The following is a 115343-nucleotide window of genomic DNA, read 5'->3' on the forward strand; positions in this document are numbered from 1 at the left end:
CACTTGTTTACAATCCCTTTACTTTCTTCGTATAATTCTTTTAGATTCATAGACCTCTCCTTTCTGCATTTAGTTTAGCAGAAAGAACCTAGTCTTTGATCTTCTTCTCCTCTTCTGTATTTCTCGTTCCCTCAACGGCACACAAAAAGAGAGGCACGGCCTCTCTAGGTTATTTTTCTTCACTCATTTTTGATTTTACTTCATCATAAGATAGGGCATGAGATTCCTCTTCTATAGTCTCAGGCATTTTTCCTGTTTCGTAAAGAGACTTAATCTGTGTACTATCCAATGTTTCGTATTTCAACAATGCTTCTGCAATCAGTTTGTGGGTTTCACGATTTGATTGAATAATTTCAGCTGCTTTGTTTCGTGCTTCATTTAATAATGAACGTACTTCCTCATCAATCTCAAAGGCTGTTTGCTCTGAAATTGATTTTTGAGGACTTTGTGCACCAAACATAGCATGATTACCCTCGTATTGAACTGGACCTAGTTTTTCACTCATACCGTATTCAGTGACCATTGCACGCGCCATCTGTGTAGCTTGTTCAAAGTCATTTGAAGCTCCTGTCGTTTGGACATTAAAGATAATTTCCTCAGCTACACGACCACCCATCAAACCTGCCAATTGCTCTTTCATGTCTTCTTTAGATAGAAGCATTTGATCCTCTTTAGGAAGTGCAATCATGTAACCACCTGCACGTCCACGTGGTACAATGGTAACTTTATGAACAACACGGGCATTTGACAAGACTAAACCAACAATGGTATGTCCAGCCTCATGATAAGCAACCAATTCGCGTTCTCTTTGTGATACTGTTTTATCTTTTTTAGATGGTCCAGCAATCACTCTGTCCTCTGCCTCATCAATATCTGAAGCATCAATGACTGACTTGTTGCGACGAGCTGCAACCAAGGCTGCCTCGTTTAGAACATTTTCTAAGTCAGCTCCCACAAAGCCTGGGGTTTGTTGGGCAACTAATTTCAAATCAACATCGTCTGCTAAAGGTTTGTTTTTAGCGTGAACTTTCAAGATTGCTTCACGACCTTTAACATCAGGACGACCAACCAAGACTTTTCTATCAAAACGTCCCGGGCGTAGTAGAGCAGGGTCAAGGACATCTGAACGGTTTGTCGCAGCGATAACAATAATTCCTTCATTTCCCTCAAAACCATCCATCTCAATCAAAAGTTGGTTCAAGGTTTGTTCACGTTCATCATTTCCTCCACCGAGACCGACACCACGTTGGCGACCAACAGCATCAATTTCATCGATAAAGATAATGGCTGGTGCTGCTTTTTTTGCATCCTCAAAAAGAGAACGAACTCGACTTGCACCTACTCCGACAAACATTTCTACAAAGTCCGATCCTGAGATGCTAAAGAATGGAACGCCTGCTTCTCCGGCAACCGCCTTAGCAAGCAAAGTCTTACCTGTTCCCGGAGGTCCCTCTAAAAGAACACCTGCAGGAATACGCGCGCCAAGTTTGGTAAATCTTTTTGGATCTTTTAGGAATTCAACAACTTCGACTAATTCTTGTTTTTCTTCCTCGGCACCTGCAACATCTGAGAAACGTACCTTGATATCTTCTTTGTTAGCAGCTTTGGCCTTGCTACGTCCAAAACTCATTGGATTTCTACTATTATTTCCTCCCATATTTCCCATCATAGAGAATAGGAAGAAGAAGAGAATAGCAAATGGCACAACAGAGACAAGGATATTGATCCACATACCGCTTGAACTCTCATGTTTAACTGTTACCTCAGCCTGATGTTCAGAAGCAAGTTTTTGCAATTCTGAAACTGTTGAATCCGACGGAAGAATGGTACTTGAGAATCTTTCTACTTTTGTGGCAGTAGGAGTGAAAAATTGAATCCCTGTTTCTTCTTTACTAGTCTTAGGATTTTTATAAACACCAGACACTTCAATGATGCTACCATTTGGCTGATAGGTTAATTCTTTTACATTGTCTGCTGTAATTTCTTTTACCAATTCTGTATAGTTAATTTTTTCGCTTCGTCCAGCAGTATTTCCAGAGTAAAAATACTGGAATCCTGTCACTAGGAAGAAGATAATTAACAAGTATAGAAATGGGTTTCTAACTAAACCATTATTTTGTTTTTTCATTAAAGATAGATCTTTCTAATTTGAATAAACTTCTTCTTTCAATACTCCGACATAAGGAAGGTTACGATAATTTTCTTTATAATCTAGACCATAACCTACTACAAACTCATTTGGAATAGTAAAGCAAGTATAATCCGCTTCAATTTCAACAACACGTCCCTCTGGTTTGTCCAACAAAGTCGCGATTTTAACAGAAGCCACTTCTCTTGCAATAAACATATCTTTCAAATTCTTCAAAGTTTGACCTGTATCGATGATATCTTCTACAAATAGAATATGTCTTCCCTTGATATCCTGAGTTACGTCTTGCTTGATATTGATCACGCCACTACTTGCAGTTCCACCATGGTAGCTAGATACCATCATGAAGTCCATCTCAATATGCGTATCAATATGTTTGATCAATTCAGCCATAAAAGGAATTGATCCTTTCAAAATTCCAACAAGAATTGGATTTTTCCCCTCATATTCTTTTGTTAGTTGCGCACCTAGCTTTTTAGCTGCTTCTGTAATTTCATCATGTGAAACGAGGATTTTTTCAATATCGTGTTCTAACATCTTTTTACCTATCTATTTTTTCTATATAAAGTACAGTGTTCATTATATCATTTTTCGTGTTTTTACTCAAATCACTGGTCGCAATTCCTAAAATTGAGACAATTTCTCCAAATTGCTCAATAATAGGGGTCGTTTTTCGTTTTTCAATAGGGATTTTCAAATCTATAAATAAACGTCTCAGTTTCTTTCGGTGACCATTCAGGATAAGAACATCGCCAGGTTTTCGACATCTAATATATACAGGTGTTTCCCGTGAAACCATTATTTTTTGAACAGCGTCCCCTTCAATAGGGATGCCAAAGGAAAATAAATAACCCTTATATCGAACTTGATTTTGATAGTGTAACACAAGTTCATCTTTCTTTTCATCAGACTGTGGACTGATTTTGCAAACTCGAAAATTCTGATACTCTTTTATTAGTTCATAACCATTTTTCAGTGGGTGACGATACTGACTTTTAGTTGCTAAAATCTGTTGAACTTCTGCAAACTGAGCTTTCGTAAGATTTAAGTCAGGGAATTGATTGAGATAGTTCTGCAGTAAAACCCCTTGAGTTTGTTGTGAGAATGAAAAAAACTCATTCAAATCTTCCACATCAATCTGTTCAGAGAGCTCTGTTATGGCTACTTGGTAATCTGAAATTTCCTTTCCTAAATCTAAAAGAGCGGATTTAAGACGAGGATTTTCTTTTTCAAGCTCTGGTAAATACCTATTTCGAATACGATTTCGAAAATAGGCATTCTCACGATTTGATTGATCTTCAAAATGAACAATTGGTGGAAAATACTTTTTATGAAAATGCAACAAGGGGCGGATGATTTCGATATCATCAACTACTTGGCTTTCTTTTATTCCTGTTAAATGACGTAGCCGACTTCCTCGAATTAAGCGCATCAAAATCGTTTCAACCTGATCATCTGCATGGTGGGCAGTGACCAAGGCTGTCGCTCCAACCTCTTTCATGATTTTCCTAAAAAAATCATAACGAAACTCCCGAGCACGCGCTTCTGAAAAGTCTCCTGAAAAACTTGTGACATAAATAGGAAGTCCAGCTACATCAGCTAACTTCCTTAGTTCATTTTCCTCCCAATCTGACTCCCTTCTCTGCTTGTGATTGACATGTGCTACAATCAGCTCAATTTCTAACTCTTTTTGATAGGTGGACAGTAGATGGAATAAAAACATCGAATCCAGTCCGCCAGACAGAGCTAATACGATTTTAGAATGTTTTTTGAAATACTCTTTTCTGAGAAAATGATTTAAAAAATCCTGCTCCCTCATTTTAGAACCTCATAGACATCCTTAGCTATCTTAGCAATGGTGTCATAATCAGAATTTTTAGTGAAAATAGAGAGAACGAAAGGTGAGTCTGTAAATACAATGGCAGTATCGTGTTTAAACTCGTCAGCATCTCCGATTTTGTGAGCTACCTTAACCGAAACACCTTTCGCAATTCGTTGGTTATCAAAATTCGTTTTGCCTAGAGACTCTAAAACAAAACCATTCTGATTATAAATAGCCTCCATGACTTTTCCAGCCATTTTTGAAGAAGTTAATTTATCATTCACATCCCAATCTTCACCCATAATGGTGGACATTTTTTCTTTAAAAGCCCCGTCAGATTGATTGGTCACATAATAACCTAAAATATTATGAGCAACATTGTCAGACTCCTTTGTTACCTTGGTAATTAATTGTTGGAGACTGTAGTCTTTGTTGTCTCCTGTTTTAGGTAAACTACCACTACCTTCTGGTTTATAGGATCCAGGGAAATTATTCACTTCTGGGACATACTTGAAACTACTGTCCAGCGTATAGTCACCTTGATTTATCTTATCTTGAGCATAATAAAGGTAGGCTAGTTTCAAGATGCTAGCTGCATAGAGTTTGCTGTCTTCATTCACCCCAGCCTCTTTGCCTGTACTCAGCTGTTTAACATAAATAGAATAATTTTCATTCTGATAGTTGTTTGATAAAACTTCTTGAACCCTCTGGATGCGATTGTCCTCTTCTGAGATGAACTCTTTTGATACCCACCCAACTTGATCAATATGAAGAAATTCTTGTCCCTCAGCAAAGAGAGCTCTATCCACCGTTACAAGTTGATAGGGAGAGAGGGAGGAAGAAATTTCTTTCGCATCATAAGGGCTGTTATAGATAACAAACCCCGGTTCCAACCATACTTGTCTACTTTGAGTTTGAACATGACTTCGATCATAGACCAAACGCTTATCTGCAAGGATAAACTGATGATTGTCTAATTTAAAAACAGGAACACCTTGTCTATTCAAACGCCACTCTACGATTTTAAAGGCGGTTTCAGGAGTTAATTTACCAGACTCCTTGACAAGGTCCTCATTAGCATAGACAGCTGTTTCTCCATATACCATTGGGGATTTCAGAGTTTCTTTATAGTAGAATCCATAGTCAGACTCAGTTAGATAATAAATTTCTTGTGAAGAGTAAGGAAGCTGTTTTTCTGTGCTAACTACTCTTGAAGTTATGATAAAAACAGATAGTAGTGATAACACTACTAAGAACTTACGCATTCTTCCCTTCCCTTTCTTCTTGTAATCGTAATAAATGATTTTTAGTTGCTAGTTCCTCTAGTTTTTCATCTGATAAACTTAAAAACTGCTCAACAACTTCTAATAAATTTTCCATGATATTACCTCGGAAGCAAATCAGGAATTGTGTAAATCGCTTCTCGTTTCTTTGAGTAATAGTACTTGGCGCGTGCATATTTTGCCACATAGTCTTCGTCTTTCAACTTTGTAGCAAAAGCGGATTCCTTATCCTTTTCATCACTGAGAGTTTGGTATTGCTCTTTCAACTCTGTCAATTGCTGACGACGTTGCAGTAACTGATTATAGCTTTGGGCCAGATTATAGGTTGGTAAAATAAACAATAAAATCATCAAAATCAGAACCCAACCCATAAAGCGATTCCTCTTTTGTCTTTCCTTCATCAGGTAACGACGACGTTGGTGTTCATTTTGAATAAAAGGATTGTTCATCTGTACAATATTTTTAGACATTTTCTTCTACCCGTGTTTCACTGATAATTTCATACATGCCTGCTGCATCTTCTTTTTTTGTACTATCTTTCATCTCCAGTACTTTTACAAGCAACAACTTATTTCCAAAGCGAATTTCAACTTGGTCATCAACTTTCAAATCCGTTGAACTTTTGGCCAAGATTCCATTTACCTTGATTCTACCTTTATCTGCTACTTCTTTTGCGACTGTACGACGCTTGATAATTCTTGATACTTTTAAATACTTGTCTAATCTCATTTTTATTACCTCAAATTATTATTGTACCATTTTTATCCCTTTTATAGAAGAAAAACGTCAAATAGAATTAGCTTCCTTTGATTCTTTTATCTCTAGCAAACTTTCTCCAAAAATAAGCAGACCTTCTAAAATTTCATAATCCTTCTTGTTTCGGACATCAAATACGACTTCCATCAATCCTCTATTCTCCGCTATAGCTGCTTTTAAGTTCGTTGCAGATAGGGCTTTAAAGTAATCTTGAGCCAAAAACAATCGTTGAGTGATTTTTTCAAATTGAACTGTAATCCTATTCTCTTTTCTTTCCACACGTTCAACAAAAACCTTATCCAAGTATGATTTTACCAAACCAATCTCTAAAAGATAGGCCACCACATCTGGATACTCCCCAAAACGGTCCATCAACTCTTCCTGTAATTCTTCATAGTTGACACGACTGTCAATCTGACGAATTTTCTTGTAAATTTCAATCTTATGTCGTTGGTCAGAAATATAAGTATCAGGAAGATAGGCATCGATTTGCAAAATTAACTCGGCATTTCCTTTAGTTCTTGTGTTCTCATTGCCATTGCGTTTAGCAATAGCTTCTTCTAGTAACTGAGAATACAATTCAAAACCAACAGAATCAATGAAGCCTGATTGAGATTTTCCTAAGAGGTTTCCTGCTCCACGAATTGAAAGATCTCGCATAGCAATCTTAAATCCAGATCCCAATTCTGTAAATCCTTTAATAGCTTCTAATCTCTTTTCAGAGACTTCACTGATTGATTTTTCTGGACGATACATAAGATAGGCATAGGCAATGCGATTGCTCCGACCAACTCTCCCTCTTAACTGATACAAGGTTGACAATCCCATATGGTCTGCATTTTCAATAAACAGGGTGTTAGCGTTTGGAATGTCAACGCCTGTTTCAATTATGGTAGTTGTCACCAAAATATCATACTGACCTTCAATAAAGTCCAATAAAGTATTTTCTAACTGAATTTCACTCATTTGTCCGTGAACATATCCAATCGAAGCTTCTGGAATCAACTCTTGTAATTCTGAAACCTTCCGATCAATAGTGTCAACTTTATTGTAAAGATAGTAAACTTGACCACCACGCTCCATTTCACGCAAGACAGCATCACGAATCACACTATCATTCTTTTCCAAAACATAGGTTTGCACTGGATAACGATTGGTCGGAGGGGTTTCAATAACAGACAAATCTCGGATTCCCAACATAGACATATGGAGAGTACGAGGTATTGGAGTAGCTGTCAAGGTTAGGACATCCACTTGTTTCTTCATTTCTTTCAATGTTTCCTTATGCTTGACACCAAATCGTTGCTCTTCATCAATAATCATCAAGCCTAAGTCTGAAAACACAACATCTTTAGACAAAACACGATGTGTTCCAATCAAAATATCGACTTGACCATTCTTTAATTTTTCAAGTGTCTCCGCCTGCTCTTTTTTACTTCTAAAGCGACTCAACACATCAATATTAACAGCAAAATTTTGGAATCTTTCCTTAAAATTGGTATAGTGTTGTTGAGCTAAAACCGTCGTCGGAACTAGAACGACAACTTGTTTATGATCATTGACCGCCTTAAAGGCTGCACGCATTGCAACTTCAGTCTTCCCAAAACCAACATCTCCAACCAGAAGTCGATCCATGGGATGGGAATCCTGCATATCTCTCTTGATTTCCTCAATACTGCGAAGTTGATCATCCGTTTCAACATAAGGAAAAGCATCATCAAAAGCATGTTGCTCATCATCATCAGCTGAGAAAGCAAATCCCTTTAACTGACTACGCTCAGAATAAAGTTTGATTAAATCGTCAGCTATATCCTCTACCTGGTTCTTAACTTTTTGCTTGGCCTTTTTGAAATGACCATCATTTAATTTATTAAGTTTTGGCGCTTTACCATCACTTGAAACATATTTGGACAGTAACTGAATCTGCTCAACTGGGATGGAGATTTGATCCCCATTTTGATATTGAACACTGACATAATCACGGTGAATCCCTTTGATTTCAATTGTTTCAATGCCTAGATATTGACCAATTCCATGAATGTGGTGAACAACATAGTCCCCTTTTTCAAGTTCATTATAATCTTTTAATCGCTCTGCATTTGACGCATGTTGTCTTCTAAAACGACGTTTTAATTTTTTTTGAAAAATCTCATGTTCAGTAATCAAGAGAATTTTTTCATCTACAAAATGAAAACCATGTCTTAGATTACCCTCAATCAAGTTTACAGATTCTTTACAGATACTTAACTTATCTCTGGAATCCAGTTTAATCTGATATTCCTCTAAAACATCCTCCAATGTTTTACTTCCCATTGAATTGCTAGACTGCAGAACAATAGTGTAGTCCATTTTTTTATATCGCTCAATTTCTTCTTTAAGAAAAGAAAATTGATTGAAAAACTCCTGCATAGGATATTGATTAAATTGATAAATGTGATCAAACTTGAGATTTCCTAATCCTTTTTGGAGATTGGAGAAAAAGGTAACTGGACTTTGTTTTTTATAGGTTTGCTCTGTATCTGCAAAATACTGCATATCAGAAAATGCTTTACCACTCTGTAAATCTTCTGTAAAGTATTGCGCTAATTCTCTTTCAAAGACTTCATACTGATTCATCAATTTTTGGTAATCATCAAAGAATACTGGTGTATCTTTTTCAACATAATCAAATATAGTCCATGTTTTATCGTAACATAAAGATAAAAACTTTCGACTATCTGAATGTACCTGTCTTTGATGAAAACTTGACAAAATCTCTTCCAAGTATGATTTTAAAATTGGTGATATGGTCTTTGAAATTTGCTTTTCTAAAGCTGACTGACCTCGTATATAGTCCCTTTCTCTTAAAAGTATATCACTAGCTGGAAAGATAGTGAGTTCTGTTTGATTTTCTTTTGATAATTGTGTCTCTACTTCAAAAGTCCGAATTCCATCTACTTCATCACCAAAAAACTCGATTCGGAAAGGTTCTAACTGAGACATCTCAAAAATATCTAAAATATCCCCTCGAATACTAAACTCACCTTGAGTTTGTACTTGCGTAACTTTGCAATAGCCTATTTCCTTTAATTTGTGAAGAAGGCCATGTTGGTCATATTCTTCACCAACTGAGATTTTTACAATACTATCTTTGAATATATTGGGAGAAGGTAGAATCAATCGACTTGCTGCGATATTACAAACTAAAATCCCTTTCTTAGATGAATCAGTTAAAAAACGCAAGGCTTCAACCCGCGAAATGATTTTTTCTTGTGAAGACACCAAAAACTCTACCATAGGAGAGTCATCCACCAAAAATGGATAGACAAATTCCTCTCCTAAGATAGAAAGAAGATCACTGATAATTCGTTCTGCTTCTCCATAAGTAGATGTCAATAACACAATCTTTTTTTCTTTTTTTAGACTACTTGCAATTGCAAGAGCTTTGGTAGAAGTTGACAGACCTAGCATTAGTTGCCTTTTCTTATCTGTCAGATTTTGATGCCATTTTTTTATCTGATCATTTTCTGAGAATAAATCTAATAAAGTCACCATTTAGCCGTTATACCTCTGCATTGTTTTCTCAAAGTTTTTCTCTTGTAAATAGTAGTTTACAGCATCGTCAACCTTGTCAATAGACTGTAAAATACCTACATAGTCATCCTGATCAAACTTACTTAAAACATGGTGAACCACTGACATACCTTTTTTAGGTCTGCCAATACCTATTTTAACACGGTTAAAGACCTGAGTACCTATATGTTGAATAATTGACTTGATCCCATTATGACCACCTGCTGATCCCTTTGCTCTTAAACGAATTTTCCCAACTTCCATGTCAAGGTCGTCGTAAATAACGAGTAAATCTTCAATATCCAAACCATAGTAAGTCAATAAAGCATGAACTGCTTTTCCACTTTCATTCATAAAAGTCGTTGGTTTGACAAGATAAATTTTTTCGCCATTAAGAAAAAAAGATGCTAGGTCAGCTTGAAATATCTTATCGTGTGTAAAAGTGACATTTTGTTTTTTAGCTAATTGGTCAATCAACATAAAACCAACATTGTGCTTGGTTTCAAAATATTTATCCCCTGGATTTCCTAATCCAACAAGTAATTTAGTCATTTATTTTCCTTTCAAAAGCCAAAAGGGTTGGAATTTTTTTCCAACCTAATTGACACTATTTGTTAAATGTTATTAGACATTAAAGCGGAATTCCATGATATCGCCATCTTGAACGATGTATTCTTTTCCTTCTTCACGCAAGCGCCCAGCTTCTTTTACAGCCTTTTCAGATCCGTATTTCACTAGATCCTCATATGACATGGTCACTGCACGGATAAATCCTTTTTCGAAGTCAGAGTGGATTATACCAGCAGCTTGAGGAGCTTTCATTCCACGTTTAAAGGTCCAAGCACGGACTTCTTTTTCACCAGCTGTAAAGTAAGTTCCAAGTCCAAGCAAGTGGTAGGCCGCTCGAGTCAATTTATCAACTCCTGATTCTGTCAAGCCAAGTGCTTCAAGAAACTCTTGCTTATCTTCATCATCTAACTCAGAAATTTCTTCCTCAGCACGCGCGGAAATAACGACTACTTCAGCATTCTCTGTCGCTGCAAATTCACGAATTTGTTTGACATAGTCGATAGAGTCTGGATCTGAAACGACATCTTCATCCACATTAGCAACATAAAGAACTGGTTTAGTGGTCAAAAGGAAGAGACCTTTGACTACTTTTTGTTCCTCATCTGTGAATTCAATGGTCCGAGCTGATTTTCCATCTTCAAGGACTGGTTTAATCTTTTGAAGAACATTAAATTCTGCTACTGATTCCTTATCCTTTTGGGTTCTTGCCATTTTTTCCACACGCGCATAGCGTTTATTAACTGATTCTAAGTCAGCAAGAATCAACTCTAGGTTAATAGTATCAATATCTGCAAGTGGATCCACAAAGGCGTCTTCACGTCCTTGCTCGCGCATAACATTTTCATCATCAAATGCACGAACTACGTGAACAATCGCATCTACTTCACGGATGTTGGCCAAGAATTTATTTCCTAAACCTTCTCCTTTTGATGCTCCTTTTACAATCCCTGCAATATCTGTAAATTCAAAGGTTGTTGGAACTGTCTTTTTAGGAGTAATCATTTCTGTTAGTTTTTGTAGGCGTTCATCTGGAACTTCCACCATCCCAACGTTTGGATCAATAGTCGCAAATGGGTAGTTTGCCGCCTCTGCTCCTGCTTTTGTAATTGCATTAAAAAGGGTTGATTTTCCAACGTTTGGCAAACCAACGATACCTGCTGTTAAAGCCATAGTTTCTCATTCTCCGTTCTCATTTCAATCCCTAACATTATAACACAAAAAGGGAAAACTTGCTAACTCTCTAACTAAGGGTTCTTAGTCAATAATCTTATTCATTTTTCGTTCAAAATCATGGCGACTCATCATGACAAGGTGGTCACAATTACTGCATTTGATTTTGATATCTGCCCCTACACGTGTAATTTCCCAACGATTGGCTTTTTTACCAGTTGATTTGATGGTGCAAGCATGTGGTTTTTTCATCTCAACAAAATTTCCAACTTGATACATACTACTCTCCTTTTCTTTTTTGATTATATCATAAAAGAGGCGAGCTAGGCTCAACCTCTTTCACTTAATTTGTACGAACTGGTGTGATGAGCTGCATGAAGTCTTCGTCAGTATCTGCTGGCACAAGAGTGAATGGACGAACAGCTGAGATAAAGCTAATGGTCACTTTTTCGCTATTTAAAGCCTTGAGGGAATCAATCAAGTAAGTCGGGTTGAAACTAATGGTCAAATCATCCCCAGTCACCTGATCAGTATCGATTTCTTCGTTTACTTTACCAACCTCAGGAGAATGAACATGGGCGCTAACAACACCACCTTTAATTTCAAGCTTCACAGTACCATTTTGAGTCGCACTTGATAAGAGACGTGCGCGTTCCATTGATTGACGCAAATTAACAACATCAAAAGTAATTGTAGTGTTAAAGTCAGTTGGAATCAAACGATCTGTATCAGGATAGTTTCCTTCTAAGAGACGAGTGTAGAAGCTAATATTTTCACTTCTAAAGAGGATTTGATTATTGGCAAAGAAAATCTCCACTGTTTCAATATCATCCGTAAAAACAGCTGAAAATTCGCGTAGAGAGCGACTAGGAATCACTACATCAAAATCATCACCATTTTTTTCAAGAGTCAATTTTTTCTGGCTAAGGCGATGAGAATCTGTCGCAACTGTTTTTAGTTCTTTATTTTGGCTCAATACGAAGTGGACACCTGTTAAGATTGGACGACTTTCTTGCGTACTTGCAGCAAAAGCTGTCTCATTGATAATTTTCTTGAGTAGTTTGGTTTCAAGAACCAAAGGTGTGCTTGCTGAAATTTCTTGAATACGTGGGTACTGTTCGCTATCTTTTCCTTTTAGGGTAATTTCTGATTTGCCACTTGTTAAGACAATTTGTTTTTGTTCAATCTCTTTGAAATCAAGCGTTACATCTGGAAGACTGGATACAACATTGATAAAGAAAGAGGCTTCAAGAAGAATCGAACCTAAGGAAGTAATCAAAAGACCAGCATCTTCATTCTTTTGAGAAATGAAATTTTCAATGGAGATTTGACCATTTGATCCAATTAAAGTAATGCCTTCATTGGTAACATCAATTTTAATTGTTGATAAAATTGGAATAGCATTTTTGGAGCTAATTGCTCGTTTTGTGGTATTTAAGGCTTGTAGAAATAAATTTTTATTGATTGAAAAATGAATCATGGATTCTCCTTTATTTATTTTTTAGTATTAGAAGGATAATAGAAATAATAGAGTGTGTGAATTCTGTGGAAAACTGATTTCTATTTAGTGACTTCAAGCTTCTTAGCTTGTTTAAAAAATGTGGATAAAAAAGATAGAAAAACGAAAGTTATCCACAAACTACTTAATTTTCTTTTTGATTGCTTCAACTTCTAAGCGTAAATTATCATCTTCGTCAATCAAGGATTTAATTTTAGCATGGGCATGAATCACGGTGGTGTGATCCTTTCCTCCGAATTCTTTTCCGATTTTTGGAAGACTATTATCTGTCAGTTCTCTAGCTAGATACATAGCAACCTGACGCGCCAAAACGATGTTTTGAACTCGTCTCGTACCCTTCATTTCTTTGACACTCACTCCATAAAAATTACCTACTTCAGTTTGAATTTTGTCAATTGGAATGACTAGCAGTTGGCTAACATCTTGTTTACGTGCTCTGATAGCCTCGGCAGCAATATCAATAGTGATGTCTTTAATCTTCTTTACTCTGGCAATTAAAGTGATATCGTTAATTGCTCCTTCCAATTCTCGAACATTTGAATCAAATTGGCCAGCCAGATATTCTAGGGTATCACTCTGGAAATGGTAGTTTAAATGTTCCGTTTTACTTTGAAGAATGGCGATACGTGTCTCAAAGTCAGGAGGGGTGATATTTTGAGTCAATCCCCAGCTAAAGCGCGTGACAAGTCTTTCTTCAAGTCCTTCTAAATGTTTAGGACTTCGGTCACTAGTCAGAACGATTTGTTTTTGATTGCTATGAAGAGCGTTGAAAGTATTGAAAAATTCTTCTTGAGTTGCAACCTTTTTGCCACTGAGAGATTGGATATCATCAATCAGTAAGAGATCAAGGCTTCGGTAAGTTTTTTTAAATTTTTCCATTTCCCCGAGCCTCAGATGCTCAAGAAAGTCGTTGATAAAACTTTCAGCAGGAATATACTTAACACGAGCTTCAGGAATATTTTTTAGAATTTCATTTCCGATAGCATTCAGTAAGTGGGTTTTCCCTAGTCCAGGACCACCATAAATGAAAAGGGGATTATAAGTCAATGCGAGGTCTTCGGAAACAGCCAGAGCAGCAGACTTAGCCCAGATATTCCCATCTCCTTGAATAAAGTTATCAAAGGTATATTTTTCCTTCAATCCTGTTTCAGAATATGGAATAGCAAGATTGGCCTGTGAAGCAACATAATGATTGCTATTTTCAGAATCCATGACATAGGTTGAAGATTCTTCCTCAGGCTTTGTTAAGACAAATTGAGTTTTTATTTCAGTATCATAAACTTCAAAACCAGCAGCCACAATGATATCTTTGAGTTGTTTTTTCCAAACCATTTCCATTTCAGGTCTAGGTAAAAAGATAGTAGCTACATTTCCCTCCACTTTTATGAGTTCAGCAGGTGTGGCGTAGAAATCGTACATAGAACGTGTCAATCTTTCTTGAGCCAATTCCAAGATTTGATTCCAAAATTGTTTTTCTTTCACCAATTATCCCCTCCTTTGCTATATCTGATGTAAAAAGGTTTACTGTTAGACTTATTTTACCATAGATGCTAGCATTTTTCCACAATCTGTGGAAAAGAATCCACAATGTTTATATTTTTTATCCACAGGTTGGGGATAAGTGAGGAATTCTTTGAATTCCTTGGTTTTTTGTTATAAAAAATAGTGGATAAATTTGTGAGTTGAAAAAATAAAAGAACAGCCTTATTTCAGGCTGTTGATAATTCTGTCATATTCTTCTTGGCTTGAAAAAGAAATAATAACCTTTCCAGTATCTTTTTTAGAAAGTTTAATTTCTACATTTAATCCAAGTAGTTTTTTTAATTTATCTTCCTCATCTTTGATGAAAGAATCATTTTTTTTCTGCTTCTTTTGTTTTTTCTCTGTCAGCAGTGTTTCTAACTTTCTCACAGAGATGTCTTCATTTTTAATTAGTTGAAAAAAATAGTCTTGTTGCTCTTTATCCAAACCAACTAGTGAACGTGCATGAGCTTGAGAAATTTTTCCATTTTCTACTTCAGATAAGATGTGCTCTGGTAGGGAAAGCAAACGAATAAAATTAGTGATATAAGGACGAGATTTTCCCATTTTATCCGCTATCTCAGTGTGAGTAAATCCTTTTTCTACCAAAGATTCGTAGGCGCGTGCCTCTTCAACCGGATTCAAGTTTTCTCTCTGTAAATTCTCAATGATAGACTGAATCATCATTTCCTGATCTGAGAGGTGTTTCACAACGGCTGGAATAGAAGTCAGACCAGCCAAGAGAGAAGCCCGATATCGTCTCTCTCCTGCAAGGATTTCATAACCAATTACAGGAGATTGACGAACGATGATGGGTTGGATGACCCCATTTTCTTTGATTGACTCAGTCAATTCCCTTAGTTTATCTGCATTAAATTCTTTTCGAGGTTGATAGGGATTTTTTTGTATTTCCGAGATAGAAATCATTTCAAATTTTTCCATGATTCTACACTAACATATCTTTTATTATATGTAAAGTTTTCTTTACACTGATGTCAATTAAGATTCTAAATCACTTGTACTTTTATCTAGTTTAACAGTTGTAGTCTCCTCTTTCCCATTTCGATAGTAGGTGATTTTAATGGTGTCTCCGATAGAATGGTTGTAAAGAGCACTCTGTAAATCTGTTGACGAAGAAATATCCTTGTCGTCAACTTTGGTAATAACGTCGTATTTTTCAAGGTGACCAGATGCAGGCATATTACTTTGAACAGATTTTACCACTACACCAGAAGTTACGCTACTTGGAATATTGAGTTTTCTAAGATCACTAGCTCCGATATTAGCTAAATTAACCATTTGAATTCCAAGAGCAGGGCGAGTCACTTTACCGTCACTTTCAAGCTGTTTAATAATATTTTGAGCATCATTTGATGGGATTGCAAAACCAAGACCTTCGACAGAGGTTCCACCATTACTTGCAATTTTACTTGATGTAATCCCGATAACTTGGCCTTGAATGTTTATAAGTGGACCACCAGAGTTACCAGGGTTAATGGCAGTATCTGTCTGAATAGCTTTTGTAGAAATGGTTTGACCATCTTGAGATTTTAGAGAGACATTTCGATTGAGACTTGAAATGATTCCTTGGGTAACTGTATTGGCATATTCGGATCCTAGAGGACTACCAATTGCGATTGCAGTCTCACCAACATTTAGTTTGCTAGAATCTCCAAATTCTGCTACGGTTGTGACTTTTTCTGAAGAAATTTTTACGACAGCAATATCAGAGAACGTATCAGAACCGACAATTTCACCAGGAACTTTTGTACCGTCTGCTAAACGGATATCAACTTTTGAAGCTCCTTTAATAACGTGGGTATTTGTCACAAGATAGGCATCTTTCCCATTCTTTTTGTAAATAACACCGGAACCTTCACTTGCTACTTGCTGAGAGTCGGTATCCGTATCTGTCTCGTCATTTCCAAAAACACTATTTTGCCGATTTGCTGAATAAGTGATGACCGATACAACGGCATCTTTTACCTTGTTAACGGCCTGAGTTGTTGCATTTTCATTTTTGTAGGAAGTCTGAGTAACAGTGTTTGTAGTGTTATTTGCGGCTTGACTTACTTGTTTTTGATAAAGTTGCAGTGTCACAAAACTTCCCAGGGTACCACTCAAAAATCCTATCAGAATGATGATAAGAAAGGCAACTCCTTTTTTGTAAAATTTTTGTAAGTGTTTCATAAACGCCTCCGTTTGTTTTTTTATTTGATTAAAGTATAAATCTATTAACTTAATTCAAGCTTAAAGGTAGAAGTTTTACACAAGTTGTGGATAACTTACGTTATTCTGTGAATTTGCTTGTTTTCCTATATAATTTTTTGTGAATAAGATGTGAAATGAAGTGTGAATATGTTAGAATAGAAGAATGAAAATAAAAATTGTAACAGTTGGAAAACTGAAGGAAAAATACCTTAAAGATGGTATTGCTGAATATACTAAACGAATTTCACGTTTCGCCACTGTAGAAATCATTGAGCTAGCTGATGAAAAAACTCCAGATAAGGCAAGTGAGTCAGAAAATCACAAAATATTAGAAATAGAGGGAAATCGAATTCTTTCTAAAGTTGGAGAAAGAGATTTTGTTGTTGTGTTGGCAATTGAAGGAAAAACTCTCTCTTCAGAAGAATTCAGTAAACAGCTGGAACAGGCTTCTATAAAGGGATTTTCTACCCTTACATTTATTATTGGTGGAAGTCTTGGACTATCCCCTTCTGTGAAGCATCGAGCTAATCTCTCTGTTAGTTTTGGGCGTTTAACTTTACCACATCAGTTAATGAGATTAGTCCTTGTTGAACAAATTTATCGTGCTTTTACGATTCAGCAGGGTTCTCCTTATCACAAATAGAATATTGACTTACTTCTTGTTTTTTGATAGAATGGTCATGTTAGGTCTCATAGCTCAGCTGGATAGAGCATTCGCCTTCTAAGCGAACGGTCGCAGGTTCGAATCCTGCTGGGATCAGTACATTAGATAAAAAGCTGGGATTACTCCCAGCTTTTTTCTTAAAAAAGTGCATTTCAGGTACAAAACAGTGCAGTTGAGAAGAAATTTTTCTTACATGGTCTTCATTTTGTATAATAGGTGTGTAAGTTAACTTACAAGAAAAACAATACAGGAGATTTTACTATGAAAAACACAATTAAATTGGAACAGTTTAAAGAAGTAACAGAGGCAGAATTGCAGGAGATTCGGGGTGGGGAATGGAGAATTCCAGACGTAATACGTAGTCTTCTTTTTCAAAAAAGAAAATAATTAAAAATTAGGGTAGGAAATAATGAATTTATTCGGATTGGCAATAGTTATTCTAGGTCTTTTTATTCTTAGCAGAAGTTATGAATGGATTTGTAAAACAACTATAAAAGAATTATATGTGTTCAGTATTTGGCTATTTATATTACAGTTAGTAGTTGAATTTTTCTTTTATTTTGTATCTTTACATGGATTAGGGGGAGAGAAATTTTTATTCCCTTTAGTGATATATGGTTATTTAAGAGGATTAAAGAAATATGATAAGTATAAAGGAATTTTTATTAGTTTATTAATTTCTCTTTTATATCACACTACCCATACATTCATATCGGTAACTTTATCCTCTATAACAGGAGATCAATTAGCATTACAACATGAAGATCTTTTCTTTTTGGTAGTTTTGTTATTAACCTATTTTATAATTAAAAAAATTATCACCTATTTCAACCTAGAACTTAAATATTTTGACAAAGACTATCTCTATTCTTTTTTGAAAAAAGTACTATATGCATTTATCTTCCTACATATCGTCTCTTTTATTTCAGATATCGTGAGTACTATTTCTCATTTAAATAGTTTTGGAAGTATTTTATCATCCGTAGTTTTTGTTGGACTCCTTTTAACCTTCTTTGCAATGAACTCTTACAAGGTTCAAGTTGAAAAAGACATTGCTTTGAAGCAGAAAAAATTTGAACAAAAACATTTACAAACCTATACAGATGAAATTGTTGGATTGTATAATGAAATTCGAGGATTTCGTCATGACTATGCAGGTATGCTTGTCAGCATGCAAATGGCAATTGACAGTGGAGATTTACAAGAAATTGACAGGATTTATAAGGAAGTCCTAGTCAAAGCAAATCAAAAATTGCGATCAGATAAGTATACTTACTTTGATTTAAACAATATAGCAGATTCTGCCTTACGAAGTTTGATTGCTCAATCAATCGTATATGCACGAAATAATGATGTAGAGTTTACATTGGAAGTAAAGGATGTTATTACTAGATTGTCAATAGATTTACTTGATCTTGTTCGCATCATGAGTATTCTCTTAAACAATGCTGTTGAAGGTGCTGCAGATAGTTACTTGAAACAAATGGAAGTTGCAGTCATTAAAATGGATTTTGAAACAGTTATAGTCATCCAGAATTCATGTAAAATTACTATGACGCCTTCAGAGGACCTATTTGCTTTAGGTTTCTCTACCAAGGGAAGAAATAGAGGTCTCGGACTTAATAGTGTCAAAGAGATTTTAGATAAGTATGACAACATTATTTTGGAAACAGAGATGGAAGACAGCACATTTAGACAAATTATTAGATTTAAGAGGGAATTTGAATGAAAGTATTAATTTTAGAAGATGTTATTGAGCATCAAGTGAGACTTGAGAGAATATTGAATGAAATCTCTGAGGAATCAAATATTCCTATTTCTTACAAGACAACAGGAAAAGTTCGTGAGTTTAAGGAATATATCGAAAATGATGAAGTAAATCAGCTTTATTTCCTAGATATCGATATTCACGGGATTGAGAAAAAGGGATTTGAAGTGGCACAGTTTATCCGTCATCACAATCCCTATGCTATTATTGTCTTTATTACTAGTCGATCTGAATTTGCTACTTTAACTTATAAATACCAGGTATCAGCCTTAGATTTTGTTGATAAAGACATCAATGATGAATTGTTTAAAAAACGTATCGAGCAGAGTATTTTTTACACTAAGAGCATGCTGCTTGAAAACGAAGATGTTGTAGACTATTTTGATTATAACTATAAGGGAAATGATTTGAAAATCCCTTACCATGATATTTTGTATATCGAAACAACAGGTGTTTCTCATAAACTGCGAATTATTGGTAAGAATTTTGCCAAAGAGTTCTATGGAACCATGACAGATATTCAGGAAAAGGACAAACATACCCAGCGATTTTATTCTCCTCATAAATCTTTCCTAATCAATATTGGAAATGTGAGAGAAATTGATCGAAAGAATCTAGAAGTTGTCTTTTATGAAGATCATCGCTGCCCCATCACTCGTTTGAAAGTTCGTAAACTGAGAGATATTCTAGAGAAAAAATCTAAAAAGTGATTGACAATTAGTAAGAAATTGATATAATGGTTATATCTGCTACAGATAGATGGTCCGTTGGTCAAGGGGTTAAGACACCGCCTTTTCACGGCGGTAACACGGGTTCGAATCCCGTACGGACTATTTTATCCGCCATAGCTCAGTTGGTAGTAGCGCATGACTGTTAATCATGATGTCGTAGGTTCGAGTCCTACTGGCGGAGTCAGATAAAAAGAACACCTGATGGTGTTCTTTTTCTTTTAGTTTGTATCACCTAACATTTTCATAAGGAAGTCGGTCATTTCTCGCGGACTTTCTTTTTTTCCGTGAGCAATCCAAGTCTGGCAAACACCAAATAGGGCATTTGTTAGATAAATACTGCTGTATTCTAATTCAATTGGATTGAGTTGTAGTTGCATAAAACGTTTCTGAAGATCAGTACTAAGCATAATATGCAGTTTATTTCTCAAGAAATTTTGAATTTCTTTTGTACCATTTTCAGATAAGAGTGCAGCCAAGAGTGGCTCAGACTCTAAATATTCAAATACTTCTAAAATAGCATCTCTTTTATGATGAGCATGTTTTTGGAAAATATACTCAAAGGTATGAAAGAGCTTACTTTGGTAATGCTCAATCATATCATACTTATCCTTGTAGTGAGTGTAAAAGCTGGAACGACTGATTCCGGCTTTTTCTGCTAACTTGACAGTAGAAATTTGATCAAAGGGTTGGTCCATCAATAATTGAACCATGGCATTTTCGATAATTCGTTTTGTTTTTAAACGTTTGTTACTTTCTTTCATACTTCCTCCTTGTATACAAAAATAGACGATGTGTCTAAAAAAGTATTTTTTACCTTGTAATTTGGATTTTTTGATGTATAATCTATTATATCAAAATTTTAGACAATATGTGTAAAAAAGGAGGAAACATGTTTAAAGAGTGGAAAGCAATATTTAAAAAACCGACCTTTATCATTGTAATGATAGGGATTTCTCTCATTCCAGCTTTATACAACATTATATTTTTATCATCCATGTGGGATCCTTATGGCCAATTATCAGAGCTACCTGTAGCAGTTGTCAATAAAGATAAGGAAGCTTCTTATAATGGACAGACGATGACAATAGGTGAAGACATGGTGTCTAATTTGAAAGAAAATAAGGCTTTAGATTTTCATTTTGTTAATGAAGAGGAGGGGGAAAAAGGCCTAGAAGATGGTGACTACTACATGGTAGTGACTTTACCAAGTGACTTGTCTGAAAAAGCTGCTTCTATCCTAACAAATCATCCTGAACAGATGCAGATTGATTATCAGACTTCAAGTGGACATAGTTTTATCGCTAGCAAGATGAGTGATTCTGCAATGACACAATTAAAACAAACCGTTTCTACTAATGTAACTGAAACGTATACCAAGGCTTTATTTCAAAAAATGAATGACTTAAAGTCTGGAGTAAACAAGGCAGCTGATGGAAGTGAACAATTGGCTAATGGAGCGAATCAGTTGGTGACGGGAAGTCAAACGTTGACGGCAAATCTTAATACTCTAGCTAACTCAAGTGTAACATTTTCAAATGGAACGGAGCAGTTTACTAAAGGATTATCCTCTTATGTCTCTGGTGTTGAACAACTTCATCTTGGCTTAGGGAATTTTAATAGTGGTTTAGTTACATATACTGGTGCAGTGAGTCAATTAGATAGCGGATTAGGTCAATTATCTTCTAAAAGTCCTGAATTAGTAGGAGGAATCAATCAACTATATACTGGTGTAGAGTCCTATACTGGCGGTGTTTCTCAGCTCAATGCTGGTCTTAATCAATTTTCATCTGGTGTTAGTGCTTACACTAATGGAGTGGGAAGTCTTGCAACAGGTGCTAATCAGTTATCCAATCAATCAGCTACACTTCGAATGGGTGTGGAGCAATTAAGTGAAGGAATTCAACAACTTTCTAGCAAGTTAGATGCTTCGTCTGAGCAAAAAGATCAAATTAATCAATTATCTTCTGGTTTGAATCAGTTAAATCAAGCTATTCAAAATATTGATGTTGGAGATACAAAACAATTAGATTCTGTTTTATCAAGTATAGTATCTCTTTCTAATCAAATGTTAGCAAGTGCTCAGTCTGATAAAGCGACTACATTAGCTAATATTCAATCGACAGCAGCTTATCAATCATTGACAAGTGAGCAACAAGCTGAGATAAGCGCTTCTGTATCTCAAAATTCGACTGATAGTATTCAATCAGCACAGTCAATTGTAGCTTTAGTTCAAGGTTTACAGGGAAGTTTAGAAAACTTACAAAATCAATCTTCTAATCTTTCGACTTTAAAAAATCAAGCTAATCAAGTATTACCGCTTGCTTCTACTTCTTTGACAGGATTGTCAAGTGGATTAACAGAAATACAAGGAGCAGTTGCTAGCCAATTAGTTCCTGCCAGTCAGTCGATTGCATCAGGTGTAAACGCATATACTGCAGGTGTTGATAAAGTTTCTCAGGGCGCAAATCAACTAAGTGAAAAGAATTCCACCTTGACAGGTAGTTTGGATTAACTAGTTTCAGGCTCAAATACCTTGACACAAAAATCTTCTAACTTGACAGCAGGAGTCAGTCAATTAGTTGAAAAAACTCCAGAATTAGTATCAGGTATAGAAAGCTTGTCATCTGGTTCTTCTCAATTGAATAATAAGAGTCCAGAGTTAATAGCAGGTCTTGCTGCATTACAATTTGGCTCTAGTCAATTGACAGATAAATCAACACAGTTACTTTCTGCAGTATCTCAACTAGGAAGTGGCGCTATGAAGGTTGCAGATGGTGCTGGAAAACTAGCAGCTGGTGGAACAACCTTAACCTCTAGTCTTGAAGATTTACAGACAGGAGTTGATTCGTTAGGAAAAGGATTAGGCAATGCGAATAATCAACTCAAATCAGCTTCAACAGAATCTGAAAATGCAGAAACATTATCTAATCCTCTAGTTCTCTCAAAAACAGATAATGACCAAGTTCCTGTAAATGGGATTGCCATGGCTCCTTATATGATATCAGTTGCTCTTTTTGTTGCTGCTATATCTACTAATATGATTTTTGCGAAGTTGCCTTCTGGACGTCATCCAGAGAGTCGTTGGGCTTGGTTGAAGTCTCGTTCAGAAATAAATGGGATTATAGCTGTCTTAGCAGGTGTTTTAGTTTATGGAGGTGTCCATCTTATTGGATTGACTGCGAACCATGAGATGAGGACTTTGATTCTAATTATAATCACAAGTTTAGCTTTCATGTCTATGGTGACAGCTTTAACAACTTGGAATAGCCGTTTAGGAGCCTTCTTCTCTCTTATTTTACTATTATTACAGTTAGCATCAAGTGCAGGGACTTATCCACTTGCTTTGACAAATGATTTCTTTAAAGGTGTCAATCCTTGGTTACCAATGAGTTATTCTGTATCAGGCTTACGACAAACAATCTCTATGACAGGAAATATTCATCACCAAGTGATTTTCCTTATTATAACACTAGCTTTCTTTACTGCTTTAGGTATGCTAGCTTATCAACCTAAGAAAATGGAAGAAGATTAAAAAGATTGACCAATTCTTTGGTCAATCTTTTTCTGTATTAGATAAATTTTGTCTGTGATTATAGATCCCAAAAAGAAGAAGGGCAGTTAATGAGCAGGCTGCTCCAATAACAAAACCATTGGGGATAAAGGAAAGTGTAATGGTGCCTTTTCCCTTTGGAACATCAACTTTCATAAAACCAGTTTGAGCCTGCTTGATTTCAAGTTTTTTCCCATCTTGGTATGCAGACCAACCTTTGTCATAAGGAATAGTGAAGAAAATAGAGGTATCTTGTTTTACTTCATATGTAGCAAAGACTTTATTTTTAGAGGTGGATACTTCTACAGGTTGTTCTTTAATCTTTTGGATTGCCTCAGTAAGAGCCTGAGTATCTAAACGATAGAAGGTTGGAGATTCAAATGACACTTGAGAATTTTCAGGAAAGCTAACACTGATATTGAAAGTTTTTTGTTCTTCTGTATAGCCTAAATTAAAGAAATTAAAAGCATTGTCAGTTGTAAAAGTCTTCTTTTCTCCATTGACAAGGATGTCAACTTTCTTTTGCTTATCGTTTGTAAAATGAAGATTTGAAAAAGAGAGATATACTTGACTATTTTGAGGAACCTCAATTTGATAATCAATCTTTGCATCTTCATTCGCAGAACCTGTGATGCTCGTTAAACCTTCAGAATTATCTGTTTTATCATATGTTATTTGGGAGAAGTAATCTAAGTTGAGATTAGCAAGCTGGTTTATAAACAAAGCCTGATTATCCAGAGTGTGATTGTTAAAGTTTACATCTGTGTAAATAGATTGAGTAGCAAAAGCAATGGGGAGGGAAAGTTGATTTTTATATAAGGTTAAATGATCCTTTTGATAAATCTCTTGAAATCCATATTTATCAAGGGGAGTTTCTGAAATGTTGTACTGGATTCCAAATAAACTGTCCGCCAAAATACTGTTATTTGCATAACGGAGATTGAGGTTGGTTCCAGAGGATTTGAATCCAAGTTTGTCCAAACTAGTGCTAGCTGAACGATTTCGAACAGATGAAAATTGAGAGATTCCATTGTAGTTAAATTTCATACTGTCATTTCCAGTTTGAATTTGCAGTTTCTCAGTACGTGTAAATGGATTGTCAATTTGATTTATAATGGATTCCATAGCAATGATATCTCTATTATAGGCGCTACGAGAAGCAAAGGCCCATTCTTTAGCGATTCCTTCCATTTGAGATGAAGCGTTTAAGCTTATCTCAGCTGTTATAAATAAAGACAAAAGAATTGCAAATAGATTTACAGAGATAAATTTTCTGATGACTGCAAGGAGTAAAAGTGAATAAACTAGGAAAAATTCAAGAGTGAGTAAGATATTCAAATCTGTTAAAAAAGAATAGTGTGATTTAAAGTATACGGTAGCCAAGAATCCTGTTAGTACAAGAAAAAGTGAGATAAATAGATTCCAGAGCTTCAGTTCTTTCAGGCGATTTAAGACTTCTGCTGCAGTATAAATTAACAGAGTAGAAAAGATCCAAGCATAGCGATGCAAAAACATATTTGGGGTATGCATCCCCTGCCAAAATAAATCAAGTGCCTCTATGTAAAAGCTTGTTATTAAAAAAGTGAAGAAGATTGCATAGATAAGTTTCACGTGAAACTTAATAGATTTTATTGTGAAAAATAGAATGGTTAAAATAAAAGGAAGCAGTCCAACAAAAATCATTGGTATAGATCCATACTTAGTTGTATCAAAAGATCCAATGAATTGTTTTGCGAAAATATCTAAATACCAGCTACTGTCTGTCTTTAATTTTGTGATGGCAGTTAACTTCTCCCCATGAGTTTGTAAATCAAACAATGTAGGAAGAGTCATAATCAAACTAGCCATTCCTGCTAAAAAGGAAGTAACAACAAAATCAAGAAAAGATGATTTTCGATTTTTAAAGTCCCATGAAATTTGGCAGAGATACCAGAAAATAAGAAACAATGCTGTCATATATCCAAAATAATAGTTTTGAATAAACAAGATTGACAGACTTGTAAAGTATAGTAGGCGCTTATTTTCTGTTATAAGTAGGTGTAAACCAGTTATAATTAAAGGAATCAAGATAAAAACATCTAGCCAGGTTTTTATCTCTAACTGACTGACGGTAAAGCTCATCAGAGCATAGGAGGTGGATAAGGCCAGTTTTAAAAATTTTGGGATATCTTTAAATAATTTATTCAAACTAAAGAAGGTTGACAGACCAATCAATCCAAATTTTAATAGAGTGGTCAGATATACAGCATCTGGCATATTCGACAGATTAAAAAAGTAAACTAGAGGTGAGAGAAAACTACCCAAGTAATAACTAGATAGAGCATAGAAATTCAGTCCGAGGCCACTTGTAAAGGTGTAAAACAAACTACCATTTCCATGTAGAATATTCCGTAAAGCCACATCAAAAATAACGTATTGATGGAAACCATCTCCTAATAGTGGGGATGTATCACTATTCCAGTAGATACCTTGAGATAGATATACTTCAGACATAATCACTACAGGAATGATGAAAGAAATAAAATAGGTCCAATATGTTTTAAAAAATGATTTCATGTTACCTCATAGAATGGTAGAAAACTCAGTTGGTTAACCCAACTGAGTTTTGAAGTCATATTTAGTCTCTCCAAAGTTCTTTAACTTTTGCTTGTACTTCTGCATTTTCTAGGAATTCATCATAGGTTTCATCAATACGATCAATGACACCATTCTTAGACAAAACAATAATATGGTTTGCCAAAGTTTGAATGAACTCGTGATCATGACTGGCAAAGATGATGGATTCTTTAAAGTTTTTCAATCCATCGTTCAAGCTTGAGATAGATTCCAAGTCCAAGTGATTTGTTGGGTCATCGAGTACAAGGACATTTGATTTCAAAAGCATAAGTTTTGAAAGCATGACACGCACTTTTTCTCCCCCTGACAAGACGTTTACAGGTTTGTTAACCTCATCTCCAGAGAAGAGCATACGACCAAGGAAACCACGTAAGAAGGTATTGTCATCTTCTTCTTTACTTGCAAATTGACGCAACCAGTCAAGGATTGACTCTCCTCCTGCAAAATCGGCCGAGTTATCTTTTGGCAAGTAAGAACGGCTAGTAGTAACTCCCCACTTGACAGTTCCTTCATAGTCAATGTCACCCATGATTGCACGAATTAATGCAGTCGTTTGGATGTCATTTTGTCCAATAAGAGCTGTCTTATCACCTGGACGCAAGATGAAACTAATATTATCCAAGATAGTTTCACCATCAATCTTGACAGTTAGATTTTCTACTGTCAAGAGATCATTACCAATTTCACGCTCTGCTTTAAAGTTGATAAATGGATATTTACGACTGGATGGCACAATTTCTTCTAGTTCAATCTTGTCAAGCATTTTTTTACGAGATGTTGCCTGTCTTGATTTAGAAGCATTAGCAGAGAAACGAGCAACGAATTCTTGCAATTGCTTAATTTTTTCTTCCGCTTTGGCATTACGGTCTGCTAACAATTTAGCAGCAAGCTCAGAAGATTCCTTCCAGAAGTCATAGTTTCCAACATAGAGTTTGATTTTTCCAAAGTCAAGGTCGGCCATGTGAGTACATACTTTGTTTAGGAAGTGGCGGTCGTGGGATACTACGATAACTGTGTTATCAAAGTCAATCAAGAAGTCTTCTAGCCATGTAATTGATTGGATGTCCAAACCGTTGGTTGGCTCGTCCAAGAGAAGAACATCTGGTTTGCCAAAAAGTGCTTTGGCAAGGAGAACTTTTACTTTTTCACCATTGGCCAATTCACTCATGTTTTGATAGTGCAATTCTTCAGGAATGTTTAGGTTTTGAAGTAGTTGAGATGCTTCACTCTCTGCTTCCCAACCTCCAAGTTCAGCAAACTCCCCTTCGAGTTCAGCTGCACGAACACCATCTTCATCGGAAAAATCTTCCTTCATGTAAATAGCATCTTTCTCTTTCATAATGCTATAAAGTTTTTCATTTCCCATGATAACGACATCAATTGCACGTTCATCTTCATAGTCAAAGTGATTTTGACGGAGAACAGAGAGACGTTCATCTGGACCAAGAGAGATGTGACCAGTTGTAGGTTCGATATCACCAGCTAAAATTTTTAAGAATGTAGACTTCCCAGCACCATTAGCACCAATTAATCCGTATGTATTTCCTTCTGTAAATTTGATGTTGACATCATCAAAAAGTTTGCGATCACTAAAACGTAGTGAAACATCAGATACTGTAAGCAATGTTTTTCTCCTATAATATGTAATATATTTATTCTACTAGAAAAGAGTGAAATATTCAAATTTTTATTTGTCAATTTTATGTAAACTAAGTTTACAATTTTATTTACAGTGAATAAGCTCTTTGATTTAAATAATTTTCTGTTATTTTAACAAAAAAATGCTATAATTGAAGAGACCATTTCGAAGGAGAAAAAAATGACGAAACCCATTATTTTAACAGGAGACCGTCCAACAGGTAAACTGCATATTGGACATTATGTTGGTAGTCTAAAAAATAGAGTATTACTACAGGAAGAAGATAAGTATGAGATGTTTGTTTTTTTGGCGGACCAACAAGCACTGACAGATCACGCTAAGGATCCTCAAACGATTGTAGAGTCTATTGGGAATGTTGCCTTGGATTACCTAGCAGTTGGATTGGATCCAAGTAAATCAACTATTTTCATTCAAAGTCAGATTCCAGAGTTGGCTGAGCTGTCTATGTACTATATGAACTTGGTATCACTAGCTCGTTTGGAGCGTAATCCGACAGTAAAAACAGAGATTGCTCAAAAAGGATTTGGAGAAAGTATTCCAACAGGTTTTCTGGTTTATCCAATCGCTCAGGCAGCGGACATCACAGCCTTTAAGGCTAATTATGTTCCTGTAGGAACAGACCAAAAACCAATGATTGAACAAACTCGTGAAATTGTTCGTTCCTTTAACAATGCTTATAATTGTGATGTATTGGTTGAGCCAGAAGGTATTTATCCAGAAAATGAGAGAGCAGGTCGACTACCTGGATTAGATGGAAATGCTAAAATGTCTAAATCACTCAATAATGGTATTTATCTAGCCGATGATGCCGATACTTTGCGTAAAAAAGTCATGAGTATGTATACAGACCCGGATCATATTCGGGTTGAGGATCCCGGTAAGATTGAAGGAAATATGGTTTTCCATTATCTAGATGTGTTTGGTCGTCCAGAAGATGCTCAAGAAATTGCGGATATGAAAGAACATTATCAACGTGGTGGTCTTGGTGATGTGAAGACGAAACGCTATCTACTTGAAATATTAGAACGGGAACTTGGTCCTATTCGTGAGCGCCGTATCGAATTTGCTAAGGATATGGGTGAAGTGTACAATATGCTTCAAAAAGGAAGTGAAAAAGCTCGTGAAGTTGCAGGGCAAACTCTGTCTGAGGTTAAGGAAGCAATGGGGCTAAATTATTTCAAATAAAATAATAGATAAAATATGAATCGTAAAACTATCTCTTCCATAGAATCATAGAGATAGTTTTTTTATGTTTTCTGCCATAAATATAATTGACAAATTTTCATAGAATGGTATGATAGATACAATACAAAAAGAGTCAAGCTCAAAAGAAAGAAAAGAGGAAACTTCAATGTCTAATTGGGATACTAAATTTTTGAAAAAAGGTTTTACCTTTGATGATGTATTGCTCATTCCAGCAGAAAGTCATGTGTTGCCTAATGATGCAGATTTAACAACAAAATTGGCAGATAATCTGACTTTAAATATCCCAATTATTACAGCCGCCATGGATACAGTCACAGAAAGTCAAATGGCTATTGCCATTGCTCGTGCGGGTGGTCTTGGAGTAATCCATAAAAATATGTCTATTGCACAACAGGCAGATGAAGTTCGCAAGGTAAAACGTTCTGAAAATGGTGTCATTATTGATCCATTCTTCTTGACTCCAGAACACACTATTGCTGAAGCAGACGAGCTGATGGGACGCTACCGTATCAGTGGTATTCCAGTTGTGGAGACACTTGAAAATCGTAAATTGGTTGGTATTCTAACAAACCGAGATCTTCGCTTTATTTCAGATTACAATCAACCAATCTCAAACCATATGACCAGTGAAAATCTTGTCACGGCTCCTGTTGGCACAGATCTTGCAACAGCTGAACATATTCTTCAAGAACATCGTATTGAAAAACTTCCTTTGGTTGACGAAGAAGGCCGTCTTTCTGGCTTGATTACTATTAAGGATATTGAAAAAGTTATTGAGTTTCCAAATGCTGCTAAAGATGAGTTTGGTCGTCTACTAGTTGCAGGTGCGGTAGGTGTCACTTCAGATACATTTGAACGTGCCGAAGCCCTTTTTGAAGCAGGTGCTGACGCAATTGTTATTGATACTGCGCATGGTCACTCTGCTGGGGTTCTACGTAAAATTGCTGAGATTCGTGCTCACTTCCCAGATCGCACTTTGATTGCTGGTAATATTGCAACTGCAGAAGGTGCGCGTGCTCTTTATGATGCGGGTGTGGATGTTGTCAAAGTCGGTATCGGACCAGGTTCTATCTGTACTACTCGTGTGATTGCAGGTGTGGGTGTCCCACAAGTGACAGCAATTTATGATGCGGCAGCAGTTGCGCGTGAATATGGAAAAACGATTATTGCTGATGGTGGAATCAAATATTCTGGAGATATTGTAAAAGCCCTCGCCGCAGGTGGAAATGCAGTTATGCTTGGATCAATGTTTGCTGGAACAGACGAGGCACCAGGTGAAACGGAAATCTTCCAAGGACGTAAATTTAAGACTTACCGTGGTATGGGATCAATCGCTGCAATGAAGAAAGGTTCAAGTGACCGTTACTTCCAAGGTTCTGTCAATGAAGCAAACAAACTTGTTCCAGAAGGAATTGAAGGTCGTGTTGCCTATAAAGGTGCAGCAGCTGATATTGTCTTCCAAATGATTGGTGGTATTCGCTCTGGTATGGGTTACTGTGGTGCAGCTAACCTTAAAGAATTGCACGACAACGCTCAATTTATTGAAATGTCAGGTGCTGGTCTCAAAGAAAGTCACCCACATGATGTTCAAATTACTAATGAGGCACCAAACTACTCCATGTAAGAAACAAAAAAGAACTCCTGAATTTCAGGAGTTCTTTTTTGTTTACAAAGGTGTCAATTTTAATTTACAGATATTTTACCGTTTTGGATATTGAAAATACTAAGATTTTCTGGTAAGTTTTGCAAGTGGTCTAAACTTGTTGTTGTAATGAAGGTTTGGATAGATTGTGAAATAGTTTCTAGTAATTTTAGTTGTCGTGTGTTGTCAAGTTCGCTCATAACATCGTCAAGCAAGAGTATTGGAGACTCGTTAGTAATGCTTTCCATTAGTTCAATCTCTGCTAGTTTGATAGAAAGTACAAGACTACGATGTTGACCTTGACTTCCAAAACTAGCATCCATATCATTGATATAAAAAGAAATATCATCTCGATGAGGACCAACACCAGTATTCTTTTTAAATAAATCTCTTGATCTACTTTTCTCTAAAGCCATTTTAAAAGAATCCATTAAGACTTCTTCATTAGTGAAGTTGACAGTTGATTGATAAGATATTGACAACTCTTCTGATTGATTTGAAATTTCTAAGTGTTTTTTTTGACCAAATTTCTCTAAGTCTTTAATGAATTTTATCCGATGCTTTATGACGCGGCAACCATACTCTACTAACTGATCATCTAAGACCGACAAAAATGTTTCGTCAATCTTTTGACTGGATTTTAGGTAAGTATTTCTTTGCTTGAGTATATGGTTATAGTTTGACAGGTCTGACAAGTAGATTGGTTTAATTTGTCCCAGTTCTATATCTATAAACTTTCGACGAACGGAGGGCGCTCCTTTAATTAACTGGAGATCTTCAGGTGCGAAGAGAACCACATTCATATGTCCGATATAGTCTGAGAGGCGAGCTTGTTTTAAGTGATTGACTTTAGTCACACGTCCTTTTGGTGTTAAATCAATTTCTAGAGGGATAGAGCCTGTTTTTTTCTGTAGTAAGCCAGAAAGATGGAGTTGTTCTTCATCAAAATGAATGAGATTTTTATCTGTTCGAGTACGATGACTACGTGTTAAGGCCAAGAAATAGATTGCTTCTAGAATATTGGTCTTTCCTTGTGCATTTTGACCTAGAAAGACGTTTAATTTTGGATTAAAATCAATTTTCGTCTCTTTGTAGTTTCGAAAGGTTTTTATTGTTAAATGTTGGAGCCACATGATTATCTTCCTGGAAAACGTGGAGCTTGTTTGGTTTTAGGTGATAAAGTAGTTTTTTGTTTTTCTTTCTTTACACCCTTATTCATCTCTTTGACAAGTTTAGCAATCCGCTCTTTTTCAATCTTATCTGCTTGGTATTCTTCTTGCTCTTTTAAACTTGGTTGTGTCAAGGTGATGTCAATCTTTAAATCAGGGATGTCAATTGTATCTCCAATACGGATTTTTTTCCCACGTCTACTTTCTAATTCACCATTAAAGTAAACTTGATGTTCCATTAAAAAGGATTTAATAGCACCACCGCTCTGTATAATTCCAAGCTCTTTTAGAAGGGCTTGGAGCGTAATAAATTCTTCAAATAATTTGTATTCCATAATTCACCTCAATCTTTGGTATTATACCATATTTTCCCTGAAATATCTGAAGGAAAGTCAGTCAAAATGAAAACGATTTTACTTTTGAAAGCTATAAAGAGAACAAGAAAAATTTTGATTTTCGTGGTATAATAGAACTCTATATGTAAGGAGGTAAGGTATGGAGTTGGTGCCTGGAATTTCAGCACATTTTGTTCAATCCAAAAAGTTTAAAACAAATAAAATTACTGTTCGTTTTACTGCTCCCTTATCTCTTGAGACAATAGCAGGACGCATGTTAAGTGCAAGTATGTTGGAAACTGCCAATAAAGCTCACCCAACATCTCAAGCTTTTCGCAGATACTTGGCAAGTTTGTATGGAGCGGATATTTCCACAAGTGCTTATCGTAGGGGACAGGTACATATTCTTGACCTGACATTTACCTATGTGAGGGATGATTTTTTAAGTAAAAAGAATGTCTTGACTTCTCAAATTTTTGAACTGGTAAGACAGACTTTATTTGCCCCCTTAGCTCAAGATGGTGCTTTTGAGCCAGCCTTATTTGAAATTGAAAAAAAACAATTATTGGCTAGTTTAGCTACTGATATGGATGATTCATTTTATTTTGCTCATAAGGAGTTGGATAGCTTGTTCTTCCATGATGAGCGTCTTCAATTGAGATACAGTGATTTGCGAAAACGTATTTCAAATGAGTCTCCGGAAAGTAGCTACACTTGCTTTCAAGATGCTCTGAAAAATGATCGAATTGATTTCTTTTTCTTGGGCGATTTTAATGAAGTAGAAGTGAAGGAGTGGTTGAGGTCATTCTCCTTTACTGGGCGTCAACTCCATGTCAAACCTCAGTACAAGCAACCATATTCAAATGTCCTTCGGGAAGGAATGGTTCGTAAGAATGTGGGCCAATCCGTTTTGGAATTGGCTTACCATTGTTCTACGAGCTATGGAGACAAGCATCATTTGGCCATGGTAGTAATGAATGGTCTGTTAGGTGGTTTTGCTCACTCTAAGCTTTTTACGAATGTTCGGGAAAATGCTGGTCTAGCCTACACTATCTCCAGTCAATTGGATTTATTTAGTGGTCAATTGAGGATGTATGCTGGCATTGATCGAGAAAAGCGCAATCAAGCTAGAAAATTGATGAATCATCAATTACTTGAACTAAAAAAAGGTAATTTTACAGATTTGGAGATTGAACAGACCAGGGAGATGATTCGCAGAACTTTATTGCTTGCGCAAGATAGTCAGACCTCACTAATCGAGCGAGTTTACTTGAATAGTTTGTTAGGGAAATCTACCTCAGATTTTGACAATTGGATTGAAAAATTAAATCAAGTTGATAAAGAAACTATCTGCAAAGCAGCAAATAGTGTCCGGTTACAAGCGATATACTTTATGGAAGGAATAGAATGACACCAGTTACCTTTGAAGAAAAATACTATCCTGCTGTAAAGGAGACGGTTTATCAGACTCGTCTATCAAATGGATTGACAGTTTCTCTCCTTCCTAAGAAACAATTTAATGAAGTTTATGGAGTTGTAACAGTTCGATTTGGATCAGTAGACACAAGTTTTACACTATCTAAAAAAGGTTTACAGTGTTATCCAGCTGGAATTGCACATTTTCTTGAACACAAACTGTTTGAGAGAGAAAATGCTGAAGATATTATGGAGTCTTTTACACGCTTGGGAGCTGATAGCAATGCTTTTACAAGTTTTACAAAGACGAGTTATTTGTTTTCAACAATAGATCATTTATCAGAAAATTTGGATTTGCTTGAAGAATTGGTAACAGTTGCTCATTTTACAGAAGAGTCAGTTGAGAGAGAGAGGGAAATTATCCAACAGGAACGTGAGATGTACCAAGACGATCCAGATTCGCGTCTGTTTTTTGCAACATTAGCAAATCTTTATCCCAATACTCCTCTGGCAGCGGATATTGTTGGAAGTGAAAAATCAATTAACAATATTCAGCTAAATGACTTAAAAAATAACTTTACAGCCTTTTACAAACCTGTCAATATGTCTTTGTTTTTAGTTGGGAATTTTGATGTAGGTACGGTTGAGAAGTATTTTTCGCAAAAAAAACTTAGAAACTTGGAAGAAATGGTATTAAGGAAGGAGAAGCTTACTTTACAAGCTGTCAAAGAAACAGATAGCCTTCGGATGGAAGTTTCTTCACCAAAACTTGCTGTTGGAATTAGGGGAGTAGGTGAGGTGTCAGAAGAAGATTGCTACCGTTATAATATTTTGCTAAAATTATTGTTTACGATGCTGTTTGGTTGGACTTCTGAGCGATTTCAAAAGTTATATGAGACAGGGAAGTTGGATGCCTCGCTGTCCTTAGAGGTAGAAGTGAATAGCCGCTTTCATTTTGTGATGTTGACGATGGAAACGAAAGAACCTGTTTCTTTGTCTCATCAATTTCGAAAGGCTATTCGCAACTTTACGAAAGATTCAGATCTTACAGAGGAACATCTCGATCTTGTTAAGAGTGAGATGTTTGGGGAATTTTTCAGTAGTATGAACTCCTTGGAGTTTATTGCGACACAGTATGAACCAGTCGACAGAGGAGAAACTATTTTTGATTTACCAAAAATTTTACAAGAAATTACTTTAGACGATGTTCTTGAAGCAGGTCATCGTTTGATAGATGATGGTGATCTAGTTGATTTTACAATCTTTCCAGCTTAAAAGATTAAGTAACCCTAGAAAGAAGGAATGCTAAGTATGAGAAAAAAAACAATTGGTGAGGTGCTTCGTTTAGCCAGAATAAATCAGGGATTGAGTATAGAAGAACTGCAGGCAAAAACGGATATTCAGATGAATTTATTAGAGGCTATGGAGGCTGATGATTTTGATCAACTTCCTAGTACCTTCTATGCTCGTTCTTTTTTAAGAAAATATGCTTGGGCGGTTGAATTGGATGAACGAATTATTTTGGATGCCTATGATTCAGGTAGTATGATCACTTATGAAGAGGTAGATGTCGACGAAGAAGACTTGTCTGGTCGCAGACGATCAAATAAGAAAAAAACGTCTTATCTCCCCTTGTTTTATTTCGTTCTATTTGCTTTGTCAATTTTAATTTTTGTCACTTACTATGTTTGGAACTACATCCAAACTCAGCCAAGTCTTTCTTCAGCTAATTATAGTGTTGTTAGCTCGACTAGTTCAACAACCTCATCTAGTTCATCTTCTAGTAGTCAGACATCTAGCTCGTCTTCTACTACGGAATCAACTATTACAGTGTCAGGCGAAGGAAACCGCATTGAAGCTCGGTATAAAACGAGTAAGGAAACCGCTACTGTTCAACTGGCAGTATCAGATGCAACTAGTTGGGTAAGTGTTTCAGGAAGTGAGCTGGAGGGTGGTGTGACACTATCCGCAGACAATAAGAATGCAAAAACAACAGTTTCAACTAAGAATCCCGTTACCATTACTTTAGGTGTAGTGAAGGGAGTTACTGTGACTGTGGACAATCAAATGATTGATACTTCCAAGCTGACAACTCAGACTGGAACTGTAACACTTACATTTACTACAGATTAAGGAAAAATCAATGAAAAAAGAACAAATTCCTAATGTATTAACTATTGGTAGAATTCTCTTTATACCTCTCTTTATTCTTATTTTGACTTTGGGCCATTCACAAGGCAGTCATTTGCTGGCAGCGATCATCTTTGCAGTTGCTAGTATAACGGATTATCTTGATGGTTATCTTGCTCGTAAATGGAATGTGGTCAGCAATTTTGGAAAGTTTGCTGATCCGATGGCCGATAAGCTATTGGTTATGTCAGCTTTTATCATGTTGATTGAGTTAGGTATGGCTCCAGCTTGGGTTGTTGCTATTATCATCTGTCGTGAACTTGCGGTGACAGGCTTGCGTTTGTTGCTTGTTGAGACGGGAGGGACAGTTCTAGCAGCAGCGATGCCAGGGAAAATCAAGACCTTTAGTCAGATGTTTGCCATTATCTTTTTGCTCTTACATTGGAATTTAATTGGTCAGCTGTTGCTTTATATAGCTTTGTTTTTCACTATCTACTCTGGCTATGATTATTTCAAGGGTAGCGCTCATGTATTCAAAGGGACATTTGGTTCGAAATGAAATCGATTATTGAAGTAAAAGATCTGTCTTTTCGTTACAAGGAAGATCAGGATCATTATGATGTTAATAATGTCTCGTTTCACGTGAAACGGGGAGAATGGCTTTCGATTGTAGGTCATAATGGGAGTGGAAAATCGACAACTATCCGTTTGATTGATGGCTTGCTCGAAGCAGAGTCTGGAGAAATCTGGATAGATGGGCAATTGCTGTCCTCTGAGAATGTTTGGGACTTGCGTCGACAAATTGGTATGGTTTTTCAAAATCCAGATAACCAGTTTGTGGGCGCAACTGTTGAAGATGATGTTGCCTTTGGTTTAGAAAATCAGGGACTTCCTCGTGAAGAAATGAAAAAGAGAGTGGCTGAATCTTTGGAGTTGGTAGGTATGCTGGACTTTAAGAAGAGAGAACCAGCTCGTTTGTCTGGTGGACAAAAACAACGTGTGGCTATTGCAGGGGTTGTTGCCTTGAGACCAGCTATTTTAATTTTGGACGAGGCTACAAGTATGTTGGACCCCGAGGGACGAAGAGAACTGATTCAGACAGTTCAAGAGATTCGAAAAGACCACCAGATGACAGTCGTTTCCATTACACATGACTTAGAGGAAGTTGCGATGAGTGACCGTGTCTTGATCATGAAAAAAGGCCAAGTGGAGTCAACCAGCAGCCCAAGAGAACTTTTTTCTCGGGATGACCTTGACCATATAGGGTTAGATGAGCCTTTTACGAATCAATTGAGAGAATCTTTGAGAGAGACTGGCTATCAGTTGCCGGATGGCTATTTGACAGAAGGAGAGCTAGAGGATAAGTTATGGGAATTACTCTAGAAAATGTGAGCTTTACCTATCAAGAGGGAAGTCCCCTATCTTCATCAGCCTTGGCTGATGTTTCCTTGACGATTGAGGATGGCTCCTATACAGCTTTGATAGGACATACAGGTAGTGGAAAATCGACGATTTTACAGCTTTTAAATGGCCTATTGGTACCAAGTAAGGGTTCTGTTCGAGTTTTTGACACTGTCATTACCCCTACATCAACCAATAAAGAAATTCGTCAGATTCGAAAGCAGATTGGTCTAGTGTTTCAATTTGCTGAAAATCAGATTTTCGAAGAGACTGTTTTGAAAGATGTTGCATTTGGACCGCAAAATTTTGGAGTTTCTGAGGAAGAGGCCAAGAAGATTGCGCGTGAAAAGTTAACCTTGGTGGGCATCAATGAGTCACTCTTTGAGCGCAGTCCTTTTGAACTTTCTGGTGGCCAAATGAGACGTGTGGCTATAGCAGGTATGCTAGCCATGGAGCCAACTGTCTTGGTTTTGGATGAGCCAACAGCAGGGCTAGATCCTCTGGGCAGAAAAGAATTGATGGCCTTGTTTAAAAAACTCCACCTTTCTGGAATGACAATCGTTCTGGTAACGCATTTGATGGATGACGTAGCTGAGTATGCTGATCAGGTCTACGTTATGGAAAAGGGGCGTTTAGTCAAAAGTGGCAAACCGAGTGAAGTTTTTCAAGATGTAGCCTTTATGGAAAATGTGCAGTTAGGTGTGCCTAAAATCACAGCCTTTTGTAAACGTTTGGCAGATAGGGGTGTAACTTTTAAAAAACTGCCAATCAGAATAGAGGAGTTTAAGGAGTCGCTAAATGGATAGTATGATTTTAGGGCGTTATATACCAGGGGATTCCATCATTCATCGCTTGGATCCCCGTAGCAAATTGCTCGCCATGATCCTGCTGATTTTGATTGTATTTTGGGCTAATAATCCCCTCGCTAATCTCATTCTTTTTGTAGCGACAGGTATATTTATCGCTTTGTCGGGCGTTTCCCTCTCATTTTTCGTTCAGGGATTAAAGTCCATGTTCTTCTTGATTGCTTTTACGACTCTTTTTCAGCTCTTTTTCATTTCAAGTGGAAATGTCTTATTTGAGTTTTCTTTTATAAAAATAACGGATTATGCTTTGCAACAAGCAGGAATCATTTTCTGTCGTTTTGTGTTGATTATTTTCTTTTCAACTTTGCTAACGTTAACGACCATGCCTTTGAGTCTGGCAGCTGCAGTTGAAGCTCTTTTAGCGCCTCTGAAACGCGTGAAAGTTCCCGTTCATGAAATTGGTCTCATGTTATCAATGAGTTTGCGTTTTGTTCCAACCTTGATGGATGACACAACGAGAATTATGAATGCTCAAAAGGCCCGTGGAGTTGACTTTGGTGAGGGAAGCATCGTTCAAAAAGTAAAGGCTATGATTCCGATTTTAATTCCTCTTTTTGCGACGAGCTTAAAGCGTGCAGATTCATTGGCAATTGCCATGGAAGCGCGTGGTTATCAGGGAGGAAAGGGCAGAAGCCAGTATAGACAGTTGAGATGGAGTCAAAAGGATACACTGGCGATTCTTGTGATTCTGGTGCTGGGATGTCTCTTATTTTTCTTAAAATCTTAGTGGATTTGTAAGATTGATAAAAAATCACAGTAGTAGATCTTTAGTAAAAAGGTAGGAATATGAACCGTTTTAAAAAATCAAAATATCTAATCATCGTTTTTGTCACAGTTCTGGCAGTTTCTGTACTATTAGTGACAACCTATTCAAGTGCTATTGTGACAAAACTAGGAGATGGGATTTCCTTAGTAGATAGAATTGTTCAAAAACCCTTTCAGTGGTTTGATGCTTTCAAATCGGATTTGGGACATTTGACGCAGACGTACAATGAAAACGAAAGTCTAAAAAAACAACTCTATCAATTAGAGGTGGAGTCTAATCAATCAGAACGTTTAAAAACAGAAAATGAACAACTACGTCAGTTGCTAGAGATGAAGTCAAAATTACAGGCTACAAAAACCTTAGCAGCAGATGTGATTATGCGTGCTCCAGTATCTTGGAAGCAAGAGTTAACAATTGATACGGGAAGTTCAAAAGGAGTTTCTGAAAACATGTTGGCCATTGCAAACGGTGGCTTGGTTGGTAGTGTTTCAAAAGTAGAGGAGCATTCAACAACGGTCAACTTATTGACAAACACTGAAAATTCCGACAAAATTTCTGTTAAAATCCTGCATGGTTCTACTGAAATATACGGAATCATCGTTGGTTATGACAAGGAAACTGAACTGCTTAAAATCAGTCAATTAAATAGTAATAGTGACATCAGTGCTGGAGATAAGGTGACTACAGGGGGGCTAGGAAACTTTAATGTCAAAGATATTCCTGTTGGAGAGATTGTTGGTACAACGCACAGCAGTGACTATCTAACACGAGAGGTAACTGTAAAGTTAAGTGCTGATATCAAAGATCTTCATGTGGTAGAGTTAGTGGGGAATTAGCAATGAGACTGTTTAAACAAGTTGGTATATTCTTTTTACTCCCTTTTGTCGTGCTAATTGATGCTCATATTAGTCAATTGGTGGGATCCTTCTTCCCCCACTTTCATTTAGCCAGTCATTTTCTATTTTTGTTTCTCTTATTTGAGACAATCGAAGTATCGGAATATCTCTACCTAGCCTATTGTTTTATAGTGGGCTTGGTTTATGATATTTATTTTTTCCACTTGATTGGAATTGCCACGCTTTTGTTTATCTTGATAGGTGCTTCGCTCCACAAGTTTAACAGCGTGATTTTGACAAATCGTTGGACAAGGATGTTGACCATTATTGTGATCAGTTTTCTGTTTGATATGGGGAGTTATCTTCTAGCTCTTGCTGTGGGATTGACTGTAGATTCTATGCCGGTTTTCATTGTCTATAGCCTTGTCCCTTCAATGATTCTGAACTTCTTATGGATGGCGATTTTCCAATACATTTTTGAAAAATATTATCTATGAGAAAGAAATATAAATGTAACAAAGGCGTAATATTTATTATGTCTTTTTTTGGTATACTAGTAATGTCTCAAATAGAAGGAGTATCGACAGAATATGAAGAAAAAAATCTTAGCGTCACTTTTGTTAAGTACAGTATTGGTCTCACAAACAGCAGTATTGACAACTGTTCGTGCAGAAACAACTGATGAAAAAATTGCTGCTCAAGATAATAAAATTAGCAGTTTAACAGAGCAACAACAAGAAGCTCAAAAGCAAGTGGATCAAATCCAAGGTCAAGTTTCAACAATTCAAGCAGAGCAAGCAAGCTTGCAAGCTGAAAACGAAAAATTACAAGCTGAATCTAAAAAACTTGAAGGAGAAATTACAGAGCTTTCTAAAAATATCGTGGCTCGTAATGCTTCTTTAGAAAAACAAGCACGTAGCGCACAGACAAATGGAGCTGCGACTAGCTACATTAATACAATTGTAAACTCAAAATCAATCACAGAAGCCATTTCGCGTGTTGCTGCAATGAGCGAGATTGTATCGGCTAACAACAAAATGTTGGAGCAACAAAAGGCTGATAAAAAAGCAATTTCTGATAAACAAGTAGCCAATAATGAAGCAATCAATACAGTTATTGCTAACCAACAAAAACTGGCTGATGATGCGCAGGCATTGACAACTAAGCAAGCTGAGTTGAAGGTTGCAGAGTTGAATCTTGCTGCTGAAAAAGCTACTGCAGAAGGTGAAAAAGCTAGTTTGCTAGAGAAGAAAGCAGCAGCAGAGGCAGAAGCACGTGCTGCAGCAGAAGCTGAAGCAGCTTACAGAGCACGTCAAACAAGCCAACAGCAGTCAGTTGTTGCTTCTGGAAACACAAGTTTCTCAGCTCAAGTACAGGCAACATCAACAACTGACGATGAGGATTCAAGCTACACTCCAGCACCTGCGGCAGCGCCTGCTAGACAACGCCCAACTTACAGCTCAAATGCTTCAAGTTATCCAACTGGTGAATGTACTTGGGGAGCTAAAACATTGGCACCTTGGGCTGGAGATTACTGGGGCAACGGAGCTCAGTGGGCAACAAGTGCAGCCGCAGCAGGATTCCGTACAGGTTCAACTCCACAAGTTGGTGCGATTGCATGCTGGAATGATGGTGGTTATGGACACGTAGCGGTTGTTACAGCAGTTTCATCATCAACTCGTATTCAAGTATCAGAATCAAACTACGGTGGAGATCGTACAATCGGAAACAAACGTGGATGGTTCAACCCAACTACAACTTCTGAAGGTTATGTAACATACATCTATCCAAACTAATGTATAAAACGAAGAGACTCAATCGAGTCTCTTTTAATGTTTTTATCCGAAAGTCCTACTAAAATTCTACTAAATAGCTTGAAAATACTGTTGAAATATGATAGAATAAAACTTGTCGTGTAAACGATAATACTCATTCTTGATGAATTGTGAAACTGTTGCCCTTGGGTCGTTTTGCAAGCTGAAATCTAGAAGAGGAAAAAACAAAAAGGAGAAATACTCATGGCAGTAATTTCAATGAAACAACTTCTTGAGGCTGGTGTACACTTTGGTCACCAAACTCGTCGCTGGAACCCTAAGATGGCTAAGTACATCTTCACTGAGCGTAACGGAATCCACGTTATCGACTTGCAACAAACTGTAAAATACGCTGACCAAGCATATGACTTTATGCGTGATGCAGCAGCTAACGATGCAGTTGTATTGTTTGTTGGTACTAAGAAACAAGCTGCTGACGCTGTTGCTGAAGAAGCTGTACGTTCAGGTCAATACTACATCAACCACCGTTGGTTGGGTGGAACTCTTACTAACTGGGGAACTATCCAAAAACGTATTGCTCGTTTGAAAGAAATCAAACGTATGGAAGAAGAAGGAATTTTCGACGTTCTTCCTAAGAAAGAAGTTGCACTTCTTAACAAGCAACGTGCACGTCTTGAAAAATTCTTGGGTGGTATCGAAGACATGCCTCGTATCCCAGATGTAATGTACGTAGTTGACCCGCATAAAGAGCAAATCGCTGTTAAAGAAGCTAAAAAATTGGGTATCCCAGTTGTAGCGATGGTTGACACAAACACTGATCCAGATGATATCGATGTAATCATCCCAGCTAACGATGATGCTATCCGCGCTGTTAAATTGATCACAGCTAAATTGGCTGATGCTATCATCGAAGGACGTCAAGGTGAAGATGCAGCAGCAGTTGAAGCAGAATTTGCAGCTTCAGAAGCTCAAGCAGACTCAATCGAAGAAATCGTTGAAGTTGTAGAAGGCGACAACGCTTAATTCATATAAATAGTAATTACCTAGGAGGGCGGGGCGTAGCCCGGCTCTCCTATTTTTTAAAAAATATAGGAGAATCAAAATGGCAGAAATTACAGCTAAACTTGTAAAAGAGTTGCGTGAAAAATCTGGTGCCGGTGTTATGGACGCTAAAAAAGCGCTTGTAGAAACAGACGGCGATATCGAAAAAGCGATTGAATTGCTTCGTGAAAAAGGTATGGCGAAAGCAGCTAAGAAAGCTGACCGCGTTGCTGCAGAAGGTTTGACTGGTGTTTATGTTAACGGTAACGTTGCAGCAGTAATTGAAGTAAACGCTGAAACTGACTTCGTTGCGAAAAACGCTCAATTCGTTGACTTGGTTAATGCTACAGCTAAAGTAATTGCTGAAGGAAAACCAGCTAACAACGAAGAAGCACTTGCTTTGACAATGCCTTCAGGTGAAACTCTTGAAGCAGCTTATGTGTCTGCAACTGCAACTATCGGGGAAAAAATCTCATTCCGTCGTTTTGCTTTGATCGAAAAAACAGATGCACAACACTTTGGAGCTTACCAACACAATGGTGGTCGTATCGGTGTTATCTCAGTTATCGAAGGTGGAGACGAAGCTCTTGCTAAACAATTGTCAATGCACATCGCAGCGATGAAACCAACAGTTCTTTCTTATAAAGAATTGGACGCTCAATTTGTTAAAGATGAGTTGGCACAATTGAACCACGTCATCGACCAAGACAATGAAAGTCGCGCTATGGTTAACAAACCAGCTCTTCCACACTTGAAATATGGATCAAAAGCACAATTGACTGATGAAGTAATCGCTCAAGCTGAAGCTGACATCAAAGCTGAGTTGGTTGCAGAAGGCAAACCAGAAAAAATCTGGGACAAAATCATCCCAGGTAAAATGGACCGCTTCATGCTTGACAATACTAAAGTTGACCAAGCATACACACTTCTTGCACAAGTCTACATCATGGATGACAGCAAGACAGTTGAAGCTTATCTTGAATCAGTAAATGCTTCAGTAGTTGAGTTCGCTCGCTTTGAAGTTGGTGAAGGTATCGAGAAAGCTGCAAATGACTTCGAAGCTGAAGTTGCAGCTACAATGGCAGCAGCCTTGAATAACTAATGATAAAAGAGGAAGCAATTTGCTTCCTTTTTCTTTTGCTGTAGAGAACTTAGATTTTTCTTTAAATTGGTCAAAGAAAAAGCCCTTTAATAAGGGCTAAGTGCATTTAGGAGACTACACTTCAAATTCATAGAGTGCTGTAGACAGATAACGTTCGCCGTTATCTGGTGCTAAAGCAAGTACTTTCTTACCTGTACCTAATTTCTTGGCAACTTCAATTGCCCCGTAAATAGCTGCAGCTGAAGAAATCCCAACAAGGAAGCCTTCTTTTCCACCAATTTCACGGCCAAGAGCTAGAGCATCATCTGACGTTACGCGGACGATACCATCATAGGCCTTTGTGTCAAGTGTTTCAGGAATAAATCCAGCTGAGATGCCTTGAATTTTGTGAGGCCCTGGTTTTTCACCAGATAAGATCGCAGATTCATCTGCTTCTACTGCATAAACTTGAATGTTTGGATTTGCTGCTTTAAGAGCGTGAGAAACACCGGAGATCGTTCCACCGGTACCAACACCACCCACAAAGGCATCTAGTCCATCAGAACCGAAAGCAGCCAGTATTTCAGCTCCTGTTGTTCTTTCGTGTATTTCAGGATTAGCTGGGTTATTAAATTGGAGTGGAAGGAAGCCGTCACGTTCAGCAGCGATTTCCTGAGCTTTGGCAATAGCTCCTTTCATTCCTTCGCTACCAGGAGTAAGGACGAGTTCGGCACCATAAGCTTGGATAATCTTACGTCGTTCCACACTCATCGTTTCGGGCATGACGATAACAACTTTATATCCCTTAGCAGCACCTACCCAAGAAAGTCCGATACCAGTATTTCCACTCGTTGCTTCAACAATGGTAGCACCTGGTTTTAGAATACCATCTTGTTCCGCTTTTTCAATCATGCTAAGGGCAATGCGGTCTTTTACTGACGATCCAGGGTTAAAAGCTTCAAGTTTTACATAAACATCTGCAGCACCTTCTGGAACGATATTGTTGAGTTTAACAATTGGTGTTTGTCCAATTAGTTCAGTGATATTGTTATAAATAGTCATAGATATACCTCTTTGTATAAGATGATACTAGTATAACGTGCTCTAGGCTATTTGTAAAATATAGAAATCCTATCGAAGCGATAGGATTTTTTTATATCAAAGGTCTAAGCCATTAATTTTCAATCGATTGTGATAAGCAAGTTCTAGTAAATAAGTGTAAAGGGGAAGAATATCCGTTTTCTTAGGAAATTCAAATTTGTGGGAACTAAAATGTTCATTATGTGCTTTTAGAAAGACATTCTCTAAATAAGTGATCGTAATCTCACTATCGTCTATACCTGCTCCTGCAGTTTCCATTTCAACGTTGACAATGTTCATCAAAAAGAGTGACTTAACAGACATCTTGCGACCAGTAGCGCCTTGCTTGTCTGTAAAGATGATACGAATATTTGTAAAGATGATTGCGTCGCGAATGAGCTTATATCCACTTTGGATTTCTTCATTCTCTAGTAGGTATTGACCGTATTCTTTGATAAGAGCTTCTTTGTTTTGCTCGCTGAAGTTACCAGCAAGTCCTTGAATAAATTTTTCAAACGCCATGCATTTCTCCTTTGTTTACACTAAGTTTACAGGGACTTCAACTTCTCGTAAACCTTGATCTGTTAAAGTAACCTTTCCATTAAAAAACTCCACAAGAGCAGCCTTGATATTTTCTTTCTCTTCTTTGTCAACATAAATCATTGTATCAACTTGATCTGTAAAGTTTGTATCCAGCTCCATGAGATTATGTTCTTTAAGGAAGTTACTGTACTCTTGGTATTGAGCGTAAGACATCTGAATGGCTATGCCAGCCTGCTCTTTGATTTCAATAATGCCAATTTCTTTGACTGCCAAGGCTACGCTTCCTGCATAAGCACGAATCAAACCACCAGCACCTAACTTAACCCCCCCAAAGTAGCGAGTAACCACTACGCAGACATTAGTAAGGTTATGATTTTCTAAGACGCCAAGCATTGGGACTCCAGCGGTACCACTAGGCTCGCCATCATCACTCGTACGCTTGATCTCACTGCGTTCCCCTACAATAAAAGCAGAGCAGTTATGGGTGGCTTTGTAGTGTTCTTTTTTGATAGCAGTGATAAAGTCACGAGCCTCTTCTTCACTATAGACACGCTTTGCGTGACAGATAAAGCGTGACTTTTTAATTTCTTCTTGGACTTGCCCATCCTCTTTAATTGTTCTAAATTCCATGATTTAATTGTACTAAAAAAATACCAAAAGCGCTAGATATTTACGAATAAAGAAGTATGAAAGTAAATCCAAATTATCTCGGTCACTTGTTTACTGAGAAAGAATTAACTAAAGAAGAACGAGAGATGGCCGTAAAACTACCGGCAATGAGAAAAGAGAAGGGGAAACTTTTCTGTCAACGTTGTAATAGTTCTATTCTAGAAGATTGGTATTTGCCCATTGGGGCTTACTATTGTCGGGAATGCTTGTTGATGAAGCGCGTTAGGAGCGATCAAGCTTTATACTATTTTCCTCAGGAGGATTTTCCTAAACAAGATGTTCTCAAATGGCGTGGTCAGTTAACACCTTTTCAAGAAAAAGTGTCAGAGGGACTGCTTCAAGCGGTAGACAAGCAGGAACCGACCTTAGTTCATGCTGTCACAGGAGCTGGAAAGACAGAGATGATTTATCAAGTTGTAGCCAAAGTGATTAATGATGGTGGTTCAGTTTGTTTGGCCAGTCCTCGAATCGATGTTTGTTTGGAGTTGTATAAACGACTGCAGAATGATTTTGCTTGTAGAATAGCACTGCTCCATGGCGAATCAGAACCCTATTTTCGAACTCCACTAGTTGTTGCAACGACTCATCAGCTATTAAAATTTCATCATGCTTTTGATTTGCTGATAGTGGATGAAGTAGATGCCTTTCCTTATGTTGACAATCCTGTGCTTTATTACGCTGTAAACCAATGTGTAAAGGAGGAGGGGTTAAAGATATTCCTTACAGCGACTTCTACAGATGAGTTAGATAAGATGGTTCGCACAGGAGAATTAAAAAGGTTGAGCTTGCCAAGACGATTTCATGGAAATCCATTGATCATTCCAAAGCCAGTTTGGTTATCAGATTTTAATCGTTATTTAGATAAGAGTCAGTTGTCACCTAAGTTAAAGACCTTTATTGAGAGGCAGAGAAGAACAGGTTATCCCTTGTTAATCTTTGCATCAGAGATTAAGAAAGGTGAAAAACTAAAAGAAATTTTGCAAGAGCAGTACCCGAATGAGAATATCGGTTTTGTATCTTCTGTCACAGAAGACCGGTTAGAGCAAGTGCAAGCTTTTCGAGATGGAGAACTGACAATACTGATCAGTACGACAATCTTGGAACGTGGGGTTACCTTCCCTTGTGTGGATGTTTTCGTAGTAGAAGCTAATCATCGTCTCTTTACCAAGTCTAGCTTGATTCAGATTGGTGGGCGAGTTGGGCGTAGTATGGACAGACCAACTGGTGAGTTGCTCTTCTTTCATGATGGATTAAATACTTCCATCAAAAAGGCAATCAAGGAAATCAAGCAGATGAACAAGGAGGCGGGATTATGAATTGTTTATTATGTGGCCAGACTACAAAGAGTGAGTTAACTTTTAGTAGTCTCTTCCTTTTGAGGGATGACTGCAGTTATCTTTGCTCAACTTGTGCTTCTAGTTTTGAGAAGATTGGTGAAGACTATTGTCCAAACTGCATGAAAAGAGGGTTGTCAACCACGTGTCAAGATTGTGAACTTTGGTGTAAAGAAGGGATTCAAGTTAGCCATAAGGCGATATTCACCTACAATCAAGCTATGAAAGACTTCTTTAGTCGATATAAGTTTGATGGGGATTTTCTACTTAGAAAAGTTTTCGCTTCTGTTCTTGCTAATGAGTTGAAAAAGTATAGAGACTATGAATTTGTGGTAATTCCCTTAAGTCCTGAAAGATTGCTTGAGAGGGGATTTAATCAGGTTGAAGGTTTGGTTGAGGCGGCAGGATTTTCCTTTCAAGACTTATTAGGGAAAAGAGAAGAGAAAGCTAGTTCTTCTAAGAATCGTTCAGAAAGATTAGCTACTGAGATCCCATTTTTCATTAAAGATGAGACCTCACTTCCTAAGAAGATTTTGTTGATTGATGACATCTATACAACAGGAGCGACTATTAATCGTGTGAAAAGGCTTCTGGAAGAAGCAGGTGTTTTGGAAGTCAAAACTTTTTCTCTTGTAAGATAAGGAAAAAATTTGCAAAATGAAAATGAAAGCGTTATAATATAGTTAGAAAAATAAAAATGTTTAGAAAGAAGGTACTTATATGATTAAATATAGTATCCGTGGTGAAAACCTAGAAGTAACAGAAGCAATTCGCAATTATGTAGTTTCTAAACTCGAAAAGATCGAAAAATATTTTCAACCTGAACAAGAGTTGGATGCACGTGTTAACTTGAAAGTTTACCGTGAAAAAACAGCAAAAGTTGAAGTAACAATTCCACTTGGCTCAATTACTCTTCGTGCAGAAGATATTTCTCAAGATATGTATGGTTCTATTGATCTTGTAACAGATAAAATTGAACGCCAGATTCGAAAAAATAAAACAAAAATCGAACGCAAGAATAAAAATAAGGTTGCAACAAGCCAACTCTTTACAGATGCTCTAGTTGAAGATGCAAATGTTGTGCAGCCAAAAGTGGTTCGTTCAAAACAAATTGATTTAAAACCAATGGATTTGGAAGAAGCTCTTCTTCAAATGGACTTGTTAGGACATGATTTCTTTATCTATGTAGACGTAGAAGATCAAACAACAAATGTTTTGTATCGTCGTGAAGATGGTGAAGTTGGTTTGCTTGAAGTAAAAGAATCATAAAATAGAATTTTTAAAGTGGTTTACACCAGTGTAAACCACTTTTGTATTGCATCATTATAAGAGTTATAATTGGAGATAGTCATGAAAGACGTGGTGATTGTTTCGGCGGTGCGAACACCTTTAGGTTCCTTTGGTGGGAGCTTAAAGAATGTTTCTGCTGTTGATTTGGGCTCTTTGGTCATTAAGAGCGCTTTGGAAAAAGCGAATATTAAACCAGAGCAGGTAGATGAAGTGATTATGGGGAATGTCCTAGGCGCAGGTTTAGGCCAAAACGTGGCTCGCCAAATGAGCATTCAAGCGGGGCTCCCTGAATTTACACCAGCCTTTACCATTAATAAGGTTTGTGGTTCTGGGTTAAAGGCAGTTCAGTTAGCTGCTCAAGCGATTCAGTGCGGTGATGCAGATATTGTCGTGGCTGGTGGTGCAGAAAATATGAGTCAGGCTCCATATGTTTTGCCAAACTTCCGTTGGGGCGGCCGTATGGGCGATTCGAAAGTTGTAGATACCATGATTAAGGACGGTTTGTCTGATGCCTTTAACGAATACCATATGGGGATTACAGCTGAGAATGTGGCTGAAGAATATGGTATCAGTCGAGAAGAACAAGACGCTCTTGCTTTAGAATCACAAAAACGAGCAGTTGCGGCTATAGAATCTGGCCGCTTTAAAGAAGAGATTGTGCCAGTGGTCATTCCTCAACGCAAAGGCGATCCTATCGTTTTTGATACAGATGAATATCCTAGAAAAGATGCTAGCTTAGAGAGTTTGTCTAAACTAGGTTCTGTTTTCAAAAAAGACGGTTCTGTTACAGCTGGAAATGCTTCAGGAATCAATGACGGAGCAGCGGCTGTCTTGGTCATGAGTGCTGAAAAAGCTGAAGAATTAGGACTTTCAGTGATTGCCCGCATTCGTTCGTATGCAAGTGCAGGTTTGGATCCTAAGATGATGGGATGTGGACCAATTTATGCGACTCGCAAGGCTCTTGAAAAAGGCAATTTGACAGTTGATGATCTTGACTTGATTGAGTCAAATGAAGCCTTTGCCGCTCAGGCTTGTGCGGTTGGGAAAACACTTGGCTTTAACACAGATATTGTCAATGTCAATGGTGGCGCGATTGCTCTTGGTCACCCAATTGGAGCTTCAGGCTGCCGTATCTTAGTGACTCTGGTACATGAGATGATGAAACGTGATGCTAAAACTGGTTTAGCAACTCTCTGTATCGGGGGAGGGATGGGAACAGCCCTCATCGTTGAACGTTAAGTGACAGTAACCAGAGTATATAGATGTGCAGGAGGATGGTTAGCTTATCCTCCTTTTTGCATTAAAATCATAAAAAAATCAATAAGGAAAAGGAGGCTTACCACTTTTTAAAGGTCGCTTTTTAAGGGCTTTTGTGATATAATAATGCGCAAGAGGTTTAGAATGAAAAAAAATAATTTAACTCCGATTTCTGCGGTTCTACTAGGGATTGCAACTTTCGGAACCTTAACAATGCTGATTATTTTTTCACAAAATAATGTTGTAACAATCAGTGCCTTGTTTTTATTTGTACTTCTTTATCTGCTTTTATTCATCTGGCAAAAAAAACAGTATGAAAAGAGCGAAATTGAACAAATCCAATACGTAAACCATCAAGCGGAAGATAGCTTGAACACGCTGCTTGATCAAATGCCAGTTGGTGTTCTGAAATTAGACTTATCTAGTGGCGAAGTCGAATGGTTTAATCCTTATGCTGAGTTGATTTTGACGACTGAAGAAGGCGAAATTGATGTTGACTTGATTCAAACCATTATCAAGGCTTCTGTGGGGAACCCTGGTTCTTACGCTACCCTAGGCGAAACACGCTATGCCGTTCATATGGACAAGGCTTCAGGTGTCCTGTATTTTTTTGACGTTTCAGGGGAATACGAAGCAACTGTCGAATTGGTAACCAGTCGACCAGTGATTGGGGTCATCTCGGTAGACAACTACGATGATTTAGAGGATGCGACCTCCGAATCGGATATCAGTCATATCAATAGTTTTGTGGCAAATTTTGTTTCAGAGTTTGCTGGTCAATATGCTATGTTTTCTCGGCGTGTGGGGATGGATCGATTTTATCTATTTACTGATTACACAGTTCTTGAGGGCTTGATGAATGATAAATTCTCTGTGATTGATGCCTTTCGTGAGGAGTCAAAACAGAGACAGTTGCCATTGACCTTGAGCATGGGCTTTTCTTATGGTGATGGAAATCATGATGAGATAGGGAAAGTTGCTTTAAGGAACTTGAACTTAGCTGAGGTTCGTGGTGGGGACCAAGTGGTAGTCAAGGAAAATGATGAAACCAAGAATCCAGTCTACTTTGGTGGTGGTTCCGCAGCCTCTGTTAAGAGAACGAGAACACGTACGAGAGCTATGATGACAGCTATTTCAGATAAGATTCGCAGTGTGGATCAGGTCTTTGTAGTTGGTCATAAGAATCTGGATATGGATGCCTTGGGGTCTGCGGTTGGCATGCAGTTGTTTGCTAACAATATCACTGAAAATAGCTATGCTGTTTATGATGCAGAACAAATGTCGCCAGACATTGAGCGCGCCGTCAACTTCTTGGGGAAAGAAGGAGTCACTAAACTCTTGCCTCTTACAGATGCGATGAAGTTAGTCACAAATCGTTCGTTGTTGATTTTAGTGGATCATTCGAAGACAGCTTTGACTTTATCGAAAGATTTTTACGAACTGTTCACTCAAACCATTGTCATTGACCATCATAGACGTGATCAGGACTTCCCTGATAATGCCGTTATAACGTATATTGAGAGTGGGGCAAGTAGTGCGAGTGAGTTGGTAACAGAATTGATTCAGTTCCAAAATTCTAAGAAAAATCGTTTGAGTCGTATGCAGGCTAGTGTTTTGATGGCTGGTATGATGCTGGATACCAAGAATTTCACATCTCGCGTGACGAGTCGAACTTTTGATGTGGCCAGCTATCTCAGAACACGTGGAAGTGACAGTATTGCTATCCAGGAGATTGCTGCGACAGATTTTGAAGAGTACCGTGAGGTAAATGAACTCATTTTACAAGGTCATAAGTTGGGTTCAGATATCTTGATCGCCCAAGCTAAGGACTCAACGACTTATGACACAGTTGTTATCAGTAAGGCTGCCGATGCTATGTTGGCTATGTCCGGCATTGAAGCCAGCTTCGTTCTAGCAAAAAATACACAAGGATTTATCTCTATCTCGGCTCGAAGTCGTAGTAAAATCAATGTGCAACGTATTATGGAAGAGCTGGGTGGTGGAGGTCACTTTAATCTAGCAGCTGCGCAAATCGAGAATATGAGTCTGTCAGAAGCAGGAGAAAAATTGACTCAACTTATTTTAGATGAATTAAAAGAAAAGGAGAAAGAAGAATGAAAGTAATCTTTTTAGCAGATGTCAAAGGAAAAGGGAAAAAAGGCGAAATCAAGGAAGTGCCAACTGGCTACGCCCAAAACTTCCTGATTAAAAAGAATTTGGCCAAGGAAGCGACTGCTCAAGCAGTGGGCGAGTTGCGTGGTAAACAAAAATCAGAAGAAAAGGCTCATGCTGAAATGATTGCTGAAGCAAAAGCCATCAAAGCCAAGCTTGAATCAGAAGAGACTGTCGTAGAGTTTGTTGAAAAAGTTGGACCAGATGGCCGTACATTTGGCTCCATCACCAACAAGAAAATTGCAGAAGAATTGCAAAAGCAATTCGGAATCAATATTGACAAACGTCATATTCAAGTAAAGGCACCAATTCGAGCAGTAGGTTTGATTGATGTACCAGTGAAAATCTACCAAGATGTTACAAGTGTCATCAATCTTCGTGTAAAAGAAGGGTAACTTTACAACTTCTTGACAAGATTGTAAAAGGAAGGAAAGTCGGATGGCAGAAGTAGAGGAACTGCGAGTTCAACCTCAGGATATTTTGGCCGAACAATCTGTTCTGGGGGCTATTTTTATAGATGAGAGCAAGCTCGTTTTTGTCCGAGAATATATTGATTCTCGAGACTTCTTTAAGTATGCTCATCGGTTGATCTTCCAAGCGATGGTAGACTTGTCGGATCGTGGAGAAGCGATTGATGCGACAACGGTTCGGACGATTTTGGATAACCAAGGGGATCTCCAAAATATTGGTGGCTTGTCTTACCTTGTCGAAATTGTCAACTCTGTACCAACTTCAGCTAATGCGGAATATTATGCTAAAATCGTTGCGGAAAAGGCTATGCTACGTCGCTTGATTTCCAAGTTGACAGAGTCTGTCAACCAAGCCTATGAAGCTTCTAAGCCTGCAGATGAGATCATTGCTCAAGCTGAAAAGGGACTCATTGATGTTAGTGAAAACGCCAATCGTAGTGGTTTCAAGAATATCCGAGATATTCTAAATATCAACTTTGGGAACCTAGAAGTTCGGTCACAACAAACAACGGATATCACAGGTATTGCGACGGGCTACCGTGATTTGGACCATATGACGACAGGTCTCCACGAGGAGGAGTTGATTATCCTAGCGGCGCGTCCAGCGGTTGGTAAGACGGCCTTTGCTTTGAACATTGCGCAGAACATTGGGACTAAGTTGGACAAGACGGTAGCTATCTTTTCATTGGAAATGGGTGCGGAAAGTCTAGTAGACCGGATGCTAGCGGCCGAAGGCTTGGTGGAGTCTCATTCTATCCGTACGGGTCAATTGACTGATGAGGAGTGGCAAAAGTATACTATTGCCCAAGGAAATCTAGCCAACGCGAGTATCTATATCGATGATACACCAGGGATTCGAATCACGGAAATTCGCTCTCGTTCACGCAAACTAGCTCAAGAAACGGGCAATCTAGGATTGATTTTGATCGACTACCTACAGCTTATCACAGGGACTGGTCGTGAGAACCGCCAACAAGAAGTTTCTGAAATTTCTCGTCAGTTGAAAATTCTTGCTAAGGAATTGAAAGTTCCAGTCATTGCTCTTAGTCAGTTATCTCGTGGAGTGGAACAGCGGCAGGATAAGAGGCCAGTCTTGTCTGATATTCGTGAATCGGGTTCTATCGAGCAGGATGCAGATATCGTAGCCTTTCTATACCGTGACGACTACTACGATCGTGCGGGTGAAGAAGAGGAAGGAATTCCAAATAATAAGGTTGAGGTTATCATCGAGAAAAACCGTAGTGGAGCTCGTGGAACAGTGGAATTGATTTTCCAAAAAGAATACAATAAATTTTCAAGTATCTCAAAGAGGGAGGCATAAGATGTCAGATGCATTTACAGATGTAGCCAAGATGAAAAAAATCAAAGAAGAAATTAAGGCGCATGAGGGACAAGTCGTTGAAATGACTTTGGAAAATGGCCGTAAGCGCCAAAAAAATCGATTGGGTAAGCTAATTGAAGTTTATCCGTCTCTATTTATCGTTGAATTTGGGGATGTTGAGGGAGATAAACAAGCTAATGTTTACGTAGAATCCTTCACCTACTCAGATATCTTAACAGAGAAGAATTTGATTCGCTATCTAGACTAAGAATCCTAAAATAAAGTGAGCTTTGCTCACTTTTTTCTTTTTCTCCCGAATAGTATAAAGGAGGGTAACCTCGGAAATTTATATTATTAAGGAGAAAGAATGACGTTTTTAAAATCAGGAGTTAAGAAGAGTAGATATACGCAGTTGGGTGTAGGGCTGGCTACATTGTTGGTTACGAGTGCTTTTTTGTTTGGTGGTGAATCGGTTCAGGCCGATAGTGTAGCGCGTGGTGATGACTATCCGCTTCACTACAAAAATGGTAGTGTGGAAATTGACCAGTGGCGGATGTATTCTCGCCAATGTACGTCTTTTGCGGCCTTTCGTTTGAATAGTGTAAATGGCTTTGAGATTCCTCCTGCCTACGGTAATGCGAATGAATGGGGACACCGTGCAAGGAGAGAAGGCTACCGTGTTGATAGCAAGCCAGAAGTTGGATCTATCGCTTGGTCGACAGAAGGTTATTATGGGCACGTGGCCTGGGTATCTAATGTATCAGGAGATACGATTGAGATCGAAGAGTATAACTATGGTGTTAGGGAGAAATACAATCGCCGAAGCGTAAAAGCTAGCTCTATGACAGGCTTTATCCATTTTAAGGACTTGGTAGGGAGTGGTGGTAGAACTGGAAATCCTATCAGGTCAGGGTTGGCATCTAGTGGAACTCATACGTTTACTCAAAAGTCTGCCATTCGAAACCAGCCGTCAAGTACAGCACAAGTTATTGACTACTACTATACTGGTGAAAATGTTAGCTACGATCAAATCGTAGAAAAGGACGGTTATAAATGGCTCAGCTACCTATCCTATAGTGGAACGAGGAGATACGTCCAGTATATGGAAACAGAATCGGTGGAGAATGGTTGGAAGAAGCAAAACGGTATTTGGAATTACCGTGAGAACGGGAAACTCGCAACTGGTTGGAAGAAAATAAATGGCAGTTGGTATCACTTTAAAGACAATGGAACCATGTCAACAGGTTGGGTGAAGGATGGTTCGCATTGGTACTATCTAAAGGCATCAGGGGAGATGCAGACAGGATGGCTAAAGGAAAATGGAACATGGTATTATTTGGAGAGTTCAGGAGCTATGAAGTCTAGCCAGTGGTTCCAAGTAGGAGGAAAGTATTACTACGTCAATGCTTCAGGGGCTTTAGCAGTGAATACCACTGTGGATGGCCATCGAGTGGATAGTAATGGAGCTAGAATCTAGAAAGAATATAAAAAAGAGGGCTTCACTACCATTTGCCTATTCTTTCCGATGGTATTTTTCCTTGCTTTCCTTTATAATGGGTGTATGGACAAGAAAAAATTATTATTAATTGATGGATCTTCTGTTGCTTTTCGAGCTTTTTTTGCGCTCTATCAGCAGCTGGATCGATTTAAAAATGCTAATGGTCTTCATACCAATGCAATCTATGGCTTTCAACTCATGTTAAATCATGTCTTGGAGCGAGTTGACCCCAGCCATGTTTTGGTAGCTTTTGATGCAGGTAAGACGACTTTCCGAACAGAGATGTATGCAGACTACAAGGGTGGCCGTGCTAAAACTCCAGATGAGTTTCGTGAGCAATTTCCCTTCATTCGTGAGTTGTTAGACCACCTTGGGATTCGACACTATGAGTTGCCTCAGTATGAAGCGGATGATATCATCGGAACCCTAGGTCGTTTGGCTGAGAAGGATTCTTTTGATGTGACTATCGTTAGCGGAGACAAGGACTTGATTCAGTTGACGGATCAGCATACGGTGGTCGAGATTTCCAAGAAAGGTGTGGCTGAGTTTGAGGCCTTTACGCCAGACTATCTTATGGAAAAGATGGGCCTCACACCAGCTCAGTTTATAGACCTCAAGGCCCTGATGGGGGATAAGTCTGATAATATCCCTGGCGTCACTAAGATTGGTGAAAAGACGGGTATCAAGCTCTTGCTAGAACATGGTTCGCTTGAGGGTATTTACGAAAATATTGATGGGATGAAGGCTTCTAAGATGAAGGAAAATCTCATCAATGATAAGGAACAAGCCTTCCTGTCTAAAACCTTGGCGACTATTGAGACAAATGCACCGATTGAGATTGGCCTTGATGATTTGGTCTATAGTGGACCAGATGTGGAAAATCTCGGCAAATTCTACGATGAAATGGGCTTCAAACAACTCAAGCAAGCTTTAAATGTTTCGTCGACGGATGTGGCTGAGAGGTTGGACTTCACTATCGTTGACCAAGTGAAGGAAGATATGCTGAGTTCTGACTCCATCTTCCACTTTGAGCTCTTTGGTGAGAACTACCATACAGACGACTTGGTTGGTTTTGCCTGGTCCTGTGGAGATAAACTTTACGCTACAGACAAACTTGAGCTCTTGCAGGAGCCGATTCTCAAGAATTTTCTAGAAAAAACACCTCTGAAAGTGTATGACTTTAAGAAAGCTAAGGTTCTTTTAAATCGCTTGGGCTTGAACCTGCAGACCCCTGCTTTTGACAGTCGTTTGGCTAAATACTTACTCTCAACAGTCGAGAACAATGAAATTTCAACCATTGCGAATCTCTATGGCCAAACTTATTTGGCTGATGATGAGATTTTCTACGGCAAGGGTGTCAAGAAAGCTATCCCTGAGAGAGAGAAATTCTTGGAGCACTTGGCTCGCAAGGTTGCTGTATTGGTTGAGACTGAGCCTGTTTTACTTGAAAAACTCAGTGAACATGGGCAGTTAGATCTCCTCTATGACATGGAGCAACCTCTGGCTTTTGTCCTTGCTAAGATGGAAATTGCTGGTATCAAGGTCAAAAAAGAAACCCTGCTTGAGATGCAAGCTGAAAATGAGGTCGTCATTGAGCAACTCACTCAAGAGATTTACGAACTGGCTGGTGAGGAGTTTAATATCAACTCTCCTAAGCAGTTGGGAGTACTGCTCTTTGAAAAGCTTGGTCTTCCTCTAGAATACACCAAGAAAACCAAGACAGGTTACTCGACAGCCGTGGATGTGCTAGAGCGTCTGGCTCCTATTGCGCCAATTGTTAAAAAAATTCTCGATTACCGTCAGATTGCGAAGATTCAATCTACCTATGTGATTGGTTTGCAGGACTGGATTTTGGCTGATGGCAAGATTCACACACGCTATGTGCAGGATTTGACTCAGACAGGGCGTCTGTCTAGTGTGGATCCAAACTTGCAAAATATTCCTGTTCGTTTGGAACAAGGCCGCCTCATTCGTAAGGCTTTTGTGCCAGAGTGGGAGGATAGTGTACTACTCAGCTCGGACTATTCACAGATTGAGTTGCGCGTTTTGGCGCATATCTCTAAGGATGAGCACTTAATCAAGGCTTTCCAAGAAGGAGCTGACATCCATACTTCAACGGCCATGCGGGTCTTTGGAATTGAACGTCCAGAGGATGTGACTCCAAACGACCGTCGCAATGCCAAGGCGGTTAACTTCGGAGTGGTTTACGGGATTTCAGACTTTGGTTTGGCAAACAATCTTGGTATCAGCCGTAAGGAGGCTAAAGCCTACATTGACACTTACTTTGAACGCTTCCCAGGTATTAAAAACTACATGGATGAGGTGGTGCGTGAAGCGCGTGATAAGGGCTATGTAGAGACTCTCTTCAAGCGTCGTCGTGAGTTGCCAGATATTAATTCGCGCAACTTCAATATTCGTGGTTTTGCGGAGCGGACAGCCATTAACTCCCCTATCCAGGGATCGGCAGCAGATATTCTCAAAATTGCTATGATTCAGCTAGACAAGGCCTTGGTTGCAGGTGGTTATCAGACTAAGATGCTGTTACAAGTGCACGATGAAATCGTCCTTGAAGTTCCGAAATCAGAACTAGCAGCCGTCAAAGCTCTAGTGAAACAAACCATGGAAGAAGCCATCCAGCTCAGTGTTCCCCTTATCGCAGATGAAAATGAAGGAGCAACTTGGTACGAGGCTAAATAAGAAAGATATGATAGAGTTTGAAGCATTTGTCTTCAAACTCTTTTTCAAGATTTTCTGTAAGCAGTTTCCTTGACTTATCCTTGCTTTTGCGTTATCATATGTCCATATAAGATACGGGAGTCTGTGTACAGTCTGAGAGGAAGTGTTAAACTTCGACCGCACCTGATCTGGGTAATGCCAGCGTAGGGAAGGATACTTAGTCGAATTCTGCACCTTTTCCGTATATATGGTAAAGGTTTTTCTTTTTGTCAAAAGGAAACCTGAGAAGAGGAGGTTTTTATGAAAGCAAGCATTGCCTTGCAAGTCTTACCCCTATCACAGGGGATTGATCGAATTGCTATTATCGATCAAGTGATTGCTTATCTGCAAGCTCAGTCCGTGACCATGGTGGTGACACCTTTTGAAACGGTTTTGGAAGGAGAGTTTGATGAGCTTATGCGCATTCTCAAAGAAGCGCTTGAAGTGGCCGGACAGGAGGCAGATAATGTCTTTGCCAATGTCAAAATAAATGTAGGAGAGATTTTAAGCATCGATGAGAAACTTGAAAAGTATGATGAGACGACAGATTAGTCTTTTGGGATTTCTCGGAGTCTTGTCGGTCTGGCAGTTAGCAGGAATATTCAAACTTTTACCCAAGTTTATCCTGCCGACCCCTCTTGAAATTCTCCAGGCCTTTGTTCGTGACAGAGAATTTCTTTGGCACCATAGCTGGGCGACCTTGAGAGTGGCTTTACTGGGTCTAGTCTTGGGAGTCTTGATTGCCTGTCTCATGGCTGTGCTTATGGACAGTTTGACTTGGCTCAATGATCTTATCTACCCTATGATGGTGGTTGTGCAGACCATTCCGACTATTGCCATAGCTCCTATCTTGGTCTTGTGGCTAGGTTATGGGATTTTGCCCAAGATTGTCTTGATTATTTTGACGACAACCTTTCCTATCATAGTCAGTATTTTGGATGGTTTTAGGCATTGTGACAAGGATATGCTGACCTTGTTTAGTCTGATGCGTGCAAACCCTTGGCAAATCCTTTGGCATTTTAAAATCCCAGTCAGCCTGCCTTACTTTTATGCAGGTCTGAGGGTCAGTGTCTCCTACGCCTTTATCACAACAGTGGTATCTGAGTGGTTGGGGGGCTTTGAAGGACTAGGTGTCTACATGATTCAGTCCAAGAAACTGTTTCAGTATGATACCATGTTTGCCATTATTATTCTGGTGTCGCTTATCAGCCTTCTGGGCATGAAGCTGGTCGATATCAGTGAGAAATATGTGATTAAATGGAAGCGTCCATAGAAGACGTTTGAGAAAAAGAAAAGAGGAAATGAAAATGAAGAAAACATGGAAAGTGTTTTTAACGATTGTAACAGCTCTTGTAGCTGTCGTGCTTGTGGCTTGTGGCCAAGGAACTGCTTCTAAGGACAACAAAGAGGCAGAAGTCAAGAAGATTGATTTTATCCTAGACTGGACGCCAAATACCAACCACACAGGTCTTTATGTAGCCAAGGAAAAAGGTTATTTCAAAGAAGCTGGAGTGGATGTTGATTTGAAATTGCCACCAGAAGAAAGCTCATCTGACTTGGTGATCAATGGCAAGGCACCATTTGCTATCTATTTCCAAGACTATATGGCTAAGAAATTGGAAAAAGGGGCAGGAATCACTGCCGTTGCCGCTATCGTTGAGCACAATACATCAGGAATCATCTCACGCAAATCTGACAATGTCAGCAGTCCAAAAGACTTGGTCGGGAAGAAATACGGAACCTGGAATGACCCGACTGAGCTTGCTATGTTGAAAACCTTGGTAGAATCGCAAGGTGGAGACTTTGAGAAGGTCGAAAAAGTACCAAACAACGACTCGAACTCAATCACACCGATTGCCAATGGCGTCTTTGACACTGCTTGGATTTACTACGGTTGGGATGGTATTCTTGCCAAATCTCAAGGCGTAGACGCTAACTTCATGTATTTGAAAGACTATGTCAAGGAGTTTGACTACTACTCACCAGTTATCATCGCAAACAACGACTATCTCAAAGACAACAAAGAAGAAGCTCGTAAAGTCATCCAAGCTATCAAAAAAGGCTACCAATATGCCATGGAACATCCAGAGGAAGCAGCCGATATCCTTATCAAAAATGCACCTGAACTTAAGGAAAAACGTGACTTTGTCGTCGAATCTCAAAAATACTTGTCAAAAGAATACGCCAGCGATAAGGAAAAATGGGGACAGTTTGACGCCACTCGCTGGAATGCCTTCTACAAATGGGATAAAGAAAATGGTATCCTCAAAGAAGACTTGACTGACAAAGGATTCACTAACGAATTTGTAAAATAATGACAGAAATTAGACTAGAACATGTAAGTTATGCCTATGGTGAGGAGAAGATTTTGGAGGATATTAACCTGCAGGTGACTTCGGGTGAAGTGGTTTCTATCCTAGGTCCCAGTGGTGTAGGCAAGACTACCCTCTTTAATCTAATCGCAGGAATTTTAGAAGTCCAGTCGGGAAGAATTGTTCTTGATGGCGAGGAGAATCCCAAGGGGCGCGTGAGTTATATGTTGCAAAAGGATTTACTCTTGGAGCACAAGACGGTGCTTGGCAATATCATCCTGCCCCTCTTGATTCAAAAGGTGGATAAGGCAGAAGCCGTTGCCCGAGCGGATGATATCCTTGCGACCTTCCAGTTGACAGCTGTACGGGACAAGTATCCTCACGAACTCAGTGGAGGGATGCGTCAGCGTGTGGCCTTACTCCGCACCTACCTTTTCGGGCACAAGCTCTTTCTCTTGGATGAGGCTTTCAGCGCCTTGGATGAGATGACCAAGATGGAACTTCACGATTGGTATCTGGAGATTCACAAGCAACTAGAGCTGACAACACTCATCATCACACACAGTATCGAGGAAGCCCTCAACCTCAGTGACCGCATCTATATTCTAAAAAATCGGCCTGGACAGATTGTTTCTGAAGTTAAACTAGATTGGTCCCAGAGCGAAGACAAGGAAGTCCAAAAAATTGCCTATAAGCGTCAAATCTTAGCGGAATTGGGATTAAATACTTAGAAAAATAGGGAGTTGGTGAAGATTATTCTTTACTTGCTCCCTTTTCCTTTAAAAAAATCAAAAATTTCGGTATAATAGTCAAAGATAGTCAAGGTTCAAAGAAGGAGTTTGATTTACTATGAGATTTAAAAATACATCAGATCATATCGAAGCCTATATCAAGGCGATTTTAGACCAATCTGGTATCGTGGAATTGCAGCGGAGCCAGTTGGCAGATACCTTTCAGGTTGTGCCTAGTCAGATCAACTATGTAATCAAGACACGTTTTACTGAAAGCAGAGGTTACTTGGTTGAGAGCAAGCGTGGTGGCGGAGGCTACATTCGCATAGGGCGTATTGAGTTTTCCAATCATCATGAGATGCTCCGCGATTTGCTTTACTCGATTGGTGAGCGAGTTAGTCAGGAGATTTATGAAGATATTCTCCAGCTTTTGGTGGAGCAGGACTTGATGACCAAGCAGGAGATGACCTTACTGGTATCTGTGGCAACGGATCGTGTCCTAGGGGAAGAATCCTCAGTTGTCCGTGCCAATATGCTCCGACAGCTATTACAAGAGGTAGATAGAAAAGAGAAGTAAGATGAACTATTCAAAAGCATTGAATGAATGTATCGAAAGTGCCTACATGGTTGCGGGCCATTTTGGAGCTCGATACCTGGAGTCTTGGCATTTATTGATTGCCATGTCCAATCACAGTTACAGTGTGGCAGGGGCGACTCTAAATGATTATCCTTATGAAATGGACCGTTTAGAAGAGGTTGCTTTGGAATTGACTGAAACGGACTATAGCCAAGACGAAACCTTTACGCAATTGCCCTTTTCCCATCGTTTGGAGGTTCTCTTTGCAGAAGCGGAGTATGTGGCCTCAGTGGTCCACGCAAAGGTACTAGGGACAGAGCATGTCCTCTATGCGATTTTGCATGACGGCAATGCTTTGGCAACTCGCATCTTGGAGAGAGCAGGCTTCTCTTATGAAGACCAGAAAGATCAGGTTAGAATTGCTGCTCTTCGTCGCAATCTAGAAGAACGTGCAGGATGGAGTCGTGAAGACCTTAAGGCTTTGCGTCAACGTCATCGCACAGTAACTGACAAACAAAATTCCATGGCCAATATGATGGGCATGCCTCAGAATCCAAGTGGCGGTCTCGAGGACTATACGCATGATTTGACGGAGCAAGCTCGTTCTGGTAAGTTAGAGCCGGTTATCGGTCGTGACAAGGAAATCTCACGTATGATTCAGATTTTGAGTCGAAAGACCAAGAACAATCCTGTCTTGGTTGGAGATGCTGGTGTTGGGAAAACAGCTCTGGCTCTTGGACTTGCCCAGCGTATTGCTAGTGGAGATGTACCTGCGGAAATGGCTAAAATGCGCGTTTTGGAGCTTGATTTGATGAATGTTGTTGCGGGGACACGTTTCCGTGGAGATTTTGAAGAGCGCATGAACAATATCATCAAGGATATCGAGGAAGATGGCAAAGTAATCCTCTTTATCGATGAACTCCACACCATCATGGGTTCTGGTAGCGGTATTGACTCGACTCTAGATGCGGCCAATATCTTGAAGCCAGCCTTGGCGCGTGGAACTTTGAGAACGGTTGGAGCAACCACTCAGGAAGAATACCAAAAACACATCGAAAAAGATGCTGCCCTTTCTCGTCGTTTTGCCAAAGTGACCATTGAAGAGCCAAGTTTAGCTGACAGCATGACCATTTTACAAGGTTTGAAGGCTACCTATGAGAAACACCACCGTGTGCAAATCACAGATGAAGCTGTCGAAACAGCTGTTAAGATGGCGCATCGTTACTTGACTAGTCGTCACTTGCCAGACTCTGCTATCGATCTCTTGGATGAGGCGGCAGCAACAGTGCAAAACAAATCCAAGCATGTGAGAATGGACGAATCGGACTTGAGTCCAGCTGACAAGGCCTTGATGGATGGCAAGTGGAAACAAGCAGCCCAGCTAATCGCAAAAGAACAAGAAGTGCCTGTCTATAAAGACTTGGTGACAGAATCTGATATTTTAACCACCTTGAGTCGCTTGTCAGGTATCCCAGTCCAAAAACTGACGCAAACGGATGCTAAGAAGTACCTGAATTTGGAAGCAGAACTGCATAAACGCGTCATCGGACAAGATCAAGCTGTTTCAAGTATTAGCCGTGCCATTCGCCGTAACCAGTCAGGTATTCGCAGTCACAAACGTCCGATTGGCTCCTTTATGTTCCTAGGACCAACGGGTGTCGGAAAGACCGAATTGGCCAAGGCTTTGGCAGAAGTTCTCTTTGATGACGAATCAGCTCTTATCCGCTTTGATATGAGTGAGTATATGGAGAAATTCGCAGCCAGCCGTCTCAACGGTGCCCCTCCAGGCTATGTGGGCTACGAAGAAGGTGGGGAGTTAACCGAGAAGGTTCGCAACAAACCATACTCTGTTCTCCTCTTTGACGAGGTCGAGAAGGCCCACCCAGACATCTTTAATGTCCTCTTGCAGGTCTTGGATGATGGAGTTCTAACAGACAGCAAGGGGCGCAAGGTGGACTTTTCAAATACCATTATCATCATGACTTCAAACCTTGGTGCGACAGCCCTTCGTGATGATAAGACTGTTGGCTTTGGCGCGAAAGACATTCGTTTCGACCAGGAAAATATGGAAAAACGGATCTTTGAAGAGTTGAAAAAAGCTTATCGACCAGAGTTTATCAACCGTATTGATGAAAAGGTGGTCTTCCATAGCTTGGATAGCGAACACATGCAGGAAATTGTCAAAATCATGGTTAAACCATTGATTGCTAGCTTAGCAGAGAAGGGCATTGACCTGAAACTGCAAGCTTCCGCACTGAAGTTACTAGCTAGTCACGGTTACAATCCAGAAATGGGAGCCCGTCCACTTCGCAGAACACTACAAACAGAGGTGGAAGACAAGCTAGCAGAACTCCTTCTAAAGGGAGAACTGGTAGCAGGCAAAACTCTCAAAATCGGTGTCAAAGCTGGACAATTGAAATTTGATATTGCTTAAAAAATGAGAATCAGGAGAAGTCCTGATTCTTTTTTTGGAACCTTTTTATATAAAATGATAAAAAACTATTGACAAAATAAAAATATAGTATATAATAAAAACATAGAAAACCAAAAATATAGAAATTTATAAAAAGGTTAGCGTATATGAAAAAGAAAACAGCAGTAGTGTTTGGGACCTTTGCCCCTCTACATCAGGGGCATATCGATCTGATCCAGCGAGCGAAGCGTCAGTGTGACCAGGTCTGGGTAGTCGTTTCAGGCTATGAGGGAGACCGAGGTGAGCAGGTAGGCTTAACGCTTCAAAAACGATTTCGCTATATCAGAGAGGCTTTTCGTGATGACGAGTTGACCTCTGTCTGCAAGTTAGATGAGACCAAGCTTCCTCGTTACCCTATGGGCTGGCAGGAGTGGTTGGATCAGATGTTAGCAGAGATTTCCTACGATGAAGCCCAGCAAGAACTGATCTTTTTTGTGGGGGAACGTGACTACCAGCAAGAATTATCAAATCGTGGTTTTGAGACCGTTTTGCAAGAAAGAAAGTTTGGAATCTCAGCGACTATGATTCGAGAAAATCCAAGCAAATATTGGAAATATATTGCTCAGCCCTTCCGTCGTCAGTTTACTAAGAAAGTGTTGATTATGGGAAGTGCCAGCAATGGGAAGACCACTCTAGCCAAGGATTTGGCAAGGTATTACGATGCGCCCGTTAGTCTAGAATACGCGCGTGAGTACCAGATCAAAAACAATGTCCGCGACGATGAATTGACTCCAAAAGATTACTATTATCTCCTGTTGGGGCAGTATGACCAGACCTCTAAGTTAATCGATAGCAATGCCAATCGAGGTCTAGTGATAGCTGACACAAACTCCTTAGTAACCAAGGGCTACTATGATTATTACATGGAGGCTGAGGCTCAAGAGGACTTATCAGGAGAAACCTTTGACAATCTCTTTGTTTCGATCTTGGCTAAGGAAAAATGGGACTTGATTCTCTTTGTGCAACCTGTCGGCTCCTATGTCAATGACGGGTTTAGAGATATGGCCATGGCGGAAGACCATATTCGTCACAGTTTTTCCCAGCATCTGGACCAGATGAGAGAGCGCTATTTAACCACCATTCCACTAGTTTATCTAGCGGAGGATTATCTAGGCAATTATGAAGGAGCCAAAGTAGCTATCGATGCCATTTACCAAGCAGATTAGGAGAAAATGATGAAAACAGTAACTAAAAAAATCACACAATTTATCGAGAACTTTAAAAATGTCCATGCAGAAGCCCGCAAGATTGGTTTTGCAGGAATCATGCACCTGCTCTGGAAAGATCTCTTTGTCGGCCGTAGTCTTTTCCAGTGGTTGTATCTCATCGCCTTGTCAAGTGTTCCCTTGATCTTGGAATTCACGCAAAATACAGAAAGCCATGACTGGCTGAGCTTGTTTGCATCTTGGACTGGGATTGTCTGTGTTATCTTGGTAGCAGAAGGACGGGCTAGCAATTATCTCTTTGGAGCCATTAACTCGGCCATCTATTTGATTTTAGCTATGAATGCGACTTTTTATGGCGAAGTCTTGACGACCGTTTACTTCTTTGTTATGCAGCCGATTGGTCTCTATGCTTGGTTGTCCAATCGTATTAATGATCAAGGAAAACCAGAAGAATCCCACTTTGAAGCTAAGAAATTATCTGTACTTGACTGGCTCAAGTACTTGGTCTTGACTGCCATCATCTGGATTGGTATGGGCTTGGCTTACCAAAGTATCCATAGTGCTCGCCCTTTCCGTGATAGTGTTACCGATGCGACCAATGGTGTTGGTCAGCTCTTGATGACCCGTCTCTATCGTGAGCAATGGATTTTCTGGATTGCAACCAATCTCTTTAGTATCTACCTCTGGTGGGGTGAAAATATCCACATCCAAGGTATGTACTGGGTATACACACTTAATAGTCTAGTGGGATGGTACCAATGGACCAAGGCAGTTCGAAAGGAGGCATAAGATGGCAGACACGAAGATTCCAGGAGGGATGACGGAAAAAGAATATTATGAAATTCATGCCAGTCAGGAGGAGTTTTTGGATTGGTACTACAAGCAGGAACTCCCTCAATATGAAAAACCAAGTGTGACAGTAGATATGGTAGCCTACTGCTTTGTCGAAGGAAAGATCAAGCTCTTATTAATTCGCCGCAAGGCTCACCCTTATCAAAACTGTTTGGCCTTAGTTGGAGGGTTTATGGATAAGGGAGAAGATGCTGCGCATGCCTGTCAGCGTGAGGTGAGAGAAGAAGTCAATCTCGATCTTCCTTTAGAAAAAATTGAGCAATTGATGACCGTATCAACTCCCGGTCGTGATCCACGTGGCTGGACGGTGACCATTGCCCACTTGGTTTATTTGCCTAGTCGTGCATTAGAACTTGTTCAAGCAGGAGACGATGCCAAGGATGTTGTTTTCGTAGATGTCGATTTTCAGACAGGAAAATGCTACCTTGAGGGAGTCGAGCTGGAGGAGCAAGCCTTCGCTTTTGACCATTATGCCATTATCCAAGAATCCATCAAACGAATCCAAGGCCGTCTCGACTGGAACCCGACCTTCCTTTATCTGTTGGAGGAGGAGTTCACCGTCTACGAAGGGACTGAACTGGTCAATCTCATCAATCCTGGTCGGCCCATCGTCAGCAATAACTTTCTCGTAAAATACGGCGAATATGTAGAAGAAGTTGGACTCAAACGAGTACCCAAAAAGAAACCAAGAAAAACCTATCGATTGAAATAAAAGTGAGGTCGGGACAAAGTTCCCGACCTCTTTATTTGCTATTATTAGATGTTTTTATCCTATTTCAATAGTATTGAAGCTCTTTATCTAAAAAGATACAAGTGATTACACAAAGGCGATGTAAAAAATAGGACTTTTATCTAAAAAATTTTCTATTTTTTAGTTTCGATTACGAATAGAAATAGTAGAAGGGACAATTTTTAAAATAGTTTCTCTAAATAGTTGACAGATTTAAGGTCTAATGTTACAATTATATTACAAAAAGATTTCTTAACATTACAAAATCGTTACAAAGGAGTAGAAAAATGAAAAAGAAAACCTATATCAAATTGATGGCAGCGACTGTATTGGCTTCTACCTTGCTACTAGGAGCTTGTGGAAATAAAAACGAAACCACTCAAACTAGTAGCTCTGCAAAGACAAGTCAATCATCAAGCTCTAAAGCAGCTTCTTCTAGCAAAGAAAGCAAGACTCAAAAATCTTCAAGCTCAGCTTCATCTGAAAAGGCCCAGGCATCTTCTGGTCAGTCTTCTACAGCGGCGGATCAGTCACAAGCGAAACCAGCGCCTGAATCAAGACAAGAACAAGCAGCCCCTAGTCAGCAAGCTCCATCTCAGGCACCTTCAACTCAGCAAGGCTCTCAAGCCCAGTCTAACCAGTCAGGCTATGATCCAACAACTGACCGCCAACTTCAAGACAAGCAAGCAGAACACAACAAACGCTACAAGGGTGTTTTAACCATGGTCGATGGTGATTTCTCAGCAGCTGCAGGCAACTGGAAGGGAGCAAATGGCGAAACTATTACGGTTTCATCAGGGGGCCAATTTACAGTAGAAACTGCAGATGGAAAGAAAGAAAACTATTCTATCAGAGGCTACTCTTACACTCTTGATGATGGCAAGTATAATGCCAAAATCGGTGGAGGAAAAATCATCCAAATTACAACAGGTGCGGATGGTAAAGTTTCGAGTGTTGCCTTGATTCAATAATAAAATTTGGTGTTTTAACTCTTACTAGAAATCGTTCTGTAAAAGAGTGAGTCAACTGTTTTTCACTTAGTTTCTCCAAGAGAAAGTGGTATAATAAAAAAATCAAAGGAAAACGAGTGATAATACATGGCGGATAAATTAATCTTACCTCAAAACACACGATTGATGGGAGTATTTCTTGGATTTGTAGGTGGTTCTTTGGATGTGTTTTGCCATATTCAATACCATAGTTTGGTAGCGACACAGACAGGGAATATTCTCCTATTGATATCTGATTGGCATGACTCAAATGTTATCAATACGATGCTACGATTCTGCTCCATTATTTTCTTTTCTCTAGGATTTCTGTTTGCATTGCACATGAAAGAATACCGCAAAACGGCCTACTGGCGGGTTAAGATGCTGCTCCCTTTATTTATTGGAACTCTTATTCTACCTTTCTTTTCACGATTTCCTCTATTAGAAGTTCCTTTCATCGCTTTTGGAACAGGAATGATGATGCTAACATTTACGGGCAGTTTGATTGAAGATCATCCCTATGTCATTTTTATGACGTCTGGAAATTACCGAAAGATGCTGACCGCTTTGTATCGCATTGCTAGAAGAGAAGGAAATATCCAAGAATACCGTCGTCAGGCCTTAAATTATGGGATTGTTGTGGGAAGTTTCGTAGTGGGCGCAATCAGCTTGGCTGTATTGATGCATTTTCTTCATGAATGGTCTATATGGATTGTCAGCCTTAATTTGTTTTTGATTATGTCCTATTATATAGCTAGAGTGAAGCAATTAGATTTACAAGATGAAAATATATAAAAACGGCAAGACTCATTTTTGAGCTTTGCCGTTTTTGTGAGTTGTAGATGTGAGACTATGCTTTGTCTAATTGTAAGAGGGCTTCAATCTCTGCCAGAGTGCTGGCTTGGGAAATGGCTCCACGAAGTTTGGCAGCGCCAGATGTTCCCCGGAGATAGTGAGGAGCGAGGCCGCGGAATTCACGAACGGCTACGTTTTCACCTTTGAGGTTAATCAAGCGTTTCAAATGTTCGTAGGCGATTTTCATCTTGTCCTCAAAAGTCAAATCAGGGAGAATTTCTCCAGTTTCAAAGTAGTGATTGATTTGATTAAAGAGGTAAGGATTTCCCATTGCTGCGCGACCAATCATAACAGCGTCAGCTCCGACTTCTTCGATACGCTGTTTGGCTTCTTGTACCGTACGGATATCACCATTGGCGATAAATGGAATCTTGGTCAGAGCTTGAGCGACCTTGTGAAGAGTCTCAAGGTCTGCGTGGCCTGTGTACATTTGTTCGCGAGTACGGCCATGCATAGCGAGGGCAGAGACACCTGCAGCCTCAGCTGCGAGGGCATTCTCCACGGCTAGGGATGGATCAGACCATCCTGTACGCATTTTGACAGTGAGGGGGATATCAAGGACAGATTGGACCTTGTTGATGATAGAGTAGATCTTGTCTGGATCCTTGAGCCACATAGCACCAGCTTCGTTCTTCACGATTTTGTTAACTGGGCAGCCCATGTTGATATCGACGATATCAGTCTTGGTATTTTCTTGGATGAATTCTGCTGCGCGTGCGAGGCTGTCTTCATCACTACCAAAGAGTTGGATAGAAACGGGATTTTCGCCTTCATCGATGTGAAGCATATGCAAGGTTTTTTCGTTGTTGTATTGGATTCCCTTGTCAGAGACCATTTCCATCACAACGAGTCCAGCTCCAAGCTCTTTTGCGATGGTACGAAAGGCTGAGTTGGTGACACCAGCCATGGGCGCTAAAACAGTACGATTGGGAATCTCAACATTGCCAATCATAAAAGGTGTATTAAGATTTGTCACGAATGAGTTCCTCCAGGTCGTTTTCATCAAAATTATAAGTTGTTTGGCAGAATTGACAAGTGATTTCTGCCCCGTGGTCTTCCTCTTTCATTTCCTCTAAGTCTGAGCTTGGAAGGCTGGCAAGAGCATCCATAAAGCGTTCTTTGCTGCAGTCGCATTGGAAACGGATTTCTTCTTCGGAAAGGCGTTTGTAGGATTCGTCGCCGTAGATAGCCTTGAGAAGGGCTTCGATATGGTCGTCGCTTTCTAGAAGGGTTGAGATGGCTGGCATTTCTTGGATGCGTTTCTCAAAGCGAGCAATCTCTTCTTCCTTGGCTCCTGGCAATACTTGGAGAAGAAAACCACCGGCAACCTCGACCTTGTCGTCTTTATCCAAAAGAACATTGAGGCCGACTGCTGAAGGGGTTTGTTGGCTTTCTGTCAGGTAGTATGCCAAGTCTTCACCGATTTCCCCAGAGATGAGAGGAGTCATGGAGTTGTAGGGATTTCCAGTACCATAGTCTGTGATAACGAGAAATTGACCGTTTCCAACAAAAGGTCCGACTAGGACTTCACCTGTTGCGGTCTTTTTGATGTCAACACCTGGATTTTGAACGTAGCCTTTAACATTGCCCTTGGTATCTGCGACTGTGATGATGGCCCCGAGAGAGCTCGTTCCCAGAACTTTAACTGTTAGTTTGGTATTTCCTTTTTCATTGGCTGCGAGAATCTGGCTAGCGATAAGGGTGCGACCAAGTGCAACAGTTGAACTGGCTTGAGTTTGATGTTTTTCTTGAGCAGTGCGGACGGTTTCAGTGCTATCAAGGACAAAAGCACGAAAGGCTCCGCTTTCTGATATAGTTTTAATAATTTTATCCATAGCTACTATTTTAGCATAAAAATGCCCAAAGGGGGAGCCGTGTGTTTGTTGTCATTTTTTAAACTGTTTAATTTCTGATGACTGGTATAGGAGATTTATAGAAATGGAAATTTTTGTTTACGTTTACTGTTAACATTTTAATTTATCTTAAAATAACCTAAAACGAACTTTTAAGTTATGGTAAACAGTTGAAAAAAAGGTTGATAAAGTGGTAAAATGTTAGGAAGATAAGATAGTAAATGCATAGTTGCATAGCTTTTTTGAAAAATCATAGAAAATTGAACACACTAACTATGGGAAAACACAGAAAATTGTATATGTTTTTGGGACAGACCGTCCTATATTTTGTAATCTTACTTGGTTTGCTTTATTTTTTTAGTTACCTTGGTCAGAGCCAAGGCACCTTTATTTATAATGAGTTCTAGTTTAAAGGAGAAGAGGAACCGTGTCTAATAAACCGATAAAAGATATGATTGAAACAATTGAGTACTTTGCTCAAACACAGCCAACATATCCTGTCTACAATGTTTTAGGTCAAGAGCATACTTATGGTGATCTGAAGGCTGATTCAGATAGTTTAGCTGCAGCTATTGATCAACTTGGCTTGCCTGAGAAATCTCCAGTCGTCGTTTTTGGTGGTCAGGAGTATGAGATGTTGGCTACCTTTGTAGCGCTGACTAAGTCGGGGCATGCCTATATTCCAATTGACAGCCATTCGGCCTTGGAACGAATTTCTGCTATCGTAGAAGTTGCAGAGCCAAGCTTGATTATTGCTATCTCAGATTTTCCATTAGAGCAAACTAGCACACCGATGCTGAATTTAAAGCAAGTCCATGAAGCTTTTGCTCAAGCTTCCAGCTACGAGATGACCCATCCAGTCAAGGGGGATGACAACTACTACATCATCTTTACTTCTGGTACGACTGGTAAGCCAAAGGGAGTGCAGATTTCCCACGATAATCTCCTCAGCTTTACCAACTGGATGATTACAGATAAGGAATTTGCGACGCCAAGTCGTCCACAAATGCTGGCTCAGCCCCCTTATTCTTTTGACCTATCTGTCATGTACTGGGCACCGACTTTGGCACTTGGTGGCACGCTTTTCGCTCTTCCTTCAGCCATTACTCAGGATTTCAAAAAACTCTTTGCGACGATCTTTTCACTCCCGATTGCTATCTGGACCTCAACGCCTTCCTTTGCCGATATGGCCATGTTGTCAGAAGATTTTAATAGTGAGAAAATGCCTGGAATCACGCATTTCTACTTTGATGGTGAAGAATTGACGGTTAAAACAGCTCAAAAACTACGCGAGCGATTCCCAAATGCCCGCATTATCAATGCCTACGGTCCAACGGAAGCGACAGTAGCCCTATCAGCTGTTGCCGTAACAGACGAGATGTTGACGACTCTCAAACGTCTACCAATCGGCTATACCAAGGCTGATTCTCCAACCTTTATCATTGACGAGGAAGGCAAAAAACTGCCGAATGGTGAACAGGGAGAAATCATCGTTTCTGGGCCAGCTGTTTCAAAAGGCTATATGAATAACCCTGAAAAAACGGCAGAAGCTTTCTTTGAGTTCGAAGGTCTTCCGGCCTACCACACAGGGGATGTAGGAACTATGACAGATGAGGGCTTGCTTCTCTATGGTGGACGAATGGATTTCCAGATTAAGTTTAACGGTTATCGTATTGAGCTTGAAGATGTTTCTCAAAACCTCAACAAATCTCGCTATATCGAGTCGGCTGTTGCTGTTCCACGCTATAACAAGGATCACAAGGTACAAAATCTACTGGCCTACGTTATTTTGAAGGACGGTGTTCGTGAGCAGTTTGAGCGTGATATCGATATTACCAAGGCTATCAAGGAAGACCTAGCAGATATCATGATGTCTTATATGATGCCATCGAAATTCCTTTATCGAGATAGTTTACCACTGACGCCTAATGGTAAAATTGATATCAAGGGCTTGATTAATGAGGTAAACAATAGATGATGGAGCTTTATAAACAGCTACCTCATTTGGAACCTTATGGCAATCTTTATTATTTTTTGTATGTGATTGCTGCGACCCTACCGATATTTATCGGGCTCTTTTTTAAGAAACGTTTTGCCTTGTACAAGGTGCTGGTTAGTCTCTTCTTTATCGTCACCATGTTGGTCGGTGGAAAGACGAATCAAATAAGCGCTCTTATCCTTTATGTTATCTGGCAAGTACTGCTTGTATTTTTCTACAAAAGGTACAGGAAACGACGGGATAGTAAATGGATATTTTACCTGGTTAGCTTTTTATCTCTATTGCCAATCGTCTTTGTGAAAGTATCTCCTGCTATTCATGGCCCTCAATCTTTGTTTGGCTTTTTAGGGATTTCTTACTTGACCTTTCGTGCAGTTGGGGTTATCGTTGAGTTGAGAGATGGTGTCATCAAGGATTTAACAATCTGGCAATTCTTACGTTTTCTTCTCTTTATGCCGACTTTCTCAAGTGGTCCCATTGATCGTTTTAAACGCTTCGATGAAAATTATGAGACCATTCCTGAGAGGGATGAGCTGATGGATATGCTAGAAGAGGCTGTCAAGTATATCATGCTTGGCTTCCTCTACAAGTTTATCTTGGCGCATATTTTAGGAGAGACATTATTGCCTCCGCTGAAAAATTTGGCCTTGCAGACAGGCGGTTTCTTTAATCATTATGCTTTAGCGGTCATGTACACCTTTGGTCTGGAGCTCTTCTTTGACTTTGCGGGCTATTCTATGTTTGCTTTAGCAATTTCAAACTTGATGGGGATTCATAGTCCTATCAACTTTAACAAGCCCTTTTTATCAAGGGATTTAAAAGAGTTTTGGAATCGCTGGCACATGAGTCTGTCTTTCTGGTTTCGTGACTTTGTCTTTATGCGGATGGTCATGGTGTTGACCAGAAAGAAGGTCTTTAAAAATCGCAATGTGACCTCAAGTGTAGCCTATGTTCTCAATATGCTGATTATGGGATTTTGGCATGGTGTGACCTGGTACTACATCGCCTATGGACTTTTTCATGGGATTGGGCTGGTCATCAATGATGCTTGGGTTCGTAAGAAAAAAGCGCTCAATAAAGAACGGAAAAAAGCTGGGAAGGGTTCCTTACCTGAAAATCGCTGGATTCAGTTGCTTGGCATGGTTATCACCTTCCATGTCGTTATGTTCTCATTCTTAATCTTTTCTGGATTTTTGAATGATTTGTGGTTTAAAAAATAAAAGGATATAAAAAATGGATATCAAATCAGAAGTTATTGAAATTATTGATGAGTTGTTTATGGAAGATGTTTCTGACATGATGGATGAAGATCTTTTTGATGCCGGTGTCTTGGATAGTATGGGGACGGTTGAATTGATTGTTGAGATTGAAAATCGTTTTGACATTCGTGTTCCAGTGACGGAGTTTGGTCGTGATGACTGGAATACAGCTAATAAAATCGTGGAAGGTATTACGGAGTTAAAGAATGCTTAAACGCTTGTGGCTGATCTTCGGACCCATATTTGCTGCAGCTTTTTTGGTTCTTTTGCTCATCTATTTCTTTCCTAGTAAACAAAGCCACAATTTGATGGAGGAGAAGTACTCTGCAGCTTCCATCAGTAGGGAAAGTTTTAAAGAGAGAAGTCAAAAAGTGAGGGCGCTAACGGATCCCAATATGCGTTTTGTCCCTTTTCTAGGGTCAAGTGAATGGATTCGATTTGATAGTGTCCATCCAGCTGTTTTAGCAGAAAAATACAATCGTCCCTATCGCCCTTACTTTATGGGTCAGGCAGGAGCGGCCTCGCTTAATCAATATTTCGGTTTGCAGCAGATTCTGCCAGAAATCGAGGAAAAGCAGGCGGTGTTTGTCATCTCTCCTCAGTGGTTTACAGAGACGGATTACGAGCCAGCAGCGTTTCAGAGATTCTTTAATAGCGACCAGTTGACAGCTTTTTTAGAAAATCAATCTGGGGACATCTCGGCTAAGCATGCTGCGACGCGTTTGTTGAAGCAGAACCCGAGTGTGGCATTGAAAGGCATCCTTCAAAAGCTTTCAAAAGGAGAGGAATTGTCAGATGCTGATCGACTTATCATCAACCTCTTTGCACGATTCAATGAAAAGCAGTCCTCTCTTTTTGGTCAATTTTCCATTCGGGGGAAACTCAAGTACAAAGAACATGTAGAAAACTATTTAAAAGATCTTCCTGATCAGTTTTCCTATGATGCTTTAGAAGAAATTGCCCGTAAGGATGCAGAGGCAAATACGACCAATAACGATATGGGGATGGAGAATCATTTCTACACGTACGAGGTCAAAAAAGACTTAAAAAAATGGGAAGGGTATCAAAAAAATTATAACTTCCTAAAGTCGTCTGAATACAATGATTTGCAGCTGGTTCTCAATCAATTTGCCAAATCAAAAGTCAATGTGCTCTTTGTTATCCAGCCTGTCAACAAAAAATGGATGGAATACACAGAACTCAGTGAAGAAATGTATCAACATGCAGTGGAGAAAATTCGTTACCAGTTAGAAAGTCAAGGCTTTACCAACATTGCTGACTTTTCAAAAAACGGAGGAGAACCTTACTTTATCAAGGATACCATCCACTTAGGTTGGTTGGGCTGGTTGGCTTTTGATAAGGTTGTCAATCCTTTCTTGACGGATCCGAAACCAGCTCCAGACTACAAGATGAATGACCGTTTCTTTAGTAAGGACTGGGCGATCTATGATGGAAATATCAAAGATTTTCAATAAATTGATAAAAAAACTTGAACTTTTTGGTTCAGGTTTTTTGTTTAAATGGCGAATATTCAAGAGAAAAACAGGTCAAAAGTTTTATTTTTTTCAGAAATATCGTATAATATAAAGGGAAAAAGAAAAGAAAAGGATTTTAAAATGAATAAACGTTTCTTATTACCTGTCTTGTCGACAGCCCTACTGGCCCCAGCTTTTTTAGCTGGACAGGTCTATGCTGAAGAAGCAGCTGCCCCTGCAGAAAGTCCAGCAGTATTAACAAATCCTGCAACTTCAGAAACTCCTGTAGCTCCAACAACAGAGGCGGCAAGTCCCGCAAGTGCTGAATCGGCGGAAGCAAAGGAAGCTCCTGTTGAATCTACTAAAAGCGAAGAAAAGGACACCGTTATCTTACATACCAATGATGTTCATGGTCGTATTGTAGAGGAAAAGGGAGTAATTGGAGATGCCAAGTTAGCGACTGTCATCGAGCAGGAACGTGCGAAGTCAAATCAAAATACGCTGGTTGTTGATGCGGGAGACGCTTTCCAAGGTTTACCGATTTCCAACTCTACTAAGGGTGAAGCGCGTGCTGAAATTCTCAATCAGATGCAGTATGATGCCATGGCAGTAGGAAATCATGAGTTTGACTTTGGTTTGGACGAAGCTAAGAAATACAAGGAAATCTTGAAATTCCCATTACTTAGCTCAAATACCTATGTCAATGGAGCTCGTCTTTTTGAAGCTTCTACAATCGTTGATAAAGATAAGACTGTGGAAGGTGATGAGTTTGTTGTAATCGGTGTGACAACACCTGAAACTGCTACAAAAACCCACCCTAAAAACATTAAAGGGGTAACTTTTACAGATCCAATCTCTGAAGTCAATAAGGTCATCGAAGAAGTTCAAGCCAAGGCGCGTGCAGAGGGTAAGGACTACAAACACTATGTTGTGCTCGCTCACTTGGGTGTAGATACCACAACTCCAGTCGAGTGGCGTGGTTCAACCTTGGCAGAAGCTCTATCTAAAAATCCTCGTCTCAAAGGCAAACGTGTGACAGTTATTGATGGGCATTCTCATACAGTAGCTTCCACAACTTATGGCGACAATGTTACCTATAACCAAACAGGAAGTTACCTTCATAATGTTGGGAAAGTTATCTACAAATCACGTCAGCTTTTGGGTAATCCTACGTTGATTGCGGCTGCAGATGCTAAAAAATTACCAGCCAATCCAACAGTTGAAAAACTAGTCAAAGACATTAAACAAAAATACGATGCTGAAAATGCTGTTGAAGTCGTTTCAAACAGCCCTGTAGAACTCAATGGAGATCGTGAAAATGTTCGGGTTCGTGAAACCAACCTCGGAAACGTCGTAGCGGACTCCCTCTATCAGTATGGTCAGACAGGATTTAGCCATCCGACTGACATCGCTGTGACAAATGGCGGTGGCTTGCGTGAAACCATTGCAAAAGGCAAACCGATTACGAAAGGAAATGTCATTGCGGTTCTTCCATTTGGAAATACCATTTCACAAATCCAAGTGACTGGGCAACAAGTCTTGGATATGTTTGAAAAGTCACTCGGATCTATCTTGCAGGTCGATAAGGATGGCAAGAAGGTCTTGGATGAGAACGGACAACCATTGCTAGAACCAAGTGGTGGCTTCTTGCAAGTTTCAGGTGTGAAGGTCTACTATGATACCAGCCTACCATCAGGTAAACGTGTCTTGGCCATCCAGGTCAAAAACCGCACGACTGATCGTTATGATCTTCTAGACCTCGCAAAAACCTACTATCTTGCAACCAATGATTTCCTAGCTGCGGGTGGCGATGGCTACACGATGTTAGGTGGCGCGCGTGAAGAAGGCCCATCTATGGATGCAGCCTTTGAAGAGTATCTGAAAACAGCTGATTTGACCCAGTATGAAAAGATCAATCCAAACTCACGGACGATTTCTGTGGATTCTACAACCTTTAGTCTGCCAGTAGAAACGCCTCAAACGAATGCGGCTGTTAGCGATGCGACTACGAATGTGCCACTTACTTATGAGGTGGCAGGTCAATTTAGCAAGAAGGCAGTTGTCTCAGAAAAAGCTCTCCCAAATACAGGAAGTGAACAGTCCATCTTCTTGCTCTTGATGGGAATGGTAGCTGGTTTGGCAGGTATCTTATCGAGTCGAAAACCAAAGCAAAAATAGGTTAAATTTCACATCTAGAAGAGTCTAGGGAAACGTTTTTACGCCTTTTCCCCTTGACTCTTTTTTGGTTTATGATATAATTAACCAGTAAAGAATCGGTGGCTATCTAAGTTTTTTATGGAAAAGATAGCCAGGGAAGGAGTAACATATGAGACAGCTTGCACAGGAAATCGATAACTTTTTAAACGAGGTGATCTTGAGATCTGAGAACCAGCATGAAATTCTGATTGGGCATTGCACAAGTGACGTAGCCTTGACCAATACTCAGGAACACATCCTCATGCTCTTGTCAGAAGAATCCTTAACCAACTCGGAGTTGGCCCGTCGCCTCAATGTCAGTCAGGCGGCAGTGACCAAGGCTATCAAGTCTTTAGTCAAAGAGGGTATGTTAGAGACATCGAGAGATCCAAAGGATGCGCGTGTGATCTTTTATCAACTGACAGAGCTAGCTCGACCAGTAGCGGCAGAACACCACCATCATCATGAACACACGCTCTCAGCCTATGAACAAGTAGCAAATCAGTTTACTCCAAATGAACAAGAAGTCATCCAGCGGTTTTTAACTGCTTTAGTAGGAGAAATCAAATAATGCGGTATATTACAGTAGAGGACTTGTCTTTCTATTATGACAAGGAACCTGTCCTCGAACATATCAACTACAGTGTTGATAGTGGGGAGTTTGTCACCCTGACTGGTGAAAATGGGGCTGCCAAGACAACGCTTATCAAGGCGAGTCTAGGCATCTTGCAACCAAGATTTGGCAAGGTAACCATCTCAAAGACAAATACTCATGGGAAAAAGCTTAGGATAGCTTATCTTCCCCAGCAAATAGCCAGTTTTAATGCTGGCTTTCCAAGTACGGTTTATGAATTTGTCAAGTCAGGTCGCTACCCTCGAAAGGGTTGGTTCCGTCGCTTGAACGCTCACGATGAAGAGCATATCAAGGCCAGTCTAGACTCAGTTGGTATGTGGGAACACCGTGATAAACGAATTGGCTCCCTCTCGGGAGGGCAAAAGCAACGGGCGGTTATTGCACGGATGTTTGCTTCTGACCCAGATATCTTTGTCTTGGATGAGCCGACGACAGGGATGGATGCGGGGAGCAAAAATGAATTTTACGAACTCATGCACCACAGTGCCCACCATCATGGCAAGGCCGTTTTGATGATTACCCATGACCCTGAGGAGGTCAAGGATTACGCGGATCGAAATATCCATCTAGTGCGTAACCAAGACTCGCCATGGCGTTGTTTTAACGTTCACGAGAGTGACCAGGAGGTGGACCATGCTTAGTTTGTTATCATATGACTTCATGCAGCGGGCCTTCTTGGCTGTCATTGCCATGAGTCTCTTTTCTCCAGTTCTTGGGACCTTCCTTATCTTACGTCGTCAGAGTTTGATGAGTGATACTCTTAGTCACGTTTCTTTGTCTGGTGTAGCCTTTGGTCTGGTTTTGGGGATTTCGCCAACCATTTCGACCATTGTCATTGTCTTGATTGCAGCGGTTTTTCTGGAGTATCTCCGTACGGTTTACAAGAACTTTATGGAAATCGGGACTGCCATCCTCATGTCGACAGGGCTTGCAGTCTCCCTTATCGTGATGAGTAAGGGGAAAAGTTCGAGTTCCATGAGTCTGGATCAATACCTCTTTGGTTCCATTGTGACCATTAGTGAGGAGCAGGTCATTGCCCTCTTTGTCATTGCTGCAGTCGTTTTGCTCTTGACATTCTTGTTCTTACGTCCTATGTACATCCTGACCTTTGATGAGGATACGGCTTTTGTAGATGGGTTACCTGTCCGCACTATGTCCATCCTCTTTAACATGGTGACAGGGGTGGCGATTGCCCTCATGATTCCAGCAGCAGGAGCCCTTTTGGTGTCAACCATTATGGTCTTGCCAGCTAGTATTGCCCTTCGTTTGGGGAAAAACTTTAAATCTGTTATGTTACTGGCTAGTGCGATTGGCTTTTTGGGAATGGTGGCAGGACTCTATATTTCCTACTATGCGGAAACCCCTGCCAGCGCTAGTATCACTATTATCTTTGTAGCTGTCTTTTTGTTAGTCAGTCTATTGAAACGTTTTATCAAATAGGAGAATGAAATGAAAAAAATTAGCTTACTACTAGCTAGTCTATGCGTCCTGTTTTTAGTGGCTTGTTCCAATCAAAAACAGGCAGATGGGAAGCTAAATATCGTGACAACCTTTTACCCTGTCTACGAATTTACCAAGCAAGTCGCAGGAGATACTGCCAATGTAGAACTTCTAATCGGTGCTGGTACAGAACCTCACGAATACGAACCGTCTGCCAAGGCAGTTGCTAAAATCCAAGATGCAGATACTTTTGTCTATGAAAATGAAAATATGGAAACATGGGTTCCTAAATTGCTAGATACTTTGGATAAGAAAAAAGTGAAAACCATCAAGGCGACAGGTGATATGCTGCTCTTGCCAGGTGGTGAGGAAGAAGAGGAAGGCCATGATCACGGTGGTGAAGGTCACCATCACGACTACGATCCTCACGTTTGGCTTTCACCAGCACGCGCCATCAAACTGGTAGAGCATATCCGTGACAGCTTGTCAGCAGATTATCCTGATAAAAAAGAGACTTTTGAGAAGAACGCAGCTGCCTATATTGAGAAACTAAAAGCCTTGGACAAGACCTACACAGATGGCTTGTCTCAAGCGAAGCAAAAGAGCTTTGTAACCCAGCATGCTGCTTTTAACTACCTTGCCTTGGACTACGGTCTCAAGCAAGTATCCATCTCAGGTCTCTCACCAGATGCAGAGCCATCAGCAGCACGTTTGGCAGAATTGACAGAGTATATCAAGAAAAACAAGATTTCTTATATCTACTTTGAGGAAAATGCCTCACAAGCCCTCGCCAATACCCTCTCAAAAGAAACGGGCGTCAAACTAGATGTGCTCAATCCGCTAGAAAGTCTGACAGAAGAAGCAACCAAGGCTGGTGAGGACTATATCTCCGTGATGGAGAAAAACCTCAAGGCTTTGAAGCAGACAACAGACCAAGAAGGATCAGAAATTGAGCCAGAGAAGGAAGAAAATACCAAGACAGTTCACAATGGTTACTTTGAGGATGCTGATGTCAAGGACCGCACCTTGAGTGACTATGCTGGCAACTGGCAGTCTGTCTATCCTTTCCTTGAGGACGGAACTTTTGATCAAGTCTTTGATTACAAGGCTAAGTTGACTGGCAAGATGACCAAGGAAGAGTACAAGGCCTACTATAGAAAAGGCTATCAGACAGATGTGACCAAGATCAACATTACTGATAACACTATGGAATTTGTTCAAGGTGGCCAAAGCAAGAAATTCACCTACAAGTATGTCGGCAAGAAAATCTTGACTTATAAGAAAGGCAATCGTGGCGTGCGCTTCCTCTTTGAAGCGACAGATGCGGACGCTGGACAGTTCAAGTATGTTCAGTTTAGTGACCACAATATCGCTCCAGTTAAGGCAGAACATTTCCATATCTTCTTTGGAGGCACCAGCCAAGAAGCCCTCTTTGAAGAGATGGATAACTGGCCAACCTACTATCCAGATAACCTATCTGGTCAAGAAATCGCCCAAGAAATGTTGGCGCATTGATGTAAGAAAAAATCCCGCAAATCTGCGGGATTTTTTTGGTAGAAACCTTTATCTGGTTAGGTTGCGAGACGGTAAACCGCCTCTGCGTAGATGTCCATAGCACGATAAAGGTCGTCTAGGACAGCTGCTTCATTTGCCTGATGTTCAGTTTGTTGTGCTCCTGGGAAAAGAGCGCCAAAGGCTACACAGTTTGGCATGGTGCGGGCAAAGGTAGCACCACCTGATGAGAGAGGAGGAGTTTTATCTCCGGTTTTTTCTTGGTAGACTTGCATAAGGGTAGTAACAAGTTGGCTATCTCTTGCGACATAGAGGGGGGCTAGATAGTCAAATTCTTGGTAGTCAAGTTGGTAGTCTTTGGCGCACTGAGTGAGCTGTGCCACCAGTTTCTCCTTATCTGCTAGCACAGGTATGCGTATATCGATCCGAATCTCGGAGCGATCGGGATTGATGGTCAACCCTGCAACATTAAAGGAAAGGGAACCAGACGGTTCATCAGTAACCTCTCCAAAGATTCCAAGCCCCCTACCATCTTGTCCTGCTTTGTCGGCTAGAAAATGGAGGGCAGGGTGGGATTGGAGAGGTGCGAGTATACTAGCAAGTCGAATGACTGCATTGACACCTTGACTAGCATCTTTGGCGTGTTTAGGTACCCCGAGTACGGTCACGGTTTGGTCTGTGGTTTGGTGATCAAAATTTGCTTCCTTCAAACCTTTACAAATCTCTTCATAAAGAGGACCTTGGTAACTTGCCTTGTCTGGTACGACATTAAAGGCACCTCCGACATCAAGCTTGAGATGATCAGAACCGGGGCCATTAAGCTTGACTTGAAGGAGCCCCTTTTCAGCGTATGTCAAAGGAAATGACGAATCCGGTGCAAATCCCATGCTGGCTTGTTCTTCGAGGGCGTTGTAGCGTGCCATACATCTCCAAAGAGTTTCTTCATCCGTACCAAAGATAAAACGCACGCGCTTCTTAAATTGGATGCCTTGGTCCAGCAAGCTTTTCACTGCGTAGAGAGCTGCGAGTGAAGGACCTTTGTCGTCTTGTGCCCCTCGTCCATAGAGTTTGCCTTCTCTGATAGTTGCTTCAAATGGAGGAGATTGCCAATCTGACAAATCTCCTGCAGGCACAACATCCAAGTGACAGAGGATAGCAAGGAGTTCTCCCTCACCAACCTCTGCATAACCATAATAGCCCTTAGGATCAATATAAGTTTTAAAGCCAAGTTCACGGCAGATTTCCAGCGTCTTTTCTAGAACATCTTGAATAGCTTGTCCAAAAGGTGTCCCATTTTCCCCTTCTTGGAGGACAGATGGGTAGGAGATGAGAGTCTTTAGACTCTGTATAAAGCTCTGTTTAATGGAGTCAGTGATGTAGACGGTCATTCGTTTTACCTCACACTTTGTTCTAAAGGAATGGTAGGAAGGTACCTAGGATAAGAAGAAGTATGCTCACAATGACAATAACGACAATGAGTTTAGTAACAAATTTCCACCAAGTTCCTAGACTGATACGGCCGAGCGCGAGAGCCCCCATAACGATACCAGAAGTTGGAGCAACAAGGTTTAGTACACCAGATGCAGATTGATAGGCAGTGATGATGAGACTAGGTTTTACGTTAACGAACTCACCAAGCGGTGCCATGATTCCCATTGTAGCACTAGCAAGTCCAGATGAAGATGGGATAAGGAATGACATAGGAAGGTAGAAGAGGTAAGTCAAAACGATGAAGACTTGAGAAGAGAGACCTTGAAGTCCGACTTCACCCCAGTGTAGAATAGTTGCAGTAATCATACCGTCATTCATGATAACTTGGATACCACGAGCCACTGCACAAATCAAGGCTACGGTGAGAAGATCTGCTGCACCAGCCATAAAAGTAGAGATAATCTTGCTTTCCTTAAGGCCGTAAACAACACCAATAAGAATACCCATCACAGCAAAGAGCATAGCCCCTTCTGGGAAGTACCAGCTACCGAATGGTAGAGCAGATGAACCGATAGCTCCACCAATAACAGGGAGACCAATCAACCAATTCTTGAAGTCTTCAAATAGAGTGATGTGCAAGTCTACCCAAGGGATAAAGCTGGCGATCATGATGATGAAAGTCAAGATGAACAAGGCAAGAACATGTTTTTGTTTCTTGTTCAAGACAGATGGAGCATTTTCGTTATCAGTGACATTGAAGTGTTTAAGGTCTTCTTCACGTTGAGAGTAGACAAGTGATTTTGTGGGATCTTTTTGAATCTTTTCCGCATAGCGGTAAACAAAGTATGTGCTAATACCTGTCATAACAAACCAGAAGATGATACGAAGGATAACCCCGTCCATAGATGATACACCCGCTGTATCAGAGGCGATAACAGTAGCAAAAGGATTGAGAGTAGAGGCAAGACAGCCGACTTGAGAACCTAGTAGAATGATGGCAACGGCAGTAATGCTATCAAAACCAACAGCCATCATAACAGGAACAAGGAGTGGATAAAATGCCATGGTTTCTTCACCCATACCATAAGTTGTTCCTCCAAGTGCAAAGAGGGGCATGAGGATGAGGATCAGCATTTTTTCGCGTCCTTTGTATTTCTTAACAATAGAGGCAATACCAACATCTAATGTGCCTGTCGCATTGACGACACCTAGAAATCCTCCAACCATGAGGATGAAGAAGGCTACGTCAATAGCGGCTTTAGTTGGTTCGTGACCGAGCATCGCCCGGATTGGAGCCATCAGAATATCGTAAATCCCTTGGGGATTAGAGTCAACAGTTTGATAGGTACCTGCAATGAGGCCACCTGCTTCGTTCGTGTCATACTTACCTGCTGGAATGATCCAAGTCAAGATTGCCATGATAGCAATAATAATGATCAAAACAGTGTAAGATGAAGGCATTTGGAACCTTTTTTTTGTTTTTTCACTCATTTGTTTTTCCTCCTAAACTATGCCACAAAGTATAAAAACGAATGATGTTGGTTTATCTGAGTACTCCTAGTTAGAGCTTGTACTTGGGTTAAAATGGCTAGTCTTTAACAATAATTGTTCCGCTTTCGGACTCGATCAAGGCGCCTAGATTGCTGAGGGAAGTGATAACAGCCTTGCCTTCTGGGCGGTTGGTTACAAAATCGATAGCAGCTTCGACTTTTGGTAGCATGCTACCCGGTGCGAATTGTCCTTGTTTGATGTATTCTTTTAGTTGACTGATAGTAACGTGTTCAAGTTTTTCTTGGTCTGGTTTATTGTAGTTGACATAAACATAGTCTACGCCAGTAAGGACGATAAAGAGGTCAGCTTCGACGAGTTCTGCTAGTCGTTGAGACGCAAAGTCTTTGTCGATAACGGCTTCGACCCCACGTAAGTAACCGTTTTCATTTTTAACGACAGGGATACCTCCTCCACCTGCTGCGATGACAACTTGACCATTATCGAGCAAGGTGCGGATGCTGTTGATTTCTTTAATGTCGATTGGTTTTGGTGAAGCCACCACTTTACGCCAGCCACGACCGGCATCTTCTTTGAAGGTTGCTCCTGTTTTTTCGCTCTCAGCTTTGGCATCCTCTTCTGAGTAGAATGGACCGATTGGTTTGGTGGGATTGATAAAGGCAGGGTCTTCCTTGTCTACTATAACTTGGGTAACAACAGAAGCGACATTTTTATCAAGTCCTACATCGAGCAATGCGTTATCAAGAGCACATTGTAGCCAAAAACCGATACTACCCTCGGTCATGGCAACCAAAGAATCAAGGGGGAAGGCAGGGTTTTTTTCCGAATCTGCCATCAAGTGTTGAAGCAAGAGATTACCCACCTGAGGACCATTTCCGTGAGTGATGATCAGTTCATCTCCGTTTTGAATCAACTTAACCAGATGACGAGCTGTTTCTACCAGAGCAGCTTGTTGAGCTTGGGCAGATGGATCAGTGGAGAGGATGGCATTTCCGCCTAAAGCAACGACGATTTTTCTATGAGACATGAGCTCTCCTTCCTTTAATATGGTAAACCTGACAGAACTCCAAGAGCTACAGGCAGGTATGATGATAAAATATGAAGTGGAGGTAGCGTCTTTTTAAAAGACAAATTAGTCATTACTACTAATAAAAGGGGTTGAACGCACAGCCGACGTTTATCAGAATGAGACTAGGAAGCAGGAAGATGACAAGAGTAAGGTGGCAAATCTGTCAAACGGAATCCTTGCTTTCTTTCGCTAGAACTGATAAGCTATCATAGCTTTCGTCTCAACCCCTGTGTTGTGTATACGAGTAAGTTTTATACTTTAGGAATGTAGAGATTTCCAAGAGTAGCAGCCATAACAGCTTTGATAGTGTGCATACGGTTTTCTGCTTGGTCAAAGTGGCGAGCATACTTGCTGCGGAAGACTTCGTCTGTTACTTCCATTTCTTCTACGCCAAATTTTTCAGCAACATCTTTACCATAAACAGTGTGAGTGTCGTGGAATGCTGGTAAACAGTGGAGGAAGATCAAGTTTTCGTTGTTTGCTTTTTTCACTAAGTCCATATTGACTTGGTAAGGTTTCAAAAGTGCAACGCGTTCTGCGAATTTGTCTTCTTCACCCATAGATACCCAAACGTCTGTATAAAGTACATCTGCACCTTTAACAGCTTCGTCTGCATCTTCGGTGATGAGGATGTGTGCACCACTTTCTTTAGCAAATCCTTCAGCCAATTCAACGATTTCTTTTTCTGGGAAGAGTTCTTTTGGTGAGAAGATGTGAACATTAACACCAAGGATAGCACCTGTTACGAGCAAGCTATTGGCAACGTTGTTACGTCCATCACCACAGTATACCAATGTCAAGCCTTCCAAGCGGCCGAAGTTTTCTTGAACAGTCAAGTAGTCAGCGAGCATTTGAGTTGGGTGCCATTCGTCAGTTAGACCGTTCCATACTGGAACGCCTGAGAATTCTGCTAGTTCTTCAACCATACGTTGGCTGAAACCACGGAATTCAATCCCGTCAAACATACGACCCAAAACTTTTGCAGTATCTTCAGTAGATTCTTTTTTACCTAACTGAATGTCATTTGCTCCGAGGTATTCTGGATGAGCACCAAGGTCAATAGCTGCAGTTGTAAAGGCTGCACGTGTACGAGTAGAAGTTTTTTCAAACAAGAGGGCGATATTTTTACCAGCAAGGTAGTGGTGTTGGATATTGCGTTTTTTCAAATCCTTCAAGTGAGCTGAAAGACCGATAAGGTATTCTAACTCTGCGCGAGTAAAGTCTTTTTCTGCTAAGAAGCTGCGTCCTTGGAATACTGAATGTGTCATTCTATTATTTCCTCTTTCTATTTTTTACATTTTTTATTGACAAATACTGAACAGCGATTATACTTCTTCACGTTCAAATGGCATAGACATACAACGAGGTCCACCACGGCCCCGAACCAATTCACTTCCGCGAATCTTAATCAAGCGAAGCCCGTATTCTTCTAGGATCTTATTGGTAATGGTATTGCGGGCATAAACGACTACTACACCAGGTGCGATGGTCAAAGTGTTGGAGCCGTCATTCCATTGTTCACGCGCAGCTGCTACGATATTGCCACCACCGCAACGGATCAAATGAACTTTTTCTACGCCGAGGTTCTTCGCAAGAAGTTCAGCTAAGTCACCTTTTTCTTCAACAATCTTGAGTTTTTCATCTTCATAAGTGACAGAGTACACACGAAGATCGCCTTCGATTTCTGGGTGAATTGTGAACTTGTCATAGTCAACCATGGTGAAGACAGTATCCAAGTGCATGAATTTACGGTTGTTAGCAAATTCAAATGCCAATACTTTCTTGAAGCCAACATTTTTCTTGAAGATGTTCACCAAGAGTTTTTCAATCGAAGCTGCATCTGTACGTTGAGAGATACCTACTGCAAGAACGTCTTTAGAAAGAACGAGCTCATCTCCACCTTCAATACGTGTATCTTCTTCACGGTTGTAGACTAATTCTACTTTTCCACCATAGATTGGATGGTGTTTGAAAATGTATTTACCATAAAGAGTTTCACGGTTACGAGTATCTGCATACATGTGGTTAAGTGATACGGCATTACCAATGGTTGCAAATGGGTCGCGAGTGAAGTAGAGGTTTGGCATTGGGTCAATAGCAAATGGATAGTCTGACTCAACCAAGTCAGTTAAGCCTTTTGCTTCTTCAGGAATTTCTGGCAATTCAACTTTTTGAACCCCTGCCATAGTTTTTTCAACCAATTCTTGGTTGTCCTTGATACCGTGAAGCAATTCACGAATAGCCGCCTTGGTTTGACGACCACGGATATTAGCTTCGTCTAAATATTCCTCGATAAATTGATCGCGGATTTCTGGGGAAGTTAATGATTCAGCAGCCAATTGCTCTAGGTAAAGGACCTCAATTCCTTCATCACGAAGAGCTTGAGCAAATGCGTCATGTTCTTTTTGAGCATCTTCCAAGAATGGAATGTCATCAAAAAGAAGCCTTTCGAGATAGTCCGGCAACAAGTTTTCCAACTCTTTGCCTGGACGGTGCAACATAACTTTTTTCAGTTTCCCAATTTCTGAGAATACCTGAATTGGATGTGAAGACATGTGTTTTCCTCCTTAAAAATTTTCACGGTGGCACCTTTTTGGTACCGCTTACATTTACGTTATATCATATTCTCAGAGGCGTGTCAATAGTAAAAAATGATTAAAAATTCGGACAAAACAAGGTTTTAGTAGTATTTTATGTTATTATACGATAGCAAAAGGAATTAGAGGAAATAAATGTATAAACTTCTACTATAAAGAATATAATATTTTTTGAAAAAATTATGCTAAATTTCACATTTTAAGAAGAAATGTCCAGATTTTAAGTCATTTCTGACGAGGAATTGAGAAGAGCAATGGTTGAAAGCCACTTAGAAAATTATATGAAATCTATCAGAAAAGACTTTCTTCTAGGCCACTTTAAATGTATATTGTACAAATTATAGAATCTTTTCTGAGTATTTAGGGAGACAGCCTTGTCTTATTGACGGTACCTAGATTTTTTGTTATAGTCAACGAGGTAACAACTAGGAAGAAGGAGTTATTCACAAGTTGTGGATAAGTCTGGGGAGAGCAGGACATTCAGCTAATATCCTAGAGGGTTCTTGATAATAGTACCGGAAACTAGTAACGAGCCAGCTTTCTAGTAGAAATCCTAGTGCAGTGGGGATTTGAGCAGAGTTTGCTGAAGGTGATAGGTTCAAAGTCAAAGAGCCGGAGTCTAGAAAAGCTAGTTTTTAGGCATGTTTTCTTATCCACAAGTTGTGGATAACTTTGTGAACAAGAGAAATAATCAGAGAAAGAGATACGAGATGATGACGAAAATAAAACCTCATGGACCATTACCAAGTCAGGCCCAGCTAGCTTATTTAGAGGATGAACTAGCTGCCTTTATCCATTTTGGCCCCAATACCTTTTATGACCAAGAATGGGGAAGTGGGCAAGAGGATCCTATGCGTTTTAACCCGACCAAGTTGGATGCGCGTGAATGGGTTCGGGTACTCAAAGAAACAGGTTTTAAAAAGCTGATTTTGGTGGTTAAGCACCACGATGGTTTTGTCCTCTACCCGACAGATCACACAGATTATTCGATCAAGGCTAGTCCTTGGCGAGATGGAAAAGGGGACTTGCTCCTCGAAGTATCCCGAGCTGCAACTGAGTTTGACATGGATAAGGGAGTGTATTTGTCTCCTTGGGATGCCCACAGTTCCCTTTATCATGTGGACCGAGAAGGGGACTACAATGCCTATTATCTGGCTCAGTTGAAGGAAATATTATCAAATCCTGACTATGGGAATGCTGGTAAGTTCGCTGAGGTTTGGATGGATGGTGCTCGAGGCGAAGGGGCCCAGCAGGTCAACTATGAGTTTGAGACTTGGTTTGAAACCATTCGTGACTTGCAGGGCGATTGTTTGATTTTCTCAACTGAGGGAACTAGTATTCGCTGGATTGGCAATGAACGGGGCTATGCAAGGGATCCCTTGTGGCAAAAAGTCAAGCCCGACCAGTTGGGGACAGAGGCTGCATTGGATTACTTACAGCACGGAGACCCCTCTGGGACGCTATTTTCAATTGGTGAGGCAGATGTTTCTCTTCGCTCGGGCTGGTTTTACCATGAGGATCAGGATCCCAAGTCTCTCGAGGAGTTGGTCGAGATTTATTTTCACTCGGTAGGGCGGGGAACTCCACTCTTGCTTAATATCCCGCCGAACCAAGATGGTCTCTTTGATGAAAAAGATATCCAGCGACTTTATGAATTTGCTGCCTATCGTGATGAGCTTTATAAAAAAGATCTGGCTCTGGGGAGCAAGGTGTCTGGACCGTCTCTCTCAGAAGACTTTGCTTGTTGCCACCTGACAGATGGACGGAAGACTAGTTCTTGGGCAAGTGATGCAGAACTGCCAATTCAGTTAGAGATTGATTTAGAGTCACCTAAAACTTTTGATGTGATTGAGCTGAGGGAAGATTTGAAGCTGGGGCAACGCATCGCTGCTTTCCATGTTCAGGTAGAGTTGGATGGTGTTTGGCAGGAGTTTGGATCTGGTTATACTGTTGGCCACAAACGTCTCTTACGAGGATCAGTCGTTGAGGCGCAGAAGATTCGTGTGACCATTACAGAGACACAGGCTTTGCCTTTGTTGACCAAAATTTCACTCTATAAAACACCTACCTTGTCAAAAAAAGAAGCTGTTCAGCAACTAGAGTTCTCAGAAAAAAGTCTGGCTGTGACCAAGGGAGAAAATGCCTATTTTACAGTTAAGCGCAGAGAATCTAGTACTCCTTTAGAAGCTAAGATTTCAATTCAACCAGGGACGGGTGTGCATGGTGTCGCTTATCAGGATGAGATTCAAGTCCTTGTGTTTCAAGCTGGTGAGACTGAAAAAAGGCTGACGCTACCAACCTTGTATTTTTCAGGAGATAAAAGCTTAGATTTTTATCTAAATCTGACGGTAGATGGGCAGCTGGTTGACCAGCTTCAAGTCCAAGTTTCATAAAAGAAGAACCTTTGCATCATGCAAAGGTTCTTTTGGTTATGAGTGATTTGGTAGCCAGCTGAGGGTGAAGGTTAGTTGCTCAGCTTTTAAGAGGTCTTGGTGTTGGATGCTAGCTACAGGAGTCTTGTCCAGTCGGCACTCTTTGACAAAGTTGAAATGGCTGTGGTTTTGCTTAGCATAGATATCCAGCCATTTATTTTCCTTAGCTAGGTAGACACGGAGATGATCAAAGAGGGGAATTCCGAGGTCGTAGCTTGGTTTGCCTGGACAGGTCGGATAAAATCCAAGAGCCGACCAGATGTACCAAGCAGAGAGACTGCCATTGTCCTCATCGCCAGGATAGGCTTGCCAGCTTGGGAGAAAGGCTTTCTGACGCAGGGTCTTGATGAGAAGGGCAGTGTAGTCTGGGTAGTTGCTGTAGCGAAAGAGATAAGGGATGTGAAAGCTAGGTTGGTTGGAAATGGCGATTTGTCCAAAAGGAGCGGTAGCCATCTCGCTCATTTCATGAATCTCGTAACCATAACCAGTTGTCTCAAAGAGAGGAGCCTCTTGACAGGTTTTCAAAAGATAGTTGCTAAAGGCTTCTTTTCCACCCATAAGCTGGATTAAGTCTGGGATGTCGTGGAGGACGCCTAAAGTTGCTTGAATGGCAGAGCATTCGGCATAGTCGCGTCCCCAACTATAAGGAGAGAAGTCAGGGCGGAAGTTTCCTTGGCTATCTCGCGCACGCATGTAACCCGTCGCAGTGTCAAATAGATTGCGGTAATTTTGTGATGCAACCTTATAAGTCTGGGCGATGTCATTCTGACCTAGTTTTTCGGCACAGCTGGCGATACAAAAGTCACTATAGGCGTAGTCTAGGGTATGGCTGACGCTTTCGTGGTGGTCGGTAGAGAGGTAGCCAAGCTCTTGGTATTGGGCTAGTCCGTGGCGACCATTGATGCCGAGAGGGTCGGACTTAGTGGCTGTCTCCAACATAGCTTGGAGGAGTTCTTCTTCCAAGTCAGGAGCCATTTCCTTGCAGGCACTATCTGCGATAATACCGTCCAATAGAGTCCCTGGCATCATTCCACGTTCATCTGGGGCTAGCCATTTAGGCAGAAAACCAGTATCGCGGTAGCTATTGAGGAAACCTTCTAAAAAGCGGTGATAGTGCTCCGGTATGATAAGAGCAAAGAGGGGGAAGGTGGTGCGGAAGGTATCCCAGAAGCCATTGTTGCTGAAGAGGACACCGGGCTTGACAGTACCAGTAGACAAATCCATGTGGATGGCCTGCCCTGACTCGTTCACCTCATAAAATGTCTGTGGGAAGAGGAAGAGTCTGTAGAGGCAGTGGTCAAAGAGGGTTCGGTCAGCCTCTCCTGCCTCAAGTACATCAAAACGATGGAGGAGATCTTCCCAGTCCGCTTGTGCACTTACTTTACAGCTATCAAAGTTCTTTTGAGGTAGATTAAGCAGCGCTTGAGAAGGAGAAATAAAAGAAGTCGCTAATTGGATCTCAGCATGACTGCTTGCTAAGTCAATTCGCCAGTCTCCGCTCTCTTGGTTGACAGCAAGAATATCCGTATTCATTTGTAGGGCGGTGAAGAGTATCAGTGGATTTTTATTGGTCTCTGTTTTGCCTTCTTGTCTTAGGGCCAGAGTCTGCTTATCTACTTGCTTTACTGTCAGTTTATCTGCTGCGTGAAGATAGAGGGAGAGAGCCTTGCCTTGCTTTTGCTGTAAACGAATAGAAGCACCGTAGCAAGTCGGTGTGAGCTGGGCTTCAATCTGATAGCGCAGAGAAAAGAGTTTCAAATGGTGAGGCTGGAAGCAAGCTTTATCTATATCATAAGAAGACTGGCGGTGAAAGAGACTGTCTCCCCCAAGCTTGCCTGTGACGGGTGTTAAGAGCAACCAAGAATAATCACCAATCCAAGGGCTGGGCTGGTGGGTCAATCGAATCCCCTGAAAGATGGGCAGATGCGGATCGAAAAACCAAGCTCCCTCCTGGTCACTGGTCTGGGGCACAAAATAATTCATCCCAAAAGGCACGCCTGTATAAGGCAGGGTATTTCCCCGAGAGAAGGCATGCTTGCTGGCAGTACCAAAGCGGGTATCGATGGTCTCAAGTAGTGGTTTCATGATTATCCCTTTGTAAACGTTTTATATTTTATATAGTATAACATGAAATGAACAAAAAAGCTTCAGATCAATATAAATTCCTTAAAGCTTGATCATCTATGATATGAATGGTACGACGAACTTTTCGAATATAGTGATGTTCTTCAAAAATCTTAAATTTTCGCGAAATAGTTTCGGGTCTCGTTCCAAGGTAACTAGCAAGTTCCTTTTCTGAAATTGGCAAAGTGAAGGTGAGTTTAGGATTGTTACTTTTTCCGGTAAGATGAATAAGATAGCAAGCAAGGCGTTGTTCTATTTTTTCAAAGGCTAATAAGGTGACTTGTTCTTCCGTCTGAATTGCTTTTCTGGCATTAAGACGTAGAAGTTGCCAACTAAAATGTGGAAAATTCTGGAGAAGGTATTGAAAATCCTTTTTATAAATGACACAGACTTCTGTAGAGACCAAGGCTTCTCCGTAGAGATCCTGATTATTCTCTTCAAAGAGATAGTTTTCTCCTTCGTAATTTCCTTTGCCAACGATACGGATGCATTGTTCGATTCCATCATTAGTTAGACGATAGACCTTAAATTGTCCTCTATTAACAATGATTAAAGTTTCTTCGTCAAAGGGTGAGAAAATCAACTCGCCCTTTTTAAATTTCTTATGGTGAAACAGACTATGAATGCCCTGAAGTTCATCATATGATAGTGTGCTAAAAAGAGGGACTGTATAAAAGCATGGTTGGGACATAGGAACTCCTAATTTTGAATAAATTTATAGAAACTTGACGAATATCAATTTTTTTATCATTTAGATACAGTAAAATAAAAAACACAATATATAGCGTACATATATTCAACAAACACAATATATTGTACCAAAAAAGGAGGAGTCATGCAAAAAATTAGATTTTATTATATTAGTTTAAGTGGGAATACAAGTTCTTTTGTACAACGGGTCAGTCAATATATAAAGACGACGCATCATAGAGAAGTTGAGTCTTTGAATATAAAAGATTTAAAGGGAAAAGCGATTACGGCAGATGGTCCCTTTGTCAGTTTTTTACCAACTTATCTAGAGGGGGGGAATGGAATTGATACTGGATTCCAAGAAATTCTAACGGGAAACCTTCGGAAATTTTTGGAGTATCAAGGAAATTTTCGTTATTGCTTAGGAATTATCGGGAGTGGTAATCGAAATTTCAATAAGCAATTCTGTCTAACGGCTTTTCAATATGCAGAGCAGTTTGGCTTTCCTGTTATAGATGTTTTTGAATTACGTGGGACAGATGAAGATGTAGAGAGGATCTCCAAACATATTTTAGCTAGTTTTGAGAAAGTGGAGGAAAAAATAGATGTCAGCTACTAAGAATTATTTTGTTTTGAACAATATGGTGAACATTCCAATTGATGGTGAAATTCCTCTTTACTATGATAGAGAAGCCTTAACAGACTATTTAAAGAATGAAATTGAACCTCATACGATGCATTTTTCAAGTTTGAAAGAACGTCTCCAGTATTTAATTCGAGAAGATTATGTGGATGAAGAGGTTGTGGGCTTGTATCGTGGGGAGTCTGGTGAGATTGATAGTAATTTTTTAGAGGATTTATATCAAAAGATCAAGGAACATGGTTTTGCCTTTAAGAGTTTTATGGGAGCTTATAAATTTTATAATCAATATGCACTAAAGACTGATGATTCCAAGACCTATTTGGAATCGTTCGAGGACCGGGTGTTCCTTAATGCCCTCTATCTAGGAAATGGCGATCAGAACCTAGCGACAAAAATTGCGGAGGAAATGATCACCCAACGGTACCAACCTGCGACCCCCACATTCTTAAATGCAGGGAAAAAACGGCGTGGTGAGATGGTTTCTTGTTTTCTGATAGATCTTGATGATTCTATGTTATCTATCGGACGTGGGGTCAATTCTGCTTTGCAACTTTCTAGACTTGGTGGTGGGGTTGGAGTGAATTTATCGAACCTACGTGCCAGTGGTTCTCCTATAAAAGGAATTGAACATGCTTCTTCGGGAGTGCTTCCTGTAATGAAATTACTAGAAGACTCTTTTAGCTATAGCAATCAACTAGGACAGAGAAATGGGGCAGGGGTCGTTTACTTAAACGTTTTTCATCAGGATATTCTCGCCTTTTTATCGACAAAGAAGGAAAATGCAGATGAAAAAATTCGTGTTAAAACCCTCTCTCTGGGGTTGGTCGTTCCGGATAAGTATTACGAGCTGATTAAAACAAATCAACCCATGTATCTGTTTAATCCTTATCATGTTGAAAAAGTCTATGGGAAACCTTTTTCGTATGTAGATATCACGGCTGAATACGACCGATTGGTTGTAAATCCAGCTATCGAAAAGACGGTTGTTCAAGCGAGAGAATTGGAACAGGAAATTTCCCGTTTGCAACAAGAGTCTGGTTATCCTTATATTTTAAATATCGATGTCGCTAATCGTGCGAATCCCGTCAAAGGGAAAATCATTATGAGTAACCTTTGCTCGGAGATTTTGCAACCACAGACTCCATCTGTATTGAATGATGATTTGTCCTATCATGAGGTAGGGACGGATATTAGTTGTAACCTTGGATCAACTAATATTGTTAATTTACTAAAATCTGAAGATTTTGCTGCCTCTGTTGATGCAATGGTTCGTGCCTTAACGACTGTTACGGATCTAGAGTCTGTCGAAGAGGTGCCTACAGTAAATAAGGGAAATCGTCTCTACCATACGATAGGACTCGGAGCGATGGGATTACACACAGCCCTCGCTTTGCACCAAATCAAGTATGGTTCAAAAGAGTCTTTAGAATTTACAGAAGCTTATTTCTTAGCATTGAATTATTATTCTTTAGTATCTAGCAATAGAATCGCAAGAGAGCGACGTGAGACATTCTATGAATTTGCGGATTCACGCTATGCCGATGGAAGTTACTTTTCACCATATGTAGAGCAGGATTTTGTATTTAGATTTCCTAAGATAGCAGCCATTTTTAAGAATATGCCTATTCCAACGAAAGAAGATTGGAAGGTACTAAGGGAGAAGGTCATGAAAGATGGTCTCTACCATCGAAATCGTTTAGCAGTAGCGCCTAATGGTTCTATTTCTTATATCAATGAAACGAGCGCTTCTCTTCATCCGATTACTCAGTTGGTAGAAAATCGGCAGGAAAAGAAGGTGGGATCGATCTTTTATCCCGCTCCGTATCTGTCCAATGATACCTTACCATTTTATGAGACTGCTTATAACATGGATCAGCGTAAAATTATTGATGTATATGCAGTCGCACAAAAACACATTGATCAGGGAATGAGTCTGACTCTCTTTATGCGTTCTCAATTACCTGAAGGACTATATGAATGGAAAACTAAGGGAAGTACAATGCTAACGACACGTGACTTGAATCGTCTTCGGAATTACGCGTGGCGAAAAGGGATAAAATCACTTTATTATGTTAGAACCTATACAGAGGATGACGAATTCAGCAGTGTAAATAGCTGTGAATCTTGCATGATTTAAGGAGAGAAGATGTCAAAAAAATTTCTATACTACAAAGCAATCAACTGGAATGAGATTGAGGATGAGTTAGATAACGCTACGTGGGAGAGGGCGACATCGTTATTTTGGTTAGACAATCGAATTCCAATTGAAAATGACAAACTTGCTTTTAATCGTTTGTCGGTAGAGGAGAAGCAAGAATTAAATCGTTCGCTGATCTTTCTTGCAAATTTATCAACTTACCAGTCGCTAGAGGCGGAGGAGTTTATACTGCATAGTGAACGCTCACAACAGGAGGTTGCTATTGTAAACAATCTACAGTTCACTGAAATGGTAAATACCAAGGCTTATAATACTATTTTATACTCCTTCAATGAGGACGAACAGGAGGTGGCATCCTTATTTGAGTGGGTAGATCAACATAAATTGGTAGTAGAGCGACTAGAAAGAGTTGACACGGTATATCATAGTAAAAATGCGATTCAGAAGCGCTTTATGGCTACTTGTGTTGAAGGAATCATGACTTATAGTCAACTTGCCTTTTTGATAAAATTGTGGATTCAAAAGGGCTTTACTAATCTTGGTGAAATGGTGAAAATGATTCTCTTGAATGAGTCATTGCATTGTGACTATCTGATACATAAAGTCAATCTTCTTTTGGCAGGAATGGATAGAGCTGGTCAAATTTCATTTCAAATCTGGGCTGTTGAAATGATTGACAGAATCTTAAAAACAGAGGGGAAAATCATTCGTGAACTTTATGTAGATGCTGACATTCAAAAATTGACTCAGAACCTTGTACAAAGAGAAGCCAATCATTTGTTAGAGAGTATCGGGGTCAAAGAGAGGTACCCGGTTGATAGGGAGATTCTCTCTGCGCTTGATGGAGTATTGAATAGGCTGAGAAAGCACGAGCTTCTCGGGCAGATGTCTATTCATAGGATAGAAGAATCACGTGATGATGACTATGATTTTTGAGGAGGATTTATATGTTACATCGGACATTGAATTGGAAAGAAGTCGAGGATGAGTTAGACGACTATGTTTGGGATAAAGCTACGGCACAATTTTGGATTGATACTCGTGTTCCAGTATCAAATGACTGGCTTGATTGGAAGCAACTATCAGATCCGGAAAAAGAGATTGTCAAGAAAGCGGTTGGAGGCTTGGCTTTGCTTGATACGCTTCAATCCGAAGAGGGCTTGTATTCTATTAAACAGCACGTTCGAACTCGCAAGGAGAGAGCGGTTCTGAGTGATTTTACATTTATGGAATCTATCCATGCTAAGACATACGGTACCATATTGATTTCGTTAAATACTTTTAAGGAAATTGAGAAAATATATGATTGGATGAATCAGGATCCTAAAATGCAGTATAAGGCCCAAAAGATAAATGAGATGTATCAGCATGGAACCCCTCTACAGGTGATGGTTGCGAGTGTGTTTTTAGAAGGAATCCTATATTATAGCAACTTTTTCATACCGCTTTGGTATCGTGGACAAAATAAACTAGCTAATCTAGCAGAGTTAATCAAATTAGTAATTAGGGATGAATCTGTACATGGGACTTATCTGGGATATAAGTTTCGCTTAACTTTTGATGAGCTCTCAGAGGCAGAACAACATGAGTTCACAACTTGGATGTATCGTTTTTTAGATGATCTTTTGGAAAATGAGTTTGCATATACAGATGAAGTCTATGCACCTATTGGTTTGGCAGAAGAAATAAAGGTATTTGTTAAATACAATGCCAATAAAGCGCTACAAAATATGGGTTTTCAAAGTTATTTTTCGAATATCACAGCGTTTGATGTGAATCCAATTGTCATGAATGGTATTTCGATTGAAACTGCTAATCACGATTTCTTTTCTCAAGTGGGTGCGGGGTATCTAATGGGAAATGCAGAAGCAATGCTAGATGATGACTATGATTTTTAGAATAAATGAAACAATAGGAATCTCTACTTAATTTTTTTCATAAGTTTGTTTCAAAACGCCTTTAGTTTGTGTATATCTTTTGGAGGCGTTTTTTTTTATACTGAACATGAAACTTGTTTGAAAGAGGAAACTGCACGATGATTTATTCGAAAGAAATTGTTAGAGAATGGCTGGACGAAGTAGCGGAGCGGGCCAAGGACCATCCGGAGTGGGTGGATGTCTTTGAGCGTTGCTACACCGACACCTTGGACAATACGGTCGAAATCCTAGAAGATGGTTCGACCTTTGTACTGACAGGGGATATTCCTGCCATGTGGCTTCGGGACTCGACAGCCCAACTCAGACCCTACCTGCATGTGGCTAAAAGAGATGTCCTCCTGCGTCAGACCATTGCAGGTTTGGTTAAGTGTCAGATGACCTTGGTGCTCAAGGATCCTTATGCCAATTCCTTTAACATTGAGGAGAACTGGAAGGGTCACCATGAGACAGACCACACAGATCTTAACGGCTGGATTTGGGAGCGCAAGTATGAGGTGGACTCGCTTTGCTATCCTTTGCAGTTGGCTTATCTCCTTTGGAAAGAGACTGGCGAAACCAGTCAGTTTGATGAAACTTTTGTCACAGCAACCAAGGAAATCCTTCATCTCTGGACGGTAGAGCAAGATCACAACAACTCTCCTTATCGTTTTGTTCGGGATACAGACCGCAAGGAAGATACGCTGGTAAATGATGGCTTTGGACCTGACTTTGCCGTGACAGGTATGACCTGGTCAGCCTTTCGTCCGAGTGATGACTGCTGTCAGTATAGCTATTTGATTCCGTCCAATATGTTTGCAGTCGTTGTCTTGGGGTATGTCCAAGAAATCTTTGCAGAACTGAACCTAGCTGATAGCGAGAGTGTCATCGCAGATGCTAAACGTCTGCAAGCAGAGATCCAAGCAGGTATCGAAAACTATGCCTACACCACCAATAGCAAGGGCGAAAAGATTTACGCCTTTGAAGTGGATGGTCTAGGAAATGCCAGCATCATGGATGATCCAAACGTACCAAGTCTACTGGCTGCTCCATATCTTGGTTACTGTGCGATTGACGATGAAGTGTATCAAGCCACACGCCGCACCATTCTGAGCCCTGAAAATCCATACTTCTACCAAGGAGAATACGCTAGTGGTCTTGGAAGTTCCCATACCTTCTATCGCTATATCTGGCCAATCGCCCTTTCTATCCAGGGCTTGACAACAAGAGATAAGGCGGAGAAGAAATTCTTGCTCGATCAGCTGGTTGCCTGCGATGGTGGCACAGGTGTCATGCATGAAAGCTTCCACGTAGATGATCCAACGCTCTACTCTCGCGAATGGTTCTCTTGGGCCAATATGATGTTCTGTGAGTTAGTCTTGGATTATCTAGATATTCGCTAGTCAGTTCTTTAGTTAGATAAAAATAAAAATTTAAGTTAGAATGAGGTTTTACTTCATGGAAAATGTTGTCGTACATATTATCTCACATAGTCACTGGGACCGTGAGTGGTACTTACCTTTTGAAAGCCACCGTATGCAGTTGGTGGAGTTATTTGACAATCTTTTTGATCTCTTTGAAAATGACCCTGAGTTCAAGAGTTTCCACTTGGATGGCCAAACCATTGTCCTCGATGACTACTTGGAAATTCGTCCTGAAAATCGCGACAAAGTCCAAGGTTACATCGACCAAGGCAAACTCAAAATTGGTCCCTTTTACATCTTGCAGGATGATTACTTGATTTCCAGCGAAGCCAACGTCCGCAATACCTTGATTGGTCAAGCAGAATGTGCAAAATGGGGCAAATCAACCCAGATTGGTTATTTCCCAGATACCTTTGGAAATATGGGACAAGCTCCCCAAATCCTTCAAAAATCAGGCATTCACGTGGCAGCCTTTGGCCGTGGTGTGAAGCCTATTGGATTTGACAACCAAGTCCTCGAAGATGAGCAGTTTACTTCCCAGTTTTCAGAAATGTACTGGCAGGGTGCTGATGGAAGTCGTGTCCTTGGCATCCTCTTTGCCAACTGGTACAGTAATGGGAATGAAATCCCTGTTGATAAGGATGAAGCCCTGGCCTTTTGGAAACAAAAATTGGCAGACGTACGTGACTACGCTTCGACCAACCAATGGTTGATGATGAACGGATGTGACCACCAGCCTGTACAGAGAAATCTGAGCGAAGCCATTCGTGTGGCAAATGAACTCTTCCCAGATGTGACCTTTGTGCATAGTTCCTTTGATGACTATATCCACGCAGTAGAAAGTGCTCTGCCTGAGCAACTATCTACCGTTACAGGTGAGTTGACCAGTCAGGAAACAGATGGTTGGTATACACTGGCTAACACTTCTTCATCCCGTATTTACCTCAAACAAGCCTTCCAAGAGAACAGTAACCTGCTAGAACAAGTGGTTGAACCATTGACTGTCATCACTGGCGGCCACAACCACAAGGACCAGTTGACCTATGCTTGGAAAGTCCTTCTACAAAATGCACCCCATGATAGTATCTGTGGCTGTAGCGTGGACGAGGTTCACCGTGAGATGGAAACACGTTTTGCCAAGGTTAACCAAGTTGGGAACTTCGTTAAGACCAACCTTCTCAACGAATGGAAGGGTAAAATTGCAACTCAGGAAGCTCAAAGCGACCATCTCTTTACGGTTATCAATACAGGCTTGCATGACAAGGTTGATACTGTCAGCACAGTGATTGATGTGGCGACTTGTGATTTTAAAGAATTGCACCCAACAGAAGGCTATAAGAAAATGGCAGCCTTGACCTTGCCAAACTACCGTGTCGAAGACTTGGAAGGCCATGCTGTAGAAGCGAAAATCGAAGATCTGGGAGCTAACTTTGAGTACGATTTACCAAAAGACAAGTTCCGTCAAGCTCGTATCGCTCGACAAGTGCGCGTGACAGTCCCTGTTCATCTAGCACCTCTCTCTTGGACAACCTTCCAATTGCTTGAAGGAGAACAAGAACACCGTGACGGTATTTACCAAAATGGAGTGATTGATACGCCATTTGTAACGGTAAGTGTGGATGAAAACATCACGGTCTACGACAAGACAACTCATGAAGCTTATGAAGATGTTATTCGCTTTGAAGACCGTGGTGACATTGGAAATGAGTACATCTATTTCCAACCAAAAGGAACAGAGCCTATCTACGCAGAACTCAAAGGCTGTGAAGTCTTGGAAAATACAGCTCGTTTTGCCAAGATTTTGCTCAAGCATGAATTGACAATTCCAGTAAGTGCAGACGAAAAATTAGATGCAGAACAAAGAGGAATCATCGAGTTTATGACGCGTGAAGCTGGGCGCTCAGAAGAATTGACAACCCTTCCTCTGGAAACAGAGATGACCGTCTTTGTTGATAATCCACAAATACGCTTCAAGACTCGCTTTACTAACACAGCTAAGGACCACCGTATCCGTCTCTTGGTCAAGACTCATAATACGTGTCCAAGCAATGATTCTGAAAGCATCTATGAGGTGGTGACACGACCAAATAAACCAGCTGCTTCTTGGGAAAATCCTGAAAATCCACAACACCAACAAGCCTTTGTCAGCCTTTATGATGATGAAAAAGGAGTGACGGTGGCCAATAAAGGATTGCACGAGTATGAAATCCTTGGAGACGATACCATTGCCGTGACCATTCTTCGTGCCTCAGGTGAGCTAGGTGACTGGGGTTACTTCCCGACACCAGAGGCTCAGTGCTTGCGTGAGTTTGAAGTCGAATATGCTCTTGAATGCCACCAAGCACAAGAACGCTTCTCAGCCTTCCGTCGTGCCAAAGCCTTCCAAACGCCATTCACTAGTCTTCAGGTTGCTAAACAAGAAGGAAGTGTTGCTGCGACTGGTAGCCTCTTGAGTCATGCGGCACTCAGCTTGCCACAAGTCTGCCCGACAGCCTTTAAGGTAGCTGAAAATGAAGAAGGATATGTACTTCGTTACTACAATATGAGCCAAGAAAATGTGCGCATATCTGAACACCAACAAACTATTCTTGACTTACTTGAGCGACCATATCCAGTTCATTCAGAACTATTGGCTCCACAAGAAATTCGTACAGAATTGATTAAAAAAGAAGAAATTTAATAGTTATAAAGTGTTCTATAACTAATACTATGAGATAGAAAGGAGGGGCGAAAGAGTAAGGATTAACTACTGATTCGTCCCTTTTTTGGTGATAATATGACGATTGCAACCATTGATATCGGAGGGACTGGGATTAAGTTTGCCAGTCTGACTCCTGATGGAAAAATACTAGATAAGACAAGTACACTGACGCCAGAAAACTTGGAAGCTTTACTGGCTTGGCTAGACCAGCGCTTGTCAGGGCAAGATTATAACGGCATTGCTATGAGCGTTCCAGGTGCGGTCAATCAAGAAACAGGTGTGATTGAGGGAATCAGTGCTGTACCTTACATCCATGGCTTTTCTTGGTATGAAGCTCTTGCTCATCATCAACTCCCTATCCATCTAGAAAATGATGCCAACTGTGTTGGACTGAGTGAATTGCTAGCTCACCCAGAGATTGAAAATGCAGCCTGTGTCGTGATTGGGACTGGAATCGGCGGAGCTATGATTATCAATGGCAAACTTCACCGTGGTCGCCACGGCTTAGGTGGTGAGTTTGGCTATATGACAACCATTGAACCAGCTGAAAAACTCAACAACTGGTCGCTACTAGCATCTACAGGAAACATGGTTCGCTACGTAATTGAAAAGTCAGGTCAGACTGACTGGGACGGCCGCAAGATTTACCAAGAAGCTGCAGCAGGCAATGCCCTTTGCCAAGAAGCCATTTTGCGCATGAACCGTAATCTGGCGCAAGGCTTGCTCAATATCCAGTATCTTATCGATCCAGATGTCATTAGTCTGGGAGGCTCTATCAGTCAAAATCCAGATTTTATCCAAGGCGTCAAAAAAGCTGTCGATGAATTTGTCGATACCTATGAAGAATATACGGTCGCACCTGTCATCCAAGCCTGCACCTATCATGCAGATGCTAATCTCTACGGTGCCCTTGTCAACTGGCTACAGGAGGAAAATCAATGGTAAGATTTACAGGACTTAGTCCCAAACAAACGCAAGCTATTGAAGCATTAAAAAATCACATTTCTCTGCCAGATGTAGAGGTAGCTGTCGCTCAGTCTGACCAAGCCTCTATCTCTATCAAGGGTGAGGGTGGACACTATCACCTGACTTATCGCAAACCTCACCAACTTTACCGTGCCTTGTCCTTGTTGACAACAGCTCTAGCAGAAGGTGATAAGGTAGACCTTGAAGAACAAGCTGCTTATGAAGATTTGGCTTACATGGCAGACTGTTCCCGAAATGCAGTTCTAAATGTCGCTTCTGCCAAGCAGATGATTGAGGTCTTGGCTCTCATGGGCTACTCAACCTTTGAACTCTACATGGAAGATACCTATCAAATCGAGGGACAACCTTACTTTGGTTACTTCCGTGGCGCCTACTCGGCTGAGGAATTACAGGAAATTGAAGCCTACGCCCAGCAGTTTGACATGACCTTTGTACCATGTATCCAGACCTTGGCCCACTTGTCAGCCTTTGTCAAATGGGGTGTTAAGGAAGTGCAAGAACTCCGTGATGTAGAGGACATTCTCCTTATTGGCGAAGAAAAGGTTTATGATTTGATTGATGGCATGTTTGCCACTCTGTCTAAACTGCAGACTCGCAAGGTCAATATCGGGATGGACGAAGCCCACTTGGTTGGCTTGGGACGCTACCTCATTTTGAACGGTGTTGTGGATCGTAGTCTCCTCATGTGTCAACACTTGGAGCGCGTGCTGGACATTGCAGACAAGTATGGCTTCCACTGTCAGATGTGGAGCGATATGTTCTTCAAGCTCATGTCAGCAGATGGGCAGTACGATCGAGATGTGGAAATTCCTGAGGGAACTCGTGTCTACCTAGATCGCCTCAAAGACCGCGTGACTTTGGTTTACTGGGATTATTATCAGGATAGCGAGGAAAAATACAACCGTAATTTCTGCAACCATCACAAGATTAGCCAAAATATAGCCTTTGCAGGGGGAGCTTGGAAGTGGATTGGTTTCACACCTAACAACCATTTCAGCCGTCTCATCGCTATCGAGGCCAATAAAGCCTGTCGTGCCAATCAGATCAAAGAGGTCATCGTAACTGGTTGGGGAGACAATGGTGGCGAGACAGCTCAGTTTTCTATCCTACCAAGCTTGCAAATCTGGGCAGAACTCTGCTACCGCAATGACCTAGACCGTTTGTCTGCACACTTCAAAACCAATATTGGCCTATCGGTTGAGGACTTCATGCAGATTGACCTAGCCAACCTCTTGCCAGACCTACCAGACAATCTCAGTGGTATCAATCCCAACCGCTATGTCTTTTATCAGGATGTTCTTTGTCCAATCCTTGACCGACACATGACACCTGAACAGGACAAACCGCACTTCGCTCAGGCTGCTGAGACGCTTGCTGAAATCAAAAAAAAAGCTGGGAATTATGCCTATCTATTTGAAACTCAGGCCCAGTTGAACGGCATTTTAAGTAGCAAAGTGGATGTGGGACGACGCATCCGTGAAACTTATAAAGTCGGTGACAAAGTCAGCTTGCAACAAATCGCCAGAGAAGAATTACCAAAACTCAGAAGTGAGATTGAAACTTTCCACAAACTCTTTAGCCACCAATGGTTGAAAGAAAACAAGGTCTTTGGTTTGGATACGGTCGATATCCGTATGGGCGGACTCTTACAAAGAATCAAGCGAGCAGAGAGTCGCATTGAGGGTTATCTGGCAGGTCAGATTGACCGCATCGAAGAATTAGAAGTCGAAATCCTTCCATTTAACGATTTTTATGGAGACAAGGACTTTGCAGCCACAACAGCTAACCAGTGGCACACCATTGCGACAGCTTCGACGATTTATACGACCTAGAAATTTATCACAGATAGTTAAACATCTCCTTTTAAATACATGGAGATGTTTTTTTGATTTGGAGATAGAGAAGAAGTATAATGAAGGTAGAAAGAAAGTTTGGAGGTCTGACCATGAAAAAGCTACTACTAGTCCTAGGTGCGAGTATGCTAGTTTTATCTGCTTGCCACAAGGCGACAGAAGATAGCATAACTAGTCCATCAACACCGAGGGAGCAACAAACAAAGGAAGTAACCAACTATTTTCACTACCTAGCGGACTCCTATCAAAAGGCTCTTTCCCACGAAAAAGAATCCAAGGATACAGCTGTTCAATCACCCATGGCTGCTACGGTTGTAGCTATGGAAGAACTCCAGTTATCTAATCCGACTGATCAAGCCTTGATTATGAAGAACTACTCGGATTTTCAGAAACTAATCCAATACAATGCCGAAAAGTGGGAGGAAGAGTTTGCAAGCTGGGCTTCTTCTATGGGGCAGTCCTATCATAGACTAGAGCATGCAAACTTTGATGAAAAAAATGAACTAATCAAAAAATTAGAAGCTACAACAGTCTCTCAGAAAAGTGTCAAATGGAATGTTTTTGGAGTATCGAGTGACAATGCTTATGACTACTTGATTTTGGATGCCTACTATGACAAGCAGAATAAACATTTCTACTTGTTTACACTGAAAGATGGGCAAGCACAAATCTTGCATGCTGATAAGACACTGGAAACTGTCCCTACTGCAAACTTTGAAGAGACTGAAAATACAGATTTAGCGCAGCGTTTTAAGGAGTTTCTTTCCAAAACTAGTGTAACTATAGAGGATAAGCCAGTTGCAGATAATAGGTCTCTAAGAGACAAGGTAAAAAAAGCCATGGAATCCTACTCGGATAGTAAAGGTGAAGTATTCAAGTCAACCAATTTGGCCACTTATGGTAATTACTATGGACTAGCAGTGCCAGACCAGATAATGCAATTTGGACAAGTAGATGGGGTGAATTATACTTTTAAATGGTATGGCTATATTGCAGGTTCAGGTTCTAGGCGGTTCGATATCCTAGCTTGCTATGTGAATGAAGCAGGGACAGAGGTGATTCTCTTTGGTTACAAGGATGGCAATCCTGCTCTTTTACACACAGAAGGACAGCCGGAGATTGAGAAAAACGAATCAGGGGCTATCATAAATGCCCAGGTTCATTTTGTCGAGTTTCATCACACAATATTAGAACAAGTTTTCAATTAGTAAAGCGGAAATACGCTTATCGCATGCAGAGTGTTTCTCGTGAAACCTATTTCTTATAAAAAACTTCTCCACATAAAATAATTTGTGGAGTTTTTTCTATAATTAGTAGTTTAACCTAGCCCTCAATTAGGAGTATACTAATAATGTAATCGTTATCAAACCTAAAAATTCGATGAAATCAGTTTTTAGGAATAAAATGGGAGGAAATTATGAAAAAGTTTTCAAAGACCTTGAGAGATAACTGGATTTTTCTCTTGATGGTTTTACCAGGGGCACTTTGGTTGATTCTATTCTTCTACATCCCAGTATTTGGAAATGTGGTCGCCTTCAAAGACTACCATATGAGTGGTGAAGGATTTATCCACAGTATTATGAATAGTAAGTGGGTTGGTTTCGATAACTTTAAGTTCTTATTTAGTTCTAAAGATGCTTTTATTATCACTCGTAATACCGTTCTTTACAACCTTGGATTTATCTTTATCGGTTTGATTGTGTCGGTGGGTATTGCCATCATCCTCAGCGAGCTCCGTTCTAAGAGAATGGTTAAAATCTTCCAAACATCTATGTTATTCCCTTACTTCTTGTCATGGGTTATCATCAGTTTCTTTACAGATGCTTTCCTAAACATCGATAAAGGGGTTATCAACCGTTTCTTGGAAACCATTGGTGTGAAGGGGATCAACTTCTATGCTGACTTGGGCATTTGGCCATATCTCCTCCTCTTCCTAGGTATTTGGAAAGGCTTTGGTTATAGTAGTGTTATGTACTACGCAACCATCATGGGTATTGACCCAACTTACTACGAAGCAGCGACAGTGGACGGTGCTAGCAAGTGGCAACGGATTCGCAACGTAACGATTCCACAGTTGACACCGCTTATAACCGTTTTGACCATCCTTGCAGTCGGAAACATCTTCCGCGCAGACTTCGGTCTTTTCTACCAAATCCCACACAATGCTGGTCAGCTTTACAATGTTACCAACGTACTAGACGTCTATGTCTATAATGGTTTGACTCAGACAGCGGATATTGGTATGGCATCAGCAGCTGGTCTTTATCAGTCAGTTGTCGGTTTGATTCTCGTTATCTTATCAAATATACTTGCAAGACGAGTTGATCCAAATTCAGCACTATTCTAGAAAGGAGGAAAGCATGGCAGAAAAAATTAAAAAAGCAAAAATTGATAATGTCGGCATTCACTCCTTTAGTAAGAAGGCAGATATCTTCTTCAGTATTATTTCTGGATTGATTGCTCTCTCTTGTATCTTGCCCTTTATCTTTGTCATCATGATTTCCATCACAGATGAAAAGAGCATCCTTCAACATGGATATAGCTTTTTCCCATCACAGTTTGGATTAGATGGCTTCGAGTTTTTGGCTCAGTTTAAAGATAAGATATTACAAGCGCTCTTTATCTCAGTGTTTGTAACAGTGGTCGGAACCTTGACAAACGTCTTTATCACAACGACTTATGCCTATGCCATTTCACGGACAACCTTTAAGTACCGCAGATTCTTTACAATTTTCGTCCTACTTAGTATGTTGTTCAACGCCGGTTTGGTTCCAGGCTATATCGTGGTAACTCGTTTGCTTCAACTGGGTGACACAGTTTGGGCCTTGATTGTTCCAATGCTTCTCTCGCCATTTAACATCATCTTGATGCGTTCCTTCTTCAAGAAGACCATTCCAGAAGCCATTCTCGAGTCCGCTCGTATAGATGGTGCTAGTGAAGCCCGGATCTTCTTCCAAATCTGTTTACCATTGTCGCTGCCAGGTATCGCCACCATCACGCTTTTGACAGCTCTTGGTTTCTGGAACGACTGGTTCAACGCCCTTCTTTACATCAAGAGTGACAACTTGTATCCATTGCAGTATTTGCTTATGCAAATCCAACAAAATATGGACTACATCGCTAAAGCAGTCGGCCTTTCTGGTCAACTGGGAGTCGCTCTTCCAAAGGAAACAGGACGTATGGCCATGGTTGTGGTTGCAACCCTTCCGATTGCAATTCTGTATCCATTCTTCCAACGCTACTTTGTTAAAGGTTTGACAATCGGTGGTGTGAAAGAATAGGACTTACTGAGAAACACCGTTTCTCACTTCCCAACTTCATCTTAGTAGCTGAAGTTAAAATCATTAAATCGTTTATAAGTTTAAAAATAAAAAAAGGAGTTTTCATCATGAAAAACTGGAAAAAATATGCTTTTGCATCTGCTAGCGTAGTCGCTTTGGCTGCAAGTCTTGCTGCTTGTGGAAACCTTTCAGGTAACAACAAAAAAGCTGCTGACTCAGCTTCAGGTGACAAACCTGTTATCAAAATGTACCAAATCGGTGACAAACCAGACAACTTGGATGAATTGCTAGAAAATGCAAACAAAATCATCGAAGAAAAAGTTGGTGCTAAATTGGATATCCAATACCTTGGATGGGGTGACTACGGTAAGAAAATGTCAGTTATCACATCATCAGGTGAAAACTACGATATCGCTTTTGCAGATAACTACATCGTAAACGCGCAAAAAGGTGCTTATGCTGACTTGACAGAATTGTACAAGAAAGAAGGAGCAGAGCTTTATAAAGCACTTGACCCAGCTTACATCAAAGGAAACACTGTAAACGGCAAGATCTACGCTGTTCCAGTTGCGGCTAACGTTGCATCTTCACAAAACTTTGCCTTCAACGGAACTCTTCTTGCTAAATACGGTATCGACATTTCAGGTGTAAATTCATACGAAACACTTGAACCAGTCTTGAAACAAATCAAAGAAAAAGCTCCAGATGTAGTACCATTTGCAGTTACTAAGAACTTCATCCCTTCTGAAAACTTTGACTACCCAGTAGCAAACGGACTTCCATTCGTTATCGACCTTGAAGGGGATACTACTAAGATCGTAAACCGTTACGATGTTCCTCGTTTCAAAGAACACTTGAAGACTCTTCACAAATTCTACGAAGCAGGATACATTCCAAAAGACGTAGCAACAAGCGACACTTCATTTGACCTTCAACAAGACACTTGGTTCGTTCGTGAAGAAACAGTAGGACCAGCTGACTACGGTAACAGCTTGCTTTCACGTGTTGCTAACAAAGACATCCAAATCAAACCATTCACTAACTTCATCAAGAAAAACCAAACAACTCAAGTTGCTAACTTTGTCATCTCAAACAACTCTAAGAACAAAGAAAAATCAATGGAAGTGTTGAACCTCTTGAATACTAACCCTGAACTCTTGAATGGACTTGTTTACGGTCCAGAAGGCAAGAACTGGGAGAAAATTGAAGGTAAAGAAAACCGTGTACGTGTCCTTGAAGGATACAAAGGAAACACTCACATGGGTGGATGGAACACTGGTAACAACTGGATCCTTTACATCAACGAAAACGTTACAGACCAACAAATCGAAGATTCTAAGAAACAATTGGCTGACGCTAAAGAATCTCCAGCGCTTGGATTCATCTTTAACACTGATAGCGTGAAATCTGAAATCTCTGCAATCACTAACACAATGCAACAATTCGATACAGCTATCAACACTGGTACTGTAGATCCTGATAAAGCTATTCCAGAATTGATGGAAAAATTGAAATCTGAAGGTGCATATCAAAAAGTATTGGATGAAATGCAAAAACAATACGACGAATTCTTGAAAAGCAAAAAATCATAAGATAAACTGATTTCGTGTATTCATTCCTAATTCCTAAAAATGTGATCACTGCCTTCCCTAGTTCTCTAGGGGAGGTAGTGATTTTTAGGATGCAAACATGAAAACAGTGATTCTGAGGATTTATGCGATGTGATACACATACATCTATAGGGGATTTATTATGAAAAAATATCGCCTTCTTTTTAAAATGAGTGCTGTCTTCTCTTACCTATTTTTCGTATTTGGCCTTTCTCAGCTGACTCTTATCGTCCAAAACTATTGGCAATTCTCTTCTCAGATAGGAAACTTCTTCTGGATTCGAAATACCTTGAGTTTGCTATTTAGTGGAGTCATGATTGGGATTCTTGTTAAGACAGGCCACGGCTATCTCTTTCGTATTCCAAGAAAAAAATGGCTTTGGTATTCGATTTTGACAGTATTAGTGGTAGTGTTCCAGATCTCTTTTAACGTTCAGACAGCTAAACATGTTCAGTCAACTGCGGAAGGTTGGGCTGTATTGATTGGTTATAGTGGGACTAACTTTGCAGAGCTAGGTATTTATATAGCCCTGTTCTTTCTGGTTCCACTGATGGAAGAGTTAATCTATAGAGGATTACTTCAACACGCCTTCTTTAAACATTCGCGATTTGGCCTTGATTTGCTCCTTCCTTCCATTTTATTTGCTCTTCCTCATTTTTCAAGCCTGCCTAGTCTGTTAGATATCTTCGTCTTTGCAACAGTTGGAATCATCTTTGCTGGTTTGACCCGCTATACCAAGAGCATTTATCCATCCTATGCGGTGCATGTGATTAATAATATTTTCGCAACATTACCATTTTTGCTGACTTTTTTACAGAGGGTGTTTGGGTAAATACTGGCGCGAGAGTTAGGAATGATAGTGTTTCAATTTATAAGCGAATTTCAGGAGGAAAATGAGTATGACACCATTAAAATGGTTTGCAGGAGGAAGCGAAAGACGTTGTGAAGCCATGATGATCATTGATCATCTACTGGAAGATATAAAGGATGAGCCTCAACTTACTCCCCTGAAAAATCAGTTAGTGATTTATAAAAAACGATTAGAGGATGATGGAACCTCTACTCCATTTATTCTGAGCCAAATGAACGTTGACATCTCACGTGTGTTGATTGATAACAAGCTAAGTTTGTCAGAAAGTCAAGCAAAGCAAATCAAAAAATTGAGAGAATTATCTGCGATTCGCTATGGTTACTGATGAAGTGCAATGGCAGGTCTCTCTATATAATTTCCGGTCAAATAAATTGCATTCGTTTTCCCAAGTGGGTATACTAGTATAGTTGAATGAAAAATTCTGAAAATTTAAGAATAGAAAAGAGAATAAATCTTATGGCAAAAGATATTCGTGTCTTACTTTACTACCTTTATACTCCAATTGAAAACGCAGAGCAATTTGCGGCAGATCACCTGGCTTTCTGTAAATCAATCGGTCTCAAAGGCCGTATCCTAGTCGCTGACGAGGGGATTAACGGGACTGTTTCAGGTGACTACGAAACAACTCAAAAATACATGGACTACGTTCACAGCCTCCCAGGCATGGAAGACCTCTGGTTCAAGATTGACGAAGAAAATGAACAAGCCTTCAAGAAGATGTTTGTTCGCTACAAGAAAGAGATTGTCCACCTTGGTTTGGAAGACAACGATTTTGACAACGACATCAACCCACTTGAAACAACAGGTGCTTACTTGTCTCCAAAAGAGTTCAAAGAAGCCCTTCTTGACGAAGATACCGTTGTCCTTGACACACGTAACGATTATGAGTACGACCTAGGACACTTCCGTGGAGCTATTCGCCCAGACATCCGCAACTTCCGTGAGTTGCCACAATGGGTCCGTGACAACAAGGAAAAATTCATGGACAAGCGTGTTGTGGTTTACTGTACAGGTGGCGTTCGCTGTGAGAAATTCTCAGGCTGGATGGTCCGTGAAGGCTACAAAGATGTCGGCCAATTGCACGGAGGAATCGCAACTTACGGTAAAGACCCGGAAGTCCAAGGCGAGCTTTGGGATGGGAAAATGTACGTCTTTGACGAGCGTATCGCAGTCGATGTCAACCATGTTAACCCAACCATCGTAGGGAAAGACTGGTTTGATGGAACACCATGTGAACGCTATGTCAACTGTGGCAATCCCTTCTGTAACCGTCGTATCCTAACATCAGAAGAAAATGAAGACAAGTACCTTCGTGGATGCTCACATGAGTGCCGTGTTCACCCACGCAACCGCTATGTTTCAGAAAATGAATTGACAAAAGCAGAAGTGATCGAGCGCCTAGCAGCTATCGGTGAAAGCTTGGATCAAGTCGCTACAGTATAAAGCAAACAGCTCTTAGGGGCTGTTTTTCTATGCTTTTTATCTAAAAATCTAAAGTTTGTTTCTGTATCTTTCAGGAAAATAGGGTATACTATGTGTAAACGATTTCAAAGGAGGCCAGTTATGGCGAAAACATTTTTTATCCCAAATAAAGAAAGCATTCTAGGACAACAGGAGGTCTTGACTGCCAAGTCCATCTTGGCCTTGGTGGAGGGCTTGGAGTCGCATAGTTATGATGCCGTCTATCTCCGTCAGCCCCTCAATCGTCTCGAGTATATCGAGTGTGGGATTGTTGGTAAGTCGCAATTTCTCTTCAAGGTGAACTATGCGGATAGTCGAAAAGGATATCAAGTGGTGATTCCAGACTTCCTTACCAGAGCGGACTGGGAGATTGTAGAAGCTCTCCTCCAAGCCCTATCGAACAAGTTGGGGCAAGTGGTAGAAGGATTTGACTTTGAAGCTTATTTTCGACAAACAGTTCAGAATTATCTAGCGGATAAGGAGGCTCGTCTAGTCTATTGTCAAGGGCTCTTGGCCCCTACCTATCTCAACAAGGAATACCTCGAGAGCTTTTTGGCTGAGGATGGATTGGCACGTTTTGAAGAGCTGGTCAAGAAAGTTCAAGGCTCTGATGCCTACCTTGCCAGTGTGAAATTTTACCCAGACGCCCAAGGCAAGGTACACGGTATCTACCACCTAGCCCAGGGAGTCAAGACGATTTTACCTAAGGAACCCTTTGTACCAGCATCCTATACCGAGCAGTTAGCAGGCAAGGAACTTGTTTGGGAGATTGACCTAGTGACGATTTCTGGTGATGGGTCCAAAGCAGAAGACTACGAATCCATCGCTCGCTTGGATTACGCAAAATTCCTAGAGTCACTACCAACAGCATTTTACCACCAACTAGATGCCAATCAATTAGAAGTACAAGCCATTTTGGGAAAAGACTTTGAAGGATTGGCAACCATCAAGTAGACACTGTTCAAAAAAGAGTAAGTATAAAAATCCCTGTCATTGGTCAATGGCAGGGATTTTGGTTAAAAGAAAGTCAGGATGCGAAGGTAGTCAACTGTCAGCGCGAGCTCTGCAATGAAGAAGGGTAAGAGAATAGCGCCATCAAGTAAGACGGCTAGTAAGAAACGATAAAATGGGTCGAGGCTACTGGTCTTACTTGGCTTGCTAATCACAAAGAGATTGCCAAGGGCAAAGATGGCCATACTTAGAAGAGTGAGGATACCAGCAAATCGTAAGCCACCAAAGAGTGCAAAGAAACTTGCTAGAGCTGTTAGGACAAGTGGGATAGCAAAGAGTCTGCTATACCGATCAAAGGCTTCTTGGAATGTGAAGTCACTCTCCTGATCCAGCACACGTCGGACAGTAAAGCCTCCCAAAATGATGGAAAAGTAAAATAGAGCGCTAGCGACCAAGATAGAAAGGGCAGCAAAGAGATCCAAAGGTGGGAGCTGGTCAGGAGAACTATTAGCAATAGAGACCATATAGCCATAGTAGAGGCGCTTGATGTGGTAGATACTAAAGAAAAGGTTGACCGAAGACAGCAGGGTGAGTAGGGCAAAGACACTGTAACGATGCTTTTGGTCCCTAGTCTTGCTGGCAGTTGGTTCTTGGATAGCATCCAGTAGCCAAGTCCAAAATAGTGCGATTTCTTCTTTAAAATCGGGCAGTTTTGTGGGGGTCGATATCTGGGATGTAAGGACTCTCTAAAGCTTTGCTGAGGATGCTTTTTTCTTTTGCAGGGGTTTCTTGGTTGCGTTTCTCTTCAGCTTTCCCTTCTCCCTCTTCCTCGGTTTGGTTTTCTTCTATCGTTTCGGGAGTTTCCTCCTCATGCCTTTCCGACTCTTTGGATAAGATAGGAGTTTCTTGGCTTGCTTGTGGTTCAGTCTCCACAGTTTCCGAAGTCTCTGGTTGGTCGGGTTGGATTTCCGATTTCGTCTGAGTTGATTTCTTCTCTAGGTCGGCACTTTCAAACCATTCTTGTGTCATAGTGGAACCTCCTTTTTTATGGTCGTTTTCTATTTTTAGATTAGCAGATGAAAGCGTTTTTGTCAATGATTTCTAGATGGAGAAGAGTACTCTTCTTTAGGTAGGTAGATATCTTGGTTGGCTTTTGCAATGAGTAGGTCCTTGACATCGGCTTTTTCCGTTTTATAAGGGTTGGTAAGTTCATTCTCTTTTTGTCCACGATGTTCTTCTTTGGGTTTACGATAGATACCGCCATGCTGAGAAGAAATTTCTAGATTGATACGGTCGGTCTCTTTCTGGGAGAGAATGAGTTGTAGAGTTGAATAAGCCTCTAGCTCGACCTTGCCGTGAACTTGGATATTTTCAGCATAGATGTGTGCTCCCTCCGTCTTGACCTGACTATCTGTCAATTCGGCATCAAAGATATTGATGATATGAGGTGCCGTTAATGTGCTGTTCTTGATAGAACTTTCTGTTAGTCTTAAGAGATAGCCTTTTGTTTTGATGGTTGCATTTTCAAGGTTGGCTTGACGAATATTAGTTTGTCCACGATTGGCTGAGACGGTGATAGCTTGCAGCTTTCTTCCTTTAGGTAGGGAGAGAACGACTTCGTCAAAACGATTAGAATAGTTGCTGGCGATACGAAGTAGGCTTTCGATTCCTGAACCGAGAAAACGATGTTGGGAGGCTTGTTTGTCGGTGACACTCAGTGTTTTGTCACTCATGCCAGTAGTTAGATCGTGACGGCCAGACACTGACGGATGATAGGTGATATGGATCTTGTCATCTACAGACTCTGTGATGGTTAGGCTATGGTCCTCAAGGGTCAAATCAAGTTTTTCCACTTCGCTTCCGAAGGTCACTTCTTCGATACGATTGTCATAGACGGGGTCTTTTGACATGGCAAGCAAACTTTGAATACCATTGGACTGGGCGCCTGCAATAATCATGATAAAACCAAGAATCGTAGAAACCACGCCAAAAATGAGAAATCCTTTTGTCAATTTACGCATGTCTGTCACCTCTCTTTCCTTTTTTAAGAATCCATTGCACCAAGCGGACGACTAGAAGACCAAAGAAACGAGCTACATAGGAGATGCCTAGTAGAACAAGAGAAGAAGCACCGATAGAAAGCAAACCGGCCCCAAAAATCAAGATAAAGGCAGATTTAGCTTCTACTAGGATGCTAAAACTTTCTACGATAAAGAGTCCGCCCAGCAGGATGCCCGTCACAGAAACGGTGAAAAAGGCTAGAATGACAGCGGTCGCCGCGATAAAAAACCCGATAATGGTTAAGATAATTGCAATTCCAACAGGAATGCCGATAGGGGCTGCTAGTAAGGCCAAGAGGGCAATGTGTAGGAGTTGGCGATCATTCTTTTGAGCGGGTGCCTCATTGACTTTCTTGTCGAGGAGGTTAGAGAGGACATCATGAGCTGCTTCTTTTGGTGTTCCCAGACTGGCGATGAGTTCTTCTTCGCCCTCTGGACCTGCATCGTCAAATAGTTCCTTAAAGTAGTCCATAGCTTCAATGCGGTCAGCTTCAGGCAGTTTATGGAGATAGGTTTCTAACTGAGTCAGATAGTCAGTTCTTGTCATGGCGGATACTCCCTTCTATGATGCCGTTGACGGTGTCGGTATAGAGCGTCCACTCTTCCTTTAGAGTAACGAGCTGCTCTACGCCCCGATTGGTCAAGGAGTAGTATTTGCGCATACGCCCCTGAAACTCTCTAGAGTAGGTGGTCAGAAAGCCACTGGCTTCCAATTTTTTGAGAATGGGATAGAGCGTAGATTCTTTGATATTGGCGATGAGCTTAATGGTTTGACTAATCTCATAACCATAAGAATCCCCCTGCTCCAGTACAGCCAAGATGAGAAACTCGATCAAGGCAGAGGATGTTGGGAAGTACATGGGAAACCTCCTTTTTATTATATAAAAATTTTATATATACTCTTTTCAAATATATTGTATCTCAAGTTGAAAGCCCTGTCAAGAAATATGTGTAAAAATTTTATATATAA

At 40.3% G+C, this 115343-nt stretch carries 101 protein-coding genes, 3 tRNA genes, 2 pseudogenes and 1 riboswitch; of the genes and pseudogenes, 70 read left to right on the forward strand and 36 right to left on the reverse strand.

The annotated features are described in order from the left end of the window. Window positions 1-169: 169 nt before the first annotated feature. From ftsH to HF881_RS06825, 15 genes are all read right to left on the reverse strand, one after another. Entirely contained in the window at window positions 170-2128 is a 1959-nt protein-coding gene (gene ftsH, locus HF881_RS06760; RefSeq protein WP_169446875.1) for an ATP-dependent zinc metalloprotease FtsH, read from the reverse strand. A 15-nt stretch (window positions 2129-2143) separates the two neighbouring features. Continuing rightward, window positions 2144-2686 (reverse strand): hypoxanthine phosphoribosyltransferase, encoded by a 543-nt coding sequence (gene hpt / locus HF881_RS06765; protein ID WP_093586328.1) that lies wholly within the window; start codon window positions 2684-2686, stop codon window positions 2144-2146. A 4-nt stretch (window positions 2687-2690) separates the two neighbouring features. After that, the gene (gene tilS / locus HF881_RS06770; RefSeq protein ID WP_169446876.1) at window positions 2691-3968 is read right to left on the reverse strand and encodes a tRNA lysidine(34) synthetase TilS; all 1278 of its coding nucleotides are present in this window, start codon (window positions 3966-3968) and stop codon (window positions 2691-2693) included. Continuing rightward, window positions 3965-5236, reverse strand: coding sequence for a serine hydrolase (locus tag HF881_RS06775; protein ID WP_169446877.1), 1272 nt, complete (start codon window positions 5234-5236; stop codon window positions 3965-3967). The genes tilS and HF881_RS06775 overlap by 4 nt, the downstream gene beginning before the upstream one ends. Continuing rightward, entirely contained in the window at window positions 5229-5351 is a 123-nt protein-coding gene (locus tag HF881_RS10600) for an SP_0009 family protein (RefSeq protein ID WP_000429345.1), read from the reverse strand. The genes HF881_RS06775 and HF881_RS10600 overlap by 8 nt, the downstream gene beginning before the upstream one ends. Before the next feature lie 4 nt (window positions 5352-5355). Beyond that, entirely contained in the window at window positions 5356-5724 is a 369-nt protein-coding gene (locus HF881_RS06780; RefSeq protein WP_169446878.1) for a septum formation initiator family protein, read from the reverse strand. After that, entirely contained in the window at window positions 5717-5983 is a 267-nt protein-coding gene (locus tag HF881_RS06785; protein ID WP_001234973.1) for an RNA-binding S4 domain-containing protein, read from the reverse strand. Before HF881_RS06785 ends, HF881_RS06780 begins: the two co-directional genes overlap by 8 nt. 57 nt (window positions 5984-6040) lie before the next feature. Then, on the reverse strand, window positions 6041-9544 hold the full coding sequence (gene mfd / locus HF881_RS06790; RefSeq protein WP_169446879.1) for a transcription-repair coupling factor: 3504 nt from the start codon (window positions 9542-9544) through the stop codon (window positions 6041-6043). Continuing rightward, the gene (pth, locus tag HF881_RS06795; RefSeq protein ID WP_061453864.1) at window positions 9545-10114 is read right to left on the reverse strand and encodes an aminoacyl-tRNA hydrolase; all 570 of its coding nucleotides are present in this window, start codon (window positions 10112-10114) and stop codon (window positions 9545-9547) included. It lies immediately after the preceding gene. 72 nt (window positions 10115-10186) lie between these two features. Further along, window positions 10187-11302, reverse strand: coding sequence for a redox-regulated ATPase YchF (ychF, locus tag HF881_RS06800; RefSeq protein ID WP_001218700.1), 1116 nt, complete (start codon window positions 11300-11302; stop codon window positions 10187-10189). A gap of 84 nt (window positions 11303-11386) precedes the next feature. Then, complete coding sequence (locus HF881_RS06805) at window positions 11387-11581, reverse strand: DUF951 family protein (RefSeq protein WP_000285183.1); 195 nt, start codon at window positions 11579-11581, stop codon at window positions 11387-11389. A 64-nt stretch (window positions 11582-11645) separates the two neighbouring features. Beyond that, complete coding sequence (dnaN, locus tag HF881_RS06810) at window positions 11646-12782, reverse strand: DNA polymerase III subunit beta (protein ID WP_169446880.1); 1137 nt, start codon at window positions 12780-12782, stop codon at window positions 11646-11648. Window positions 12783-12941: 159 nt separating this feature from the next. Further along, the gene (gene dnaA, locus HF881_RS06815; RefSeq protein ID WP_169446881.1) at window positions 12942-14303 is read right to left on the reverse strand and encodes a chromosomal replication initiator protein DnaA; all 1362 of its coding nucleotides are present in this window, start codon (window positions 14301-14303) and stop codon (window positions 12942-12944) included. A gap of 222 nt (window positions 14304-14525) precedes the next feature. After that, the gene (locus tag HF881_RS06820) at window positions 14526-15284 is read right to left on the reverse strand and encodes a ParB/RepB/Spo0J family partition protein (RefSeq protein WP_169446882.1); all 759 of its coding nucleotides are present in this window, start codon (window positions 15282-15284) and stop codon (window positions 14526-14528) included. 57 nt (window positions 15285-15341) lie between these two features. Then, the gene (locus tag HF881_RS06825; RefSeq protein ID WP_169446883.1) at window positions 15342-16532 is read right to left on the reverse strand and encodes a trypsin-like peptidase domain-containing protein; all 1191 of its coding nucleotides are present in this window, start codon (window positions 16530-16532) and stop codon (window positions 15342-15344) included. A gap of 184 nt (window positions 16533-16716) precedes the next feature. Here HF881_RS06825 and rlmH point away from each other — a divergent pair, with 184 nt between their 5' ends. The 7 genes from rlmH to HF881_RS06860 all read left to right on the forward strand — a co-directional run bounded on the left by rlmH (window position 16717) and on the right by HF881_RS06860 (window position 19897). Then, the gene (gene rlmH, locus HF881_RS06830) at window positions 16717-17196 is read left to right on the forward strand and encodes a 23S rRNA (pseudouridine(1915)-N(3))-methyltransferase RlmH (protein WP_125848178.1); all 480 of its coding nucleotides are present in this window, start codon (window positions 16717-16719) and stop codon (window positions 17194-17196) included. 43 nt (window positions 17197-17239) lie between these two features. After that, window positions 17240-17313, forward strand: a tRNA-Arg gene (locus tag HF881_RS06835). Window positions 17314-17478: 165 nt separating this feature from the next. Then, the gene (comC, locus tag HF881_RS06840) at window positions 17479-17604 is read left to right on the forward strand and encodes a competence-stimulating peptide ComC (RefSeq protein WP_125848176.1); all 126 of its coding nucleotides are present in this window, start codon (window positions 17479-17481) and stop codon (window positions 17602-17604) included. 22 nt (window positions 17605-17626) lie between these two features. Further along, window positions 17627-18946, forward strand: a complete 1320-nt coding sequence (gene comD, locus HF881_RS06845; RefSeq protein ID WP_125848174.1) for a competence system sensor histidine kinase ComD — start codon at window positions 17627-17629, stop codon at window positions 18944-18946. Next, on the forward strand, window positions 18943-19695 hold the full coding sequence (gene comE / locus HF881_RS06850) for a competence system response regulator transcription factor ComE (RefSeq protein ID WP_084948177.1): 753 nt from the start codon (window positions 18943-18945) through the stop codon (window positions 19693-19695). Before comD ends, comE begins: the two co-directional genes overlap by 4 nt. A gap of 51 nt (window positions 19696-19746) precedes the next feature. Then, window positions 19747-19818, forward strand: a tRNA-Glu gene (locus tag HF881_RS06855). Between the two features lie 5 nt (window positions 19819-19823). Then, window positions 19824-19897 (forward strand) — tRNA-Asn (locus HF881_RS06860). Window positions 19898-19934: 37 nt separating this feature from the next. Here the strand turns inward: HF881_RS06860 and HF881_RS06865 are convergent. Further along, window positions 19935-20477, reverse strand: a complete 543-nt coding sequence (locus tag HF881_RS06865) for a TetR-like C-terminal domain-containing protein (protein ID WP_169446884.1) — start codon at window positions 20475-20477, stop codon at window positions 19935-19937. Window positions 20478-20605: 128 nt separating this feature from the next. Between HF881_RS06865 and HF881_RS06870 the strand changes: the two are divergent. Continuing rightward, window positions 20606-23248: pseudogene (locus HF881_RS06870) on the forward strand (YhgE/Pip domain-containing protein). A gap of 21 nt (window positions 23249-23269) precedes the next feature. Here the strand turns inward: HF881_RS06870 and HF881_RS06875 are convergent. Next, window positions 23270-25822: a YfhO family protein gene (locus tag HF881_RS06875; protein WP_169446885.1), complete on the reverse strand. Its 2553-nt coding sequence runs from the start codon at window positions 25820-25822 to the stop codon at window positions 23270-23272. Window positions 25823-25883: 61 nt separating this feature from the next. Further along, window positions 25884-27506 carry an ATP-binding cassette domain-containing protein gene (locus HF881_RS06880; protein WP_169446886.1) on the reverse strand — a complete coding sequence of 541 codons (1623 nt, stop codon included), beginning with the start codon at window positions 27504-27506 and terminating at the stop codon, window positions 25884-25886. A 195-nt stretch (window positions 27507-27701) separates the two neighbouring features. Between HF881_RS06880 and trpS the strand changes: the two genes are divergently transcribed. After that, on the forward strand, window positions 27702-28727 hold the full coding sequence (trpS, locus tag HF881_RS06885; RefSeq protein WP_169446887.1) for a tryptophan--tRNA ligase: 1026 nt from the start codon (window positions 27702-27704) through the stop codon (window positions 28725-28727). Between the two features lie 166 nt (window positions 28728-28893). Further along, a complete protein-coding gene (guaB, locus tag HF881_RS06890; protein WP_169446888.1) occupies window positions 28894-30372 on the forward strand; it encodes an IMP dehydrogenase in 1479 nt (492 codons plus the stop codon). A 59-nt stretch (window positions 30373-30431) separates the two neighbouring features. Here guaB and recF read toward each other — a convergent pair whose 3' ends face one another. Together recF and yaaA are read right to left on the reverse strand one after the other, a co-directional pair. Next, window positions 30432-31523, reverse strand: a complete 1092-nt coding sequence (gene recF / locus HF881_RS06895; protein ID WP_169446889.1) for a DNA replication/repair protein RecF — start codon at window positions 31521-31523, stop codon at window positions 30432-30434. A gap of 2 nt (window positions 31524-31525) precedes the next feature. Further along, window positions 31526-31894 (reverse strand): S4 domain-containing protein YaaA, encoded by a 369-nt coding sequence (gene yaaA / locus HF881_RS06900; protein WP_125449141.1) that lies wholly within the window; start codon window positions 31892-31894, stop codon window positions 31526-31528. 160 nt (window positions 31895-32054) lie between these two features. Here yaaA and HF881_RS06905 point away from each other — a divergent pair, with 160 nt between their 5' ends. The 12 genes from HF881_RS06905 (at window position 32055) to tsf (ending at window position 43227) form a co-directional block, all read left to right on the forward strand. Then, window positions 32055-33305, forward strand: coding sequence for a pitrilysin family protein (locus tag HF881_RS06905; RefSeq protein WP_169446890.1), 1251 nt, complete (start codon window positions 32055-32057; stop codon window positions 33303-33305). Next, window positions 33302-34585: a pitrilysin family protein gene (locus HF881_RS06910; RefSeq protein WP_169446891.1), complete on the forward strand. Its 1284-nt coding sequence runs from the start codon at window positions 33302-33304 to the stop codon at window positions 34583-34585. The genes HF881_RS06905 and HF881_RS06910 overlap by 4 nt, the downstream gene beginning before the upstream one ends. Before the next feature lie 36 nt (window positions 34586-34621). Next, complete coding sequence (gene rodZ / locus HF881_RS06915) at window positions 34622-35443, forward strand: cytoskeleton protein RodZ (protein ID WP_169446892.1); 822 nt, start codon at window positions 34622-34624, stop codon at window positions 35441-35443. Between the two features lie 10 nt (window positions 35444-35453). Then, window positions 35454-35999 (forward strand): CDP-diacylglycerol--glycerol-3-phosphate 3-phosphatidyltransferase, encoded by a 546-nt coding sequence (gene pgsA, locus HF881_RS06920; RefSeq protein WP_000712149.1) that lies wholly within the window; start codon window positions 35454-35456, stop codon window positions 35997-35999. Then, window positions 35996-36823: an energy-coupling factor ABC transporter ATP-binding protein gene (locus HF881_RS06925; RefSeq protein ID WP_169446893.1), complete on the forward strand. Its 828-nt coding sequence runs from the start codon at window positions 35996-35998 to the stop codon at window positions 36821-36823. Before pgsA ends, HF881_RS06925 begins: the two co-directional genes overlap by 4 nt. Continuing rightward, complete coding sequence (locus HF881_RS06930; protein WP_169446894.1) at window positions 36808-37647, forward strand: energy-coupling factor transporter ATPase; 840 nt, start codon at window positions 36808-36810, stop codon at window positions 37645-37647. The genes HF881_RS06925 and HF881_RS06930 overlap by 16 nt, the downstream gene beginning before the upstream one ends. Further along, the gene (locus HF881_RS06935) at window positions 37640-38434 is read left to right on the forward strand and encodes an energy-coupling factor transporter transmembrane protein EcfT (protein WP_169446895.1); all 795 of its coding nucleotides are present in this window, start codon (window positions 37640-37642) and stop codon (window positions 38432-38434) included. The genes HF881_RS06930 and HF881_RS06935 overlap by 8 nt, the downstream gene beginning before the upstream one ends. Before the next feature lie 59 nt (window positions 38435-38493). Then, window positions 38494-39309 (forward strand): rod shape-determining protein MreC, encoded by an 816-nt coding sequence (gene mreC, locus HF881_RS06940; protein ID WP_169446896.1) that lies wholly within the window; start codon window positions 38494-38496, stop codon window positions 39307-39309. A gap of 2 nt (window positions 39310-39311) precedes the next feature. Beyond that, the gene (gene mreD, locus HF881_RS06945; RefSeq protein ID WP_125848146.1) at window positions 39312-39806 is read left to right on the forward strand and encodes a rod shape-determining protein MreD; all 495 of its coding nucleotides are present in this window, start codon (window positions 39312-39314) and stop codon (window positions 39804-39806) included. Window positions 39807-39899: 93 nt separating this feature from the next. Then, the gene (locus HF881_RS06950; RefSeq protein WP_169446897.1) at window positions 39900-41105 is read left to right on the forward strand and encodes a CHAP domain-containing protein; all 1206 of its coding nucleotides are present in this window, start codon (window positions 39900-39902) and stop codon (window positions 41103-41105) included. Window positions 41106-41327: 222 nt separating this feature from the next. Continuing rightward, window positions 41328-42107, forward strand: coding sequence for a 30S ribosomal protein S2 (gene rpsB, locus HF881_RS06955; protein ID WP_002876048.1), 780 nt, complete (start codon window positions 41328-41330; stop codon window positions 42105-42107). Window positions 42108-42186: 79 nt separating this feature from the next. Beyond that, complete coding sequence (gene tsf, locus HF881_RS06960) at window positions 42187-43227, forward strand: translation elongation factor Ts (protein WP_169446898.1); 1041 nt, start codon at window positions 42187-42189, stop codon at window positions 43225-43227. A gap of 114 nt (window positions 43228-43341) precedes the next feature. Here the strand turns inward: tsf and cysK are convergent, their stop codons facing one another. From cysK to HF881_RS06975, 3 genes are all read right to left on the reverse strand, one after another. Continuing rightward, a complete protein-coding gene (cysK, locus tag HF881_RS06965; protein WP_169446899.1) occupies window positions 43342-44268 on the reverse strand; it encodes a cysteine synthase A in 927 nt (308 codons plus the stop codon). A gap of 96 nt (window positions 44269-44364) precedes the next feature. Beyond that, window positions 44365-44808, reverse strand: coding sequence for a PH domain-containing protein (locus HF881_RS06970; RefSeq protein ID WP_169446900.1), 444 nt, complete (start codon window positions 44806-44808; stop codon window positions 44365-44367). 15 nt (window positions 44809-44823) lie between these two features. Continuing rightward, window positions 44824-45459 (reverse strand): YigZ family protein, encoded by a 636-nt coding sequence (locus HF881_RS06975; protein ID WP_169446901.1) that lies wholly within the window; start codon window positions 45457-45459, stop codon window positions 44824-44826. 56 nt (window positions 45460-45515) lie between these two features. Here HF881_RS06975 and HF881_RS06980 point away from each other — a divergent pair, with 56 nt between their 5' ends. The 21 genes from HF881_RS06980 to HF881_RS07080 all read left to right on the forward strand — a co-directional run bounded on the left by HF881_RS06980 (window position 45516) and on the right by HF881_RS07080 (window position 68180). Further along, on the forward strand, window positions 45516-46814 hold the full coding sequence (locus HF881_RS06980; RefSeq protein WP_169446902.1) for a DEAD/DEAH box helicase: 1299 nt from the start codon (window positions 45516-45518) through the stop codon (window positions 46812-46814). Further along, on the forward strand, window positions 46811-47473 hold the full coding sequence (locus tag HF881_RS06985) for a ComF family protein (RefSeq protein ID WP_169446903.1): 663 nt from the start codon (window positions 46811-46813) through the stop codon (window positions 47471-47473). Before HF881_RS06980 ends, HF881_RS06985 begins: the two co-directional genes overlap by 4 nt. 79 nt (window positions 47474-47552) lie before the next feature. Then, on the forward strand, window positions 47553-48101 hold the full coding sequence (raiA, locus tag HF881_RS06990) for a ribosome-associated translation inhibitor RaiA (protein ID WP_000599119.1): 549 nt from the start codon (window positions 47553-47555) through the stop codon (window positions 48099-48101). Between the two features lie 81 nt (window positions 48102-48182). Next, window positions 48183-49361 carry an acetyl-CoA C-acetyltransferase gene (locus HF881_RS06995; RefSeq protein ID WP_169446904.1) on the forward strand — a complete coding sequence of 393 codons (1179 nt, stop codon included), beginning with the start codon at window positions 48183-48185 and terminating at the stop codon, window positions 49359-49361. 162 nt (window positions 49362-49523) lie between these two features. Next, window positions 49524-51497: a DHH family phosphoesterase gene (locus tag HF881_RS07000; protein ID WP_169446905.1), complete on the forward strand. Its 1974-nt coding sequence runs from the start codon at window positions 49524-49526 to the stop codon at window positions 51495-51497. After that, window positions 51494-51946, forward strand: a complete 453-nt coding sequence (rplI, locus tag HF881_RS07005) for a 50S ribosomal protein L9 (RefSeq protein WP_125424921.1) — start codon at window positions 51494-51496, stop codon at window positions 51944-51946. Before HF881_RS07000 ends, rplI begins: the two co-directional genes overlap by 4 nt. A 43-nt stretch (window positions 51947-51989) precedes the next feature. Beyond that, window positions 51990-53342 carry a replicative DNA helicase gene (gene dnaB / locus HF881_RS07010; protein ID WP_061588531.1) on the forward strand — a complete coding sequence of 451 codons (1353 nt, stop codon included), beginning with the start codon at window positions 51990-51992 and terminating at the stop codon, window positions 53340-53342. A gap of 1 nt (window position 53343) precedes the next feature. Beyond that, a complete protein-coding gene (locus HF881_RS07015) occupies window positions 53344-53610 on the forward strand; it encodes a Veg family protein (protein ID WP_001278165.1) in 267 nt (88 codons plus the stop codon). A gap of 99 nt (window positions 53611-53709) precedes the next feature. Continuing rightward, complete coding sequence (locus tag HF881_RS07020) at window positions 53710-54819, forward strand: SH3 domain-containing protein (RefSeq protein WP_169446906.1); 1110 nt, start codon at window positions 53710-53712, stop codon at window positions 54817-54819. A gap of 84 nt (window positions 54820-54903) precedes the next feature. Next, window positions 54904-57537 (forward strand): DNA polymerase I, encoded by a 2634-nt coding sequence (polA, locus tag HF881_RS07025; protein WP_169446907.1) that lies wholly within the window; start codon window positions 54904-54906, stop codon window positions 57535-57537. A 103-nt stretch (window positions 57538-57640) separates the two neighbouring features. After that, window positions 57641-57743, forward strand: a riboswitch (TPP riboswitch). A gap of 73 nt (window positions 57744-57816) precedes the next feature. After that, on the forward strand, window positions 57817-58107 hold the full coding sequence (locus HF881_RS07030; protein ID WP_000647673.1) for a thiamine-binding protein: 291 nt from the start codon (window positions 57817-57819) through the stop codon (window positions 58105-58107). Next, window positions 58070-58828 carry an ABC transporter permease gene (locus tag HF881_RS07035; RefSeq protein WP_084975925.1) on the forward strand — a complete coding sequence of 253 codons (759 nt, stop codon included), beginning with the start codon at window positions 58070-58072 and terminating at the stop codon, window positions 58826-58828. Before HF881_RS07030 ends, HF881_RS07035 begins: the two co-directional genes overlap by 38 nt. 34 nt (window positions 58829-58862) lie before the next feature. Continuing rightward, window positions 58863-59870: an ABC transporter substrate-binding protein gene (locus HF881_RS07040; RefSeq protein ID WP_169446908.1), complete on the forward strand. Its 1008-nt coding sequence runs from the start codon at window positions 58863-58865 to the stop codon at window positions 59868-59870. After that, the gene (locus HF881_RS07045) at window positions 59870-60598 is read left to right on the forward strand and encodes an ABC transporter ATP-binding protein (protein WP_169446909.1); all 729 of its coding nucleotides are present in this window, start codon (window positions 59870-59872) and stop codon (window positions 60596-60598) included. The genes HF881_RS07040 and HF881_RS07045 overlap by 1 nt, the downstream gene beginning before the upstream one ends. A gap of 118 nt (window positions 60599-60716) precedes the next feature. Continuing rightward, window positions 60717-61175: a CtsR family transcriptional regulator gene (locus HF881_RS07050; RefSeq protein WP_084921098.1), complete on the forward strand. Its 459-nt coding sequence runs from the start codon at window positions 60717-60719 to the stop codon at window positions 61173-61175. Between the two features lies 1 nt (window position 61176). Continuing rightward, complete coding sequence (locus tag HF881_RS07055; protein WP_169446911.1) at window positions 61177-63609, forward strand: ATP-dependent Clp protease ATP-binding subunit; 2433 nt, start codon at window positions 61177-61179, stop codon at window positions 63607-63609. 146 nt (window positions 63610-63755) lie between these two features. Then, the gene (locus HF881_RS07060) at window positions 63756-64814 is read left to right on the forward strand and encodes an AAA family ATPase (RefSeq protein ID WP_169446913.1); all 1059 of its coding nucleotides are present in this window, start codon (window positions 63756-63758) and stop codon (window positions 64812-64814) included. A 9-nt stretch (window positions 64815-64823) separates the two neighbouring features. Further along, complete coding sequence (gene pnuC / locus HF881_RS07065) at window positions 64824-65603, forward strand: nicotinamide riboside transporter PnuC (protein ID WP_169446915.1); 780 nt, start codon at window positions 64824-64826, stop codon at window positions 65601-65603. A 1-nt stretch (window position 65604) separates the two neighbouring features. Next, window positions 65605-66378 carry an NUDIX hydrolase gene (locus HF881_RS07070; RefSeq protein WP_169446917.1) on the forward strand — a complete coding sequence of 258 codons (774 nt, stop codon included), beginning with the start codon at window positions 65605-65607 and terminating at the stop codon, window positions 66376-66378. 305 nt (window positions 66379-66683) lie between these two features. Continuing rightward, the gene (locus HF881_RS07075; protein ID WP_169446920.1) at window positions 66684-67367 is read left to right on the forward strand and encodes a hypothetical protein; all 684 of its coding nucleotides are present in this window, start codon (window positions 66684-66686) and stop codon (window positions 67365-67367) included. Window positions 67368-67493: 126 nt separating this feature from the next. Further along, window positions 67494-68180 carry a DUF1275 family protein gene (locus HF881_RS07080; protein ID WP_000764009.1) on the forward strand — a complete coding sequence of 229 codons (687 nt, stop codon included), beginning with the start codon at window positions 67494-67496 and terminating at the stop codon, window positions 68178-68180. Window positions 68181-68235: 55 nt separating this feature from the next. On the opposite strand, the gene dusB is transcribed toward HF881_RS07080, so the two are convergent. Together dusB and hslO are read right to left on the reverse strand one after the other, a co-directional pair. Next, window positions 68236-69216 (reverse strand): tRNA dihydrouridine synthase DusB, encoded by a 981-nt coding sequence (gene dusB / locus HF881_RS07085; RefSeq protein WP_000183317.1) that lies wholly within the window; start codon window positions 69214-69216, stop codon window positions 68236-68238. Further along, the gene (gene hslO, locus HF881_RS07090; protein WP_169446922.1) at window positions 69203-70075 is read right to left on the reverse strand and encodes an Hsp33 family molecular chaperone HslO; all 873 of its coding nucleotides are present in this window, start codon (window positions 70073-70075) and stop codon (window positions 69203-69205) included. The genes dusB and hslO overlap by 14 nt, the downstream gene beginning before the upstream one ends. A gap of 293 nt (window positions 70076-70368) precedes the next feature. Here hslO and HF881_RS07095 point away from each other — a divergent pair, with 293 nt between their 5' ends. The 10 genes from HF881_RS07095 (at window position 70369) to adcA (ending at window position 80611) form a co-directional block, all read left to right on the forward strand. Beyond that, window positions 70369-70500 carry a teichoic acid D-Ala incorporation-associated protein DltX gene (locus tag HF881_RS07095; protein WP_025168981.1) on the forward strand — a complete coding sequence of 44 codons (132 nt, stop codon included), beginning with the start codon at window positions 70369-70371 and terminating at the stop codon, window positions 70498-70500. 20 nt (window positions 70501-70520) lie between these two features. Next, on the forward strand, window positions 70521-72071 hold the full coding sequence (dltA, locus tag HF881_RS07100) for a D-alanine--poly(phosphoribitol) ligase subunit DltA (RefSeq protein ID WP_169446924.1): 1551 nt from the start codon (window positions 70521-70523) through the stop codon (window positions 72069-72071). After that, window positions 72068-73312 (forward strand): D-alanyl-lipoteichoic acid biosynthesis protein DltB, encoded by a 1245-nt coding sequence (gene dltB / locus HF881_RS07105; protein WP_169446926.1) that lies wholly within the window; start codon window positions 72068-72070, stop codon window positions 73310-73312. The genes dltA and dltB overlap by 4 nt, the downstream gene beginning before the upstream one ends. Window positions 73313-73325: 13 nt before the next feature. Further along, entirely contained in the window at window positions 73326-73565 is a 240-nt protein-coding gene (dltC, locus tag HF881_RS07110; protein ID WP_000351972.1) for a D-alanine--poly(phosphoribitol) ligase subunit DltC, read from the forward strand. After that, on the forward strand, window positions 73558-74826 hold the full coding sequence (dltD, locus tag HF881_RS07115) for a D-alanyl-lipoteichoic acid biosynthesis protein DltD (protein ID WP_169446928.1): 1269 nt from the start codon (window positions 73558-73560) through the stop codon (window positions 74824-74826). Before dltC ends, dltD begins: the two co-directional genes overlap by 8 nt. 141 nt (window positions 74827-74967) lie before the next feature. Next, on the forward strand, window positions 74968-77004 hold the full coding sequence (gene nt5e / locus HF881_RS07120) for a cell surface ecto-5'-nucleotidase Nt5e (RefSeq protein WP_169446929.1): 2037 nt from the start codon (window positions 74968-74970) through the stop codon (window positions 77002-77004). A 148-nt stretch (window positions 77005-77152) separates the two neighbouring features. Further along, window positions 77153-77593 (forward strand): zinc-dependent transcriptional regulator AdcR, encoded by a 441-nt coding sequence (gene adcR, locus HF881_RS07125; RefSeq protein ID WP_001249325.1) that lies wholly within the window; start codon window positions 77153-77155, stop codon window positions 77591-77593. After that, entirely contained in the window at window positions 77593-78297 is a 705-nt protein-coding gene (locus HF881_RS07130) for a metal ABC transporter ATP-binding protein (protein WP_001269482.1), read from the forward strand. The genes adcR and HF881_RS07130 overlap by 1 nt, the downstream gene beginning before the upstream one ends. Beyond that, window positions 78290-79096, forward strand: a complete 807-nt coding sequence (locus HF881_RS07135) for a metal ABC transporter permease (protein WP_084877208.1) — start codon at window positions 78290-78292, stop codon at window positions 79094-79096. The genes HF881_RS07130 and HF881_RS07135 overlap by 8 nt, the downstream gene beginning before the upstream one ends. A gap of 9 nt (window positions 79097-79105) precedes the next feature. Further along, complete coding sequence (adcA, locus tag HF881_RS07140) at window positions 79106-80611, forward strand: zinc ABC transporter substrate-binding lipoprotein AdcA (RefSeq protein WP_169446930.1); 1506 nt, start codon at window positions 79106-79108, stop codon at window positions 80609-80611. A gap of 56 nt (window positions 80612-80667) precedes the next feature. Here the strand turns inward: adcA and HF881_RS07145 are convergent, their stop codons facing one another. The 5 genes from HF881_RS07145 to arcA form a co-directional block, all read right to left on the reverse strand. Continuing rightward, window positions 80668-81996 (reverse strand): dipeptidase, encoded by a 1329-nt coding sequence (locus HF881_RS07145; protein ID WP_169446931.1) that lies wholly within the window; start codon window positions 81994-81996, stop codon window positions 80668-80670. Between the two features lie 22 nt (window positions 81997-82018). After that, window positions 82019-83530, reverse strand: a complete 1512-nt coding sequence (locus HF881_RS07150) for a YfcC family protein (protein WP_001291839.1) — start codon at window positions 83528-83530, stop codon at window positions 82019-82021. A 97-nt stretch (window positions 83531-83627) separates the two neighbouring features. Further along, window positions 83628-84575, reverse strand: coding sequence for a carbamate kinase (gene arcC, locus HF881_RS07155; protein WP_125449833.1), 948 nt, complete (start codon window positions 84573-84575; stop codon window positions 83628-83630). A gap of 293 nt (window positions 84576-84868) precedes the next feature. After that, window positions 84869-85885, reverse strand: a complete 1017-nt coding sequence (gene argF, locus HF881_RS07160) for an ornithine carbamoyltransferase (protein WP_000149840.1) — start codon at window positions 85883-85885, stop codon at window positions 84869-84871. Between the two features lie 57 nt (window positions 85886-85942). Then, window positions 85943-87172: an arginine deiminase gene (gene arcA / locus HF881_RS07165; protein ID WP_000094625.1), complete on the reverse strand. Its 1230-nt coding sequence runs from the start codon at window positions 87170-87172 to the stop codon at window positions 85943-85945. 755 nt (window positions 87173-87927) lie between these two features. On the opposite strand from arcA, the gene HF881_RS07170 reads away from it, so the two are divergent. Beyond that, window positions 87928-89607 carry an alpha-L-fucosidase gene (locus tag HF881_RS07170; protein WP_169446964.1) on the forward strand — a complete coding sequence of 560 codons (1680 nt, stop codon included), beginning with the start codon at window positions 87928-87930 and terminating at the stop codon, window positions 89605-89607. Between the two features lie 36 nt (window positions 89608-89643). Here the strand turns inward: HF881_RS07170 and HF881_RS07175 are convergent, their stop codons facing one another. Continuing rightward, window positions 89644-91731 (reverse strand): GH92 family glycosyl hydrolase, encoded by a 2088-nt coding sequence (locus HF881_RS07175; RefSeq protein ID WP_169446932.1) that lies wholly within the window; start codon window positions 91729-91731, stop codon window positions 89644-89646. Window positions 91732-91798: 67 nt separating this feature from the next. Continuing rightward, window positions 91799-92461, reverse strand: a complete 663-nt coding sequence (locus tag HF881_RS07180) for a Crp/Fnr family transcriptional regulator (protein ID WP_169446933.1) — start codon at window positions 92459-92461, stop codon at window positions 91799-91801. 144 nt (window positions 92462-92605) lie between these two features. Here HF881_RS07180 and nrdI point away from each other — a divergent pair, with 144 nt between their 5' ends. The 16 genes from nrdI to HF881_RS07260 all read left to right on the forward strand — a co-directional run bounded on the left by nrdI (window position 92606) and on the right by HF881_RS07260 (window position 112316). Further along, window positions 92606-93079: a class Ib ribonucleoside-diphosphate reductase assembly flavoprotein NrdI gene (nrdI, locus tag HF881_RS07185; protein WP_169446934.1), complete on the forward strand. Its 474-nt coding sequence runs from the start codon at window positions 92606-92608 to the stop codon at window positions 93077-93079. Beyond that, window positions 93066-95240, forward strand: coding sequence for a class 1b ribonucleoside-diphosphate reductase subunit alpha (nrdE, locus tag HF881_RS07190; protein WP_169446935.1), 2175 nt, complete (start codon window positions 93066-93068; stop codon window positions 95238-95240). Before nrdI ends, nrdE begins: the two co-directional genes overlap by 14 nt. Window positions 95241-95249: 9 nt before the next feature. Further along, the gene (locus HF881_RS07195; protein ID WP_169446937.1) at window positions 95250-96197 is read left to right on the forward strand and encodes a ribonucleotide-diphosphate reductase subunit beta; all 948 of its coding nucleotides are present in this window, start codon (window positions 95250-95252) and stop codon (window positions 96195-96197) included. A gap of 11 nt (window positions 96198-96208) precedes the next feature. Beyond that, window positions 96209-97159 (forward strand): class 1b ribonucleoside-diphosphate reductase subunit beta, encoded by a 951-nt coding sequence (gene nrdF, locus HF881_RS07200; protein ID WP_169446939.1) that lies wholly within the window; start codon window positions 96209-96211, stop codon window positions 97157-97159. Between the two features lie 137 nt (window positions 97160-97296). After that, a complete protein-coding gene (locus tag HF881_RS07205; protein ID WP_169446942.1) occupies window positions 97297-98577 on the forward strand; it encodes a glycoside hydrolase family 125 protein in 1281 nt (426 codons plus the stop codon). A gap of 55 nt (window positions 98578-98632) precedes the next feature. Next, on the forward strand, window positions 98633-101278 hold the full coding sequence (locus HF881_RS07210; protein ID WP_169446944.1) for an alpha-mannosidase: 2646 nt from the start codon (window positions 98633-98635) through the stop codon (window positions 101276-101278). A gap of 96 nt (window positions 101279-101374) precedes the next feature. After that, complete coding sequence (locus HF881_RS07215; protein WP_169446946.1) at window positions 101375-102244, forward strand: ROK family protein; 870 nt, start codon at window positions 101375-101377, stop codon at window positions 102242-102244. Continuing rightward, a complete protein-coding gene (locus HF881_RS07220) occupies window positions 102238-104118 on the forward strand; it encodes a beta-N-acetylhexosaminidase (RefSeq protein ID WP_169446947.1) in 1881 nt (626 codons plus the stop codon). The genes HF881_RS07215 and HF881_RS07220 overlap by 7 nt, the downstream gene beginning before the upstream one ends. A gap of 113 nt (window positions 104119-104231) precedes the next feature. Beyond that, window positions 104232-105347 carry a DUF4767 domain-containing protein gene (locus tag HF881_RS07225; RefSeq protein ID WP_169446948.1) on the forward strand — a complete coding sequence of 372 codons (1116 nt, stop codon included), beginning with the start codon at window positions 104232-104234 and terminating at the stop codon, window positions 105345-105347. A gap of 209 nt (window positions 105348-105556) precedes the next feature. Next, window positions 105557-106486, forward strand: coding sequence for a sugar ABC transporter permease (locus HF881_RS07230; RefSeq protein WP_169446950.1), 930 nt, complete (start codon window positions 105557-105559; stop codon window positions 106484-106486). Between the two features lie 13 nt (window positions 106487-106499). Beyond that, a complete protein-coding gene (locus tag HF881_RS07235; protein WP_000818290.1) occupies window positions 106500-107420 on the forward strand; it encodes a carbohydrate ABC transporter permease in 921 nt (306 codons plus the stop codon). A 107-nt stretch (window positions 107421-107527) separates the two neighbouring features. Beyond that, window positions 107528-109012: an ABC transporter substrate-binding protein gene (locus HF881_RS07240; protein ID WP_169446952.1), complete on the forward strand. Its 1485-nt coding sequence runs from the start codon at window positions 107528-107530 to the stop codon at window positions 109010-109012. A gap of 160 nt (window positions 109013-109172) precedes the next feature. Next, entirely contained in the window at window positions 109173-109862 is a 690-nt protein-coding gene (locus HF881_RS07245; RefSeq protein WP_169446954.1) for a CPBP family intramembrane glutamic endopeptidase, read from the forward strand. 67 nt (window positions 109863-109929) lie between these two features. Next, window positions 109930-110226 (forward strand): bacteriocin immunity protein, encoded by a 297-nt coding sequence (locus tag HF881_RS07250; protein WP_169446956.1) that lies wholly within the window; start codon window positions 109930-109932, stop codon window positions 110224-110226. Window positions 110227-110357: 131 nt separating this feature from the next. Then, a complete protein-coding gene (locus HF881_RS07255) occupies window positions 110358-111344 on the forward strand; it encodes a rhodanese-related sulfurtransferase (RefSeq protein ID WP_169446958.1) in 987 nt (328 codons plus the stop codon). Between the two features lie 120 nt (window positions 111345-111464). Continuing rightward, window positions 111465-112316: a DUF4299 family protein gene (locus HF881_RS07260; protein ID WP_169446960.1), complete on the forward strand. Its 852-nt coding sequence runs from the start codon at window positions 111465-111467 to the stop codon at window positions 112314-112316. A 62-nt stretch (window positions 112317-112378) separates the two neighbouring features. Here HF881_RS07260 and HF881_RS07265 read toward each other — a convergent pair. The 4 genes and pseudogenes from HF881_RS07265 to HF881_RS07280 all read right to left on the reverse strand — a co-directional run bounded on the left by HF881_RS07265 (window position 112379) and on the right by HF881_RS07280 (window position 115233). Next, window positions 112379-113342 (reverse strand): annotated as a pseudogene (locus HF881_RS07265) (DUF6574 domain-containing protein). 62 nt (window positions 113343-113404) lie between these two features. Further along, window positions 113405-114334, reverse strand: coding sequence for a DUF4097 family beta strand repeat-containing protein (locus tag HF881_RS07270; RefSeq protein ID WP_169446962.1), 930 nt, complete (start codon window positions 114332-114334; stop codon window positions 113405-113407). After that, window positions 114327-114920 (reverse strand): DUF1700 domain-containing protein, encoded by a 594-nt coding sequence (locus tag HF881_RS07275; protein ID WP_084925413.1) that lies wholly within the window; start codon window positions 114918-114920, stop codon window positions 114327-114329. Before HF881_RS07275 ends, HF881_RS07270 begins: the two co-directional genes overlap by 8 nt. After that, entirely contained in the window at window positions 114907-115233 is a 327-nt protein-coding gene (locus HF881_RS07280) for a PadR family transcriptional regulator (protein WP_000273860.1), read from the reverse strand. The genes HF881_RS07275 and HF881_RS07280 overlap by 14 nt, the downstream gene beginning before the upstream one ends. Window positions 115234-115343 lie beyond the last annotated feature (110 nt).

The organism is Streptococcus sp. WB01_FAA12 (assembly GCF_012843315.1).
Classification (GTDB): domain Bacteria; phylum Bacillota; class Bacilli; order Lactobacillales; family Streptococcaceae; genus Streptococcus.

What these genes read in the sequence shown, in the direction of transcription:
- HF881_RS07250 (WP_169446956.1), top strand. Translation starts at nt 109,930, where the DNA reads ATGACACCATTAAAATGGTTTGCAGGAGGAAGCGAAAGACGTTGTGAA.
- HF881_RS07060 (WP_169446913.1), top strand. Translation starts at nt 63,756, where the DNA reads ATGAAAAAGAAAACAGCAGTAGTGTTTGGGACCTTTGCCCCTCTACAT.
- HF881_RS06935 (WP_169446895.1), top strand. Translation starts at nt 37,640, where the DNA reads ATGGATAGTATGATTTTAGGGCGTTATATACCAGGGGATTCCATCATT.
- HF881_RS06925 (WP_169446893.1), top strand. Translation starts at nt 35,996, where the DNA reads ATGAAATCGATTATTGAAGTAAAAGATCTGTCTTTTCGTTACAAGGAA.
- HF881_RS07225 (WP_169446948.1), top strand. Translation starts at nt 104,232, where the DNA reads ATGAAAAAGCTACTACTAGTCCTAGGTGCGAGTATGCTAGTTTTATCT.
- HF881_RS06865 (WP_169446884.1), bottom strand. Translation starts at nt 20,477, where the DNA reads ATGAAAGAAAGTAACAAACGTTTAAAAACAAAACGAATTATCGAAAAT.
- rplI (WP_125424921.1), top strand. Translation starts at nt 51,494, where the DNA reads ATGAAAGTAATCTTTTTAGCAGATGTCAAAGGAAAAGGGAAAAAAGGC.
- HF881_RS07030 (WP_000647673.1), top strand. Translation starts at nt 57,817, where the DNA reads ATGAAAGCAAGCATTGCCTTGCAAGTCTTACCCCTATCACAGGGGATT.
- cysK (WP_169446899.1), bottom strand. Translation starts at nt 44,268, where the DNA reads ATGACTATTTATAACAATATCACTGAACTAATTGGACAAACACCAATT.
- HF881_RS07150 (WP_001291839.1), bottom strand. Translation starts at nt 83,530, where the DNA reads ATGAGTGAAAAAACAAAAAAAAGGTTCCAAATGCCTTCATCTTACACT.
- HF881_RS07135 (WP_084877208.1), top strand. Translation starts at nt 78,290, where the DNA reads ATGCTTAGTTTGTTATCATATGACTTCATGCAGCGGGCCTTCTTGGCT.
- HF881_RS07255 (WP_169446958.1), top strand. Translation starts at nt 110,358, where the DNA reads ATGGCAAAAGATATTCGTGTCTTACTTTACTACCTTTATACTCCAATT.
- HF881_RS07175 (WP_169446932.1), bottom strand. Translation starts at nt 91,731, where the DNA reads ATGAAACCACTACTTGAGACCATCGATACCCGCTTTGGTACTGCCAGC.
- HF881_RS07260 (WP_169446960.1), top strand. Translation starts at nt 111,465, where the DNA reads ATGGCGAAAACATTTTTTATCCCAAATAAAGAAAGCATTCTAGGACAA.
- HF881_RS07215 (WP_169446946.1), top strand. Translation starts at nt 101,375, where the DNA reads ATGACGATTGCAACCATTGATATCGGAGGGACTGGGATTAAGTTTGCC.
- mreC (WP_169446896.1), top strand. Translation starts at nt 38,494, where the DNA reads ATGAACCGTTTTAAAAAATCAAAATATCTAATCATCGTTTTTGTCACA.
- HF881_RS07050 (WP_084921098.1), top strand. Translation starts at nt 60,717, where the DNA reads ATGAGATTTAAAAATACATCAGATCATATCGAAGCCTATATCAAGGCG.
- HF881_RS07145 (WP_169446931.1), bottom strand. Translation starts at nt 81,996, where the DNA reads ATGACCGTCTACATCACTGACTCCATTAAACAGAGCTTTATACAGAGT.
- pgsA (WP_000712149.1), top strand. Translation starts at nt 35,454, where the DNA reads ATGAAAAAAGAACAAATTCCTAATGTATTAACTATTGGTAGAATTCTC.
- adcR (WP_001249325.1), top strand. Translation starts at nt 77,153, where the DNA reads ATGAGACAGCTTGCACAGGAAATCGATAACTTTTTAAACGAGGTGATC.
- mreD (WP_125848146.1), top strand. Translation starts at nt 39,312, where the DNA reads ATGAGACTGTTTAAACAAGTTGGTATATTCTTTTTACTCCCTTTTGTC.
- HF881_RS06950 (WP_169446897.1), top strand. Translation starts at nt 39,900, where the DNA reads ATGAAGAAAAAAATCTTAGCGTCACTTTTGTTAAGTACAGTATTGGTC.
- HF881_RS06905 (WP_169446890.1), top strand. Translation starts at nt 32,055, where the DNA reads ATGGAGTTGGTGCCTGGAATTTCAGCACATTTTGTTCAATCCAAAAAG.
- arcC (WP_125449833.1), bottom strand. Translation starts at nt 84,575, where the DNA reads ATGTCTCATAGAAAAATCGTCGTTGCTTTAGGCGGAAATGCCATCCTC.
- comC (WP_125848176.1), top strand. Translation starts at nt 17,479, where the DNA reads ATGAAAAACACAATTAAATTGGAACAGTTTAAAGAAGTAACAGAGGCA.
- polA (WP_169446907.1), top strand. Translation starts at nt 54,904, where the DNA reads ATGGACAAGAAAAAATTATTATTAATTGATGGATCTTCTGTTGCTTTT.
- dnaN (WP_169446880.1), bottom strand. Translation starts at nt 12,782, where the DNA reads ATGATTCATTTTTCAATCAATAAAAATTTATTTCTACAAGCCTTAAAT.
- HF881_RS07130 (WP_001269482.1), top strand. Translation starts at nt 77,593, where the DNA reads ATGCGGTATATTACAGTAGAGGACTTGTCTTTCTATTATGACAAGGAA.
- ftsH (WP_169446875.1), bottom strand. Translation starts at nt 2,128, where the DNA reads ATGAAAAAACAAAATAATGGTTTAGTTAGAAACCCATTTCTATACTTG.
- nt5e (WP_169446929.1), top strand. Translation starts at nt 74,968, where the DNA reads ATGAATAAACGTTTCTTATTACCTGTCTTGTCGACAGCCCTACTGGCC.
- HF881_RS06805 (WP_000285183.1), bottom strand. Translation starts at nt 11,581, where the DNA reads ATGTATCAAGTTGGAAATTTTGTTGAGATGAAAAAACCACATGCTTGC.
- HF881_RS07035 (WP_084975925.1), top strand. Translation starts at nt 58,070, where the DNA reads ATGAGAAACTTGAAAAGTATGATGAGACGACAGATTAGTCTTTTGGGA.
- HF881_RS07220 (WP_169446947.1), top strand. Translation starts at nt 102,238, where the DNA reads ATGGTAAGATTTACAGGACTTAGTCCCAAACAAACGCAAGCTATTGAA.
- HF881_RS06975 (WP_169446901.1), bottom strand. Translation starts at nt 45,459, where the DNA reads ATGGAATTTAGAACAATTAAAGAGGATGGGCAAGTCCAAGAAGAAATT.
- HF881_RS07020 (WP_169446906.1), top strand. Translation starts at nt 53,710, where the DNA reads ATGACGTTTTTAAAATCAGGAGTTAAGAAGAGTAGATATACGCAGTTG.
- pnuC (WP_169446915.1), top strand. Translation starts at nt 64,824, where the DNA reads ATGAAAACAGTAACTAAAAAAATCACACAATTTATCGAGAACTTTAAA.
- HF881_RS07245 (WP_169446954.1), top strand. Translation starts at nt 109,173, where the DNA reads ATGAAAAAATATCGCCTTCTTTTTAAAATGAGTGCTGTCTTCTCTTAC.
- guaB (WP_169446888.1), top strand. Translation starts at nt 28,894, where the DNA reads ATGTCTAATTGGGATACTAAATTTTTGAAAAAAGGTTTTACCTTTGAT.
- rpsB (WP_002876048.1), top strand. Translation starts at nt 41,328, where the DNA reads ATGGCAGTAATTTCAATGAAACAACTTCTTGAGGCTGGTGTACACTTT.
- HF881_RS06825 (WP_169446883.1), bottom strand. Translation starts at nt 16,532, where the DNA reads ATGAAACACTTACAAAAATTTTACAAAAAAGGAGTTGCCTTTCTTATC.
- HF881_RS07275 (WP_084925413.1), bottom strand. Translation starts at nt 114,920, where the DNA reads ATGACAAGAACTGACTATCTGACTCAGTTAGAAACCTATCTCCATAAA.
- trpS (WP_169446887.1), top strand. Translation starts at nt 27,702, where the DNA reads ATGACGAAACCCATTATTTTAACAGGAGACCGTCCAACAGGTAAACTG.
- HF881_RS07230 (WP_169446950.1), top strand. Translation starts at nt 105,557, where the DNA reads ATGAAAAAGTTTTCAAAGACCTTGAGAGATAACTGGATTTTTCTCTTG.
- HF881_RS06775 (WP_169446877.1), bottom strand. Translation starts at nt 5,236, where the DNA reads ATGCGTAAGTTCTTAGTAGTGTTATCACTACTATCTGTTTTTATCATA.
- tilS (WP_169446876.1), bottom strand. Translation starts at nt 3,968, where the DNA reads ATGAGGGAGCAGGATTTTTTAAATCATTTTCTCAGAAAAGAGTATTTC.
- HF881_RS10600 (WP_000429345.1), bottom strand. Translation starts at nt 5,351, where the DNA reads ATGGAAAATTTATTAGAAGTTGTTGAGCAGTTTTTAAGTTTATCAGAT.
- recF (WP_169446889.1), bottom strand. Translation starts at nt 31,523, where the DNA reads ATGTGGCTCCAACATTTAACAATAAAAACCTTTCGAAACTACAAAGAG.
- HF881_RS06780 (WP_169446878.1), bottom strand. Translation starts at nt 5,724, where the DNA reads ATGTCTAAAAATATTGTACAGATGAACAATCCTTTTATTCAAAATGAA.
- HF881_RS07045 (WP_169446909.1), top strand. Translation starts at nt 59,870, where the DNA reads ATGACAGAAATTAGACTAGAACATGTAAGTTATGCCTATGGTGAGGAG.
- hslO (WP_169446922.1), bottom strand. Translation starts at nt 70,075, where the DNA reads ATGGATAAAATTATTAAAACTATATCAGAAAGCGGAGCCTTTCGTGCT.
- nrdE (WP_169446935.1), top strand. Translation starts at nt 93,066, where the DNA reads ATGTCAGCTACTAAGAATTATTTTGTTTTGAACAATATGGTGAACATT.
- HF881_RS06980 (WP_169446902.1), top strand. Translation starts at nt 45,516, where the DNA reads ATGAAAGTAAATCCAAATTATCTCGGTCACTTGTTTACTGAGAAAGAA.
- HF881_RS07195 (WP_169446937.1), top strand. Translation starts at nt 95,250, where the DNA reads ATGTCAAAAAAATTTCTATACTACAAAGCAATCAACTGGAATGAGATT.
- HF881_RS07205 (WP_169446942.1), top strand. Translation starts at nt 97,297, where the DNA reads ATGATTTATTCGAAAGAAATTGTTAGAGAATGGCTGGACGAAGTAGCG.
- hpt (WP_093586328.1), bottom strand. Translation starts at nt 2,686, where the DNA reads ATGTTAGAACACGATATTGAAAAAATCCTCGTTTCACATGATGAAATT.
- dnaB (WP_061588531.1), top strand. Translation starts at nt 51,990, where the DNA reads ATGGCAGAAGTAGAGGAACTGCGAGTTCAACCTCAGGATATTTTGGCC.
- HF881_RS07270 (WP_169446962.1), bottom strand. Translation starts at nt 114,334, where the DNA reads ATGCGTAAATTGACAAAAGGATTTCTCATTTTTGGCGTGGTTTCTACG.
- arcA (WP_000094625.1), bottom strand. Translation starts at nt 87,172, where the DNA reads ATGTCTTCACATCCAATTCAGGTATTCTCAGAAATTGGGAAACTGAAA.
- HF881_RS06820 (WP_169446882.1), bottom strand. Translation starts at nt 15,284, where the DNA reads ATGGAAAAATTTGAAATGATTTCTATCTCGGAAATACAAAAAAATCCC.
- HF881_RS07075 (WP_169446920.1), top strand. Translation starts at nt 66,684, where the DNA reads ATGAAAAAGAAAACCTATATCAAATTGATGGCAGCGACTGTATTGGCT.
- HF881_RS06910 (WP_169446891.1), top strand. Translation starts at nt 33,302, where the DNA reads ATGACACCAGTTACCTTTGAAGAAAAATACTATCCTGCTGTAAAGGAG.
- adcA (WP_169446930.1), top strand. Translation starts at nt 79,106, where the DNA reads ATGAAAAAAATTAGCTTACTACTAGCTAGTCTATGCGTCCTGTTTTTA.
- tsf (WP_169446898.1), top strand. Translation starts at nt 42,187, where the DNA reads ATGGCAGAAATTACAGCTAAACTTGTAAAAGAGTTGCGTGAAAAATCT.
- HF881_RS07095 (WP_025168981.1), top strand. Translation starts at nt 70,369, where the DNA reads ATGGGAAAACACAGAAAATTGTATATGTTTTTGGGACAGACCGTCCTA.
- argF (WP_000149840.1), bottom strand. Translation starts at nt 85,885, where the DNA reads ATGACACATTCAGTATTCCAAGGACGCAGCTTCTTAGCAGAAAAAGAC.
- raiA (WP_000599119.1), top strand. Translation starts at nt 47,553, where the DNA reads ATGATTAAATATAGTATCCGTGGTGAAAACCTAGAAGTAACAGAAGCA.
- HF881_RS07000 (WP_169446905.1), top strand. Translation starts at nt 49,524, where the DNA reads ATGAAAAAAAATAATTTAACTCCGATTTCTGCGGTTCTACTAGGGATT.
- dltC (WP_000351972.1), top strand. Translation starts at nt 73,326, where the DNA reads ATGGATATCAAATCAGAAGTTATTGAAATTATTGATGAGTTGTTTATG.
- HF881_RS07170 (WP_169446964.1), top strand. Translation starts at nt 87,928, where the DNA reads ATGACGAAAATAAAACCTCATGGACCATTACCAAGTCAGGCCCAGCTA.
- HF881_RS07235 (WP_000818290.1), top strand. Translation starts at nt 106,500, where the DNA reads ATGGCAGAAAAAATTAAAAAAGCAAAAATTGATAATGTCGGCATTCAC.
- HF881_RS07070 (WP_169446917.1), top strand. Translation starts at nt 65,605, where the DNA reads ATGGCAGACACGAAGATTCCAGGAGGGATGACGGAAAAAGAATATTAT.
- HF881_RS07080 (WP_000764009.1), top strand. Translation starts at nt 67,494, where the DNA reads ATGGCGGATAAATTAATCTTACCTCAAAACACACGATTGATGGGAGTA.
- rodZ (WP_169446892.1), top strand. Translation starts at nt 34,622, where the DNA reads ATGAGAAAAAAAACAATTGGTGAGGTGCTTCGTTTAGCCAGAATAAAT.
- nrdI (WP_169446934.1), top strand. Translation starts at nt 92,606, where the DNA reads ATGCAAAAAATTAGATTTTATTATATTAGTTTAAGTGGGAATACAAGT.
- rlmH (WP_125848178.1), top strand. Translation starts at nt 16,717, where the DNA reads ATGAAAATAAAAATTGTAACAGTTGGAAAACTGAAGGAAAAATACCTT.
- HF881_RS07280 (WP_000273860.1), bottom strand. Translation starts at nt 115,233, where the DNA reads ATGTACTTCCCAACATCCTCTGCCTTGATCGAGTTTCTCATCTTGGCT.
- HF881_RS06785 (WP_001234973.1), bottom strand. Translation starts at nt 5,983, where the DNA reads ATGAGATTAGACAAGTATTTAAAAGTATCAAGAATTATCAAGCGTCGT.
- comE (WP_084948177.1), top strand. Translation starts at nt 18,943, where the DNA reads ATGAAAGTATTAATTTTAGAAGATGTTATTGAGCATCAAGTGAGACTT.
- mfd (WP_169446879.1), bottom strand. Translation starts at nt 9,544, where the DNA reads ATGGTGACTTTATTAGATTTATTCTCAGAAAATGATCAGATAAAAAAA.
- HF881_RS07210 (WP_169446944.1), top strand. Translation starts at nt 98,633, where the DNA reads ATGGAAAATGTTGTCGTACATATTATCTCACATAGTCACTGGGACCGT.
- HF881_RS06985 (WP_169446903.1), top strand. Translation starts at nt 46,811, where the DNA reads ATGAATTGTTTATTATGTGGCCAGACTACAAAGAGTGAGTTAACTTTT.
- comD (WP_125848174.1), top strand. Translation starts at nt 17,627, where the DNA reads ATGAATTTATTCGGATTGGCAATAGTTATTCTAGGTCTTTTTATTCTT.
- HF881_RS07040 (WP_169446908.1), top strand. Translation starts at nt 58,863, where the DNA reads ATGAAGAAAACATGGAAAGTGTTTTTAACGATTGTAACAGCTCTTGTA.
- HF881_RS07240 (WP_169446952.1), top strand. Translation starts at nt 107,528, where the DNA reads ATGAAAAACTGGAAAAAATATGCTTTTGCATCTGCTAGCGTAGTCGCT.
- HF881_RS07180 (WP_169446933.1), bottom strand. Translation starts at nt 92,461, where the DNA reads ATGTCCCAACCATGCTTTTATACAGTCCCTCTTTTTAGCACACTATCA.
- HF881_RS06930 (WP_169446894.1), top strand. Translation starts at nt 36,808, where the DNA reads ATGGGAATTACTCTAGAAAATGTGAGCTTTACCTATCAAGAGGGAAGT.
- dltB (WP_169446926.1), top strand. Translation starts at nt 72,068, where the DNA reads ATGATGGAGCTTTATAAACAGCTACCTCATTTGGAACCTTATGGCAAT.
- HF881_RS06995 (WP_169446904.1), top strand. Translation starts at nt 48,183, where the DNA reads ATGAAAGACGTGGTGATTGTTTCGGCGGTGCGAACACCTTTAGGTTCC.
- HF881_RS07055 (WP_169446911.1), top strand. Translation starts at nt 61,177, where the DNA reads ATGAACTATTCAAAAGCATTGAATGAATGTATCGAAAGTGCCTACATG.
- dltD (WP_169446928.1), top strand. Translation starts at nt 73,558, where the DNA reads ATGCTTAAACGCTTGTGGCTGATCTTCGGACCCATATTTGCTGCAGCT.
- HF881_RS06970 (WP_169446900.1), bottom strand. Translation starts at nt 44,808, where the DNA reads ATGGCGTTTGAAAAATTTATTCAAGGACTTGCTGGTAACTTCAGCGAG.
- nrdF (WP_169446939.1), top strand. Translation starts at nt 96,209, where the DNA reads ATGTTACATCGGACATTGAATTGGAAAGAAGTCGAGGATGAGTTAGAC.
- pth (WP_061453864.1), bottom strand. Translation starts at nt 10,114, where the DNA reads ATGACTAAATTACTTGTTGGATTAGGAAATCCAGGGGATAAATATTTT.
- ychF (WP_001218700.1), bottom strand. Translation starts at nt 11,302, where the DNA reads ATGGCTTTAACAGCAGGTATCGTTGGTTTGCCAAACGTTGGAAAATCA.
- HF881_RS07015 (WP_001278165.1), top strand. Translation starts at nt 53,344, where the DNA reads ATGTCAGATGCATTTACAGATGTAGCCAAGATGAAAAAAATCAAAGAA.
- yaaA (WP_125449141.1), bottom strand. Translation starts at nt 31,894, where the DNA reads ATGGAATACAAATTATTTGAAGAATTTATTACGCTCCAAGCCCTTCTA.
- HF881_RS06875 (WP_169446885.1), bottom strand. Translation starts at nt 25,822, where the DNA reads ATGAAATCATTTTTTAAAACATATTGGACCTATTTTATTTCTTTCATC.